The organism is Coprococcus sp. AF102-57, from assembly GCF_027686195.1.
Classification (GTDB): domain Bacteria; phylum Bacillota; class Clostridia; order Lachnospirales; family Lachnospiraceae; genus Allocoprococcus; species Allocoprococcus comes.
Window position 1 is genome coordinate 1 of record NZ_JAQCSY010000009.1, and the last position, 115343, is coordinate 115343.

Annotated in this window: 96 protein-coding genes, 4 pseudogenes and 1 other annotated feature (1 of these 101 running past the window's edge); of the genes and pseudogenes, 12 read left to right on the top strand and 88 right to left on the bottom strand. The window is 41.2% G+C overall.

Translation table 11 applies throughout. The features are described from left to right. Window positions 1–58: 58 nt before the first annotated feature. The 10 genes and pseudogenes from PGZ10_RS07475 to PGZ10_RS07515 form a co-directional block, all read right to left on the bottom strand. Entirely contained in the window at window positions 59–745 is a 687-nt protein-coding gene (locus tag PGZ10_RS07475; protein WP_270247304.1) for a hypothetical protein, read from the bottom strand. A gap of 148 nt (window positions 746–893) precedes the next feature. Continuing rightward, window positions 894–1514, bottom strand: coding sequence for a restriction endonuclease (locus PGZ10_RS07480; protein ID WP_270247303.1), 621 nt, complete (start codon window positions 1512–1514; stop codon window positions 894–896). Between the two features lie 152 nt (window positions 1515–1666). Beyond that, window positions 1667–1853: pseudogene (locus tag PGZ10_RS07485) on the bottom strand (TnpV protein); the annotation flags it as partial. Window positions 1854–1857: 4 nt separating this feature from the next. Further along, window positions 1858–3279: a plasmid recombination protein gene (locus PGZ10_RS07490; protein WP_270541029.1), complete on the bottom strand. Its 1422-nt coding sequence runs from the start codon at window positions 3277–3279 to the stop codon at window positions 1858–1860. A gap of 321 nt (window positions 3280–3600) precedes the next feature. Further along, on the bottom strand, window positions 3601–3828 hold the full coding sequence (locus PGZ10_RS07495; protein ID WP_270247300.1) for a DUF5348 domain-containing protein: 228 nt from the start codon (window positions 3826–3828) through the stop codon (window positions 3601–3603). Window positions 3829–3915: 87 nt separating this feature from the next. Further along, a complete protein-coding gene (locus tag PGZ10_RS07500; RefSeq protein WP_270247299.1) occupies window positions 3916–4155 on the bottom strand; it encodes a complexin-2 in 240 nt (79 codons plus the stop codon). Window positions 4156–4221: 66 nt separating this feature from the next. Then, window positions 4222–4356: a hypothetical protein gene (locus tag PGZ10_RS16940; protein WP_330674243.1), complete on the bottom strand. Its 135-nt coding sequence runs from the start codon at window positions 4354–4356 to the stop codon at window positions 4222–4224. A 156-nt stretch (window positions 4357–4512) separates the two neighbouring features. Further along, window positions 4513–5292 (bottom strand): AAA family ATPase, encoded by a 780-nt coding sequence (locus tag PGZ10_RS07505; RefSeq protein ID WP_330674244.1) that lies wholly within the window; start codon window positions 5290–5292, stop codon window positions 4513–4515. Window positions 5293–5461: 169 nt separating this feature from the next. Further along, window positions 5462–6547: a site-specific integrase gene (locus PGZ10_RS07510; RefSeq protein WP_270247297.1), complete on the bottom strand. Its 1086-nt coding sequence runs from the start codon at window positions 6545–6547 to the stop codon at window positions 5462–5464. 12 nt (window positions 6548–6559) lie between these two features. Continuing rightward, window positions 6560–6754 (bottom strand): DNA-binding protein, encoded by a 195-nt coding sequence (locus PGZ10_RS07515; RefSeq protein WP_270247296.1) that lies wholly within the window; start codon window positions 6752–6754, stop codon window positions 6560–6562. 234 nt (window positions 6755–6988) lie between these two features. Between PGZ10_RS07515 and PGZ10_RS07520 the strand changes: the two genes are divergently transcribed. Continuing rightward, the gene (locus tag PGZ10_RS07520) at window positions 6989–7471 is read left to right on the top strand and encodes a helix-turn-helix domain-containing protein (protein WP_270247295.1); all 483 of its coding nucleotides are present in this window, start codon (window positions 6989–6991) and stop codon (window positions 7469–7471) included. Between the two features lie 269 nt (window positions 7472–7740). Here PGZ10_RS07520 and tuf read toward each other — a convergent pair whose 3' ends face one another. The 24 genes from tuf to PGZ10_RS07640 all read right to left on the bottom strand — a co-directional run bounded on the left by tuf (window position 7741) and on the right by PGZ10_RS07640 (window position 37649). Next, window positions 7741–8934, bottom strand: coding sequence for an elongation factor Tu (gene tuf / locus PGZ10_RS07525; protein ID WP_173825284.1), 1194 nt, complete (start codon window positions 8932–8934; stop codon window positions 7741–7743). Between the two features lie 118 nt (window positions 8935–9052). Next, the gene (fusA, locus tag PGZ10_RS07530; RefSeq protein ID WP_044999122.1) at window positions 9053–11170 is read right to left on the bottom strand and encodes an elongation factor G; all 2118 of its coding nucleotides are present in this window, start codon (window positions 11168–11170) and stop codon (window positions 9053–9055) included. Window positions 11171–11188: 18 nt separating this feature from the next. Then, a complete protein-coding gene (rpsG, locus tag PGZ10_RS07535; protein WP_207642082.1) occupies window positions 11189–11659 on the bottom strand; it encodes a 30S ribosomal protein S7 in 471 nt (156 codons plus the stop codon). A 211-nt stretch (window positions 11660–11870) separates the two neighbouring features. Next, window positions 11871–12293 carry a 30S ribosomal protein S12 gene (rpsL, locus tag PGZ10_RS07540; RefSeq protein ID WP_008373516.1) on the bottom strand — a complete coding sequence of 141 codons (423 nt, stop codon included), beginning with the start codon at window positions 12291–12293 and terminating at the stop codon, window positions 11871–11873. Window positions 12294–12471: 178 nt separating this feature from the next. Next, the gene (locus PGZ10_RS07545; RefSeq protein WP_270541030.1) at window positions 12472–14244 is read right to left on the bottom strand and encodes an LCP family protein; all 1773 of its coding nucleotides are present in this window, start codon (window positions 14242–14244) and stop codon (window positions 12472–12474) included. 273 nt (window positions 14245–14517) lie between these two features. Next, a complete protein-coding gene (locus PGZ10_RS07550; protein ID WP_008373513.1) occupies window positions 14518–15492 on the bottom strand; it encodes an ABC transporter ATP-binding protein in 975 nt (324 codons plus the stop codon). 1 nt (window position 15493) lies between these two features. Beyond that, window positions 15494–16516, bottom strand: coding sequence for an ABC transporter ATP-binding protein (locus PGZ10_RS07555; protein ID WP_055155422.1), 1023 nt, complete (start codon window positions 16514–16516; stop codon window positions 15494–15496). 15 nt (window positions 16517–16531) lie between these two features. Beyond that, window positions 16532–17455 (bottom strand): ABC transporter permease, encoded by a 924-nt coding sequence (locus tag PGZ10_RS07560; RefSeq protein ID WP_008373509.1) that lies wholly within the window; start codon window positions 17453–17455, stop codon window positions 16532–16534. A 10-nt stretch (window positions 17456–17465) separates the two neighbouring features. After that, complete coding sequence (locus PGZ10_RS07565; RefSeq protein ID WP_022219960.1) at window positions 17466–18392, bottom strand: ABC transporter permease; 927 nt, start codon at window positions 18390–18392, stop codon at window positions 17466–17468. A 173-nt stretch (window positions 18393–18565) separates the two neighbouring features. Next, the gene (locus tag PGZ10_RS07570) at window positions 18566–20209 is read right to left on the bottom strand and encodes a peptide ABC transporter substrate-binding protein (RefSeq protein WP_270203003.1); all 1644 of its coding nucleotides are present in this window, start codon (window positions 20207–20209) and stop codon (window positions 18566–18568) included. Between the two features lie 22 nt (window positions 20210–20231). After that, complete coding sequence (locus PGZ10_RS07575) at window positions 20232–21305, bottom strand: M24 family metallopeptidase (RefSeq protein WP_118199063.1); 1074 nt, start codon at window positions 21303–21305, stop codon at window positions 20232–20234. 429 nt (window positions 21306–21734) lie between these two features. Then, the gene (locus tag PGZ10_RS07580) at window positions 21735–22313 is read right to left on the bottom strand and encodes a helix-turn-helix domain-containing protein (protein WP_270541031.1); all 579 of its coding nucleotides are present in this window, start codon (window positions 22311–22313) and stop codon (window positions 21735–21737) included. 187 nt (window positions 22314–22500) lie between these two features. Further along, entirely contained in the window at window positions 22501–26193 is a 3693-nt protein-coding gene (gene rpoC, locus PGZ10_RS07585) for a DNA-directed RNA polymerase subunit beta' (RefSeq protein WP_195250420.1), read from the bottom strand. Between the two features lie 13 nt (window positions 26194–26206). Continuing rightward, entirely contained in the window at window positions 26207–30076 is a 3870-nt protein-coding gene (rpoB, locus tag PGZ10_RS07590) for a DNA-directed RNA polymerase subunit beta (protein WP_117824610.1), read from the bottom strand. A gap of 347 nt (window positions 30077–30423) precedes the next feature. After that, on the bottom strand, window positions 30424–30798 hold the full coding sequence (gene rplL, locus PGZ10_RS07595; protein WP_022220337.1) for a 50S ribosomal protein L7/L12: 375 nt from the start codon (window positions 30796–30798) through the stop codon (window positions 30424–30426). An 81-nt stretch (window positions 30799–30879) separates the two neighbouring features. Continuing rightward, window positions 30880–31404, bottom strand: coding sequence for a 50S ribosomal protein L10 (rplJ, locus tag PGZ10_RS07600; RefSeq protein WP_022220338.1), 525 nt, complete (start codon window positions 31402–31404; stop codon window positions 30880–30882). 75 nt (window positions 31405–31479) lie between these two features. Continuing rightward, window positions 31480–31616 (bottom strand) — a sequence feature (ribosomal protein L10 leader region). Between the two features lie 66 nt (window positions 31617–31682). After that, window positions 31683–32627 (bottom strand): L-lactate dehydrogenase, encoded by a 945-nt coding sequence (locus tag PGZ10_RS07605; RefSeq protein WP_270541032.1) that lies wholly within the window; start codon window positions 32625–32627, stop codon window positions 31683–31685. A gap of 213 nt (window positions 32628–32840) precedes the next feature. Beyond that, window positions 32841–33533: a 50S ribosomal protein L1 gene (rplA, locus tag PGZ10_RS07610; protein WP_008373486.1), complete on the bottom strand. Its 693-nt coding sequence runs from the start codon at window positions 33531–33533 to the stop codon at window positions 32841–32843. Between the two features lie 84 nt (window positions 33534–33617). Next, window positions 33618–34046 (bottom strand): 50S ribosomal protein L11, encoded by a 429-nt coding sequence (rplK, locus tag PGZ10_RS07615; RefSeq protein ID WP_055247516.1) that lies wholly within the window; start codon window positions 34044–34046, stop codon window positions 33618–33620. 70 nt (window positions 34047–34116) lie between these two features. After that, window positions 34117–34632 (bottom strand): transcription termination/antitermination protein NusG, encoded by a 516-nt coding sequence (nusG, locus tag PGZ10_RS07620; protein WP_008373482.1) that lies wholly within the window; start codon window positions 34630–34632, stop codon window positions 34117–34119. A gap of 36 nt (window positions 34633–34668) precedes the next feature. Further along, entirely contained in the window at window positions 34669–34881 is a 213-nt protein-coding gene (secE, locus tag PGZ10_RS07625; protein WP_173689214.1) for a preprotein translocase subunit SecE, read from the bottom strand. 22 nt (window positions 34882–34903) lie between these two features. Beyond that, window positions 34904–35053 (bottom strand): 50S ribosomal protein L33, encoded by a 150-nt coding sequence (gene rpmG, locus PGZ10_RS07630; RefSeq protein WP_081445272.1) that lies wholly within the window; start codon window positions 35051–35053, stop codon window positions 34904–34906. A gap of 301 nt (window positions 35054–35354) precedes the next feature. After that, window positions 35355–36605 carry a threonine/serine ThrE exporter family protein gene (locus PGZ10_RS07635; RefSeq protein ID WP_270541033.1) on the bottom strand — a complete coding sequence of 417 codons (1251 nt, stop codon included), beginning with the start codon at window positions 36603–36605 and terminating at the stop codon, window positions 35355–35357. Between the two features lie 141 nt (window positions 36606–36746). Next, on the bottom strand, window positions 36747–37649 hold the full coding sequence (locus PGZ10_RS07640; protein ID WP_022220340.1) for an AraC family transcriptional regulator: 903 nt from the start codon (window positions 37647–37649) through the stop codon (window positions 36747–36749). 113 nt (window positions 37650–37762) lie between these two features. Here PGZ10_RS07640 and PGZ10_RS07645 point away from each other — a divergent pair, with 113 nt between their 5' ends. Further along, complete coding sequence (locus PGZ10_RS07645) at window positions 37763–38944, top strand: MFS transporter (RefSeq protein WP_270541034.1); 1182 nt, start codon at window positions 37763–37765, stop codon at window positions 38942–38944. 211 nt (window positions 38945–39155) lie between these two features. Here the strand turns inward: PGZ10_RS07645 and PGZ10_RS07650 are convergent, their stop codons facing one another. Genes PGZ10_RS07650 through PGZ10_RS07660 form a run of 3 tightly spaced genes read right to left on the bottom strand, consistent with a single transcriptional unit; the run spans window position 39156 to window position 40615 of the window. Next, the gene (locus PGZ10_RS07650; RefSeq protein ID WP_270541035.1) at window positions 39156–39509 is read right to left on the bottom strand and encodes an arsenate reductase family protein; all 354 of its coding nucleotides are present in this window, start codon (window positions 39507–39509) and stop codon (window positions 39156–39158) included. Next, window positions 39510–40082 carry a DUF3841 domain-containing protein gene (locus PGZ10_RS07655; protein WP_270541036.1) on the bottom strand — a complete coding sequence of 191 codons (573 nt, stop codon included), beginning with the start codon at window positions 40080–40082 and terminating at the stop codon, window positions 39510–39512. It abuts the gene before it with no gap. Beyond that, on the bottom strand, window positions 40058–40615 hold the full coding sequence (locus tag PGZ10_RS07660; protein ID WP_008373458.1) for a DUF3841 domain-containing protein: 558 nt from the start codon (window positions 40613–40615) through the stop codon (window positions 40058–40060). The genes PGZ10_RS07655 and PGZ10_RS07660 overlap by 25 nt, the downstream gene beginning before the upstream one ends. Before the next feature lie 141 nt (window positions 40616–40756). Between PGZ10_RS07660 and PGZ10_RS07665 the strand changes: the two genes are divergently transcribed. After that, the gene (locus PGZ10_RS07665; RefSeq protein WP_270541037.1) at window positions 40757–42058 is read left to right on the top strand and encodes a transposase; all 1302 of its coding nucleotides are present in this window, start codon (window positions 40757–40759) and stop codon (window positions 42056–42058) included. 244 nt (window positions 42059–42302) lie between these two features. Here PGZ10_RS07665 and PGZ10_RS07670 read toward each other — a convergent pair whose 3' ends face one another. The 9 genes from PGZ10_RS07670 to PGZ10_RS07710 form a co-directional block, all read right to left on the bottom strand. After that, window positions 42303–42503 (bottom strand): hypothetical protein, encoded by a 201-nt coding sequence (locus PGZ10_RS07670; protein WP_117824606.1) that lies wholly within the window; start codon window positions 42501–42503, stop codon window positions 42303–42305. Continuing rightward, window positions 42493–43605 carry an iron-containing alcohol dehydrogenase family protein gene (locus tag PGZ10_RS07675; RefSeq protein WP_055247576.1) on the bottom strand — a complete coding sequence of 371 codons (1113 nt, stop codon included), beginning with the start codon at window positions 43603–43605 and terminating at the stop codon, window positions 42493–42495. The genes PGZ10_RS07670 and PGZ10_RS07675 overlap by 11 nt, the downstream gene beginning before the upstream one ends. Window positions 43606–43770: 165 nt before the next feature. Beyond that, window positions 43771–45351 carry a glucose-6-phosphate isomerase gene (locus PGZ10_RS07680; protein ID WP_008373449.1) on the bottom strand — a complete coding sequence of 527 codons (1581 nt, stop codon included), beginning with the start codon at window positions 45349–45351 and terminating at the stop codon, window positions 43771–43773. 122 nt (window positions 45352–45473) lie between these two features. Beyond that, the gene (locus PGZ10_RS07685) at window positions 45474–47552 is read right to left on the bottom strand and encodes an efflux RND transporter permease subunit (protein WP_270247095.1); all 2079 of its coding nucleotides are present in this window, start codon (window positions 47550–47552) and stop codon (window positions 45474–45476) included. Between the two features lie 231 nt (window positions 47553–47783). After that, window positions 47784–49055, bottom strand: a complete 1272-nt coding sequence (codB, locus tag PGZ10_RS07690; protein ID WP_270541038.1) for a cytosine permease — start codon at window positions 49053–49055, stop codon at window positions 47784–47786. 44 nt (window positions 49056–49099) lie between these two features. After that, window positions 49100–50188 (bottom strand): hypothetical protein, encoded by a 1089-nt coding sequence (locus PGZ10_RS07695; protein ID WP_270541039.1) that lies wholly within the window; start codon window positions 50186–50188, stop codon window positions 49100–49102. Between the two features lie 349 nt (window positions 50189–50537). Next, entirely contained in the window at window positions 50538–51470 is a 933-nt protein-coding gene (locus PGZ10_RS07700; protein ID WP_118198672.1) for an AEC family transporter, read from the bottom strand. 178 nt (window positions 51471–51648) lie between these two features. After that, on the bottom strand, window positions 51649–52182 hold the full coding sequence (locus PGZ10_RS07705) for a hypothetical protein (RefSeq protein WP_270541040.1): 534 nt from the start codon (window positions 52180–52182) through the stop codon (window positions 51649–51651). A 165-nt stretch (window positions 52183–52347) separates the two neighbouring features. Next, window positions 52348–52758 (bottom strand): peptide deformylase, encoded by a 411-nt coding sequence (locus tag PGZ10_RS07710; RefSeq protein ID WP_055247494.1) that lies wholly within the window; start codon window positions 52756–52758, stop codon window positions 52348–52350. Window positions 52759–52922: 164 nt separating this feature from the next. Here PGZ10_RS07710 and PGZ10_RS07715 point away from each other — a divergent pair, with 164 nt between their 5' ends. After that, on the top strand, window positions 52923–53483 hold the full coding sequence (locus PGZ10_RS07715; RefSeq protein ID WP_243002804.1) for a DUF1653 domain-containing protein: 561 nt from the start codon (window positions 52923–52925) through the stop codon (window positions 53481–53483). A 76-nt stretch (window positions 53484–53559) separates the two neighbouring features. On the opposite strand, the gene PGZ10_RS07720 is transcribed toward PGZ10_RS07715, so the two are convergent. After that, complete coding sequence (locus PGZ10_RS07720; RefSeq protein ID WP_442872544.1) at window positions 53560–54384, bottom strand: glycoside hydrolase family 3 protein; 825 nt, start codon at window positions 54382–54384, stop codon at window positions 53560–53562. 30 nt (window positions 54385–54414) lie between these two features. Here PGZ10_RS07720 and PGZ10_RS16820 point away from each other — a divergent pair. Beyond that, a pseudogene (locus tag PGZ10_RS16820) lies at window positions 54415–54837 on the top strand (GH36-type glycosyl hydrolase domain-containing protein); the annotation flags it as partial. A gap of 300 nt (window positions 54838–55137) precedes the next feature. On the opposite strand, the gene PGZ10_RS07730 reads toward PGZ10_RS16820, so the two are convergent. The 7 genes from PGZ10_RS07730 to PGZ10_RS07760 all read right to left on the bottom strand — a co-directional run bounded on the left by PGZ10_RS07730 (window position 55138) and on the right by PGZ10_RS07760 (window position 63899). Continuing rightward, window positions 55138–55755: a YesL family protein gene (locus tag PGZ10_RS07730; RefSeq protein ID WP_118218275.1), complete on the bottom strand. Its 618-nt coding sequence runs from the start codon at window positions 55753–55755 to the stop codon at window positions 55138–55140. A 13-nt stretch (window positions 55756–55768) separates the two neighbouring features. Next, entirely contained in the window at window positions 55769–57283 is a 1515-nt protein-coding gene (gene arfA, locus PGZ10_RS07735) for an arabinosylfuranosidase ArfA (protein ID WP_117557384.1), read from the bottom strand. Between the two features lie 42 nt (window positions 57284–57325). Continuing rightward, a complete protein-coding gene (locus tag PGZ10_RS07740; RefSeq protein ID WP_117557374.1) occupies window positions 57326–58174 on the bottom strand; it encodes a carbohydrate ABC transporter permease in 849 nt (282 codons plus the stop codon). A 1-nt stretch (window position 58175) separates the two neighbouring features. Continuing rightward, a complete protein-coding gene (locus tag PGZ10_RS07745; protein ID WP_117557372.1) occupies window positions 58176–59060 on the bottom strand; it encodes a carbohydrate ABC transporter permease in 885 nt (294 codons plus the stop codon). 99 nt (window positions 59061–59159) lie between these two features. Further along, on the bottom strand, window positions 59160–60530 hold the full coding sequence (locus PGZ10_RS07750) for an ABC transporter substrate-binding protein (RefSeq protein WP_117557370.1): 1371 nt from the start codon (window positions 60528–60530) through the stop codon (window positions 59160–59162). Between the two features lie 65 nt (window positions 60531–60595). After that, entirely contained in the window at window positions 60596–62545 is a 1950-nt protein-coding gene (locus PGZ10_RS07755; RefSeq protein WP_270541042.1) for a glycoside hydrolase family 127 protein, read from the bottom strand. A 307-nt stretch (window positions 62546–62852) separates the two neighbouring features. Continuing rightward, entirely contained in the window at window positions 62853–63899 is a 1047-nt protein-coding gene (locus PGZ10_RS07760) for a LacI family DNA-binding transcriptional regulator (protein ID WP_117557366.1), read from the bottom strand. 171 nt (window positions 63900–64070) lie between these two features. Here PGZ10_RS07760 and PGZ10_RS07765 point away from each other — a divergent pair, with 171 nt between their 5' ends. After that, a complete protein-coding gene (locus PGZ10_RS07765; protein WP_270541043.1) occupies window positions 64071–65537 on the top strand; it encodes a family 43 glycosylhydrolase in 1467 nt (488 codons plus the stop codon). A gap of 81 nt (window positions 65538–65618) precedes the next feature. Here PGZ10_RS07765 and PGZ10_RS07770 read toward each other — a convergent pair whose 3' ends face one another. The 5 genes from PGZ10_RS07770 to PGZ10_RS07790 form a co-directional block, all read right to left on the bottom strand. Next, entirely contained in the window at window positions 65619–66518 is a 900-nt protein-coding gene (locus PGZ10_RS07770) for a dihydrodipicolinate synthase family protein (protein WP_270541044.1), read from the bottom strand. A 50-nt stretch (window positions 66519–66568) separates the two neighbouring features. Then, window positions 66569–67456 (bottom strand): fumarylacetoacetate hydrolase family protein, encoded by an 888-nt coding sequence (locus PGZ10_RS07775; RefSeq protein WP_270541045.1) that lies wholly within the window; start codon window positions 67454–67456, stop codon window positions 66569–66571. A 16-nt stretch (window positions 67457–67472) separates the two neighbouring features. Next, entirely contained in the window at window positions 67473–68645 is a 1173-nt protein-coding gene (locus tag PGZ10_RS07780) for a UxaA family hydrolase (RefSeq protein WP_330376213.1), read from the bottom strand. Between the two features lie 34 nt (window positions 68646–68679). After that, a complete protein-coding gene (locus PGZ10_RS07785) occupies window positions 68680–68970 on the bottom strand; it encodes a UxaA family hydrolase (protein WP_243002802.1) in 291 nt (96 codons plus the stop codon). 95 nt (window positions 68971–69065) lie between these two features. Then, window positions 69066–70040, bottom strand: coding sequence for a 2-keto-3-deoxygluconate permease (locus tag PGZ10_RS07790; protein WP_270541046.1), 975 nt, complete (start codon window positions 70038–70040; stop codon window positions 69066–69068). Between the two features lie 281 nt (window positions 70041–70321). Here PGZ10_RS07790 and PGZ10_RS07795 point away from each other — a divergent pair, with 281 nt between their 5' ends. Then, a complete protein-coding gene (locus tag PGZ10_RS07795; protein ID WP_117557356.1) occupies window positions 70322–71095 on the top strand; it encodes an IclR family transcriptional regulator in 774 nt (257 codons plus the stop codon). A gap of 51 nt (window positions 71096–71146) precedes the next feature. Here PGZ10_RS07795 and PGZ10_RS07800 read toward each other — a convergent pair. The 3 genes and pseudogenes from PGZ10_RS07800 to PGZ10_RS07810 all read right to left on the bottom strand — a co-directional run. Next, window positions 71147–71887 (bottom strand): annotated as a pseudogene (locus PGZ10_RS07800) (alanine:cation symporter family protein); the annotation flags it as partial. A gap of 16 nt (window positions 71888–71903) precedes the next feature. Continuing rightward, window positions 71904–73835 carry a diguanylate cyclase domain-containing protein gene (locus PGZ10_RS07805; protein WP_270541047.1) on the bottom strand — a complete coding sequence of 644 codons (1932 nt, stop codon included), beginning with the start codon at window positions 73833–73835 and terminating at the stop codon, window positions 71904–71906. 222 nt (window positions 73836–74057) lie between these two features. Continuing rightward, window positions 74058–76181 (bottom strand): CocE/NonD family hydrolase, encoded by a 2124-nt coding sequence (locus PGZ10_RS07810; protein ID WP_270541048.1) that lies wholly within the window; start codon window positions 76179–76181, stop codon window positions 74058–74060. Between the two features lie 258 nt (window positions 76182–76439). On the opposite strand from PGZ10_RS07810, the gene PGZ10_RS07815 reads away from it, so the two are divergent. Next, a complete protein-coding gene (locus tag PGZ10_RS07815; protein WP_270541050.1) occupies window positions 76440–77540 on the top strand; it encodes an endonuclease/exonuclease/phosphatase family protein in 1101 nt (366 codons plus the stop codon). Between the two features lie 64 nt (window positions 77541–77604). Here PGZ10_RS07815 and PGZ10_RS07820 read toward each other — a convergent pair whose 3' ends face one another. The 6 genes from PGZ10_RS07820 to PGZ10_RS07845 all read right to left on the bottom strand — a co-directional run bounded on the left by PGZ10_RS07820 (window position 77605) and on the right by PGZ10_RS07845 (window position 84036). Continuing rightward, on the bottom strand, window positions 77605–78042 hold the full coding sequence (locus PGZ10_RS07820; protein WP_330674251.1) for a cation:dicarboxylate symporter family transporter: 438 nt from the start codon (window positions 78040–78042) through the stop codon (window positions 77605–77607). A gap of 35 nt (window positions 78043–78077) precedes the next feature. Continuing rightward, window positions 78078–79181 (bottom strand): GntR family transcriptional regulator, encoded by a 1104-nt coding sequence (locus tag PGZ10_RS07825; protein WP_055260448.1) that lies wholly within the window; start codon window positions 79179–79181, stop codon window positions 78078–78080. Window positions 79182–79321: 140 nt separating this feature from the next. Beyond that, on the bottom strand, window positions 79322–80293 hold the full coding sequence (locus PGZ10_RS07830) for an ABC transporter permease (protein ID WP_173825249.1): 972 nt from the start codon (window positions 80291–80293) through the stop codon (window positions 79322–79324). Between the two features lie 10 nt (window positions 80294–80303). Then, on the bottom strand, window positions 80304–81803 hold the full coding sequence (locus PGZ10_RS07835) for a sugar ABC transporter ATP-binding protein (RefSeq protein ID WP_118218637.1): 1500 nt from the start codon (window positions 81801–81803) through the stop codon (window positions 80304–80306). A gap of 19 nt (window positions 81804–81822) precedes the next feature. Beyond that, window positions 81823–82773 (bottom strand): ABC transporter permease, encoded by a 951-nt coding sequence (locus PGZ10_RS07840; RefSeq protein WP_173825247.1) that lies wholly within the window; start codon window positions 82771–82773, stop codon window positions 81823–81825. Window positions 82774–82875: 102 nt separating this feature from the next. Continuing rightward, entirely contained in the window at window positions 82876–84036 is a 1161-nt protein-coding gene (locus tag PGZ10_RS07845; RefSeq protein ID WP_173825245.1) for a sugar ABC transporter substrate-binding protein, read from the bottom strand. Window positions 84037–84533: 497 nt separating this feature from the next. Here PGZ10_RS07845 and PGZ10_RS07850 point away from each other — a divergent pair, with 497 nt between their 5' ends. The 3 genes from PGZ10_RS07850 to PGZ10_RS07860 all read left to right on the top strand — a co-directional run bounded on the left by PGZ10_RS07850 (window position 84534) and on the right by PGZ10_RS07860 (window position 88138). Continuing rightward, entirely contained in the window at window positions 84534–84995 is a 462-nt protein-coding gene (locus PGZ10_RS07850; protein WP_008373367.1) for a MarR family winged helix-turn-helix transcriptional regulator, read from the top strand. A 3-nt stretch (window positions 84996–84998) separates the two neighbouring features. After that, entirely contained in the window at window positions 84999–86330 is a 1332-nt protein-coding gene (locus PGZ10_RS07855) for an MATE family efflux transporter (protein ID WP_117824463.1), read from the top strand. 590 nt (window positions 86331–86920) lie between these two features. Next, window positions 86921–88138, top strand: a complete 1218-nt coding sequence (locus tag PGZ10_RS07860) for an aminotransferase class I/II-fold pyridoxal phosphate-dependent enzyme (protein WP_173825288.1) — start codon at window positions 86921–86923, stop codon at window positions 88136–88138. 261 nt (window positions 88139–88399) lie between these two features. Here the strand turns inward: PGZ10_RS07860 and PGZ10_RS07865 are convergent, their stop codons facing one another. The 7 genes and pseudogenes from PGZ10_RS07865 to PGZ10_RS07895 form a co-directional block, all read right to left on the bottom strand. After that, window positions 88400–89884 carry an AAA family ATPase gene (locus tag PGZ10_RS07865; protein WP_270541052.1) on the bottom strand — a complete coding sequence of 495 codons (1485 nt, stop codon included), beginning with the start codon at window positions 89882–89884 and terminating at the stop codon, window positions 88400–88402. Window positions 89885–90167: 283 nt separating this feature from the next. Beyond that, window positions 90168–92960 (bottom strand): SbcC/MukB-like Walker B domain-containing protein, encoded by a 2793-nt coding sequence (locus PGZ10_RS07870; protein WP_270541053.1) that lies wholly within the window; start codon window positions 92958–92960, stop codon window positions 90168–90170. Then, on the bottom strand, window positions 92957–94093 hold the full coding sequence (locus PGZ10_RS07875) for an exonuclease SbcCD subunit D (protein ID WP_270541054.1): 1137 nt from the start codon (window positions 94091–94093) through the stop codon (window positions 92957–92959). The genes PGZ10_RS07870 and PGZ10_RS07875 overlap by 4 nt, the downstream gene beginning before the upstream one ends. Next, complete coding sequence (locus PGZ10_RS07880; RefSeq protein ID WP_330674250.1) at window positions 94044–94280, bottom strand: hypothetical protein; 237 nt, start codon at window positions 94278–94280, stop codon at window positions 94044–94046. The genes PGZ10_RS07875 and PGZ10_RS07880 overlap by 50 nt, the downstream gene beginning before the upstream one ends. 116 nt (window positions 94281–94396) lie before the next feature. After that, window positions 94397–94531: pseudogene (locus PGZ10_RS07885) on the bottom strand (family 43 glycosylhydrolase); the annotation flags it as partial. 210 nt (window positions 94532–94741) lie between these two features. Further along, on the bottom strand, window positions 94742–95542 hold the full coding sequence (locus PGZ10_RS07890) for a GTP pyrophosphokinase (RefSeq protein WP_270541055.1): 801 nt from the start codon (window positions 95540–95542) through the stop codon (window positions 94742–94744). Continuing rightward, entirely contained in the window at window positions 95532–98315 is a 2784-nt protein-coding gene (locus tag PGZ10_RS07895) for a translation factor GTPase family protein (protein ID WP_270541056.1), read from the bottom strand. Before PGZ10_RS07895 ends, PGZ10_RS07890 begins: the two co-directional genes overlap by 11 nt. A 167-nt stretch (window positions 98316–98482) precedes the next feature. Here PGZ10_RS07895 and PGZ10_RS07900 point away from each other — a divergent pair, with 167 nt between their 5' ends. Continuing rightward, on the top strand, window positions 98483–100138 hold the full coding sequence (locus PGZ10_RS07900; protein ID WP_270541057.1) for a DUF885 family protein: 1656 nt from the start codon (window positions 98483–98485) through the stop codon (window positions 100136–100138). 115 nt (window positions 100139–100253) lie between these two features. Here the strand turns inward: PGZ10_RS07900 and PGZ10_RS07905 are convergent, their stop codons facing one another. From PGZ10_RS07905 to PGZ10_RS07965, 13 genes are all read right to left on the bottom strand, one after another. Then, window positions 100254–100871, bottom strand: coding sequence for a DUF4317 family protein (locus tag PGZ10_RS07905; protein ID WP_270541058.1), 618 nt, complete (start codon window positions 100869–100871; stop codon window positions 100254–100256). Window positions 100872–100967: 96 nt separating this feature from the next. Next, entirely contained in the window at window positions 100968–101984 is a 1017-nt protein-coding gene (locus PGZ10_RS07910; RefSeq protein WP_055155548.1) for a M20/M25/M40 family metallo-hydrolase, read from the bottom strand. A gap of 21 nt (window positions 101985–102005) precedes the next feature. Continuing rightward, on the bottom strand, window positions 102006–103205 hold the full coding sequence (locus tag PGZ10_RS07915) for a MalY/PatB family protein (protein ID WP_055155462.1): 1200 nt from the start codon (window positions 103203–103205) through the stop codon (window positions 102006–102008). A gap of 3 nt (window positions 103206–103208) precedes the next feature. Continuing rightward, entirely contained in the window at window positions 103209–104054 is an 846-nt protein-coding gene (locus PGZ10_RS07920; protein ID WP_055155463.1) for a carbohydrate ABC transporter permease, read from the bottom strand. Further along, window positions 104055–104969 carry a carbohydrate ABC transporter permease gene (locus PGZ10_RS07925; RefSeq protein WP_055155464.1) on the bottom strand — a complete coding sequence of 305 codons (915 nt, stop codon included), beginning with the start codon at window positions 104967–104969 and terminating at the stop codon, window positions 104055–104057. 109 nt (window positions 104970–105078) lie between these two features. After that, window positions 105079–106437 (bottom strand): ABC transporter substrate-binding protein, encoded by a 1359-nt coding sequence (locus tag PGZ10_RS07930; protein WP_055260325.1) that lies wholly within the window; start codon window positions 106435–106437, stop codon window positions 105079–105081. A gap of 293 nt (window positions 106438–106730) precedes the next feature. Beyond that, a complete protein-coding gene (locus tag PGZ10_RS07935) occupies window positions 106731–107555 on the bottom strand; it encodes an AraC family transcriptional regulator (RefSeq protein WP_055260326.1) in 825 nt (274 codons plus the stop codon). A gap of 230 nt (window positions 107556–107785) precedes the next feature. Continuing rightward, window positions 107786–108811 carry a DUF3878 family protein gene (locus PGZ10_RS07940; protein ID WP_270541061.1) on the bottom strand — a complete coding sequence of 342 codons (1026 nt, stop codon included), beginning with the start codon at window positions 108809–108811 and terminating at the stop codon, window positions 107786–107788. Next, complete coding sequence (locus tag PGZ10_RS07945) at window positions 108812–109840, bottom strand: transglutaminase domain-containing protein (protein WP_270541064.1); 1029 nt, start codon at window positions 109838–109840, stop codon at window positions 108812–108814. A gap of 268 nt (window positions 109841–110108) precedes the next feature. After that, the gene (locus PGZ10_RS07950; RefSeq protein WP_270541066.1) at window positions 110109–111830 is read right to left on the bottom strand and encodes a sensor histidine kinase; all 1722 of its coding nucleotides are present in this window, start codon (window positions 111828–111830) and stop codon (window positions 110109–110111) included. Between the two features lie 77 nt (window positions 111831–111907). Continuing rightward, on the bottom strand, window positions 111908–113500 hold the full coding sequence (locus PGZ10_RS07955; RefSeq protein ID WP_055260329.1) for a response regulator transcription factor: 1593 nt from the start codon (window positions 113498–113500) through the stop codon (window positions 111908–111910). A 116-nt stretch (window positions 113501–113616) separates the two neighbouring features. Beyond that, complete coding sequence (locus tag PGZ10_RS07960; RefSeq protein WP_055247455.1) at window positions 113617–114603, bottom strand: ABC transporter permease; 987 nt, start codon at window positions 114601–114603, stop codon at window positions 113617–113619. A gap of 35 nt (window positions 114604–114638) precedes the next feature. Further along, window positions 114639–115343: the 3' portion of a sugar ABC transporter substrate-binding protein gene (locus PGZ10_RS07965; protein WP_117834575.1), read on the bottom strand. It continues 486 nt past the right edge of the window; only the last 705 of its 1191 coding nucleotides appear in the window; its start codon lies beyond the right edge, outside the window; the stop codon is at window positions 114639–114641.

Sequence of the window (115343 nt, forward strand, 5' to 3'; positions counted from 1 at the left end):
AGGCCATCGCGCAGCGATTTTGTTCAACTGGAAGTTGTCGTTCCTAAACAAACTGCAACTAAAAATTGTTTTTAATATATTCCGAACGTTTCTCTATAAAGAATTTTGAAGAATCTATATATGTGTAAATCTCCTCCACTGTCATATCTGTTATTTTTTTCTTATTATCTACTAACCACAAAAGTTTATCTTTTTCAATATCACCATCAATAAATAAAACGTGTAACTTTTCCTTCCTAATCCATGCTTTTAAATGTTCATCCGTTTCAAAATAGCTACTTAATTCACCACCGGAGAAAGAATGATATAATGTTAAATCCACTCTATCTTCAAATTTTTGAAATCTTACATTATTTATTACACGTTTACCTTTAGGCAATAGCATATAATTTCCTTCAGTATATATAACTTTTGCAAAATCCTCAATTTTTTCATTAAGTTGTACAATTTTAGCTGTGTAATCATTTTTGCGTTTACTATGTATCTGCCTCAACAAACTCTCAAGACTTTTGGTCGTTTTATAAGTTTTCCAACCGGTTTGCTTCTCCAATAGTGTTTTATATATTGTCCAAAAGGATATAATGGTATCAGCATGTAATGCTTCTTCCTTTAAATAACCCTTCTCCAAATAATAACGGGCATCATTATCATATTCCAATCTTAAATCATCTGAATATCCTCGTTGCTGTTTTACATTTTCCCATTCCAAATATTCCTCTATTATTTTTATTACTGTACTCTCCATTCGATTACTCTCCCTCCTCAATCATATTTTCTGTGATTAGCCTAACAGCAACTACTATCTTTCCGATCCATCCAATATTCATCACCGTAATCTTCAATCAATAAATGTTCGCCGTTCCAAATGATTCAGTCACCATTGATAGCTTTACCTATTTTATGAAGTATAACGATGCAAAATAGGAACTTAAACGTTGTGCTTCGTCACTATTGATATCTTTCGGTATTTTAAATGACACCTCAAAATCTGGACGCAACGGATATTTAACCTCGATAAAATCATTGGTAGTCACCAATTTTTCACCTTTGCAGAGCGCTCTTATTTCATCGGCATGATGTGACAAATTTGCTGTAGTTCTGTGTACTTTGAGTGATAATCTCAAGTCCATAGATAAATCCTGTCTTGAGATGTTTACAAGCCATTTTGCCGATCTCTGATGTGAATATCCTTCGTCATCAGTATCCACATTAGAATCTAAATAATAATCACTGGTCACTTCACCTAGGTATATGTCCTCCCCATTTGGCATGAGAAGCAAATCCCCTACTTCCATCTGATTTACAAAAATATCTATAGTTGCATATGCATTTCCAAGGGCAAGCCCCGTAAGATTATATGGTGATTTGGAAAGTATAAGCTTTAAATCCTCTCTTGACTTTCCTTTTAAATTTCCAATACAAGGCCACCCAACAGCAATAATTCCTTTCTCTCTAAACTCTGTTACTCGATTTTTACCATGTGGTACTGGACGAATAAGCCATGCATTTTTCATACTAATACCTCCTTGTTTTTAGATATATCTTCTAGTTATCTTCTTGACAACTTTATATTACACGATCACTATGTGGTTGTCAAGTAGATATCTTCTTTTCTTGTATTAAACTTGTATGTACACAATCAATCTACAATTTCATAAAAAAACAAAGAAAGTTCCCCAATCATCACTAAATGCTCATATCTTGCCACTTTATATTCTTCCAAATTTTTTCCGCGACATTCCGTATTTACCATATGTCGGTTCTTCCTCATTCACTGCTAGATCCGGCAGATAGTAATCTCCATGCAATGTATAACTTAATCCATTACTTTCATCATAAATGTGTTTTTTCATATTCTTACAATTCCATTCCTCTGTTCTTCGTTTTATTTTTCTTACACTGTTGGTTCTCCATTTCACTCTTTCGGGAACCCCAGGCAAGTCTTTCATGAATACTTCCTGTTGGCATTTGCTCCATTTGTCGTTTTTCTTCTAATGTCTTCTGCCCTTGTATATCCTGCTGTACCGCATCATCTACAACAGTTTCCCCAAGAACTCGTACTACCCGGTCATATCTATCGGAAACATTCTGCAATTGTTGTTTTTCCTCAAATAACTGTTCATTTTCTTCACGCACTGTGTCTAACTCCCTTTGCATTTGGTTATATGCCTGCTTCGTTTTCTGATATTTGTGTCTCCACCCATCAACTTCTTTAGTAAGTTCTTTGATTTGAACAGCCATTACAGCTATTTTATTTTTCATCTGAATAAACAACGGTTTGATTTTCTTGTCACGGTACGCTGTTGCACGTTCTAAAGTACTGGCTTCCGGTAGAATTGCTTTAACTGTCCCATATTCTTTCATTTCTTTGCTGACATAATCCATTACCGGTTGTAATCGCTCCCTGCGTTCTTCCAGTTTTTTCAATTCCTGCTCTGCTTTCTCGGAACGTTCTTCTGCTGTCTCTTTATCTTTCTGAAACCGAGCCATTTCTTCTTCCAACTGCTTGATGTCTGCCTTTGCTTCTGCAATCTGACAATTAAGACCTTCATTCTCTGCTGTGAGATATTCTTTCTCCTGTTCGAGTGCCTGCACTTCTTTTTTACGCCCTTTTTTCTTAAAATTATAAACGTCCAGATGCTCCTCATGTGTCCCTTTCTGCCCCCATTCAATTCCATGCTGTAGAGCAATCTCTGCAAGCACTTCTTTTTCGTGGTTTATCCATTGATTCAATTCTGTATCCTGTTTTGAACCACCTTCAAATCCTAACCTCTTTAATGCCTGTTTCAACGAAACTTTTGTATCCATTCCTTTTCCCTTCCATCCGGTCACATAAGGGACAAAATCAACATGCAGGTGTGGAGTTGATTCATCTAAATGTAAATGGCAACTAAACACACGCAGCGTTGGGTTTCGTTTTTGAAATTCTTTCATATACTCATCCAAAATCTTTACTGCCAGTTTACCCTCCTCAGTTCCTACAGCCGTGTCTGTACAATTCCCAATCTGAAAAATCACCTCATGAAACAGCTTTTCCTGCTTACTTTGACGTATCTTCTCATAGTAATCTGTGATTTTCCGGTCATTCCTTTTTCCCACATTGTATCTCTCCACTGCCGAATCAAACAGTTCATGATAAACTGCTTTCAGATTTTCATCACAGTACTTAATATTCAGATGCACTCTTGTCTTATCGACATTTTCTGTCTCAAATGCCCGTCTGTTATGCGCCAGAGAACCTTTTCCATTTCTTCCACTTATTGTTCTTTTCATCGTCATTTTTCTTCACCTTCCTTTCAAAAACCGTGCCAGATATGGCACAAAATCTATATATACGCCAAGTCTGGAATTTGTAAGTATTCTTCGCCGGATACAATATTTCGGAACCTTCTCGAACATTAGTAGTTCGAGAAGTATCGGGGACAAGCCCCTCTTTTGTTACTTTTGTCAAAAGTAACGCAAAAGCACTTTCGACAGCCGTACCGTCCATCAAAAGTACCCTTGCGCCCTGCCGGGGGCAATACGTCCATGGGACGTCTGCTCTGCACCGACTGAAGCGAAGCAAAGATCTATTACTCCTGCAGTATGTATCCGCATATCTTATTTCGGTATTCTTGCACGAACATATTCCAGATCTCCGCAGTACGGTGTTCCTACCAGATACCATTCCCTTGCCGGATTCATCTCCATTCTGGTTTGCACCCATTCATCATCAATCAATACCTCCAGACATTCCCCACAATGAAATCCTGTATCAATCCATAAATCCGATGACAATAAACCGTATCTGTCATTACTGTTGTTATAACCTAATCTTCCTTCTCTCATTGCTATATGCTCCTTTCCAACTTTCTCCTTGTCTGCTATTTACAGGTGCGTGACACGCTCCTGTTATAACGTAATCAGCAAGAAGTTCTACCATCGAAAGTTTTCCGGTATTCCCTTCCTTTCCAGATATTCCTGCCGGAACTTTTCTCTTTCTTCTTCTGTTACTGCTGTCTTGTATTTGCTGTATAACTCCCGATCTACCATTGTATCTAGTTTCTTTTCTAAACCTTTCCGTATGCTTTCTTCGCCTTCATAATTTTCCATCAGAAAGTATTGCAAAAGCTGAAAGAATAACTCATATGGAATCTGTACATTTTTATTTTTCATTTGAACTCCTTTCAAGGTGGCAAGATTCCCTCTTTTTAAAATATGGTAATCTTGCCATCTTCTTTTTTATTCCGACAACATCCAATACCACTCTTTTCCACGTTTTATAGAATCAATTTCCAGTTCTTTTTTGGCATTCCACAGTGTTTTCTTCTTAATGCCCTGTCCTTCTGCTTCTTCTGCAATCTTTTTCTGTGGCATACCTCCATTGGCTAAAATATCCAGCAAAAACTCTCGTGCTTTTCTCCCTTTTGTTCCCTTAACTTCTCCACTGAGTAATTCATCTGCACTGATTTCATATTTTCCAATCCATTCAAATCCATTATTTTTATCCAGTCGAAATGCTATCGAAGTTCCTTACGGTGCCAGGGAACTCTTTGTATGGCACACAACTCTTACTTCCGGTTCATCCTTAAGTCGTCCAACGATTAAAACGCTTCTCGCAGCCGCCTGAAAGTCAATAGAACCAAGTCCCCGGTAAGAAGATTTTCCGTTACTATTCTTGTTCATATGTCCGATCAGGATAATCGCACAATGATATTTCTCTGCCAGCACAGAAATTCTTTTCATCAACGGTCGAATCTCATTTGCTCTGTGCATATCTACTTCTGAGCCCAGAAATCCCTGAATTGGATCAAGTACAACCATCTTTGCTTTTGTCTGCACAATTGCTTCTTCCAATCGGACATCAGCCATCGTCAACGGCTGGTCACTATCATCGATGACCATGACTCTTTTACAGTCTGCACCTGCAGCAAGTAATCGTGGCTTTATCGTATCTCCGAGACCATCTTCCGCAGTTTGATAGATAACATTTACTGCTTTCTCTGGATGCTCTGATACTACACTGTTTTCATCATCTTCCAACTTATCCATGCAGTCGTTTTCAACAGCCACTGCTGTTTCATCTTTTGCTGAATCATCTGGAAGTATCTGCTCCCCTCTGGTAATTTTTGCAATAATCTGAAGTACCATTGTCGTCTTTCCCTCACCGGGATCACCTTGTATGATGGTTACTTTTCCATATGGAATAAATGGATAAAGCAGCCATTCTATCTGCTCTACTTCCACCGTATCCATGTTAATAAGTTTCAGTTCTGGCTCTGATCTGTATTTTTTTGTTTCATTCTTGTTCATGTTCTCATCTCCTCCTGCCCTTCCAGGCAAGTCTCTGATGAACAGACATTTGGGAATTGTCGTCTTTTCCCATTCGTGATATACTGAATCTGCGAAGATGATATATCAGTGAATCTGATTATCAGAGAACTTGCTCAGATTATTTATCTGGGCTTTTTCTTTTGCTTTTTCAACATTCATCTTTCTTTTCTCCCCATCCAATCGAATCATTTTCATCGTCCAACAAATTAGCAATCTTTCTCTGTTGGTTTGGATAAAGGTGTCCATAAGTGTTCAATGTGATACGAATATCCTTATGCCCCAGTCTGTCCCGAATCAGCAATGGTTCCACGCCTTTTTCAATAAGATAAGCCACATGACTGTGCCTGAGATCATGCACTCGGATTTTCTTTACTCCTGCAATTTCAATCTGTCGTTTCATCTTATGCTGTACCGCTTCCTGAACGACAGGGAACAATCTTTCTGTATCCGGCATTCCATAGTGACCATCTGTAAATTCCTTAATTTCCTCTTTTAAGAATTCCGGAATTTCAATTGTTCGATAGGACTGCTTTGTTTTTGGTTCTGTGATAATATCCTGCATCCCTGTTCTGTAATAAGTTTTGTTAATGCTGATCTGGTTCTTTTCAAAATTGATATCTGCTTTTGTAAGTGCGAGTAGCTCACCAATTCTGCATCCGGTCCAGAACAGCACTTCAAACATAAGATAGTATCGTGCCCCCGGCTCCATCGTCTGTATAAACTGTTTATACTCTTCCAGCGTCCAGAAGTTCAAACTTCTCGAATCCAAATTTCCCATCCGTTTCACTTTCTTACAAGGATTAACCGGCAAGTCATAAATTTTAGCAGCATGTGTAAACAAACTAGTCAACTGGTTCTGAATCATTCTCAGATATGAATCGGAATATCCTTTCTTCTGAATCTCATTCTGCCACTGAATAATCTGCGAAGCTTTAATCTCACTCATCATCTGATTTCCAAAATACGGTACAATATGCTGTTGCATCATATATTTTTTGTTCTTAATCGTCCGTTCTTTCAGTTCATTCTGTTTGTCAGCAAAATATACTTCAATAAAATCACTCAGCTTCATATCCATACTTCTTTCACTGCTCAATTTCTTGTTTCTTTCAAACTCCAACGCTTCTCGTTTTGTTTCAAATCCACGTTTTCTGCGTTTTTTCTTCTCACCCATAACGTTTTTCTCAAACCACTGGGCTGTCCATTTTTTTGTGTCTTTTTCTCTGTAAGCCATATTGATTCTCCTTTAATTTCCAATCATTTCATAACCATACATCTTTTTTGCCCAAAATGCTTTTGGTATTCTTCCCGCCATCGTAATATACCCCTGCGCCGCCAGTTCCTTATTCAGAGCTTTCACCAGCTTATAAGCATGCGATTTTGAACAATTTAATTCCTGTGCTACTTCATCAGCACTCATCATATAACTGTAATTCGCCATTTTACTCTCCTCCTTTCCTTCCCAGATGTGAATACGTTTACTGTATTTTTGTATCTGTACGATTTTCGTACATTGATAATATCATGTATTTATATCAATGTCAATATTTCGTAATTGTATTTTTACGAACTTCGTATATCTTTTTTATCTTTATTTTATTTCGACTCTGTGATATGATATTAAATAGATTTATGTTTTTCGTAATTTATCAATATATGAAAAAGGAGGATTTCTATGGGTGACGGTAAGAACTTAAAGAAATATCTTGATGAAAAAGGCACCAATGTCCGTAAGATTGCAAAGGCAACTGGGATCAGTGCAACAACCCTGTATTCAATTATTCAAAAGGATTCCAATATACGATTTGATTTTGCATTAAGACTTGCAAATGAACTGCAAATTGATGTGAATGAGATATGTACTGCCAGTCCGTTTTCTGGAGCTCTTAAGGAAGAAGAAATTTATCCTACACTCCCGGATGGTCTGAATGGTGCATTAGACGCAAGCCGAGTAAAGACTTATTTGAAAAATTCTATGTATCCACTAATGTACCTGTTTGGCAAAAACAGCATGCCTGATGTGGATAATCTGCTCACTTCCTTCTATCAGCTTGACGATGAAGCCAGACAGGAAGTCGTAGAAACAATCCGATTAAAACTGCAATATCATTGTGATCCGGAACGTGCAGAACAGATAAAGCAAATAAAGGGTTGGTAAATTACATGATAAAAACTACTCCTGGGAATAGCATACATTCTCAGGAGTTTCTTTTTGGCACCGTTTCGGCACCGGAAACCAAATTTTCTGTTTCTTCATTTATAGAATCTCTACCATTTTAACGAAAATTTCTTTGCCATTTTCTATGAAATCAACTGACAATTTTATTCGCAACATAACAGAAAAACCCCAGAAACACAAGGTTTCTGGGGTATCTTACGTTTGGACACAGAGTGTACTCCTGACACTCAATTTATATCAAGTTATGATTACTCGATGATTGTAGCAACACGTCCTGATCCTACAGTACGTCCACCTTCACGGATAGCGAAACGAAGTCCCTGTTCCATAGCTACTGGATGGATCAGTTCGATTGTCATTTCTACGTTATCACCAGGCATGCACATTTCTGTTCCTTCTGGAAGTTCGCAAACACCTGTTACGTCTGTTGTACGGAAGTAGAACTGTGGTCTGTAGTTGTTGAAGAATGGAGTATGACGTCCACCTTCATCTTTTGTAAGAACGTATACCTGTGCAGTAAACTTGTGGTGGCAAGTTACTGAACCTGGTTTACAAAGAACCTGTCCTCTTTCGATTTCGTCTCTCTGAACACCACGAAGAAGAGCACCGATGTTGTCACCAGCCTGAGCTTCATCAAGAAGTTTACGGAACATTTCAACACCTGTTACAACTACTTTACGTGTTTCTTCTTTGATACCAACGATTTCTACTTCATCAGATACGTGAAGTACACCACGTTCTACTCTACCAGTAGCAACTGTACCACGTCCTGTGATAGAGAATACGTCTTCTACAGGCATAAGGAATGGTTTGTCTGTGTCACGTTCTGGATCCGGAATGTATGCATCAACTGCATCCATAAGTTCCATGATCTTATCTCCCCATTCGCCGTTCGGATCTTCAAGAGCTTTAAGAGCAGATCCCTGAATGATCGGAGTATCATCTCCTGGGAATTCGTATTCATCAAGAAGTTCACGAATTTCCATTTCAACGAGTTCAAGAAGTTCTTCGTCGTCTACCATATCACATTTGTTCATGAATACAACGATGTACGGTACACCTACCTGACGAGAAAGCAGGATGTGCTCTCTTGTCTGAGCCATAACACCATCAGTAGCAGCTACAACAAGGATAGCACCATCCATCTGAGCAGCACCTGTAATCATGTTCTTAACGTAGTCAGCATGTCCTGGGCAGTCTACGTGAGCGTAGTGACGTTTTTCTGTTTCGTACTCAACGTGAGCTGTAGAGATTGTGATACCACGTTCTCTTTCTTCTGGAGCTTTGTCGATGTTTTCGAAATCTACAGCTGCGTTACCAGCAACTCTTGCTGCAAGAGTTTTTGTGATAGCTGCTGTAAGAGTTGTTTTACCATGGTCAACGTGTCCGATGGTACCGATATTACAATGCGGTTTTGTTCTTTCAAATTTAGCCTTTGCCATTTTGAATATCCTCCTTAAATATACCACCCAATAGGGCATTTTAGTTTACGATGTTTTAACTCGGCTAATACTGATTATATTTCATAAAGTACAGTTTTTCAAGCCTTTTTCGTATTTTTTATGCGTTTTTGTTAGATAAAATCTTTTCCTGAACAGACTTCGGAACTGGCTCATATTTTTCGAAGAACATTGAGTAGTTTCCACGTCCCTGAGTTCTGGAACGAAGGTCTGTAGAGTATCCGAACATTTCTGAAAGCGGAACATATCCTCTAACGATCTTTCCACCGCCGAGGTCATCCATACCTTCGATACGTCCACGACGAGAGTTGATATCACCGATAACATCTCCCATGTACTCTTCCGGCATAGTAACTTCAACTTTCATGATAGGCTCAAGGAGTACCGGGTCAGATTTCTTCATAGCATCTTTGAATGCAAGAGAACCTGCAATGTGGAATGCCATTTCTGAAGAATCGACTTCATGGTAAGAACCATCATATACGGTTGCATGAATACCTACTACAGGGAATCCACCAAGAATACCAGCTTTCATGGCTTCTTCAATACCTTCGCCTACAGCCGGAATGTATTCCTTCGGAATTGCACCACCGACAACAGTAGAATCGAATTTGTATGTTTCTTCACCATTGACATCCATTGGTTCAAATTTAACTTTACAGTGTCCGTACTGTCCACGTCCACCTGACTGTTTAGCATACTTGCTGTCAACATCAACTGCTTTTGTGAAGGACTCTTTGTATGCAACCTGCGGAGCACCTACGTTAGCTTCTACCTTGAATTCACGAAGAAGTCTGTCTACGATGATTTCAAGATGAAGTTCTCCCATTCCGGCGATGATTGTCTGACCTGTTTCCTGATCAGTATGAGCACGGAATGTTGGGTCTTCTTCTGCAAGTTTTGCAAGAGATTCACCAAGTTTACCCTGAGAAGCTTTTGTCTTAGGCTCGATAGCGAGCTCGATAACTGGTTCTGGGAATTCCATAGATTCAAGGATTACCGGATGCTGTTCATCACAGATTGTATCACCTGTAGTTGTGAACTTGAATCCGATCGCTGCTGCGATGTCTCCTGAATATACTTTATCCAATTCCATTCTCTTGTTAGCATGCATCTGAAGGATACGTCCAACACGTTCTTTTTTATTCTTTGTAGCGTTCAATACATAAGAACCTGAATTCATAGTTCCTGAATATACACGGAAGTATGCAAGCTTACCTACGAACGGGTCTGTCATGATCTTGAATGCAAGTGCTGAGAAAGGTTCTTCATCTGAAGAATGTCTTACTACTTCATTACCATCTTCGTCAACACCCTGTATTGGCGGGATGTCTGTCGGAGCCGGCATATATTCAACGATTGCATCCAGAAGCTTCTGTACACCCTTGTTTCTGTAAGCAGATCCACAGCAAACCGGTACTGCTGTACATTCACAAGTAGCTTTTCTAAGAACTGCTTTGAGCTGATCTACTGTCGGAATTTCGTCCTCAAGATACATCATCATAAGTTCATCATCCAATTCACAGATCTTTTCAACCAGTTCTGTATGGTAAAGCTCAGCATCTTCTTTCATGTCATCCGGGATTTCACATACTGTGATGTCATCACCCTTGTCATCATTGTAGATGTAAGCTTCCATTTCCATAAGGTCGATGATTCCCTTGAAATCATCTTCTTTACCGATTGGTAACTGAAGAACGATAGCGTTCTTACCCAATCTTGTCTTAATCTGTTCTACAGCGTTGTAGAAGTTTGCACCTAAGATGTCCATCTTGTTGATGAAGGCCATTCTTGGTACGTTGTATGTGTCTGCCTGACGCCATACGTTTTCTGACTGAGGCTCAACACCACCCTTAGCACAGAATACACCTACAGCACCATCCAGTACACGAAGTGAACGTTCAACCTCTACAGTGAAGTCAACGTGTCCCGGAGTATCAATGATATTGATACGATGCTCAAGAGCACCTTTTTTCGGTTTTGTATGATCTTCAAGTGTCCAATGACATGTTGTAGCTGCTGAAGTGATCGTGATACCTCTTTCCTGCTCCTGTTCCATCCAGTCCATGGTAGCAGTTCCTTCATGAGTATCACCAATCTTATAGTTAACACCGGTATAGTATAAGATACGCTCTGTAAGAGTGGTCTTACCAGCATCAATATGCGCCATAATACCGATATTTCTGGTTCTCTCTAATGGATATTCTCTTCCAGCCAAGATTTTTTCCTCCTATAATTAGAAACGATAGTGAGCAAATGCTTTGTTTGCTTCTGCCATCTTGTGCATGTCTTCTTTCTTCTTTACAGATGCGCCAGTGTTGTTAGCCGCATCAAGAATTTCATTTGCAAGTCTTTCTTCCATTGTCTTCTCGCCTCTGTTACGAGAGTACAGTGTAAGCCAGCGAAGTGCAAGAGCCTGTCTTCTGTCTGCTCTTACCTCGATCGGTACCTGATAAGTAGCTCCACCGATACGTCTTGCCTTTACTTCAAGTACAGGCATGATGTTGTTCATTGCTTCTTCAAATACTTCGATAGCTGGTTTTTCAGCTTTCTCTGCGACTTTGTCAAATGCTCCGTATACAATTTTCTGAGCTACACCTTTCTTACCGTCAAGCATGATGTTGTTGATAAGCTTTGTAACTACCTTGTTGTTGTATAACGGATCCGCTAATACGTCTCTTTTCTGAGTATGTCCTTTACGTGCCACGGTTCTTCCCTCCTTATACATATTGGCAAAGCTTTGCTTTGCGTGAATAATTCATCGGTACTCACATGTGTCTTTCTATGTGTATCGTTGGCGGGACAATCTCCGATGCCTGCCACGTGGCAGGCGATATCTGAATTAAACCCGCAACCAACTATTCTCATAGTTCTGTTTGTGATACGATTTAGTTTCGTTTTACACTAAAATCAAGTGCTTATTTCTTTGCGTCTTTTGGTCTCTTTGCTCCGTATTTAGAACGAGCCTGACGTCTCTTTGCAACACCTGCTGTATCAAGTGTTCCACGAACGATATGGTATCTTGTACCCGGAAGGTCCTTTACTCTTCCTCCACGGATAAGAACAACGCTATGTTCCTGAAGGTTGTGACCTTCTCCTGGGATGTAGCTTGTTACTTCGATTCCGTTTGAAAGACGTACTCTGGCGATCTTTCTAAGAGCTGAGTTCGGTTTCTTCGGTGTAGCTGTCTTAACTGCTGTACACACACCTCTCTTCTGTGGTGCAGATGTGTCTGTAGCTCTTTTCTTCAAAGAATTGTATCCTTTCTGGAGAGCCGGTGCAGTAGATTTCTTTACAGCTGTCTGACGACCTTTTCTTACTAACTGGTTAAATGTTGGCATCTCTTTCACCTCCTATGAAGTAATAATTGGTTACGATTTTAAACAAGTTCTGTTTAAAATGCGCAGAAAAACAGTGCATCGTTTTTCACACGCTTGTTTATTGTAGTATATCGCAAAAAAAAAGTCAAGGTATTCTGAAAAATATTTTCCAAATCATACCTTGACTTTTTCTTCATTTTTATTCTGTACTTACGGATCCTTCGATTATTTCTCCGTCTTTTACTTTTTTGATCAATCCAATGATCTCAGCCACTGAATTTTCATCCGGATACGTTACATAAAGCTCTTCATTTCCTGAAGAATAGCAGATATCTGTTCCCCCGGTTCCATCCGCTGCCACGGAATAAATATTCCATTTTGCATTGGTTCTAAGCTGAGTCTTGATCAGCGACTGGATCTGGCTGGAAGTAAAGTTCGTATCCACACCATCGCTGACACTTTCAATAATATCGCTTGCCCCACGAAGCATTGCCGGTGACATCATCTTTTTAATGATTGCAGTGATAACTGCCTGCTGATGGACTCCTCTTCCGTTGTCCCCGTCTGGCAGTGCCTGACGTTCACGGCAAAAAGCAAGTGCACTAATACCATCAAAATGATTCATTCCTTCATTTACATGAATCTCTGCACCCGACTCCCATCCTGTATCAAATTCGAGATCTGATTCAACATCCAGTCCGCCAAGTGCATCAACCACACTGGTCATAGATGTAAAATTAACTCTTCCGAAAAATTCGATATCTGTATCATAAAGTGCTTCCAGCGTCTGCATAGACACATCTACACCATAGATTCCTGCATGTGTCAGTTTGTCGTCCTGTCCTCCGGATACTCCCGGGATTGGTACATAATAATCTCTAGGGGTCGTAATCAGTAATACCTGATGGCTCGTCGGATTGACAACCGCTACGATATTGACATCGCTTCGTCCCTGTTCTGTGATATCACCATTTGTATCAATACCACTCAAATAAACCGCAAATGGCTTTGTAACGCTTTCATCAGATGTATCGCTTTCAATTTCAACAACAATATTGTGCTTATAAATAACCTTTGTATCCTTTGTAAAGGTTGAATACTGTTCCTTGATAATATTACTGTAAGCTGAGTTGTAGATAATCGCATCTACTTCTCCGTCATATAATGCCTGTGCTTCTTCTCCCAGATTACTGTATTCCTGAAGAGTAATGTTCTGTCCCAGTTCCTTTTCAATCTGTTTGACTGCCGACTTCGTCTGGTCTCCACCAGTCGCATACTGAACACCAAATGTATATCCGGCTGCTGCTGATAAAGTATCTGCATTATCATCCGCCTTTACCGCAACTACCATGGAACTTGTTTTCTTATTGCTTCCGGTAATCTTCTGGAATGCATTATTTACTTTTCCTATATAGAAAGAACCCACTCCCAGAATGATGCAGATCAGTATACAGAATATCTTTCCGCCAATTCCTTTTCCTTTTGCCGCTATCTGTGTCAGCAAGGTAATTCCAAGCAGGATCAGCAGTACTCCGATCAGTACCAGGAAATAAGTAGAAGTAAGTACATTGAACAGCATCACATTCACTGCAAGTACTACAGACAGGATAAACTGGATAATTGCAAGTATAATTCCAATCGTTCTGCTTACCCGATTTTTCCTTCTTCCTCTGCGCCGTTTATTTTTACGATTCTTATTATTCTCCGGGTCAGACATCTTTCTTATATTCTGATAGTCTTCTTCCGGTCTTCTTTTCTTCTTATCATTCGAAGATGATTTCTTTTTCGGTCGTTCTCTGTAGTAATCTTCCTCATCATCATAATATCGGGCAGATCTTCGGTCTTCTTCATAAGCATACCGGTTCTTCCCCTTAGCCCGTCTGCTTACTTCTCTGCTGTTATTGATACTTCGCATATTTCTATTAGAAGTTCCATCAGACGATCTTCTCCTTGCTGATTTTCTCTGTTCCATATACACTCACTTTCATTTGTTACATAACTATTACACGATATGACACTTTAATTACAATTACATCTCTATATAATATCGTTTTTACCTTATATTGTCAATATTTTCGTGTCAATCCGTATTTTGTGATTCTGCACAATTTTTCTGGAAATTTTTTAATCTGCCAAGGCATATAGTGTTTTTTCACAGAAAGTTCCATCGGAATTTCTCATAAAACAAAAAGAAAACGAAGAACTCTTCTTAAGTCCTTCGTCTTCTTTATTATATTACTACTTTTTATTTATCTTCTACAAGATGGCATGCCACCTTATGTCCAGGAGCAATCTCTTTCATCTGCGGCATTTCCTTAAAGCAGCGTTCTGTCGCATGCTGACATCTCTCAGCGAAACGACAGCAGTTCTTCGGATTGATCGGGCTTGGGATCTCACCCTTGATCGGAATACGCTGGTTCGCTTTTGCTTTATTCGGATCTGCTTCCGGGATTGCAGAAAGCAGTGCCTGTGTATATGGATGCATCGGATGAGCATAAAGTTCATCTGTCTCAGCAGTCTCGACCATTGTTCCGAGGTACATAACAACTACACGGTCAGAAATATATTTTACGACACTAAGGTCATGCGCGATAAACAGGTAAGTCAGTCCTCTTTCTTCCTGCAGTTCTTTCAGCATATTGATAACCTGTGCCTGGATAGACACATCAAGAGCTGAAATCGGCTCATCACAGATGATGAATTCCGGATCAACAGAAAGAGCACGTGCGATACCGATACGCTGTCTCTGTCCACCTGAGAATTCGTGCGGGAAACGTGACATATGATCTTTATTAAGACCAACTGTAGCAAGCAGCTGCTCTACTTTTGCATCTGCATCCTTTGTTGACATTCCATGCTGTTTCAGACCTTCTCCAACGATATCCTTAACAGTCATACGTGGGTTCAGTGATGAATACGGGTTCTGGAAAATCATCTGTACCTTCTTACAGAATTCTTTCTGCTCTGCATGATTGTATTTGAAAATATCTTTTCCATCATAATATACATTTCCCGAAGTCGGATTGTATAACTTGATCATGGTACGTCCTGTTGTAGATTTACCACAGCCGGACTCACCTACCAGGCTGACTGTCTCACCTTTATAAATATCAAATGTAAGATCATCAACCGCTTTTAAGGTTTCTTTACGGCTGATTTCAAAATATTTACATAAGTTTTTCACCTGTACGAGAGGCTGTTTTTTTTCTGTATTTTCCATTTTACACCTCTCCTTTCTCAGTTACTTTTCTTCTCATGTCTGTATCCGGTGCATATTCATGCTGCAGCCAGCAACAGGTTTCATGTTCTTTTGAAAGCTCATAAGTCTGTGGCGGCATATCTTTACAGATTTCCATGCAGTATTCACATCTTGCTGCGAACGGACATCCTTTCGGAGGTGCAAACAGATCCGGAGGTGTTCCTTCGATTGGCTGCAATTTGTGGCCTTTTGCTGTATCCAGTTTGGCAATTGAATGCATAAGTCCTTTTGTGTAAGGATGTGCTGTATCATAGAAAATCTCATCTACAGATCCACGTTCTACGATCTTTCCTCCATACATAACCAGTACACGGTCGCAAAGCTTTGCGATAACACCAAGGTCATGTGTGATCAAGATAATAGATGTCCCAAGTGTTTTCTGAAGATTTTTCAGTACATCAAGAATCTGCGCTTCAATTGTAACATCCAAAGAAGTAGTCGGCTCATCGGCAATAACGATGCTCGGGCTTCCTACCAGAGCGATCGCGATCATAACACGCTGTTTCATACCACCTGAAAGTTCATGTGGATACTGTTTGTAACGGCGTTCTCCATCAGAGATACCTACCATTTTAAGGATTTCAAGTGCTTTTGCTTTTTTCTCAGCTGCACTCATACCTTTTCTTCCGACGAATACTTCTTCAATCTGTTTTCCGATACGCATTGTCGGGTTCAATGAGGTCATAGGATCCTGAAAAATATAACTGATCTCTTTTCCACGGAACTGACGAAGTTCTTTTTTGTTCATTTTCAGAACATCTTTTCCTTTATAAAGAATCTCTCCGCCTTCAAAGAATCCAGGCGGTTCCGGATTCAGTCTCATCAGACACTGAGAGGTAACACTCTTTCCACATCCGGATTCTCCAACTATACCAAGAATTTCTCCCGGACGGACTTCAAAGCTGACATCACGAACAGCTTTTACAACTCCACCGTATGTACGGAAAGAGAATTGCAGATTTTTTACTTCCAATAAATTTTCCATCTTCTATACTCCTTCCTACTCGGTTCCTCTAAGTTTCGGGTCAAATGCATCACGAAGTCCATCACCAAGAAGATTCAGCGCAAGCATTGTTGTACAAATCAGGAATGCCGGTACAAATACCTGGTACGGATGAATTCTCAGCTGTGCGATTCCGTCTTTTGCAAGTACACCCCAGCTGCAGTTCGGTGGTTTGATACCCAGACCGATATAGCTCAGGAATGCCTCCTGGAAAATAGCTCCCGGAATAGCCATTGTCAGGTTTGTAATGATAAGTCCCATGATATTCGGTAAAATATGTTTTACAATGATTACGATATCCGGCACACCAAGGATCTTGGCTGCAGATACGAAATCAGATTCTCGCAGTTTTAATACTTCACCACGAACGAAACGACATCCACCGATCCATCCGACGCAACACATAGCAAGAATCAAACAGTGTACACCGTTACCAACAACTACCATAAGAAGAATGGTAACGATCAGACTTGGGATTCCGTATAATACGTCAACGACACGCTGGATAACCATATCGATCTTGCCACCGTAGAATCCTGAGATACCACCCATGATAGATCCAACGATTGCATTGATGATGCTGGCCGCAAAACCAATTGTCAGAGATACTCTCGCACCAGACCATGCACGAACCCAGAGATCACGTCCAAGAGAGTCTGTTCCAAACCAATGTGCTTTTGAAAAGCTCTGGTTCATCTCTGCCACACTCTGTGTTGCAATGTCATATTTACTGAACATCGGAACAAAGATCGCCATAAGTACATAAAGTCCAATCAGGCACAATGAGAAGAATGCAATCTTATTCTTGCGGATTCGTCTCCATGCATCCTGCCAGTAACCAATATTCGGACGGGAAATAGACTCCATTGTCTTTGTATTTTTTCCTACAACTTTAAACTGTTCTTTTGTAATTTCTGCCATTTCTCGTCACCTACCTTTTTTTACCACTCAGACGGATTCTCGGATCTACAATACCGTATAAGATATCTACAATCAGGATTGACACGATCAGGAATGCTCCGTAGAAGATCGTCATACCAAGAACCAGTGTATAATCTGCCATGTTAATACTGTCTACATAATGTTTTCCCATTCCAGGAATTGCGAAAAGGGCTTCGATTACGAATGTTCCTGTTAATACAGATGCAACTGTCGGTCCCATAATGGTAATGATCGGTGTGATCGCATTACGGATCTGATGTTTAACTGTAATTCGGAAATCCGATAAACCTTTCGCACGTGCTGTCTTTGTATAATCTGAAGATACAACTTCCAGCATACTGGAACGCATCAGACGGGAAATGGATGCCAGTGTATAGAATCCAACCGCGATTGACGGTAAAATTGTGTGCTTAAAGCTTGTGTACTGCGCAACCGGAAGAATCTGCCATTTGATTCCGAAGAAATACTGAAGTACAGATCCCATGATGAAGTCAGGAATCGATGTACCAATGATCGCAATCAAAATACAGACAAAGTCCAGTTTCTTTCCTCGATTCAGTGCTGCTACAATTCCAAGGATCAGTCCGAAGAACAGTGCAAAGCACAGTGAACGGATTCCCAAGTCTGCTGAGTATGGGAATGAGTCAGCAATAATACGGTTAACTGTCTGACTTTCATACTTCATAGAATACCCCAGATCACCATGAAGCACATTCTTCATATAAGTTATATACTGCTCTGCAAGCGGTTTATCCAAACCATAGTAAGCTTCCAGATTCGCTTTGATCTCCGGTGTCATCTTGTCACTTGAGAACGGATCTCCCGGCATCAGACGAACCAGGACGAATACAACACTTGTAAGTACCAAAAGTGTTACGATGGCTAATGCAACTCGTTTAGCTATATATTTTGCCATTCTTTTGTCTCCCTTCATTTTTCTTTATTTGATAGCTTTGATTATTTCACATACTTCCTATTGGCTGATACATACCAAATCTACCCCTCGAAATAATCAAAACCCTCAAATAAGCAGCCGGTGCGGACCAGTAAGTCCGCGCCGACCGCAAGGTATGTTACCATCCAACTGTATTATTCGCTGATGTCTGCATATACCAGATCGAAGTCATATCCGACAAAGTATACATTGAAGTTAGAAATCTTCGGATTGATCAGATACTGGTCTCTACGTAACTGAAGCGGTACAAGAGCGGAATCTTCTCCAAGGAAAATCTGTTCTGCCTTGAACAGCATATCCTGTCTTGTCTTAGCATCTGTCTCTGTCTGAGAATCTTTAAGAAGCTTGTCGTATTCAGCGTTCGCATATCCAGAGTGGTTATACTGACCATCGCTGATCCACAGTTCCAGATAAGAGTATGCGTCAGAGTAGTCCGGAACCCATCCTGTTACTACCATATCGTAATCTTTTTCAGTTTCCATCTGAAGTCTCTGTTTGTAAGTTACCTGGTTGATTTCTACTGTAATACCAAGGTTCTTCTGATACTGTTCCTGAAGAACTTCAGCCTGCTTCTTAGCACCATCTGTATCAGTTGTAAGAAGAGTAATCTTGATGTCTGCCGGATTAGAAACGCCCATTTCTTTCATTGCTGCATCCAGATATTCTTTTGCTTTATCATTATCATTTTCTGCCGGGAATGGTGTATATGGATAAGCTTCTCCGTATGTCTGGTCATCTGCCGCCTGCACGTTTGGAAGTACAAGTCTCTGTGCAACGTCATATACGTCATTGTTAACCAGCTTGTTGTATTCTGTTCTGTTGATTGCATAGTTCAAAGCAAATCTCAGGTTCTTGTTAGCAAGCGGTCTGTCTTCTGACATGTTGAGCATGATGTAATCATCTGCACCTGTATAGTAGAATTCAGTATTTTCTGTATACTGATCTGTCATTTCAGTAGGTACAACTGTGATATCAACTTCGCCCTGTTCCCACATAGCAACCGCTGTCTTAGCATCTGCAACTGTCTTTACGCAGATTTCATCAAGCTTGATGCTGTCTGCATCCCAGTAATTTTCATTCTTAGAAAGGATCATTTCATCGCCATGTTTCCACTCTGTCATCTTGAACGGTCCGTTATAAACAGATTTTTCCGGATCAGCTGCATATTCTTTTCCGTATTTTTCTACATAATCTTTTCTTGTAGGACCGAATGTTGCCATAGCAGCCATACTAAGGAAGTATGTAGCCGGATGTGCAAGTTCGATAACAACTGTCTTGTCATCTGGTGCAGATACGCCAAGTTCATCGACAGGCACAGAACCGCTATTTACTTCTGCACCGTTTTTGAGGATATATCCGATGAATGCGTAATCGCTTGCCATTTCTGGATCCATAAGTCTCTGGATACCATAAACATAATCGCCTGCTTTTACATCTTCTCCGTCAGACCATTTCAGTCCATCACGAAGGTGGAATGTATAAGTAAGTCCGTCATCTGAGATATCCCAGCTTTCAGCTGCATCCGGCTTAATCTCGCCTTCCACGTTACGTGTCAGCATTGCATAAGTACAAATCTCCGCTGTTGAACATGAAATAGAGTTACTGTTCTGTGGGTCCATAGAAGGAAGATCTTCACGAAGTGTGTAAGTAATTCTCTTCTTTCCTGATGATTCACTTTCTTCTTTCTTGGAATCTTTTGATCCCGGAGTACTACAGCCGGCAAACATTGTTACTGTCATTGCCGTGGCAAGTAAAGCTGCTAATAATTTCTTTTTCATAAATGTTGTCCTCCTTTTTCATTTATAATTCTATTAGCTCATGTGTAGCACTGATCAGGTTCTCATATCCGTCTTTTGTGATGATGCCCTGGTCCTCAAGTCTGACACCACCCCAACCCGGAATATAAAGTCCTGGTTCTACTGTCATTACGCTGTTCTCCTGTAAGATATTCTCACAGTTCAGCCCGATATTCGGAAGTTCATGGACGAACAGCCCAACTCCATGACCAATTCCTGTATAATTATACGGAAGGTATTCTGTATCTTTAATTGCTTTAAGTGAAGCTTCATAGCAGGAAGTTCCTGTTACACCGGCTCTTACAGATGCTTCTGTATCTTCTGTCATGCGACGGCAGAGATCATAAACTTCTCTCTGTTTGGCGTCTGCCTTTCCGACAACTACTGTTCTTGTCATATCCGAAAGATAACCTTTGTACTGACATCCATAATCCATCAATACGAAATCACCGTATTCGATTGGCTTACTGTCCGGAATTCCGTGAAGCAGAGAGCTCTTTGCTCCTGAAATAACGATTCCACCGTAAGGTTTGGTATCTGCACCTTCCATAACCATGTAATGTGCAAGTCTGGATGCAATTTCTTTTTCTGTCACACCCGGACGGATGTCTTTTATAATTTTTTCAAATGCTCTGGATGCGATATCGCAGGCAACGGTAAGGTTCTTGATCTCTTCCGGCGTCTTAATCGCGCGGAAGCCTTCGATTACGTTCAGCGTCGGAACCATCTCAGCGCTGAGTTCAGCCTGCATAGAGTTCCATTTTTCAAATGTCAGATGATCCTGTTCAAATCCAATTGTTTTAACTCCATCTTTGTCTGCGCAATATGCAACAGCTTTCCCCATACTGTAGCCAAAATTGATTCGCCAGTTTACAAGCTCATAATCCGGGCATTCATAAGATGCCTGCTCTGTGTATCTTGCATCAGTGATAAAATACTGATTCGCCTTTGTGATAAAAAGGAACGAGTCTTCCCCCGTAAATCCGCTGATACAACGTACATTCGCCGGCTTTGCAATATAAAACGCATCCAGCCTTTCTTTTTCCATGTACTCTCGCAATTGTGTTAATCTGTCCATTTTCGTTCTCCTCTCATGTACTTTTGTTCTTTCGAGACGGTATATTTACCAGATATGTCCGTCCCTCTGCGACAATGTAATACTTTACTAGACCGCAGTCTAGTGGTGTAAACAAAAGAACGCCATGATTTGCATCATGACGTCCTTGTCTTCTTTCAAAGGTCATAGTTTCACGCTATGACGTCTATGTTTAATTATTAGATTGTCCGTATTGTATGTATAAAAATCTAATCTTTATACACTTTAGTAAATAACACTGTCTTCAGAGCTGCGTGAATTTCGAAGAAACCCTGTTTTAACAGTTCAATTTTGTAAATTCACTTAAATGAATATTTATTCATATGTGTAACTTTTTTTCTTATTATAGAACCATACTCTAAGATTGTCAAGAGGAATGCTATTTATTTCATTTATTTCACAATTTAATTTTCACCTTTTATTTTCATTTCTTCCAAACAGCCTTGGTACATCCCGGTGATATACCCATATACTCACACAAGGTTCTTTTCCAGGATTGGAAATACTATGACGCTCTCTGCTCTTTATATATATACTGTCTCCCGGATGTAAACTGCAAATTTTTCCTTCCATCTCTACATTCAGAGTTCCTTTTATCACCATACACATTTCCGAAAAGACATGACGATATTCTTCTTTTTTCGCAGATTCTCCCGGTTCAATCGTAATATATTCAAAAATCGATTCTCCCTGACCAAAGTCTGCGACCTCAACTATCATATTTTCTTCCGGATAAAGATGCTTACTCATTTCTTCTCTGCGTATAACCGTCTTTCCCGGCATTTCGCCTTCCAGTGCATACTGGATATCAATATCCAGTGCTTCACAAATTCGCGCAAGACTGTCCACATTCGGAGATGTCTTATTCTGTTCCAGCATACTCAGATAGCCCGCTGAAAGTCCTGTATATTCTCCCAAAACCCGGATTGTCATCATTTTCTTTTTTCTGCATTCTCTGATCCGTTCACCAATATGATCTAAATCCAGCATATCACACCTCCTGATTTTCGACTGATTATTTATATGCTACTGTATTTTTTCATATTTTGCAACCCTTTATTTTTGTAAAGTGTTAAAGAATCGGAATTATTTTTCAAATATTTTTGTTTTTCATGTCTTTAAAGCAAGAAAAGCAGACACGCCATTCAACGTATCTGCCTCTCTTAGCATATAAAACCTATTCTTCAACTGTAACTGTTTCGTCAGCATTTTCTTCGGTTTCAACAGTTTCTGCTGTCTCTGCTGATACTTCAGACTCAGTATCATCATCCATATCAAAATCATCAAAACTGATTTCGTCGTCCATATCCATACCAAGACCAGTATCAAGTTTAACGTCACGGTATTTTCTCATACCTGTTCCTGCCGGAATCAGTTTACCGATAATGACGTTCTCTTTCAGACCGATCAGGTGGTCAACCTTACCTTTGATAGCAGCCTCAGTCAGAACCTTGGTTGTCTCCTGGAAGGATGCAGCTGACAGGAAGGAATCTGTTGCCAGGGATGCCTTGGTAATACCAAGCATGATCTGTTCTCCTGTTGCAGGTTCTTTACCTTCTGTTACCATCTGTTCATTTACATCGTTGAACTCAAGGACATCTACCATTGTTCCCGGAAGGAATTCAGTATCCCCTCTTTCTTCGATGCGGATCTTCTTCAGCATCTGACGAACGATAACTTCGATATGCTTATCGTTGATTTCTACACCCTGCAGACGGTATACTCTCTGTACTTCCTGAAGCATGTAGTCCTGTGCTGCACGAAGACCTTTGATCTTAAGAAGGTCATGTGGGTTCACGCTACCTTCTGTAAGCTCGTCACCGGCTTCCAGAACAGCTCCATCCTGTACTTTAATACGTGATCCATAAGGAATCAGATAAGTCTTTGTCTCACCTGTCTGCTGATTGGTAACGATGATTTCACGCTTCTTCTTTGTATCGTTCAGGTTTGCAACACCTGCGATTTCTGTGATGATAGCAAGACCTTTCGGCTTTCTTGCTTCAAAAAGTTCTTCGACACGAGGAAGACCCTGTGTGATATCTCCACCGGCTACACCACCACTATGGAAAGTACGCATGGTCAGCTGTGTACCAGGTTCACCGATTGACTGAGCTGCGATAATACCGACAGCTTCACCAACCTGTACAGGTTCACCTGTTGCCATATTGGCACCATAACATTTCGCACAGATACCAATGTGTGATTTACAGGTCAGGATTGTACGGACTTTCACTTTCTTAAGTGGTGAATTTCCATTTTCATCCACACCGTATTTCATGATCTTTTCTGCACGTTTTGGTGTGATCATGTGGTTTGCTTTTACAAGCACATTGCCATCTTTGTCACAAATTGTATAGCATGAATATCTTCCTGTAATACGTTCCTGAAGACTTTCGATTTCTTCATTTCCATCCATGAATGCATGCAGATACATTCCCGGAATTTCAGCATCTTTGCTTACACAGTCAACCTCACGGATGATCAGATCCTGTGATACGTCAACAAGACGTCTTGTCAGGTATCCTGAATCGGCTGTACGAAGGGCAGTATCTGACATACCTTTTCGAGCTCCATGCGCAGACATGAAGTATTCCAGTACGTCCAGACCTTCACGGAAGTTTGACTTGATAGGCAGCTCGATCGTATGACCGGTTGTATCAGCCATAAGTCCACGCATACCTGCAAGCTGTTTGATCTGTTTATCAGATCCACGGGCTCCGGAATCCGCCATCATGAAGATGTTGTTGTATTTATCAAGTCCTGTAAGAAGGGCTTCTGTAAGCTCATCATCTGTTTCTTTCCAGGTCTCTACAACTTCTTTGTAACGCTCTTCTTCTGTAATAAGACCACGCTTGAAGTTACGTGTGATCTTATCAACCGTTGCCTGTGCTCTTGCGATCAATTCCGGTTTCTGTGGCGGTACAGTCATATCTGAAATAGATACAGTCATAGCTGCTCTTGTAGAGAGCTTGTATCCCATTGATTTTACATGGTCAAGTACTTCAGCTGTAGCTGACGCACCATGTGTGTTAATAACTTTTTCAAGAATCTGTTTCAGCTGTTTCTTTCCTACATGGAAATCCACTTCAAGAACCAGTTCATTTCCTTCTTTTTCACGATCAACAAAACCAAGATCCTGCGGAATGATTTCGTTGAAAATGAAACGTCCAAGTGTAGACTCTACTGTACCGGTCTTCTTTGTTCCATCCGGCATCGTCTTTGTCACACGTACTTTGATTCTTGAGTGAAGAGTTACAACTCCGTTTTCATAAGCAAGAATTGCTTCATTCACACTCTTGAATACTTTTCCTTCTCCCTTGGCTCCCGGTCTTTCCTGTGTCAGATAGTAGATACCAAGAACCATATCCTGTGAAGGAACAGCTACCGGACCACCATCAGACGGTTTCAGAAGGTTGTTTGGTGAAAGCAGAAGGAAACGGCACTCAGCCTGAGCTTCTACAGAAAGCGGAAGATGAACCGCCATCTGGTCACCATCGAAATCGGCATTGAATGCGGTACATACCAGTGGATGAAGCTTAATTGCTTTACCTTCTACCAGAATCGGTTCAAATGCCTGGATACCAAGACGGTGAAGTGTAGGAGCACGGTTCAGCATAACCGGATGCTCTTTGATTACATCTTCAAGCACATCCCATACTTCCGGCTGAAGACGCTCTACCATTTTCTTAGCATTCTTAATATTGTGAGCAGCTCCGCTCTCAACAAGTTCTTTCATAACAAACGGCTTGAACAGCTCGATTGCCATTTCTTTCGGAAGACCGCACTGATAGATTTTCAGTTCCGGTCCTACAACGATAACGGAACGTCCTGAGTAGTCAACACGTTTTCCGAGCAGGTTCTGACGGAAACGTCCTGATTTACCTTTCAGCATATCAGAAAGGGATTTCAGTGCTCTGTTTCCAGGACCTGTTACCGGACGTCCACGACGTCCATTGTCGATCAGAGCATCTACAGCTTCCTGCAGCATTCTCTTTTCGTTTCTAACGATAATGTCCGGAGCTCCCAGTTCAAGGAGTCTTCTCAGACGGTTATTTCTGTTGATAATTCTTCTGTACAGATCATTCAGGTCAGATGTTGCAAAACGTCCACCATCCAGCTGTACCATCGGACGCAGATCCGGCGGAATTACCGGGATTGCAGTCATGATCATCCATTCCGGTTTATTTCCTGATTCGCGGAAAGCTTCTACTACTTCAAGTCTCTTAACGATTCTTGCTCTCTTCTGTCCGGTAGCACCCTCAAGTCCTGCCTGCAGTTCAGCATAATCTTTTTCAAGATCAATCGCTTCAAGAAGTTCTTTGATCGCTTCTGCTCCCATTCCTACGCGGAAGCCATTGCCCCAGTTTTCTCTTGCTTCTTGGTATTCAGCTTCTGAAAGAACCTGCTTGTAAGAGAGATCTGTCTCTCCCTTATCAAGTACGATATAAGAAGCGAAATACAGTACTTTTTCCAGAGTTCTCGGTGAAAGATCCAGGATCAGTCCCATACGGCTCGGAATACCTTTGAAATACCAGATATGAGAAACCGGTGCCGCAAGTGCGATGTGACCCATACGTTCACGTCGCACAGTTGCCTTTGTTACTTCTACACCACAGCGATCGCATACAACACCTTTATAACGGATCTTTTTGTATTTACCACAGTGGCATTCCCAGTCTTTGCTAGGTCCAAAGATTTTCTCACAGAACAGACCGTCTCTTTCCGGCTTCAGTGTTCTGTAGTTGATTGTCTCCGGTTTTGTAACTTCACCTCTTGACCATTCCAGAATCTTTTCCGGAGATGCCAGACCTATTTTAATCGCATCAAATGAAATCGGTTGATACGTTGGTTCTTTTTTTGTTTCTGTCATTCTCGGCATCCTCCTATTCTAAATCCATGTCGTCATCAAAATCATCGTTCATATCGCCATCAAAATCGTCGAAGCTGTCATCTTCCTCCGGCTCATCATTTACATCAACCAGTTCTCCTTCTGAGAATTCCTGCTTGCTGTATCCGTGTTTACCATAATCTTCATCGTTATTGTAGCGTCTGTCTCCTTCAATAATGTGATTCAGGTTTGTATCACCGTAATCTACACTTTCCATGATCTGAACTTCTTCATTGTTCTCATCCAGGACACGTACATCCAGACCGAGTGACTGAAGTTCTTTAAGAAGTACCTTGAAGGATTCCGGAATTCCCGGTTCAGGAATATTTTCACCTTTGATGATTGCTTCGTATGTCTTCACACGGCCAACCACATCATCGGATTTAACTGTCAGGATTTCCTGCAGAGTATAAGATGCACCGTAAGCTTCCAGTGCCCAAACCTCCATCTCTCCGAAACGCTGTCCACCGAACTGTGCTTTACCACCAAGTGGCTGCTGTGTTACCAGTGAGTAAGGACCGGTTGAACGTGCATGGATCTTATCATCAACCAGGTGATGCAGTTTCAGATAATGCATGTGTCCGATTGTTACCGGGCTGTCGAAATATTCTCCGGTACGACCGTCTCTCAGTCTTACTTTACCGTCTCTTGAAAGCGGAACGCCTTTCCACAGTGCTCTGTGGTCTCTGTTCTCATACAGATAATCCATAACTTCCGGAAGAAGTTCTTCTTTATGTCTTGCTTCAAATTCTTCCCAGGACAGGTTAACATAATCGTTCGCCAGATCCAGGGTATCCATAATATCAACCTCGTTTGCACCATCGAATACTGGTGTTGCAATGTTGAATCCAAGTGCTTTGGCAGCCAGAGAAAGATGGATCTCCAGTACCTGTCCGATATTCATACGTGACGGTACACCCAGTGGGTTCAGCACGATGTCAAGCGGACGTCCGTTCGGAAGGAACGGCATATCTTCTACAGGAAGTACACGGGAAACAACACCCTTGTTACCATGACGTCCGGCCATCTTATCACCTACAGAGATCTTTCTCTTCTGTGCGATGTAGATACGGACTGCCTGATTAACTCCCGGTGAAAGTTCATCCCCATTTTCTCTTGTAAATACTTTTGCATCTACAACGATACCGTATTCACCATGAGGTACTTTCAGAGAAGTATCTCTTACTTCACGAGCTTTTTCTCCAAAAATTGCACGAAGAAGTCTTTCCTCTGCTGTCAGTTCTGTCTCTCCCTTCGGAGTAACTTTGCCGACAAGAATATCTCCTGCACGAACCTCAGCACCGATACGGATAATACCTCTCTCATCCAGATCTTTCAGTGCATCATCTCCTACGCCAGGAATATCGCGTGTGATTTCTTCTGGTCCGAGCTTTGTATCACGGGCTTCTGCTTCATATTCTTCGATATGAACAGATGTATAAACATCATTCTGTACAAGACGTTCACTAAGAAGTACAGCATCCTCGTAGTTGTAACCTTCCCAGGTCATAAATCCGATCAACGGGTTCTTACCAAGAGCCATCTCACCATTGGAGGTAGAAGGTCCGTCTGCGATTACCTGTCCCTTTTCAACTCTTTCACCTTTAACAACGATCGGTCTCTGGTTATAGCAGTTGCTCTGGTTGCTTCGCAGGAATTTGGTCAGCTTATAAGTCTTTTTTGTCTTGTCATCCTGTTTAATTGTGATTTCAGTAGATGTTGATCTTTCAACAATACCACCTTCTTCTGCAACGACACATACACCTGAGTCGACAGCAGATTTTACTTCCATACCTGTTCCGACTACCGGAGCTTCTGTAGTAAGAAGCGGTACGGCCTGACGCTGCATGTTGGACCCCATCAGCGCACGGTTCGCATCATCGTTCTGCAGGAACGGAATCAGTGCTGTAGCAACAGAGAACACCATCTTCGGAGATACGTCCATGTAATCAAACATTCTTTTCTCGTATTCCTGAGTCTCATCACGGTAACGACCAGATACATTCTTATGAATGAAATGTCCTTCCTCATCCAGAGGCTCATTCGCCTGTGCTACATGATAATTATCTTCTTCATCCGCAGTCATATACACTACCTCTTCGGTTACAACCGGATTCTGCGGATCTGTTTTGTCAATCTTACGGTACGGTGCTTCTATAAATCCATACTCATTGATTCTTGCATAACATGCGAGAGAGTTGATCAGACCGATGTTCGGTCCTTCAGGTGTCTCGATCGGACACATTCTTCCGTAATGTGAGTAGTGAACGTCACGAACCTCGAATCCGGCACGGTCACGGGAAAGTCCACCTGGACCAAGTGCGGAAAGACGTCTCTTGTGAGTCAGCTCACCAAGCGGGTTATTCTGATCCATGAACTGTGACAGCTGTGATGATCCGAAGAACTCTTTAACAGCAGCAGTTACAGGCTTGATATTGATCAGTGACTGCGGAGAAATGCCCTCCAGATCCTGTGTTGTCATTCTTTCACGGACAACTCTTTCCAGTCTTGAAAGACCGATTCTGTACTGATTCTGGAGAAGTTCTCCAACCGCACGGATACGTCTGTTACCCAAGTGGTCAATATCATCATCTTTACCGATTCCATATTCAAGATGCATATTGTAATTGATAGACGCCATAATGTCTTCTTTTGTAATATGCTTCGGAATCAGTTCATGAATATTCTTATGAATTGCTTCTTTCAGCTCATCGATATCTCCGGCTGTCTCTTCCAGGAGTTCAGCAAGTACCGGATAGTATACCAGTTCAGTTACGCCAACTTCTTCCGGATCGATTCCACATACAGCTTTGAGATCTACCATCATATTAGAAAGTACTTTGATATTACGGTCACTTTCTTCTCTTGCGATCCACACATATGGAACAGCTGCATTCTGGATGGCATCTGCAAGTTCTCTGTCAACGACAGCTCCTGCTTCTGCAATTACTTCACCTGTCATCGGGCTTACTACGTCTTCAGCCAGCGTATGTCCTGTGATACGGTTCTTGAGCATAAGCTTCTTATTAAATTTATAACGTCCAACCTTTGCAAGGTCATAACGTCTCGGGTCAAAGAACATGCTGGTGATCAGACTTTCTGCACTGTCTACAGCAAGCGGTTCACCCGGACGGATCTTCTTATATAATTCGAGAAGACCTTCCTGATAGTTCTCTGAAGTATCCTTTGTAAAACTTGCGAGAATCTTTGGCTCTTCACCAAAAAGATCGATAATCTCAGCATTCGTTCCAATACCAAGTGCACGGATCAGGACTGTGATCGGCACCTTACGGGTTCTGTCCACACGGACATAGAAAACGTCATTGGAGTCCGTCTCATATTCAAGCCATGCACCCCTGTTCGGGATAACGGTGCAAGAGTATAATTCTTTACCAAGTTTATCATGCGCAATTCCATAATAAATACCAGGTGAACGCACCAGCTGGCTGACAATAACACGTTCCGCACCATTGATTACAAAGGTACCGGTTCTTGTCATAATCGGTAAATCACCCATAAAGATCTCATGTTCATTGATCTCATCTGTCTCTTTGTTGTGAAGTCTTACCTTCACTTTAAGCGGTGCAGCATAAGTAGCATCGCGTTCTTTACATTCCTCGATTGTGTACTTGGTTTCATCTGTGCACAATGTAAAGTCGACAAATTCCAGGCTCAGATGTCCGCTGTAATCGGTAATCGGAGAAATATCATCAAATACTTCTTTTAATCCTTCATCCAGGAACCATTTGTAAGAGTCGGTCTGAACTTCGATCAAATTAGGCATTTGGAGTACTTCTTTTTGCCGGGAATAGCTCATGCGCATACTTTTTCCGTTTGTGATGGGACGAATTCTGTTTTTCTCCATTTGACGTTTCACTCCTTATATGATAAATTTTCGGGTTATTTCCGCCTTATTCAGGGCGCACTTATGGCATACGTTTCCACAATAGCGCATTTTTTACTTTACCACAGGTTTTTCCCGATTGTCAAGTCTAACTTTTCAAAGAATTGTATTTTTATTGTATTTTATAATGTAAGTGGCAAAATTTACTTTCGGTCCCTTTGATACCAGATTGCTACGTGCTTTGCACTCTCGCAATCCTCATCATCATTGTATGCATACCGCAGAAAAGTATAAAAAATCAAAAGAGCGTATCACTGCAGGAAATCCTGCGCGATACGCTCTTGTCATTCACAGTGTGATAACCAAAATTACTTAAGGTTAACTTCTGCTCCTTCAGCTTCAAGTTTTGTTTTGATTTCTTCAGCTTCAGCTTTAGAAACGCCTTCTTTAACTACCTTCGGTGCTCCGTCAACTAATTCTTTAGCTTCTTTAAGTCCAAGTCCTGTGATTTCACGAACAACTTTGATAACTTTAACTTTAGATGCTCCAGCAGAAACAAGTTCTACGTCGAACTCATCTTTTTCTTCTGCTGCTGCTCCACCTTCTGCAGCTGCTGCTACTACAACACCTGCTGCTGCGGATACACCAAATTCTTCTTCACATGCTTTAACTAAGTCATTTAATTCAAGTACAGATAATTCTTTGATAGCTTCAATAAATTCTGCTGTTGTTAATTTTGCCATTTTATTTTCCTCCATTTGATTTTAATGATTGGCTCTTTCGCCTCTTACTGTTCCCACACTCGGATGGGATTCCGGTACAGCTTACTCTGCTGCCGGTGCTTCTGCTTCAGCTTCTGCCGGAGCATCACCCTGTTCTGCGATCTGATTAAGAACACGAGCAAGGTTTGTAATAGGTGACTGTAAGCTTCCAAGTAATTTGGACAGCAGTACTTCTCTTGACGGAATCTTAGAAAGTTCCTGTATACCAGCTGCGTCATATACTGAGCCTTCAACTACACCTGCTTTTACTTCAAGAGCTTCTGCTTTCTTAGCGAAATTGCAGATGATTCTTGCCGGTGCTGTTGCATCTTCTTTAGAAATTGCAATAGCGTTCGGTCCTTCCAGATATTCGTCAAGCTGTGCGAAATCTGTTCCTTCAAAAGCTCTCTTCATCATTGTGTTCTTGCAAACTTTGTAGATAACACCTGCTTCTCTCAGCTGTTTACGAAGTTCAGTATCCTGAGCTACTGTAAGTCCACAGTAGTTAACGATAACTGCTGACTGAGCATCTGTGAGATCTTCAACGATTGCCTGTACGATAGGTTGTTTTAATTCAACTTTTGCCACGAATGGTGCACCTCCTTGTAGTATTTTCAACTGCCAGAAAGTCTCGGTCCCAGCGGGGACTTTCATATCACGCAATCATGCGCTAAAAAACCTCCGCGCCAAAGCACAGAGGTTTACAAATTCAAATCTAATGAATCTTGTCTTCCTCGGTAGGCGTTTTGACCCTTATGCCTTACGGCACCTACTGTCTTCGGCAGTTACTTCGTAAATATAGCATACGTTTACCAGAAAGTCAAGTGTATTTTTTCAATTTTTTCAATTTCATCCAGTTTCTTCTATTATAAGTCCAAACCATCCAGAACTTCCTTCAATTCTTTTGCAGATGAAAGCAATTTTTCTTTTTCTTCATCGCTCAGTGGAATCTCAAGAACTTTTTCTGCACCTTTCTGCGAAACTATGGTCGGAACACTGATACAGAGTCCTTCCAGTCCGTATTCTCCCTCCATCAGACTCGTGACAGGAAGAACCGCATTTTCATTCATAACAATGCTTTCTGCAATTCTCGCAACCGCCATTGCCACACCATAATAGGTTGCACCCTTTTTCTGGATAATATCATAAGCACTGTCCCGCACGGTCTTATAAATTCTTTCCATAGATTCCTGATGCTGATAATGTCCGCGAAGTTCACAGAAATCATTGATTGGAATTCCCGCTACATTTGCCCCGCTCCATACAGCAAGCTCACTGTCTCCATGCTCTCCGATGATATTGGCATGTACGCTCCGGCTCGCAACCTGAAGATGTTCACTTAACAGATAGCGGAATCTTGCAGTATCCAGAACGGTTCCGCTTCCGAATACTCTTTCCTTCGGATATCCGGAAATCTTAAGTGCCGCATAAGTCAGAATATCCACCGGATTTGCTACAACAAGCAGGATTCCTTCAAATCCGCGTTTTGTGATTTCCGGAATAATCGATTTGAAAATTGCTACATTTTTGTGTACCAGATCCCGTCTTGTCTCTCCCGGTTTTTGATTTGCCCCAGCTGTAATGATGATTAGTGAACAATCACTGATATCATCATAAGATCCCGCATATATTTTCATCGGGTGCGCATATGGTCTACCGTGGCTTATGTCCATTGCCTCCCCTTCTGCTTTTTCTTTATTCGCATCGATCAGTACCAGTTCGGAAAAGATCCCTTTCTGAAGTAAGCTGAACGCAGAGGACGCTCCTACAAACCCACATCCGATAATTGCTGCCTTTTGAATATTAACCATGACAAAGTGCCTCCTTTTAATTGCTTGATATTTTTTTCACAGGCATAGGTTATCATTATTTTCCCCGATTTTCAATGTTTTCATGCATTGTTCGTCAAAAAATGCACAATGTATACAGAATACTGTTTGTTAGATTTCATGTTGCACAAAAAGACACCGTAACGGATCACTCCGCATACGGTGTCTCTATTATTTACATTTATTCAATACTGATTAAGCAAGCTTCATTGGGTTGATTTTTACACCAGGTCCCATTGTAGAAGTAAGTGTCACACTCTTAAGATACTGACCCTTTACTGCTGCCGGTTTAGCTTTGTTAATCGCATCGATAAGCGTCTGGAAGTTGTCAGCAAGCTGTTCTTCAGTGAAAGAAGCTTTTCCTACCGGTACATGGATGATATTTGTCTTGTCCAATCTGTACTCAATCTTACCAGCTTTGATTTCGTTGATAGCTTTTGTAACGTCCATTGTTACTGTACCAGCCTTCGGGTTTGGCATTAAACCTTTTGGTCCAAGTACACGTCCGAGACGTCCAACAACACCCATCATATCCGGTGTGGCTACAACTACATCGAATTCGAACCAGTTTTCATTCTGGATCTTCGGAATGAGTTCATCTCCACCTACGTAATCTGCTCCGGCAGCTTTAGCTTCTTCAGCTTTAGCGTCCTTAGCAAATACAAGGATACGAACCTTTTTACCAGTTCCGTGCGGAAGAACTACAGCGCCACGGATCTGCTGATCTGCATGACGTCCGTCACATCCTGTTCTGATATGAGCTTCGATTGTTTCATCAAATTTAGCTGTCGCGCTCTTCTTAACAAGTGCGATCGCTTCATCTCTATCATAGAGAGTTGCTCTGTCGATTAACTTTGCAGCTTCTACGTATTTCTTTCCTCTTTTCATTCTAAATACCTCCTAGTGGTGATTACGGGAATTCCCTCCCACGTATTTTTTCAGTTTCCTTACATTCTGCTTATGCAGTCTGAATTAGTCCTCTACTACAGTTACACCCATGCTGCGGCATGTTCCTTCGATCATGCTCATAGCTGATTCTACGGATGCAGCGTTCAGGTCTGGCATCTTGAGTTCTGCGATTTCCTTTACCTGAGCTTTTGTAATCTTAGCAACTTTTGTCTTGTTCGGAACACCTGAACCAGATTTAAGGTTGCAGGCTTTCTTAATAAGAACTGCTGCCGGAGGAGTCTTTGTAACGAAGCTGAAACTTCTGTCACTGTAAACTGTAATTACTACAGGAATGATCAGATCTCCCTGATCAGCTGTCTTTGCGTTGAACTGTTTTGTAAATTCAACGATATTTACACCGTGCTGTCCAAGAGCAGGACCAACCGGTGGAGCCGGAGTAGCCTTTCCAGCTGGAATCTGTAATTTGATATAACCTGAAACTTTTTTTGCCATTTTAAAGTACCTCCTTGTGGTATTTGCGGGGATTTCCCTCCCACGTGTTCATTATGCACTGCGCATAAAGTTACATTTTTTTGACTTCTGCGAAACTGATTTCTACCGGCGTTTCGCGGCCGAATAAATCAACATTGATCGTCAGGCTCTGCTTAGCCATATTGATAGTCTGAATCATGCCGACTGTTCCTTCCCAGGCTCCGCCTGTTACTGTCACAGTATCTCCTTCTTCAAAATCTACCACGATGTCTTCTTTCTGGATACCAAGTGGTGCCATCTCTTCATCTGTAAGCGGAACCGGTTTGGATCCAGGACCTACAAATCCTGTAACACCTCTTGTGTTCCGTACCACATACCAGGTATCATCGTTCATGATCATGTGGATCAGAACATATCCCGGAAACATCTTTTTCTGAGACGCTTTCTGTACGCCGTTCTTTAATTCGACAACTTCCTGCATCGGAACACGGACCTCAAGGATCTCATCTTCCAGATGACGGTTCTCGATCGTTTTGTCAATGTTGGCTTTTACCTTGTTCTCATACCCTGAATAGGTATGCACAACATACCATTTTGCTTCTGCCATAAACTCACCTTTCCTGCATTACCATTTATCAGTATCTTATCTAACTAATAAATCTACCCCGAATTTTACCAGGATATCACAGATCGTGATAATCGCTCCTAAGATAACGGAAACAACTACGACCGCAGCTGTCTGTTTGGTAAGTGTGGTTTTGTCTGGCCAGATAATCTTATTAAACTCAGCTTTCAGACCTTTGAAGAAAGGAGTTTTCTTCTCTTTTGCCTTCGCTTTGTCTTTAGATTCGCCCATAACATTCACTCCCCTTCAACGACTATTTCGTCTCTTTGTGTAATGTGTGTGATTTGCAGAATCTACAGTATTTCTTTGTTTCCATGCGTTCCGGATGAGACTTCTTATCCTTTGTCATGTTGTAGTTACGATGCTTGCATTCTGTACATTCCAGTGTAATTCTTGTACGCACAACTTCCACCTCGCTTTTTATGTTCTAATTTTTAGTTGCATGACAGCTTGCGAGGCTGTCGTGAAAGCTTCACGCCTGAAACTTTCTTTGTTAAAAATAGGCATAAAAAAAAGACCTATACTTCCATTCGCTAGGTTAGTGTACCATACCGAAAGTATAAAGTCAAGAAATTAAATAATTTTTTGTGAAAGCCTTCGGACTGTCTAGGTACATCCGGAATCTGCTCTCATCCAGGCATATTCCCGGTGCACCAGGCTAAAATTTCAGCCGCAGAATGAAATCCGCGGCTGAAACTTCTTATTTATCTGTCACTTTTTCCAATGTGATATTCTACCTTCATACCACGCATGATAGTTCTTGATGCGATATCCACAAAGTTAAATCCAAATGCAATTGCAACACAGGTTGCAAAAAGTGTGATCGTCTGTTCCAGAAGCATATGCATATTCCCACTTACGCATGCGTACATTACATAGTACAGATTCGGTCCAGGAATCAGCGGGAATACAGACGCTGTCAGGAAAATTGTTGATGGAGCTTTATTTATCCGTGACATGATAAATGCATAGAATGCAACGAATGTCGCCGCAATTGTAGTTGCAAGGAAGTTACTTGGACGCACCTCATAAACAAGTGCATAAATCAGCCATGTAAAAAATGCTCCGATTCCGCAGTAAACCACCTGCATGCCCCGGATCTTAAACCACAGTGCAAATCCCACGCAGGCTGCGGTACAGGAAATCAGCTGTACGATCAGATTCGGGGTAAGGATAAATCCTTCCGCCTCTACACCACCAAAAAGAATCATCGGTATTGCCGTACCAAATGCGATTCCGGACGCACCAAGCATAGAATTCATGATATTGATCGATCCGGAAATAAAATCTTTCTGAAGCAGATCACGGATTCCATTCGTCGTACTCAGTCCACTGATCAGGAGCATGACAATTCCGATCATGATACGCTCCTCATGATCCGCAAATCCAAATTTGACAGATAACAGAATGATCATCTCTGCAATAAACGATAAGATCAGGTTATATGCCATCAGGTTCTTCTCACGTTCGGCAAGCCAGTTTCCTACTGCAACGATCACAATTGATACAATCACCGCAATGATCGCATCCCTTACATTACATCCAAAGAATACCGCGAATCCGGTACCTCCTAAAATACCGGCCGCATAATGGGTGTACCACTTCTGCTCCGGTCTTCCCATCACCTCTTCAAACTGTCTTCTCAGTTCTTTTGCATCCGGCTTTTCTTTACAGACTTTACGGCACAGATTATTCAGATAATCCAGCTTGTCAAAGTCACATTCCCCTATTTCTACCAGCCGAATCTGTGTAATAATCTGCCCTTCCGGTGTCTCTACCGTAATCTGGATATTGCTTGGTATAACAAAAATATCATACTTTACAAATCCATAACTTCTGCAAATACGGTACAGACTGTCCTGCAGACGAAAGTTCTCCGCTCCACATCTAATCATAGCTTCCCCAATGTCCAGGATCCCCTGTACAATTCTCTCGTAATCGTATTTCACATTCATTTTCCTTTTCCCAAAACCTCTCTCTTTTGTTCTTCTTACAAAGCCAGTTGTTCCGCCCTCCCGAACACTTCAGCCATACGAAGTAATGATATCATGATGTATCAAAAAGTCAACTAAATTCGGAGAATTTCTTCTAATATGTTATTTTTCTCCAGCCTTTTTCAGTCCTTCTTCTTCCCGGAATGCTCCTGGTGTCATCCCATACATTTTCTTAAATATTCTTACAAAATAACTTGTATTATCTATTCCCACATCTGCGGCAACCCGAATAACCGTATCATTCGTCTTACACAATAATTCTTTTGCCCTCTCCAGCCTGTAATCGATCAAATATTTCACCGGAGTCGTCCCTATTCCACGCTTAAAGCATCGAAGGGCTTCACTTTTACTAATATTCGCTTCCGCCGCCAGCCTTTCCAAAGAAATTCGTTCTTTATAATGGTTTTCTATAAACTGCATCATCTCTCTGAGCCGCGACTGTAAAAGGAGATTCTTATTCCGGGACTCTCTCTGTACAATATCCGGAACTTCTTCAAACAATTCATCCCATAATCTGCTGATCTTGTTCTGTATAATCAGTTCTTTTCTAAGCATTTCCTTTCCGGCATCTTTGTATATCTCATCCAGCAGACTTAATATACCACTATTTTTTTCTTTTTCCAAAATCACATATTCTTTACCATATGTAATTACAGGACTAACATATTTTTGATAAATTGCACTTTCCCGCGCAGCAAGCAGCTCTGGAGCGTGCAGGATATTTGGCATAAGCGCACCACCCGGTGTTTCAAATCGGTGGATCACTCTGCTGTTTATAAAAATCCCCTCCCCCGCTTCAAGGATAATCTTTTCATTTCCAATCCTGCAGATTACTTTTCCAGATTCAACCCATGCCCATTCAATCTCATTATGCCAGTGCCATTCGACATAACCCTGACCAATTTCATCGATATCATCCAGATAATATTCAAAAGGAAACTCCGGCGTTCCGTGTTCACGTATTTCCCTCAGTGTTTCATCTGTTATTATCTCTGTTATTTGCATTTTCATTATACCTTTTGTGTTTTGAAGATATTGTACTATATTTTTGCGATATTCGTCAAGACATCCACCCCTCCAATATGATATAGTGCTATTTTGAAAGGAGCTTTTAAGAAATGAAAAAAAACACAAATTGTATGCAGACCATCTACGCTTGTTTTATTGGTTACATCGTTCAGGCTATCGTAAATAATTTTGTTCCTCTTCTTTTTGTCACTTTCCAAAATAATTACTATATTTCACTAGAACGAATTACCTTTTTGATCACACTCAACTTTATCATTCAGCTGTTTGTCGATCTTCTATCCGCATTCTTCATCGACAGGATCGGATACCGCATTTCGATTTTAATTGCGCATATCCTTTCTGCGGCAGGACTGATATTACTCACCGTTCTTCCGGAAGTTTTTTCCTCCCCTTATACCGGACTTGTAATCGCAGTTATCATTTATGCGATCGGCGGTGGACTTCTCGAAGTACTGGTAAGCCCGATCATTGAAGCCTGTCCTACTGATAACAAAGAAAAAGCAATGAGTCTCCTGCATTCCTTTTACTGTTGGGGGCATGTGGGCGTTGTTCTGTTATCAACCGCATTTTTCTGGTTTTTCGGAATATCGCACTGGAAAATCCTCGCACTTATGTGGGCTGTCATCCCAATATTTAACACTTTCCTCTTCAGAAGTGCATCAATCTACTCCCTTCACGAAGAAGGTGAACAGGGACTTTCTCTCAGAGAATTGTGCACATCTAAAATCTTCTGGATGTTAATGCTTATGATGACCTGTGCCGGTGCCAGCGAACAGGCAGTCAGCCAATGGGCATCCACTTTTGCCGAGACAAGCCTGCACATTTCCAAAACACTCGGCGATCTTGCCGGTCCTCTTACCTTTGCAGCCTGTATGGGGGCTTCCCGGCTACTTTACGGGAAATATGGAGACAGGATCCGGCTGGATCTGTTCATGAGAGGAAGCTGCATTCTTTGCATCCTTTCCTATTTATGTATTTCCATCCTTCCATTTCCTGCGCTGAACCTTTTTGGATGTGCGCTTTGCGGATTCTCCGTTGGAATTATGTGGCCGGGACTTTTCAGCACCGCATCCGTCTCTATTCCACGTGGCGGCACAACAATGTTTGCCCTCCTTGCACTTGCCGGAGATCTGGGATGTTCCGGTGGCCCGACGCTTGCAGGTCTGGTATCTTCCTACGCCGGCGGCAGTCTGAAAACCGGAATTTTCGCAGCCATTACTTTTCCGGCCGTCCTGCTCCTTGGTCTAATAAAATCAAAAAAATCTGAATAAAAAATAACGGGTTCCTCTTTTCATTGAGTTACCCGTTATTTTTCTTTTTAGTTTATTGTTTTTTCAAATCGGTCCTCTTCCGGAGCCGTATCCTGTCCAAATCATTTCTTACTCAGTTTCGTAAGTGTTCCGTCTTCTTTCAATTCTTTTTACACATTCTTTACAGGCAGAATAAAAAGATGAGCACCTTTTACAGCACTCATCTTCCCCACTACTTCAACAATTTTTCTTCCCATTCTTTTTCTTTAAACCCGGTCAGTACAAATCCGTCCCCAACTACAAACGGTCTTTTCACCAACATACCATCTGTCGCCAGCAGCTTTATCTGCTCATCTTCCGTCATCGTCGGGAGCTTGTCTTTCAGCTGCATCTGCTTATAAAGCATCCCACTTGTATTAAAAAACTTTTTCAGCGGGACCCCACTCATCGCATGCCATTCCTTCAGCTCTTCATAGGTTGGATTTTCCTCCACGATTGCCCGTTCCTCAAATGCAATCTCATATGCCTTCAGCCATTTCAGCGCCTTCTGACAGGTACTGCATTTTCTGTATACCAATACTTTCATCTATCTGATCCACTCCTTTTTTATTCTCCAAAGTCCTGCTTGTACATCCCTTACAAGCTCTGTATTTCCATGTAACAATTCTTCATGATACCGTGTCAGACGTTGCCAGCTTTTCAGAATCTGCTGCTTCTGTAATGGATAAAAATTACTCAACACCGCATCCATCTCTTTGATCCCATACATCTCCAGCTGCTCCTGGAACTGCTTCTCATTTTTTTCATCTTCCCCAATATATTTGAGACAGAGAATCTTATTCCAGTCATACATATCAAAAAGCAGAACTTCATCCAATGGTACTTCCAGTGTCAGGAAGTTGCCGCCCATCGACTGATCCACATTATAGGCTTCACGGAATGCCCAGTACGGATACTCCGCACCATCCGGCTTCTTCACATATTTCTCCATCTCACGCACAAACCAGGAATAGGCTGTTGTGAAAATCTTTGCACTCTCCTGATATTTTTTCCGCACATACGCCTCTTTGGAAAAACACACGCCATTCCGCTCAATTGCTTCGATTACCGGGTCTGCCTGTGATGCATATAAGGTTATTGTATTACATTTTTCACCCATTCTCTTCGCACCTCCCAGATGTTTCCATAACATCCATCACTTCCGATCTGGATGTCATCATCAAAAAGCCTCTTCCAGCTCTCCCGGATCTCCCGTTTGATCTCCGGATAGAACTGCGACATATACGCCTGCGTGTCGCTGACTCCATAGGCTTCCAGAAGCTCTTTGTGTCGCTTTTCATCCGCCTTGTCTGCCGGAATATAGGAATAGTTGAGGATCATTCCCCATTTTGTGAAATTCACTCTGGTAATCAGGGATTCTTCGATCTCCAGTTCCAGGATCACTCTTCCTTTTTCCGGAAGCATCGTTGCATCCTGCCTGAAGGATACCCATACCGGAAATTCCACATCCGCCGGTTTATTCCCGTAGTCCGGTCCGTTCTTGACCAGCCATTCATAAGTATCCAGAACCAGCTCCGAATGTTCTTTGAGATCCTTTATGATATACTCTCGCTTTACCGTATATCGTCCGGTCTCCTGAAGAACTTTCCAGACATTTTCATGCTGTTTTGACCACACTGTAATCTTTGCCATTCCATCACCTCACTAATGGTAAAATATTAGCCATGAGCAAAACTCCACACATTCAGTATTTATACGGGTTTGCGAGGCATGGCAACCTCTTTTATCACTCCAAATTTATAGTAACAATCAGCTCCAAATGGTATAATTAAGTTGTCAAAATCAATTCACCGAAAGGAGCTGATTGTTATCTATCGTCAAGAAATTTTGAAAGACATTCGTCTTTTCACTTCACAACCAGTTGCAAAGTTTTATGATTCTCTTTTTCTGAATCTTGATTTATCCTTTGTTCCGGAATTCCCCAAGACAGGAAGGAAAGGCTTTTCAAATCACGCTATGATTTGTTCCTTTATTGTCATGAAATGCGAAGGTTTCTCCATGATTTCCGATCTTGTCGATTATCTTCACAATAATCTTCTGATTGCGCATTTTTGTGGCTTTGATATTTCTCGTCCACTTCCTTCTTATTGGACTTTTGATCGCTTCTTGAAAAATTTTGATAACAAAGTTCTCTCTAAAATCATGAAAACTCAGGTGCTATTCCTTTCTAAAGAAGGTATTGTAGACACTTCTTTTATTGGCTTAGATTCAACTCCTGTCTCTGCAAATACTTCACAGAATAATCCGAAATCTTTTCTCTCAAATAAGTTTAAGCCCGGAAATCAACCAAAGGCGAATTCAGATTGTAGACTCGGCGTCCACACTGCATCCAATCAAACGAATGAGAAAAAATATGAATTTTATTGGGGCTATAAAAATCATGTCCTTGTAGACTGTATTTCAGGTCTTCCTATTTATGAAATGACCACAACCGCGGAAGTTCATGATGCTACCGTCGCTTTAGATATCCTTGCTGCTACCCATTCCTTTCAACCAATAACGGACTGCATATTCCTTGCCGACAAAGGTTACGATGTCAAAAATATCTACAATCAGGTTAAGGAACTTTACAATGGAGAATGTATCATTCCATTAAACAAACGTAATACCAAAAATCCGAAACTTCTTCCTCAAGGGAATCCCATTTGTGAAGCAGGGCTTGCCATGTGGAAGGATGGTAAGTTTTCCGATTGTGGTCGTACCCGTCAAAAGTTTTGTTGTCCTCTAAAATCAAGTAAAGATACCCTTTGCCCATGCCACCACAAAAATTTCTATAATGGTAAAAAGCATCGTGGCTGTACGAAATATCTCACCATTCCTGATGATTTAAGACTTTCCATTGATAGGGACAGCAAATATTTTAAAAGTAATTATTCACTCCGCACAGAATGTGAACGCTATAATTCGCGTTTTAAAAATACTGGTCAAGAGCGGATGTGGGTAAGAAATAAAGCATCTGTTACAAACTTAAACACACTTGCCCATATCAGTTTACTAGCAGTTGCCGTTGCCGCAATCACTAGCCATTCTGGTCAGTCTTATCGCAAACTAAAAACAATAAAACGAATTGCTTGATTAAAAAATTCTCATAGTCTTATGATTTCGTAAGTTTTGGACTTACGTTAGCTTTGCTATGCCATAAAATCGCAACCTCAAACTTTATGGGAGCTAACTGCCAAGTTCTACTTTTGGATCAATGTGTTTTGCTCATCTCTAGTAAAATATAAGTACTCCAAAGATAACTAACCGGCATCACCATACTTACATTTACTATAACACCGATTGGCATCTTTTGTCCTCTTTTCCCTTTATTCTCTCATTACTTCGTATCAAATCTGGTCACTGCCATGTGGATCAGATATGGAATAAGGATTACCGGAATCGCCAGATACGCCAGCACACTATACGCCTTCTGGATCAGTGTCAGAAGCCCGAACTGTGCGATTCCAAAATCTGCAACACAGCAGATAAACGCTACCCCAAGAATCATAGAGGAAGCTGCGGATTTCTTATTCTTCATGGCTCTGATCCTTTCTGACTCTTTCTTTCAGTTTCTGCATTGCATCTTCCAGCATTTCCCGGGTTACCTTATATGGGTAATGTGCTACATCCGACATTTTCGGAATATGTCCCATACTTTCTTTCCATTCATCCTCTGTAATCTCAATTTCTTTCAAAGACACCGGAAGCCCTATCTCGCGATTCAGCTGATATATTTTCTCAAATTCTTCTTCCTGTCCATCTACAAGAAGTGCCAGAAGCACACCAAATCCAACTACTTCCCCGTGCAGATGCCGCTGCTCGATCACCGGATACTTCGTCAGAGCATAAAAAATTGCATGTGCAAGTCCACTGTTATAATCCGGTGTGAAATCTTTTGTAAGGAAAATGGATGCAATTCCGGTTGTCACAACGATCGCCAGAACCACCTGCTCTACATCATATGTACACAGTCCCTTTTTATGGTCTGCAAATGCCTTCGGTCCATATTCCAGAAGCGGATTCCTGCACATCAGACTGACTGCTACACCAAGTGAAGTGAAATGTTCCAGTCTTTCATCCCTTGATGAGATTGTTGCTTCATAGTATTTTGCATAGGTATCACCAATTCCTGCCCACATATACTGACTCGGTGCTTTTGCTATGATTTCTGTATCGATAAATGCATGCATGACCGGACGCACGAAGAAATTCGGTTTCAGAAATGTACCATCCTCGTTATACATGATCGACACCGATGTACATGCCGAACAGTTGGATGCGATTGTCGGAAAGCTGAACACCGGTTTATCATCTGTAATACACAGACATTTTACCGTATCCAGTGCTTTGCCCCCTCCTACTCCAAATACCATATCTGCTTTCTGATAAACCGACATCCGGCGAAGCTTTTCTACCGTCTGATAGGTACAGTCTTTCCCATAAAGTTCTTTTCCAATAATCTCCAGATTCGTCTGGTCGACCGCCGCTTTGATCTTATCAAAAGCCGCATCAAGTGCCCTTTTTCCGCCGATCACAAGTACCGTTTTTCCATAAGATTCACAGACCGGTCCGATTTTATCGTAAATTGCATCTCCGATGGAATAATTCGGGAGATGCACCTCGTAATTTTCTAATTTCATAGTCTTTCTCTTTTCCTGGTTTTATGTCTTTTTCCTAAAAAACAATCATTCAGCCGGAAATCCTGACAGAATATCCTGGTAGCTTCTCTTGCATATTTTCGTATCCAAAAAGCCGGTCCGAATCCTAAAATTCGCACCGACTCTGGTCTCTTTCATTAATTCTGATTAGATATCTAAAAGATCACTGTATACTTTCAGTGCTCCGTCTGTCTCATGGGCAAGTACACGTTTGGCAAGTACTTTTCCAAGCTGAACACCTTCCTGGTCGAAGCTGTTCACATTCCATACAAATCCCTGGAACATAACCTTATTCTCAAAATGTGCAAGAAGTGCACCGAGTGTCTCTGGTGTCAGTTCTTTACCGATGATAATACTTGACGGACGTCCACCTTCAAAATTCTTGTTGCGGTTCTCGTCTGATTTACCGCATGCAAATGCTACGATCTGTGCAGCTACGTTTGCGCAGAGCTTCTGCTGGCTTGTGCTGTCCTGGATCACAACATCGGTTCCGATCTGGCTGTTCTTGAAGCCGATGAACTGGAGCGGTATGATGTTGGTTCCCTGGTGGAGAAGCTGATAGAAGGAATGCTGTCCGTTTGTTCCTGGTTCTCCGAAGATCACCGGACCTGTCGGGTAATCTACCGGCTCGCCAAAGCGGTTAACTGATTTACCATTGGATTCCATATCCAGCTGCTGCAGATGTGCCGGGAAACGGCTCAGTGCCTGCGAATATGGGAGAACGGCTGTTGCCGGATATCCGAGTACATTACGCTCGTATACACCGATCATCGCATCCAGCATTGCCGGGTTCTTCAATAAATCTTCATTCTTGGAAACTTCATCTACCTTTGCTGCTCCTGCAAGGAACTGTGCAAATACTTCCGGTCCGAATGCCAGCGAAAGTACGGCACCGCCGACTGCTGAAGTAGATGAGTAACGTCCTCCGATATAATCATCCATGAAGAATGCTGCAAGATAATCATCGCTCTTTGCAAGTGGTGATGTCTCGCTTGTAACAGCGATCATATGCTTGGAAGCATCCAGACCTGCATTCTTCAGGGCATCTTTTACAAATGACTCATTGGTAAGAGTCTCAAGAGTTGTTCCTGACTTTGATACCAGAACAAAAATAGAATGTGCTACATCAATTGAATTCAGTACTGCTGCTGCATCATCCGGGTCAACATTGCTGATGAATTTGGCTTCCATCTTGAATGTGCCGTTCTTCTTAGCCCAGTTCTCAAGTGCAAGATACATTGCGCGAGGACCAAGGTCACTTCCACCGATACCGATCTGTACGACTGTTGTGAATTTCTCACCTGCTGCATTTGTAATCTCGCCGGCATGTACTTTATTGGCAAAATCTGCGATCCTCTGCTGCTGCTTAACATAGAATTCTCGCTTGTCTACTCCGTCAGCTTCTACTTTATCTCCAAGCTGTCCACGGGTGAGCTGATGAAGAACCAGTCTCTTTTCTCCTGTGTTGATCACTTCTCCATTGTAGAGTGCTGCGTACTTTTCTGTCAGCTGCGCTTCTTTTGCAAGCTTTGCAAGTGCTGCAAGTACTTTATCATCTACTGCTTTTGCAGCGTAATTGTAAGTAAGATCCTCTGTCATCGGAACGCTGTAATCCTTAACACGTTCTGCTCCGTTCTCACCGGACATCACTTCTGCAAGATTGACACGTTCTACTTCCGAAAGTTCTTTAAATGATGTAAGTGTATCCAAATTGTTCCAATTAATCATAGTGGATTCCTCCTTATTCCTTTTATGATAGCAAGATTGTATCAGCCCTTTTGATACGCACGGATCTTTTTCTCCGTTCCTTGTATCATATAATAATCCAAGAGAATTATACTATGATGTGGTTATGATTTCAAGCCTGACGGTCGGAAACCTTTGCTCGTCTTTACAATAATCTTGTCAAATACCATGAATAAGGACGGAAGGATCAGCACAACAACCACCATACTGATCAGTGCACCTCTCGCCATCAGGATACACAGCGAACTGATCATATCGATATTGGAATAAAGTCCGACACCGATCGTTGCAGCAAAGAAGCTGAGCGCACTGACGATGATCGACTGCGCAGAGAACTTATGCGCTGTTGTGATCGCGTCAAATTTGCCTGCGCCGCGGCTTCTCTCTCTCTGATATCTGGTGGTCATCAGGATCGCATAATCCACAGTCGCGCCAAGCTGGATCGTACCGATTACGATTGATGCCACAAACGGCAGCTTTGTTCCAGTGTAAAACGGAATACCCATATTCACAAAGATCGCAAATTCGATCACACCGACCAGGATCACCGGAATAGTAACTGATTTGAACAGAAGCAGAATAATCACAAATACGATTCCAATAGACACTGCGCTTACGCGCTTAAAGTCCGTGTCTGTAATGTTAATCAGGTCTTTTGTAAGAGGTCCTTCTCCTACCAGCATTGCACCCTTATCATATTTATCCATGATCTTATCAATCTGCTCAATCTGTTTGTTTACTTTATCCGTTGCTACTTTGTAAGTAGAATTTACCATCAGCAGCTGGTACTTGTCATTTTTCAGCATACCGGTGACAGATTCCGGGAGCATATCTGCCGGAACACCGGAGCCGACCAGGTTATCCAGTCCAAGTACCCATTTAACACCATCTACTTTTTCAATCTCCTGTGACATCTTCTTGACATCAGAACCTGCAACCGAGCTGTCCACCAGGATCATATGTGTGGTGTTCATATTGTAATCTTCTTTTAATTTCGTGTTCGCAATGACACTCGGAAGATCCTTTGGCAGCGATTCGTCCAGATTGTAGTAAACACCTGTGTGATTGTTTCCGTAAATCGCCGGAAACAGAAGGATCACAAATGCTACTACATAAATCACGTAACGCTTTGTCACCTTATCCGAAATCCTTCCAATATCCGGAAGCAGCGGTTTGTGTTTTGTCTTCTCGATCAGCTTGTCACAGCACAGGATCATGGACGGAAGAACGGTTACACAGACCAGAACTCCAAAGATAACACCTTTTGCCATAACGATACCAATATCTTTTCCAAGCGTAAAGCTCATAAAGCAGAGTGCGATAAATCCGGCAACCGTCGTAACTGAACTTCCGATTACGGATGAAAAGGTCTGGGAAATCGCGTGTGCCATCGCCCGCTCTTTATCTCCGTTATAGCGCACCTGCTGCTCCTGATAACTGTGCATCAGGAAAATAGAATAGTCCATAGTGACACCGAGCTGAAGTACCGCTGCCAGTGCCTTCGTGATATAAGAAATCTCTCCAAAAAATACATTCGTTCCAAGATTATATACGATTGCGATTCCGATACTCAAAAGGAACAGTACCGGAACAAAAATCGATTCCATCGTAATTGCCAGAACCAGTGCCGAAAGTGCGACTGCGATCAGTACATAAAGTGGTGTTTCCTTTTCGGCAAGCTCTTTGGTGTCCTCTACAATCGCAGACATTCCACTTAAGAAGCACTGCTTTCCGGTGACCTTACGGATCTCGGTAATTGCTTTCATGGTCTCATCGGATGAAGTTCCGTCTTTGAAAAATACCGCCATCATTGTTCCGTCTTCTGTGTTGTACTCATCATACAGCTTTGACGGAAGCATGCTCTGTGGAACCGAAATATCAGCCAGTGAATCATACCAGAGTACATTCTCTACTCCGTCTACCTTCTCTACCTTTTCTTTCAGCTTCACAATCTCTTTATCTTCCATGCCGTCTACCATCAGCATCGAAAATGCCCCGATCCCAAAATCATTCGTCATGATCTCTTGTCCCTGCATTGTCTCAATGTCTTCCGGAAGATAAGTCAGCACATCATAGTTGATCCTGGTGTTCACATACCCCCACACAGCCGGAATCAAAAGGATAATACTGAGTATCAGTATCGGTACTCTGAATTTAACAATCTTTTTGCCAACCTTTACCATACTTTATTCCTCTTTTCTTTTTTATTTTTTCTCCTTCAATGACTATTGGTCATTTATTTTACAAAACCAATATACAACAAAACTGACCATAAGTCAATTTGTTTATTGACTTATGGTCAGTTTTTTTAATAATATTGTTTAGACTGATAACCTTATGCGTAATCCTGCTCCATAATATAACAACGGGCAGACTCTGTTCCCCGAATCTGCCCGTTCATTTACGCTATTCATTTATGCATTTTCTGCCGCTTCATTATGATTTTTGCAAACCACCTGTCCAGCCACATAGCAGACCGCTGCAACTGCCATACCATTGATCGAAGCAATTCCCCATGACACAAGATTTGCTACCACTGCACCTGCGATCACACCGATCACGGCAAACCAGTTCACAGTTTTGATTTCTACTTTATCACTATCGTACTCCTTCTTATTTATAAAGTACGAGAGCACCAGGATAATCCCTACCGGCGGAAGGGTACAGTTCAGTACGTTCAGCCAGTTACAGAAATTGTAATACAGCCATACAGAAAGAAGCGTTCCGATAATACCTGAAATCAGAACCATCGGTTTCTTCTTCTGCCGGAAAATATTTGCCAGTCCAAGACCTGCTGAATACAGCGCATTGTCGTTGGTGGTCCAGATATTGAGTCCCAGAACCAGAATCGCCATATAGAACAGATTCAGACGGATCATAACCTCAAAGATATCATTTCCGCCAACGAAAATATAGGCAATCGCCCCAAAAAAGAACATCAGTGAATTCCCGATAAAGAATGCTACAACCGTTGCAATTGTACCTGATTTGGCATCCTTTGCAAATCTTGCAAAGTTCGGAGTTGCCGTTCCGCCTGATACGAAGGAACCGACTACCATACCTGCTCCACCGATCACGGTCACAGATCCACTGGATACTGCAAACTGGTCAACGATCGTTCCATTTCCCTGCCGAACTGCCATCACCATTGCTACCGTTCCAAGAATCGCAACGAGCGGAACTGCAATATAGCTTACCACCGTAAGGGAATCAATTCCGAAATATGCAGAAGCAGTCATACAGCCTCCTGCAACCAATACCAGAGCCCACATCGCAGCCTTACTTCCACCGAGAAGCTCTCCTGATACCGGGATTGCAAACATCGCAACACCCACACCGAACCATCCGATCTGAGTGAAGCTGATCATTGCAGAAGAAAGATAAGATCCTTTTTCTCCAAACGCTCTTTTTGCCAGAAGATCCATGCTAAGTCCGGTCTTTGCACCTACATATCCCAGAAGTCCTGTATACACACCAAGGATCGCTCCTCCAAGGAGAAGGGACTTGATAAATCCCCAGAAATCAAGTCCTGCTGCCATCTGCTGCCCAACCCACATACTTGCCGAGAAAAATGTAAATCCCAGCATGATCATAAACATGGTCAGGAAACCTTTTCTGCCCTCTTTCGGGACTGCCTGGTCCGCATAGTCAATATCAACAGTTGTATTTTTCGTGTTTTTGCTCATTTTTTACCTCATTCCATTCTCTGTGATCAACAAGTTCATTCTTTTTATAGCATATATTTCTTCAAAGAATCGGTAAATTCGGTAATTCTCTGATCTGCCAGTTCTTTTAATGTAATATTTTTCATACTCTCGATATATCCCTGTTCCTGACGGTACAGCCACTTGGTGTCTGCCGGACGGATCTTCTCATAGTGGTTCTTCTCGATCCAGTCCTCATAACTGATCGGTGTCGGGTATCCAATCTTTTCATCAAGCAGTTCTTTAAAATCGATCTTATCTGCTCTCTCTTTGATTCCTTCCCAGAATTCCAGAACTTCCTCTACATGCTCATGAATCTCATAGCGTCTTGCCCCGCCATCGTAGATGATACATTTTTCAAAAAGCGGACTGCACATGGAAAGTGTCTCTCTTCTGAACTCCGGCGTGATGATTCCGTCCTTCCAGTAGAAGTCCACATCCGGAAGGTTGATTCCTGACACACCTTTATCCTGATAAGTACTGAAAATTCCTTCATAATACACGGTAATGAACCCTTCAAATTCCGGCCAGAACTCACGGATCTCTCTGGTAAGATTCTCAAGAATCTCAATTCCCTTTGTCCCACCAATTGTGAAAATGATAATATTGCGAAGCTTTGCTCCGTTCTTCCTGTAAAAATCTGTCACATAGCGCAGGCAGTGGATCAGAGTCTCCCCACTTGCAATGATATCTCCGATCATCAGTGTGCTGTCCGGAACCATGGTAAGCTTACTATATTTGATTTCAAGCCCTGCAATCTCTTCATCCGCAAATACACGTTCACTGGATAAGAAACTGATATCGTGTACACGGATGTGCTCTCTATAGCAGCTTTCCTCCAACGGATAGTTCAACGCTCCTCTCAAGATAGAAAGAATATTTGCAGTTGTCACTTTCTTCTGTTCCTTAAAATAGTAAAGCATCTGAGATGTAGAAGGAATCAGGCAGTCATATACCTCATATCCGACGATCTCCGGTGTATTCAGAAGCTTTCTTGTCTCTGCTTCCGATACAACATAATATTCATTTACATAGTTCCCACCGGCCAGTTTATAACAGGCTACACCCTGTTCATTAAATTCCGGCACCAGCTTAACCTGATTCCAATTTTTCATCTGTGATTTTCCCCTTTTCTGTAAGTCCACTTTTCATGACAATAAACATTCTACAAAATGTTATGATGAAAGTGGGGGAATGTCAAGTGGAAAATTGGAATGTTGCCAACATTTTCATTTTATATAGAAATCTCCGTGATTTTATAGGTTTTCCATTCATTTGTAACATTTTTCCACCTTTATCCATACCTGTTTGCCACATTTTTCTTTACTTTTCCATACCCATTTGTAACATTTTTCCGAAACCAGTTATTTCCATTGAATTTTCTTGTTAATAAAAAAGAACATCCCCGTCCCCGGGAACATTCTTTTTCATCTCTCTACTACAATATATTTATGCTCAATCTCTTTACATCACCATCTGGAACACCAACACCATCAGCGGCATCGTCACGATCGCCCCAAGTGTCGTCAGCACATTGATCGTGCTCGCATACCTGGAATCATTTCCATACACCTGACTCATCTGCGTAACTGTCGAAGCAGCAGGTGCAATGATCGCCAGAAATACGATCAGAAGGATCTTCTTCCCATCTGCATTCCATCCAACCAGTCCACTGATCTTCAGGATCAGAAGTGCAATAAACGGAAATCCGATCAGACGCATTAACGCAATAAAATACGCCTTCTTATTCGTCAGAACCTTTCTGATATTCATTCCGCCCATCAGCATTCCGATTACAAACATACTTGCCGGTCCCACCATTGCCCCGACAGAACTTAACGTACCGGTTATAATTTCCGGCAGCCGGATCTTTGCAAAGAACAACACGATTGCTGCTATGATCGTAATGATATTGATATTGGTAAATATTTTTTTCAGGTTAAATCCTTTTTCATGGCTCAGTACATTTTTACAGTGTGTCCAGAAAAAGATGGTCTGAATCCCCATAAACACACATGCATAAAACACCCACTCTTCGCCAAGCATAAATGCCACAAGCGGTACGATCATATTTCCTGAATTGGAATAATAAATGGACATGGTTTCCACTTCATTCAGATGCAGGACTTTTCCGATCAGGTTGACGATCGGGAGCAGGATAAATAAAAGAAGCAGTGACGCGATGCATGCCAGCATAAGGCCGCTCACCTTTTCCGGGGTATAATCCACCTGAAATGCATTCAGAATCACACATGGCACGATCAGATATAATACCAGTGTTGACAGTACCTTACTGTCTTCATCCTTCAGAAATCCCATTTTGACTATCGCATAACCCATGAATATCATAATGAACAGCTTTGCGATCTGCTCCATCAGAAGTATACTCAGTTCCATTTTTGCCCTCTTTTCTTTCTCATCAAAAGAAGCGGATTGCCAAACGCAACCCGCTTCCCATTATTTCATTTCTTTTCTATCGGTTCATTTCTCGTCTGTCAGATTTTTCCATCCTTTAAACAATATCAAATCCCCTGTTCTCTGTCAAGAAATCTCATTTTTTCAGACTATTCTCTTGCTACACCTGTCCAAGAAGCCTTCTGCACTTCTGTTTCATCTCGCCCAGTTCCTGCACAACCGGTAACAGATCCTCTTTACTCATTCCATAACTGATCATGCAGAGTGCCTTATAGAAAAATTCGTTCACTTCCGCATCTGTTTTCCCAATGACGACCGCCGGGGAAATGATAGCTGCCATCTCCCGGATTCCGAAAAGGATTGCAGTCTCCACGCCGCGCACATCTGTTTCGTGTTTCCAGATATTGCTCACATCATATTCGGAGGTATTGCCACACGGTGCTGCACAGACTGCGCAATCCGGTGCGACGGTATTTTTTTCTTCTCTTACTTTTTCGATCATCGCTTTTAAAGCTGCTGCCCCGGTGTTACTGTTCGTAATCGTATGCACAAGACCTTCGATGATAATCTCATCTGTGTTTTCTGTCTTTGGATTGTTACCACAGGATCTGGCAAGACCGATCAGCGCACCGGTCAGTTCATCCTGGAGTGCTAAAATCTCCTGTCCCTGCGAAATCGTCGCTGTATTACTCATATTTTCATTCCTCATACCTTCTTTTTTTGTATGGATAAGTATACGGTTTCTGGATTTTCATTTCTGTTGTAATAGCAACATTATTCCGATTTATCTGTTCCAATCAGGACTTTCTTTCCACAAAACGCGAAACCATAATGCCAGACCTTTGATTTTGGGATACCATCAAATAATAATCCCATTCAGATGATCGCACTCATGCTGAATAATCTGCGCCGTCCATCCACTGTATTTTTGTCTCTGCCGTTTAAAATTGATATCCTCGTATTCTACTTCAATTTCCTGATAACGCACACATTTTCTTACGCCATCCAGAGACAGGCATCCTTCTTCTGTCTCATACTTTCCGTTTCTCTTTACAATCTTCGGATTGAACATCGCAACATTCATAAATCCCATATTGACTGCAATGATCGCTTTATTTACCCCGATCATATTTGCTGCCATTCCCACACAGCCATCTTCGTGCGCTTTTAATGTATCCAGTAAATCAATTGCAACTGGAAAATCTCCTTTTGTTGCTTTCTCTGCCTTCTGGCGCAGAAAAAAGAGATCTCTCATAATTGGTTTTACCATTTTATCTTTCCCCTTTCCGTAGTACTAGTTACTGTTCACAGTACCTGTGACCAGCAACTAGTACTTTCCAGTATACACGATTTTTCCCATTTTTAGGTTGGAAAAATTGGAAAATGCACATATAATTAGATTAGTTTTCAAATACAAACAGGAGTGTACTATCTATGGATAAGATTAAAATTATAAAAAAGAACGATGAATATTCTTCCGAATATCAGATCGGAGATACTTTTGAAATCGAAGGCACCTGGTATGGTGGTGTCCATATTATCGGAAAGACCGGCGCACCGGTTTCTCTTGATAAAGATGAATATATTTATCTGGATGCCGATCCGGAAAATAAAGCAGATTCTGCGTCTGTAATTTTCCACCCGGAATCGTCTGCCTCAACACAAACCAGTACGGTTATCCCAGAAGCACAGCCTGCTTCTACGCTTTCTGCCAATACCGAAAAAAATGACGCAGAACCCTTCCATGAAATCCATGTTGGTGATATCGTGCGCCATTTCAAAAGAGAATGGGTATCCGAAGAGAGCACCAAATATCTCTACAATGTACTGGCTTTCGCCGAGCATACTGAAACAGGCGAAAAGCTGGTTGTCTACCAGGCAATGTATGCACCATTCAAAATCTGTGCAAGACCATACGATATGTTTATGAGCGAAGTCGATCACCAGAAATATCCGGGAATCAGGCAGCACTGGCGTTTTGAAATAAATGAATAAATCATGATTAAATAAAAATGGAGAATCTCCCAGTCCCCGGCTGATACCGGAGCGGATGATTCTCCATTTCATCTTCTTACAACACTCTCGCAATTCTTATATTCCTTGATGAGCTTCCGATTCTGACTTCAACTACATCGCTTTCTTTTCCTGCTCTGTCTCCTGTGTTGGTCACATCACAGCTGACTTGCAGCTTAGCCCCGTTCCTTTTTATCTCTGCACCTGAATAGGTAAAGGTTGTATAGGAAAGTCCATGTCCGAAACAGAATTCCGGTTCAATCCCAAAAGTATCATTATAGCGGTAGCCTACGAAAACACTTTCTTTATAACGCACCTTTTCGTCGCCCGGAAATTCTCCGACTGCATGTGCAGAACAGTCCGTATGCTTTTTGTAGAAGGTTTCCGGCAACTTTCCGGATGGACTTACTCTTCCAAATAAAACTTCGGCAAGCGCATTTCCACCTTCCATTCCGGAATACCAGTTCCATACAACAGCCTTTGCGTCTTTGATCCAGCTCCCCATCTCAACCGGACTTCCTGCCATCATGACAATCACCGTATTCGGATTTGCCTTCAGTACTTCCCGAATCAGTTCATCCTGCTCATATGGGAGTTTCATATCTGCGCGGTCAATTCCTTCACTGTCATGCTCATGGTTCAGACCACCAACCAGAATGACCTCATCATACTGCGCGGCAAGCTCTGCTGCCTCTTTTCTGAGGAGTACTCTTTCTTCTTTTACTTTCACATCTACAGACTGCTCTTCTTTTCTGCTTCCGCCGCCATCTTCCAGGCTGGTCTCCTGCCAGTTCGCCTCAGACTCTTCTTTCTTTTCATCCCGTTTGTATCCCTGTACAAATGTAACTTCTGCATTACCACCGAGAAGTGTCTTAATTCCCATCAGTGGCGTGATCTCATAAAGTGCTTTGATCTCCGTGCCTACGATGCATTTGGCGAAAAAGTCGGATCCAAAGAATACAAAGAAGGCCAGATTTACATCGAACCACAGGGATTCTGTGTACTTGCTGATATCGGTGTAAATGACGGCCAGGCGAAAAAAGCTCTGAATTCTGTTAAAGAAAAGCTGGATACAAAGTACGGTATTGTTCTGCTCCAGCCTGCATATACAACTTATCACCTCAACCTTGGTGAATTTTCTTCTTATTCACCGGGATATAAAGAAAATGCAGGTATCTTCTGTCACAACAATCCATGGGGATCGATTGCAGAAACGAGAATCGGACGTGGTAACAGAGCATTTGAGATCTACCGCAAGACCTGCCCTACTTACCTTGAAGACATCAGTGATATCCACCGCACAGAGCCATATGTGTACTCGCAGATGATCGCCGGATGCATATGACGTAGAATCAGAAGATCTTGCACCTGTAAGAACCGATAAAGAAGCAAAAGGCGGAATCTGCATCCGACCGGATGAGAATGTGAATGAATATTATGTAGAAATTGTTATGGGATAATTTCTTTCATCAGAAAAGCCATCAAAAGTTTGAAATTTTGAACTCGAAGGAACCTGGTATGGCGGTGTCCATATTACCGGATCGACAAAAAATCGCTATAACACCTGAATTTCCAGGCATTATAGCGATTTCTGTCTTGTCCCTGTTATATTATTTTCTATTTACTGTTCACAGCTTTATTCGTATTTTTCAAAAATCCGGCACAGCAGAAATGACTGTGCATACGATAATACTGCAAATCCGAAGAACACCCATAAAATACTTGCAACTACAAATGATCTGGATGTAAATAATGTCACTATCAGTGATCCGACGCTTAAACCTGTAATCACGATTGTAAACGGAATGTTCACTGCTGCAAGAAGTAATGCATTGCGCAATGTCGCAAAAATACCATTTTCAAATCTTGCAATATACGGGAACAGATACTGGAACATCAGTATCCACACTCCAAGAATAATTGCCAGAATCACACGCATCACACTATACATGCTTCCCTGAAAAACTCTTATGATACGAAAATCCACAAACAACAGCATGGCAACGACAGCCATGATCAGCCAGCAAATGGTTGCCTGTTTGAAGTTCCTTTTATACGCTTTCCAGAATTCCTTCCACACGGAAGGTTCTTCCCCTCTTGCCATCTTCATCGCTACCGCGTACAGTGCGCTTAATGAAGTTCCAATGGTGATCACTGGAATGCATCCGACTACAAAGATCATATTCAATATTATAATATCTCCAAGTCGTCCAAGTACCCTCATTACCGGACTGTCAATTGCCAGAAATTTCATTATCTATCCGCCTCTACTTACTTAATCTGATTACATTCCATGATGCTTTTCCAAGAAGAGTTGTCATAATTCCGCCGTCCATCTTTGAACGGTTTACTGTCTTTGGTACTACTTTTTGTTCATAAGAACTGTTCACCAGTTTCAGATTGGATTCTTCCATTACAATATGCTCTGTCAGATGGAAGCCTTCCATACCTCTTAAATCTGTTGTCAGTTCAATATCTTCATCCAGTGTACGGTTAACAGCGAAAATTGTAAGTTCTTCTTTTTCTTCATTATACACTGCAACGCTTTCTACGTCAGTAACATTTTCATGTTTTGCTGTATCGTGCTTAGCTGTCTGAACAAGCGGCATTAATGCAACACCACGTCCATATCTGGATGCATGAAGGAACGGATAAAAAATTGTCTGTTTCCAGGCTGCTCCGCCTCCCTGATCTGTCATGATCGGCGCAATTACATTGACCAGCTGTGCCATACATGCAATTTTTACTCTGTCTGCATGTTTCAGCAATGTGATCAGCATCAGACCGACTAACAGTGCATCTTCAAATGTATAAATATCTTCCAGCATCGGAGGTGCTACCTGCCATGGATGGTTCTGTGTGATATCATCATCTGCCGCATTTGAATGGAACCATACATTCCACTCATCAAAACTGATATTGATATTTTTCTTTCCACGTTTTTTCGCTCTTACATAATCGCAGGTTGCAATGACTGTACGGATAAATTCATCCATATCATCAGAGCATGCAAGGAAATCTGCGGTATCATCATCACGATTTCCATAATATTGATGCATAGATACATAGTCTACATAATCATATGTATTCTCCAGAGTGGTAGATTCCCACTTCGGGAATGTCGGCATATCAAGAGCTGAGCTTCCACAGGATACCAGTTCAATGGATGGATCGATCAGTTTCATTGCCTTTGCGGTCTCTTCTGCAAGACGTCCGTATTCTTCCATGGTCTTGTGTCCGAGCTGCCACGGTCCGTCCATCTCATTTCCCAGGCACCATACCTTAATGTTATGTGGATCTTTCACTCCATGTTTGATACGAAGATCACTGTATTTCGTTCCACCAGGATGGTTGCAGTATTCCAGAAGATTGCATGCATCTGCAATTCCTCTTGTACCAAGATTTACTGCCATCATCATGTTGGAATTTACTTTATCCGTCCATTTTGCAAATTCATTTAATCCGATCTTATTTTCTTCCAGACTTCTCCATGCAAGTTCCAGGCGTGCCGGACGCTCCTCCACCGGTCCTACGCTGTCTTCCCAGAAAAAGTTTGATACAAAGTTTCCACCCGGATAACGGATGATCGGCACATTCAGTTCCTTTACCAGATCAATGACATCTTTACGGAATCCATCATCATCCGACAACGGATTGCCCGGCTGATATAAGCCATCGTATACGGCACGTCCGAGGTGTTCAATGAAAGAACCATAAATTCTCTCATCTACCTTGGAAATCCGGAAATCTTTATCAATGATCATCTTCGCTGTCTTACTCATTTTCAGCCTCCTATTCTATCTTACCTTCTTATTTTACAACAATTATTCTTTTACTGCACCTGCTGTCATACCTTCAATAAAATACTGCTGGAAGCATACAAACAGTATAAAAATCGGAATGATCGAGAAGAATGAACCTACAACCAGAAGACTATAATTATCTCCATATGGGTTGATCAAGGTGTTAAGTCCAAGTGTCAGTGTATATTTTTCTGAAGAACGGATTACCAGTAATGGCCACAGGTAATTGTTCCATGCGTTCATACCATTTAAGATCGCCATGGCCGCAAATGCAGGTTTCATAATCGGCATGATCAGTCTAAAAAAGATACCATACTCCGTCGCTCCGTCAATTCGTCCGGCTTCCATAAGTGATTTTGGAAGTCCAAGAAGATACTGTCTGAAGAAAAAGATTGTGGATGCATGTGCAACAAATGGTAATATGATCGCAATATAGCTGTCCATCAGTCCCCAGTTAGTCATCTGCTTATACAGAGGAAGCATGATGACTTCCAGCGGAACAGATAAGATCAGAAGAACGACAACAAACATTGCATTCTTCCCTTTGAATTCATAAGCCGCAAATCCATATCCTACAAATGCACTTACCAGAAGTGTGGCTACTACGGTAATTACAGTAAGAAAGATACTGTTAAAGAACCATCTCCAGTAGTTATGCTGTCCTGTAAACAGAAGCACGTAGTTATCCAGGCTCATACGTTTCCAGTCAATTCCGAGGTTCAGACCATACTGCAGAAGATCTCCGCCCGGCTTGAAGCTGGCAAGAAAGATCGTATAAATCGGAAGAATAATCAGAATAGCCAGGATTGAGAAGAAAATGAGCATCAATACTGTGCAAAGCCGGTCTTTCTTTTTTCTCTTTTCACCCATACTATCTCTCCTCCTTCTTAAATGTTCCTGTTGCCGCCAACTGTATCATATTGACGATCATAACAATAACCAGAAGTACAAGCCCTACCGCGCAGGCATAACCCATTGCACGTTTTTCAATTCCCTGCCTGTACAGATATCCAACGATCGTAAGCCCGATATTCTGTGGCGAGTTATTACCTTTCCATAACATGTAACTTTCATTAAACATGGCAAGACCTGCGTAGATACTGATCGTCAGCACGTATACGGTGGTTGGCTTCAGAAGTGGAAGGGAAATTCTTGTAAATTGCTGCCATTTATTTGCTCCATCAATAGAAGCTGCCTCATAAAGGTCTGTTGAAATGCTCTGTAATCCGGCAAGGAAGTACAGGATGTTAACACCTGTCCATCTCCAGCATGCCAGAAGTAACAGTGCAAAATAACCAGTCAGATCATTCTTTAACCATTTGATCGGTCCAAGTCCGAACATTCCGATCACCTGGTTGGCAAGAGAAGTCTCCATCTCACCAAACATCAGACGGAAGATTGTACCTGCAACTACAACTGATGTCAAAGCCGGAAGAAAATAGATTGATTTAAAAAATCCTGGTTTCTTCATCAGCTTACTGTTCAGCAGCGTTGCGAAAAACATCGGAAACGGAATCAGCAGCACCAGTGTTCCGATCATGTATCGAGTACTGTTAGCCAGAGCTTTTAAAAATATCTTGTCGGACAGAAGTCTCTTATAATTATCCAATCCAACCCATTTATCCTGTAATACATCCTGAAAACTTAAAAGGACTCCGTTCGCGATTGGAACTGCCCAGAAAAATATAACAGTAAGGACAAAAGGAAGGATGAACACATAAGGAGCTAATTTCTGAGAATAGAACAGTTTCTTCATGGTTTATGTATCCTCCTTCTTAAATTATAGAAAGGGCTGCGGCAGCTTTTGCACGCAACCCCTGAATATTACATTACCAGTTACTTAATTGTAACTTTTTTATTTGCCACCAAATTCATTTTCAAGAGTTTCCTGAGACTGTTCCAATGCCTCTTTAACATCCATTCCTTCTTCAAAAATGTTATTCAGTGTTGTTGTGCAGAACTCGTTATTGATAGATGGATATTTTTCGCTTGTGCAAGAAGCAAGTGAGCCAATGCCATCCTGGAGCTCTAATAATGTATCAAACGGTTTTGTCTTGAAGTATTTTACAAACTGGTTGTCCGGATTCTGAGTAAGATCTGTATCTGTCCATACTGCTGTATTAACAGGGTCAAATCCTAATACATTCCAAACTTCTTTGTTAGCGTCTTCAGACAGTTTGATGTAAGCGAATACTTCTGCTGCAAGTTCTGCGTTTTCAGAAGATTTAACAACTGCTGTACCGGTTCCGCCACCACCGATTGTCTTAACTGCATCGTTGTCACCAAATACCGGAGGTGCTGCAATAGCGATCTTGCCATCAAGGTCAGACATATAGTTTGTGAATCTTGATGTCTGCCAGAAAGGCATAATCTGTACTGCAAAGTTGCCACTGTTGTATTCCGGATAAGCTTCTTCGTTATCCGGCTGTCCACCAGCTACGGTTGCAAGTGCGCCTGCTTCCTGCATATCTTTGATATACTGAAGTACTTCTACTACTTTATCGTTTGTAAGATCAAGTTTTCCATCTTTGTCAAGGTAATCTGTACCTTTCTGAGCTAACATCAGGTTGATCATCCACTGAGCTGTTGTTTCAGCGCAGGCAAATTCTTTACCTGTAGCTTCATGGTATTTAACACCAGCTTCTTTAAAGTCATCCCATGTCTTGATCGTTGTGTAATCAATTCCTGCTTCTTTTAACAGATCATCGTTGTAGAATGCAACGGTTGTACCAACGTGTGTTGGGAAGCCATAATATTTTCCATCTTTTCCATAGATGTCAAGACGGGATTCTACTACATTATCTTTATATGGTTCGATCGCATCTGTCAGATCCATAAGTCCGATTTCACCACTTGTAAATGCCGGGAATTTTCCAAGCTCAATATCAACTACATCCGGAGCACCTTTTCCGGATTCCAGTGCAAGAGATAATTTGTTGTGCATATCATCATACTGCATATTAGAAAGTACTAATTTAACCTTCTTATCCGGATGTGCCTCATTCCACTTCTCTGCCATGTTGGTGTAGAATTCCTGGTGTAACTCGATGAATGTCCATACATTAAGAGTGGTTGCATCTCCATCAACTTCCATCTCTTTTGTTCCGCCTGATTCCCCTTTTGCTTTGCTGTCGGAGCCGCTCTTTTCGCTTCCTGCGCTACAGCCGAGCAACATTGTTGCTGTCATAGCTGCACAAAGAATCACTGACACTAATTTCTTTTTCATATTTCTTCCTCCTTTTGGGTATTTATTTCTCCACAGGGTTGTATGTCCCCTGATAGATTCTTTAATTAAAACATCTCTTTCATCCATACCAGCATCTCACCCGTCTTGCGGTTGTCCCAGCAATGATATGGAACTGCTTTCAGATCTACTTCCTCGAATGCCATTTCCCGGCTATCATATAATGCTCCGTCTTTCCACGTATCCACGTTCAGTTTCTTTCCCTTAAACCGAAGTGTTGTCACGCCTCCAAGAAGTTCCGGTTCAAACATTTCTCTGACTTCCTGTTTCGTATCCACGAAGATAGCCGGAAGATTCTCTCCATTGTCTGTTTCTTCAAGACAGTACACCAGAGGTCCTTTCACCAGTGCAGTTTTTCCCACATCTTCTCTGACATTCGGATTTGCTCTCACAAATCTTGCAGGTACTTCAAAATCAATTACGATCTCGGTCTGTTTGCTGATTCCTCCGATCGTAAGGTATGCCTGACAGATATCCTGATGCTCTAAAAGTGCCCCGTCTTTCCGGATGGTGTACGCTTTCACATAATCCGGAATTCTGATCGCCAGATTATTTGTGCTTCCTTCATCCGGTGTGACCTTTAATACGATGTGACCGGTATTGGTCAGGTCGCTTTCTATCTGAATCTTTGTTGTTCCTTCATTCAGATCGATCTGTGCTTCATTGGAAATATATAAGTTTACATATACTGTGTTCTTATCTGTAAAATAGATGTATTGTCCCATAGATGCCAGTGTTCTCGCAATGTTCGGTGGACAACATGCTACTCCAAACCATTTCTGTCTGACCGGTTTTATATGTTCCTTAGAAGTACGTTCAATACAGTTATCCGGCCATACTTCCAGTGGATTTACATAGAAGAAGCTCTTTCCATCCTGCGCAATTCCCGACAACAGAGTATTGTAAAGTGCTCTTTCTACAACATCCATGTAAGACGCATCTTTTGTGATCTGTGCCATTCTTCTTCCGAAGAGTGCAAGTCCAATCGATGCACATGTTTCTGAGTAGTTACTGTTATTTGGAAGATCATAATCCGTTGTAAACCGTTCCAGAAGTCCGGATGCCCCGATACTTCCTGTGATGTACATCTGGCGTTTTGTCATATCTTCCCACAATGTCTTACACGCTTCCATCAGCTCTTCATCCTGATACTCATATGCCAGATCTGCCATTGCACAATACATATACACAGCCCTTACTGCATGTCCCTCTGCCGTCTTCTGTTCTCTTACCGGCTGATGGGACTGTGAATATCTCGGATCATATCCGGCAAACTCCGGAAAGATCTGTTTATATTCCGGTTTCTTTTCCTCTTCTAAGAAATAATTTTCACCTACACCTCTGCGGTCGATGAAGTATTTTGCTGTCTCCAGATATTTCTTATTCCCGGTAACATGATACAGACGGATCAATGCAAGCTCGATCTCCTGATGTCCCGGATACCCGTGATTCTGACCTTCTTCCGGTCCAAATGTCCTGCAGATCAGATCTGCAAACTTTTTCATAATATCCAGAAATTCCGTCTTTCCGGTTGCTTTATAATATGCAACCGCTGCTTCTGTCATGTGCCCTGCTGTATATAACTCATGTCCCTCTTTCAAGTTCGTCCAACGCTTTGACGGATCTTTGATCGTAAAATATGTATTCAGATAACCATCTTCGCACTGGGCACGACCGATAAGGTTAATTGTTTTATCAGCAAGGTAAGATAAATGTTCATCCGGCTCTACTGCCAGAGAATATGCTACAGCTTCCAGCCACTTCGCTACATCTGTATCCTGGAATACTGCTCCTTCAAAATCGCCTTCCGCTTCTCCTGCCGCAATCCTGAAGTTTTCAATGCAATGACTGGTTTCCACATCCGGAAGCTTGTCATTTAAGATATCCCACTGATATGGAATCAGAACATCTTTCACAAGATGGGTATATCTGTTCCAGAACTGATCCGAGATCTTAATCTTATTCAGCGGTACCGTTTTTAGTTTCTTGTCATCCATAATTTTTCCTCGGAATATTAAATACGATCTATATATGCTTAATCGTTTAATATTCTTTTTTACAATTTTCCCGTTTTTCTTAAATATGCAATGCTGTTTTTGTTTTTCAGGCTCATATTTTTATTTTATTTACCTGTTTCTTGCTTGTTTTAATTATATACGCACTTTTATTATAAATGCAAGTAGAACTTAAACGTTTAATTTTGTGTATTTTGCACAATCACACAATAAAATAAGCACTTACAGAGCTTTTTTCTCTTCTATAAGCGCTTATTTTTTTCTGATTTCTGTTATTTTTAGTGTAAATTCATGAATTTTCTGTAATATTTTCGACTGAGCTCCGCTCTAACATATGACATCCAACACGGTATATTCCTTCCGGCTCTTTTAATCTTTTTCCTTCTACCATACGCATGATCACCTCACTCGCCGTATAACCAATATCATGCAGAGGCAGGGAAATGGTGGTAAGTGGTGGTTTATAATATCCGGATAATTCACGGTTATCATAACCGGTTACTGCAATATCCTTCCCCGGAAGTATTCCGTTCTCTTCCAGACAGTCATATACTCCACCCGCCATCAGGTCATTCATACAACAGATTGCTGTTATCCCCTGTTTCAGAAGCTGCTTCGTTCCCTCATATCCACTTTTTCTTGTCCAATCTCCATAATATACTGCCTGAGGATTATATAATATCTGATTTTCAAAAAGAGCTCTCTGCATACCAAGAAGTCGTTCCTGCATATGGATACTGTCCGGCTTACCAGTAATAATTCCGATACGCCTGTGTCCGTTTGCAATCAGATAATCCACGATCTGATGCGCTCCATCTTCGTCATTCACTACCACTGACGGAATGTCTTTATTCGCTGTATATCCATATGCCATAACGACTGGTATCGGCAAATTCTCCGGAATACAGCGCATAATTCTCTCATGTGCCGTAACATAAATAATCCCCTCTACCTGTCTTGCGATCAGCTTGTCAATCTCCTCACCGACACGTCCATAATAATCATCTCTGTGATAGTAAAAATCATTGTATTTCTTGAACAGTCTCAGATTGATCAGTAGAATCTGATAACTGTTCTCCTCGCAATGCTCTGTAATACCATCTACAATATCCGGGATACTGAAGATCGTCATATCTTCAACAATAACCCCGATTGTTCTGGTATTCTTTGTCTTCAGATTTCTCGCCACAGTATTTGGCTTATAGTTCAGCTCTTTTATCTTATCCATCACGATCTTCCTGGTTTCATCACTTGCGCCAGGTTTGTGATTTAAAATATTTGATACTGTTGCTACAGAAACATTGCATTCCTTTGCAATCTCCTTGATCGTAACCATCTCTTTGCTTCCTTTTCTCCCTTTTTTATTCTTCCGGTCATTCTTCCCATTTATTTTTCTTCTTATTCTCTATCTTAGACTATCCATTTCCGCCTTGTCAATCAGTTAATTCTATGCTAAAATTAATAAAAATCCTTGTTTTCTTATAAATGCAATGCCAAAGGAGGATTTATGAAACAATCAATTACACTTCCTATGGCAGATAAATTCTATCACGATCAGCAGGATTCTGCTTATATACGATCCGTGAATGTCTCATGGGAGATCCCTGAAGAAAATCATTATTATCTCGAATACAGCTACAACCGCAAAGACTGGTACGCCCTTAACGGCGGATTTTCAATCATCCTTCCGTGCGAAGAACTTCCTGTATCCGACGCATTAGCCAATCAAGATCCAAACGGCGAAAAAATTGCTGTCTCCGGTCTCTTTTCTTTACAAAATAAATATGGGAAGCCAGAGCCAGTATGTATACAATCTGTCTCCAAAATGGACGATTCTTCCGCAACCGTACAGGTAACTTATACCAATAGAATGAAGGAACTGCGCAGAATCATCCGCAGCGAAGATGGTATTGGACATATTCAGGACAACGACTATGCAGCACCGATCATCAGCCACCGTGCAGACCCTTATATCTACAAGCACACGGATGGAAAATACTATTTTCTCGGCTCTCATACCGACGCAGGCCATAATTTGAATGGTACTTATCAGTATCTTTACATCATCCTGCGCAGCGCAGACACGCTCGAAGATCTGACTGACAATTCCGGGCGCTACACAGAAAAAATAATCTACGAAAGAAAACCTATCGGTCCTGATCGTGTAAGTCCTCACATCTGGGCTCCTGAGATCCATTATATTCAGGGTGGCTGGTATGTATATTATACCACGACTGTATCTGGCCACTCTTCATGGCGGATCCGTCCACACTGCCTTGCCTGTACCGGTGATGACCCGATGACTGATCCATGGATCAGCAAAGGGCCGATCCAGACAACTGTAGAAAATGATATTGCTTTTACAGACTTTTCGCTGGATCACACTTTTTTCCATCACAACGATACAGATTACTTTGTATGGGCACAAAAGACAAACAATATTTCCGATATCTTTATTGCCAAATTATCCAATCCATGGACAATCTGTACTCCATCTGTTCTTCTGACACATCCGGAGTATAACTGGGAGCTCCACGGATTCGCTGTAAATGAAGGTCCCGCTGTTATAAAGCATGACGGGCGGATCTTCCTTACCTTTTCAGCAAGTGGCACAGATGCTCTTTACAATATGGGACTTTTATATGCCAGCGAAGATTCTGATCTTCTGGACTCTTCTTCCTGGACAAAGCTCCCTTACCCGGTATTCCAGAGCAGTCGCGCCACCGGCTTCTTCGGGCCTGGACATAACAGCTTCACCCGTTCTACCGATGACACAGAAGATCTGATGGTCTATCATGCACGCCAGGAAGAACGTTATCTTGGTGAAGGAGACTATCAGCCACTTTATGATGCCGGAAGAAATGCTTATATCGGCAAAGTTTTCTGGGATGAAAATGGTATGCCGGACTTTTCCGTTCCAGGTGCTTCTCTTGCAATGCGTAAAGAGGACCTTATATTACCTGAATCCTGGTAAGTATTCATTTCATATATAAATATGCAAAAGAGCAGACATTCCTTGCGGTGGGAAGGCAATGTCTGCTCTTACTACACATTATTATTTTAATTTCTGATATTTCTTTATAACTTTATCTAATAAAATCTCTGCTTTTTTATACACTCCTTCTTCCATCTGATTGTACGGGAAGATTGCACGGTCTTCAATTTCTACACCTCTGTGCTGCATCAATTTTTTAAACAACAATGAGAAATTTGAATCCAGATCATAAAGTGGCATAAGCGCATGCGTCAATTTCGATAATGCCATAACTCTGTCAAAATCTTTTTCCTTTGTTGATTTTACAAGATCACTCCAGATTTCAGGCACAATATTAGAAAGAGCTCCTATGCATCCTACTCCTCCGGATGTAAGATTATAAAGGAACTGATCGTCAAATCCTGAGAACATCTCAAACTCATGTCCTTCTACAGCCAACATCAGTTCATTTGTATGATTTGGTTCTGACACGGAGTCCTTTAAACCTTTAATATTAGTATTATTTTCTACCAGTTTTTTCAAGGTTTCCGGAGCGATGGAATGTCCACTTCTTGCCGGGAAATTATAGATATAAAGATTTCCTTTTATTGACTTTGCAAGCGTATCATAATATACAAAAATCTTTTCCTGATCCAGTGCATAATAACATGGTCCGATAACCATTGCTCCTTCATAGCCCATTTCATTCACTTCATTTGACAACGCCACAGTATCTTCAAAATTAAGGCTTCCGGTTCCAGCATAAAGCTTTGTGCGCCCTGCAGTATAATCTGCATAGAATTTGAAGAAATCATGTTTCTCCTGTTTCGTAAGTCCTGTAAATTCACCGGACGATCCCAACACAAGAATTCCATCAACGCCTCCTTCAATCAGGAAATCAATTACCTTTTTATTCCCTTCATAATCCGGTTTTTCATTTTCATCAAAAACTGTAACAACTGGTGTAACGATTTTACACATATTTTCTACCTCTCTTCCTATCTTTATCCTAATTCACTTTCTTGTAAAAATCAGACAATATAATTCGTCAGCTGACCAATCCTGTCTATCTCACATGTAACTTTATCACCTTTCTTTAGGAACCTTGGTGGCGTAAATCCCATTCCAACACCTGCTGGTGTACCGGTTGCAATAATGTCACCAGCCTCCAGAGTAATTCCTTTGGACAATTCTGCAATCAGCCCCGGAACTTTTTTAATCAGATATTTGGTATTTGAGTTCTGTCTGAGTTCACCATTCACATAACTCTTAATATCCAGTTCTAACGGCATCGGAAGCTCTGTACGGTCTACGATCACAGGTCCCATGATCGTATAATTATCCAGACTTTTTCCCATCAGCCACTGTCCATGTCTGGTCTGAAGATCTCTTGAAGAAAGATCATTAAATACGGAATATCCAAATACATATTCTTCTGCTTTTTCTTCCGTGATTCCTTTTCCTTCTTTTCCTATAATGACCGCTAATTCTGTTTCATAATCCACTTTTTCATCGATATCAAACCGTCCCTGGATCTCTTCATTTGCCCCAAGAATACGGTTTGTTCTTTTTGCAAAATACACGGTACCGGATACTTCATCCGACACAGCTCCTGCCAGATGTTCCTTTGTCTCTTCCAGATGATCTGTATAATTTACTCCAACGCAAAGAATATCATGAACCGGGCGTTCAATCGGTGTAAGCATTTCCTGTTCTTCTATTCTATGTACCAATCCATCTGCAGCACAGATCATCTGTGCTGCTTTTTGCGGATCGCCATTTACCATATGAACAAAATCTATCAAAGATTTCCCTTTTAATTCCGGGAATAATTCATCTAAAAAGAACACTTTATCTTCCTTCTCAAAAGCTGCCAGATGAATTTCTCCATTTTTATCTTTTACTCTGGTATAACGCAATTTTTCCACCCCATTTTTACATATAGTTACAAACTCTTGCTATTGCCATCTCGGTATATCCAAGAGCTTCTGCTTTTGTCAGCTTGCCATCAGCAACTTCCTTAATTTCTGTCATCAGCTCATCGCCAAGTTCTGTCATTGTCTTTGTTCCATAAATATACGGGCTTGCATCGATATCAATATTATCAGACATATTTGCAAAAGTAACTTTATTACCGGTGATCTTAATTACCGGCGCAAGCGGATTTCCTGTCGGTGTACCACGTCCGGTAGAAAATACAACAATCTGACATCCACCGGCTACCATTGCCGCTACTGATGACGGGTCATTTCCCGGAGTGTCCATAATAACAAGTCCCTGTTTTGGTTCTACCTGTTTTGCATAGTCATATACTGCTGTTACTTCTGAATGACCGCCTTTATGGATACATCCCAATGATTTTTCTTCCAGTGTTGTAAGTCCTCCTTCTTTGTTTCCCGGAGAAGGATTTCCTTCACGGATATCATGTCCTACTAACTTGATTGCATGCTCATAGTCATGAACGATCTGGTAAATTCTGTCACTGATTTCTTTTGTCTTTCCGCGTCTTGCCAGAATATGTTCTGCGCCAATAAATTCTGTTGTCTCAGAAAGAATCGAAGTACCTCCAAGTTCTACCATACGGTCACTCATCTCTCCGATCAGGACATTTGCTGCAAGTCCTGAAGTCGGATCCGAACCTCCACATTCTGTTCCGATGATCAGCTCAGAAAAATCAAATTCTTCTTTCTGCAGAAGAGAAGCTTCCTGTGCCATCTCTTTTGCTGCACGGACAGCTTTTTCTACTGTAGAAATCGTTCCTCCGTTTTCCTGTATAATGAAATGACGGATTGGTTTATTCGTTCTCTCTTTAATTGCATCTAACACAAGATCCATCTGACAGTTTTCACATCCAAGTGATACAACGACCGTTCCATATACGTTCGGGTTTGCTGCATATCCGGCCATTACATCCATTGTGAACTGCTGGTCTGACGGAACCTGGGAACATCCATTTTGGTTATTGAATGTAACTGCAGATTCTACCTGGGATGCGATAATTCTTGTTGTATCTGATGCACAGACACTTGCCGGTAAAATTAAAATTTTATTTCTGATTCCAACTCTTCCATCTGGTCTTCTATATCCCCAAAAAGTCATTTTTTCCATTTTTAAATTCCTCCTGTCTTCTTATATTCCGTATTTAAAGATTTTCTCTGTGATTCTGGACATTATGTACATGTACATGCTCGCCAACATGGATGTCACATGCTGCAAGACCAATGTGTTCTCCATATTTTACTACTTCCGTTCCTTTTGGCATTTCCTTGATTGCTACTTTATGGTACATTGGTACATCTGTAGCTGCTGTAATCTTCTGTACATCTCCGTTTCTGTCTCTCCAGATTATTTCATCTCCTGCATTAATCTTTTCAATTGCTACAACGACGGTATCTTTTTCATCAATAATTGCTGCGTTAACTGTTACTGCCATTTTGCTCATCTCCTATTTTCATGTTTAAATGATGTTGTGGTCAAAAGATATTTTGACCCTGGTATCTTTAAATTAATATGTTACAATATATCTTGTTACTTCGCTGCTTCTGTTTTCTTCTCTTCCAGAGGGAATTTCGGGCAGCCATATTTATGTGCCCACCAGTTTGTGACGATTGGAACAAGAATTGCTGTAATAACTACAGATGCTGCAACCTGTGCTGTTGCCTGTGGTACATATGCTTCCAGGCTCTTATCTGCAAGTCCTACAACCGCCGGAACTGCAACCGCATTACCTGCTGTTGTCGCTACTGCCCATCCGGCATAACCCGGTCGTTTTGAAATCTTCCGATCACATAATACAATAAATGCTCCACTAATAAAAGTAGTCATAAATCCAAGCAGAACTCCTGACGGTCCTCCCTTTATAACTGCGGAAAGATCAATTCCTGCTCCAAGTGTAAGTCCTACAAAAGGAATTAAAATCGGTCCTGCCGGTGTAAGGAAATCAGAAAATGATTTATCAAGATTTCCAAGGATCATACCAACAATGATCGGTGTAATTGCTGCAAGGATTGAAAGAATCGGAATATTTGCAAGTCCTGAAGCTCCCATTGCGACCAGTGTAAAAAATGGACCATCATTCAATGAGAGTAATGCCATTGCACCACAATCCACTTCATCACCATAAGACTGCATCAAGGAAAGATATACGGAACCATTGCTGTTTGTTACCGCACAGATAATTGCTAATGCAGATAATCCAAGAAATCCATTTGTACCGAACACTTTACCAACTACAATACCAATTACTGCTCCAGCCACAAATTTGGAAATCAGAAGAACTCCACCACGTTTGAATACACTTCCGATTTCATTAAATCTCAGCGTTGTTCCGAGACATACCAGCTGAATTCCCATCGCTGTTGCTGCACCTGCATTTGAAAAAGTTGCTGTTGTAAGTGAACCTACCTGAAGTACCGACGAACAAAACGTATTTAAAATTGCCCCAATCAAAAGCGGAACGATCATCATTCCAGCCGGCACTTTCTTCAAAAAGTTCATAATCATAGTTTTTTGCCTCCTCTTTACCTTTTACTTTTCACTTGTTCGTATATACGTACTCCGTATGTATTTACATACTTTATGTTCTTAAAATAGCACTCGTACACTTTATTGTCAATATATCATCAAATAAATTCATTATTTTTATCATTTTGCACAATTTTTTTAGGTAAATTTCTACATATACAACACGCAACTCTGGAATTCTATACGATTATCTGATATAATTTTTATATATTTGATTGAAATTTGAATAATTTCAATGTTAATAAAGGAGATTTAAATCAATGGCAACAACTGAACATCGCCCTACTGAGCGGGTACTTGATATACTGGAGCTTCTTTCAAACTCAGAAGATGGAATGACCCTCACTGAGCTTTCCAAAGCACTGAACGCTCCAAAAAGCAGCATTATGCCGCTTGTTCATACGATGACTGCCCGGAATTTTATTTATATGCAAAAGAATACTCTGCGCTATTTTATTGGTGTAGCAACTTATTCTGTAGGAATTACATATAATAACCGTAAGACTTCCCTACAATTCATTCAGCAGGAAATGAGTAATATCACAACACAAACCAACGAAACTTGTCAGCTTGGCATCCAGTCCCGAAACATGGTACTTTATATTGCAAAAAAAGAAGCACCTCAGCCAATCCGTCTGATGTCTTCTGTAGGAAAACAACTTCCTCTGTATTGTACTGGTCTCGGAAGAGCACTTCTGGCTTACAAATCCGAAGAAGAAATACGCAGTTTATTTCCGGAAGTTCTTACCGCATACACCCCGCATACACTTGCTACCGTCGATGATCTGATAAAAGAACTGGAGCTTACCCGACAGCGCGGATACGCATTAGAGCATGAAGAAACTAATTTAATGGTGAACTGCATTGCCGTTTCTCTGGATTACAATAACGCGCCAATCGCAGCTTTAAGTGTATCCATACCAACTTTCCGTATTTCTGGGGAAAAAGAAAAAGAAGTTGTTCAGATTTTATGGGAAGCCAAACACCGAATTGAAGCCCACTTTCAAGTGTATGGTGTTGATTTTGGAAATTAAAAAATACCTGACAGAAAGCAAAATTCACTTTCTGCCAGGTATTTCATTTTTCTATACGCCTTTCCCTTCCCCTGCAAAATATTCTTTTACATACTTTACCACAACTCCTGATAACAGGAAGACTGCAATTAAGTTCGGGATTGCCATCAGTCCGTTAAATGTCTCTGCAATATTCCACATCAGTCCAAGATCCATCGTTGCTCCGACGATCGCAACCAGTGAATACAGCACCATAAACGGTTTGTTGATCTTCGTTCCAAATAAAAATTCAATACATCTGGTTCCATAAAGTCCCCATCCGATAATCGTTGAAAATGCAAAGCAGCACATTGCAACCGCGGTAAAGATCGATACCCAGTTCCCATATGTAGAAGTAAATCCAAGAATCGTAAGCTCCGCACCTGCTGCCTCACCGTAACCAATCGAAACTCCGCTGCACAGGATTACCAGTGCGGTCAGTGTACAGATTACGATCGTATCTATAAATACCTCAAAGATTCCGAAGAATCCCTGTTTCACCGGTTTTTTTGTATCTGCACATGCATGTGCAATCGATCCGGTACCAAGACCTGCCTCATTAGAGAAAATTCCTCTGGACACACCTTTTTTCATACTGATAAAGAAGCTTCCGACTGCCCCCGGTCCTCCGATCGCGATCGCTCCTGCAACTCCTACAATATTTCCGGTTCCGACCGTTGCCGCGAGTGCCGTACAGACTGCCTGAAATGGCGTCATCGCACCATCTGATGCATCCTTTTTCCGAAGCATACGTCCGATCGTTACCTTCATGGCGGACGTTTCTTCTTTTTTATGCCTCGTAACGTATTTCTTCTTTTATTTTATCCTGGATTTCCACAAGAACTTCCATTAAAAGCGGATTGAACGCTCCGCACTCTCCGTTCAGGATCATCTTCATCGCCTGCTCATGTGAATACGCATCTTTATATACACGCTTACTCACCAGTGCATCATAAACATCTGCCACAGATACAACCTGTGCCGCAATTGGAATCTGTTCTCCGATCAGACCATCCGGATACCCTTTACCATCATAACGTTCATGATGCCATCTGCAGATCTGGTACGCGATCTTGATCATCTTCTCATCCTTATAATGCTCCAGCTTATCCAGCATAGAAGCACCAATCAGCGTATGCTCTTTCATAGTCTCAAATTCTTCTTTAGTCAGCTTTCCAGGCTTATTCAGAATCGACTCATCAATTCCAACCTTACCGATATCATGAAACGCGGATGCTGTTGAAATCAGATAGCAGTCATCCGGCGTCAAATTATATGCATCCGTATTCTCAACAAGTCTTTCCAGAAAAAGTCTCGTCAATGTATTGATGTGGACAACATGAAGGCCGCTCTCTCCATTACGAAATTCCATAATCTGGCTTAGAACTTCTACCATCATCTGATTGTTCTTTTCCTTTTCATGCATCTGATCGGATACCATGGAAATCAGCCTTCTCTGTTTTGCATACAGCTTGATCGTATTAAATACACGCTGGTATACAACCTTGCTGTCAAAAGGTCTGCTGATGTAATCGGATACTCCAAACTTGAACGCTTTCCGGATATAGTTCTCAGATTCCTCGCTGGATATCATAATTACCGGCACATCTTCAATCCAGTGATTCCGGTTCATATACATCAGAATTTCAAAACCGTCCATAATCGGCATCACGATATCAAGCAGTACCAGTGATATCTCTTTCCCGTATTGTTCTATTAGCGAAACGCATTCCTGTCCGTTCGTTGCTTCAATGATCTCAAAATCATCTTTCAGCATCTCACAGAGAATCGCACGGTTCATCTCTGAATCATCGACAACCAGGATCCGCTGTTTAATCTGGTTATGCTTCTCGTACTGCTCTCTTTCATCTTTCTGTGTAACCACTTTATTCTTCGTAGCCTTCGCCTGATACATCAGCTTGTCCGCTCTGTTCACGGCTTCCTCAATACTGTCTCCTTCCGTCAGCACGCCACCGGCACTGATAGAAAGCCGCAAATTCAGGTATCCCGGAACATTTGCATTATAGATACGCTCCTGTATCAATTGCAGTTTCTGGCTAAAAACTTCTTCCGTAACTTCCGGCATCACAAGAAGGAATTCATCCCCGCCAAAACGGATCAGCTTATCCGTCTTACGGATATTTTTCCGGATAATATCTACAACCGTATAGAGTGCCATATCCCCTGCCTGATGTCCGTAGGTATCATTATGCAGTTTAAAATCATCTAGATCGATCAGTGCAACCCCGGCATTTTTCTTCTTGTTCTTCATCTCATCCTCATAATACCGCCGGTTGTATGCATCTGTCACTGCATCTCTGTATAACCTGTCATTGTAATGTACAAACATATCTATCAAACGCTCATGATTGATCTCTCCAATCGACCAGTCACCATCCAGGCAACGGATCAGCTCGAGTACATATGGCTTCTCATCTACTTCTATATAACGTGCGATCACCTGATAAATCTTGCCATTTACAATCTCCAGCTTTCCTTTTTCTTCTTTCGTGGTCGCTGCACGCATCGCTACACAGTTATCACAGGGTGTTTCCCGTTTCCAATAATGATAGCATCTCTGCCGCTCATTGATTTTTCTCCATTCTTCATTGATATCTGATATATTTCCAATCGGGAAAAGACGGATCTCCTGAAAGATCTTCCGAAAATGTCGGATTTCTTCTTCTAATTGTTCTTTTGTCATTCGTTCTTCCGCGTTCATGTCTTTTCCTCCAGACTTCTACTACGCAGTTTCCTGTTATTTTCATTTCTAATTATTTTACAATATTTACCAAAAAATAAAAAGAATTATCCCGATATATCTTAAAATTTTTTTCTGAAGCATAGGATACATCTGCATTACTGTAAAAAAGGACCACCAAAGCCTGTTTCCAGGAATGGTGATCCTTCATGAAATACTTATATAACTATTCTTTTATGTAATTTATTTTCTCGTCATCACACGATTTTCTACCGCTGCAGTCATCGGAACTTCCGCTGTTACTGATGCATTCTCGATTTCCACAGAATAGGTCTTGTGGATCAGACAGTTGATCGGATCTTCTGTCGTGATGACCAGTGCCAGACTATGTCCAGGCTCTACCGTATATCTTGTCGCATTCAGATAAATATGGTAATCATGGTATTCACCCTTTTTCAGTTCGATACTGTTCTGTGCTGTCTCCGGTTCATATCCTGCTTCCGGATTGCACAAATCTGCAAATGCTCGTGTGATCACACGGTATTTCTTATGTACAGTAGCAAACTCCGCTTCATTCCATGCCGGAACCTCTCCTCCGCTGATAATTCCGCCTTCTTTTACCACATTGACCGGAATTGTATTTCTCTGCGGATCTACAGACTGAATGCTGTCAAATTCTTCATCGCATACGTCACAAAGAAGAAGAGTAAGCTTCACATCATCCATACGTCCTGACATTTCATGCATTCCAAGCTTCATCGTCAGAGTATCTGCATCATTACTGTTTACCGGATTGAAATCTGCTTCTGCATCTCCATCTTTTAACGCTGCTCTTAATCTTACGCAGGTTGTTCCCTGTAACGTCACTGCCTCTTTAAACGGCTCCGTCACATAACGCTGTGCCATATTACTTGATCTCACACCCATCACATCATCGAAGTTCTCTGCACTGACACCTGCTGCTTCCCAGTCTGTATCGATTACAGTTGTTCCCTGTTCTTCGCATGTAAGATTCATCTTATATGCTGTCTCCCAGGAATCTGCTGTCTCCCATTTTCTCTGGTCATAGTTCATCTGCACCAGGACTGCCGGTCTGTTCTCTGCACCATTTTCAACTCCGTATAAATAATGAGAAATCCATTCATTGATAATATCATCATAGAATTTACCATCCACAAGGATTCCATATCGTTTCGGCATAGTTGGTGTGATATGTGCACCCTGATGAAGGATTGCTTTTACATTCTTTCCTGCCTTCTGGAAAGATTTGTACATCATCTCATACTGCTTGGTAGACACGTTCTCGTCATTCAGTCCCTGTACGATGAGCGCACTGCATTTGATCCGGTCTGCATGAAGGCGATAATTTCCCATACCCCAGAACTCCGGATTATAGTCAAATCCACCCTTGATCTGCTGAAGGCTCATCTCATGATGAAACGCTCCCATATCATCCCGCTGCTTCTCGGTTAATGTCTCATCATTGTAACGGCTGGAACAAAAATAGGCAAGGAAGCTGTTCAGCATTTCTTTCGGCCAGTACCGCTGTGCGCCCTGCATGTTCTGCTGGCTGTACCAGTCCGCGATTCCTGCGATCGGTACGATTGTCTCCAGTCCTTCTACTCCTGTTGTTGCCACTGCAAACGGCATGGTTCCGGCGTAAGATCTTCCTGTCATGGCAACCTTTCCATTGGACCAGTCCGCCTTTGTCTCAACCGTTCCTTCGCGGTCTGCATATCCGATACGGTCTCCATGCAGCCATTCTACAATTGCTTTGAAAGCGTCTCTTTCATAGTCTGAACCAACATAGTTGAATCCGTCAGATCCTTTTGAACCAAATCCTGCACTTAAAACAACTGCAAATCCACGTACAAGATAATAATCAAAGGTGTCGATATTTTCAAAAACCATAACGTTATTATTTCCTTTATCCGGATAATACCAGTCTGCCGGATCTGCTTTTAAAGAAAGATCCATTGCACTGATGCATCCCTGCGGAACATGCGCATCCACTTTTTTGTCAAGATCCGCAAAATTAACCGGATGATATTCTTTTTCTGCCACTTCTTTCATATGCGGATATCCATCTTCCTGGACTCCCGCCGCATATGGACGTGCTTCATATAAAGTTGCAGCCTTATAATTCCCCTCTACTGCACTTCTTGGTACCTGGACAACAGCTTTCACAAGATCTCTTTTTCCATCTCCGTCCACATCGTAATCCGTTTCCACATAAACACAATATCTTACGATACTGGATGTTGCCGGATCATACTTTTCTCCTGTCTTTCCATCTGTAAGTGGAAATACCGGCTGTGCAAGTCCGTTCTCAAATACTGGTACTTTGCTGTAATTCTTTTCGTTCATGGTAAACCTCCCAAACATTAAATAAATACTCGGATCTAATCACATATTATTTCCCCAATATTATTGTGATTTCATTTCTCCATTTCCTATTATAACGAGATGCAAGAAGAACTTCAATGAGATATTTCGCTTTATTTTATAGTTTACTATACCTGTTTTCTTTTCTCAATTCTATAGAAATAATCTTTTAGACATGCTATAGTAAACTTATATTTTACATAGATTTATCTATAATTTAACAAACAAAAAGGGGATATTATGAAAAAGAACATAAAAAAGATATTAAAAGTTCTCGGAATCTTCCTGCTTATCATTCTGGTTGCGCTGATTGCATATCTGATCTACCTCTTTGCGAGCTATCACCGCATGCCGGATAATCAGGCTTCGAAGATCGAGAAAACTTCCGGTGGAACAGCCGCAGCTGACACACTGACAACCGAGAAAGAATATTCCGCTCTGACCTACAATGTTGGTTTCGGAGCCTACACGCCGGACTTCAGCTTCTTTATGGACGGTGGAAAATCTTCCTGGGCAAAAAGTAAGGAAAGTGTCGAAGCTGATATTCAGGGTGCCGGAGAGCTGGTTGCTTCCAAAGATCCGGATTTCACACTGATCCAGGAAGTTGATCTGAACTCTACAAGAAGCTACCATGTAGATGAATACTCGATTTTAAAGGATACGATTCCAAGTTACAATACGGTATTTGCACAGAATTACGATTCCGCATTCCTTTTTTATCCATTCACACAGCCGCATGGCCGTAGCCGTTCCGGACTTGCTCTTTTCTCCAAATATCCGGTTACGGATTCTCTGAGAAGAAGCTTTCCTATATCGACAAGCTTCAGCAAGTTCTTTGATCTTGACCGCTGTTACAGTATTTCCAGAGTCCCTGTAGATAACGGAAAGGAACTGGTTATCTTCCTGCTACACATGTCTGCTTACGGCAACAGTGATGCGATTCGCGAAGGACAGATCCGTATGCTGAGTGCAGATATGGAAAAGGAATACGAAGCCGGTAATTATGTACTATGCGGTGGTGATTTCAACCATGACCTGAAGGCATCCGAAAAAGATGCAGAAAATTGTGAGTCCTGGGCTTATCCGTTCCCACGCGAAGAGCTTCCGGAACACTTTTCATTCTGCCTGGACAATCTTTCTGACAGTGAAAAGGATGCACTCTGGGACAGTGCACGAAATGCAGATATGGAATATGTACCTGGTGTGACCTACACGGTAACACTGGACGGATTTATTACTTCCGATAATATTGAATGCACAGAATATGAAAATGTAAATACCGGATATAGCTACTCGGATCATGATCCGGTGTATATGAAATTCCAATTATTAGATGAATAATATGTAAAAAGGCAGCTGATCTTTTCAGACCAGCTGCCTATGTTTTCGTCTATTTTCTTTCGTCCTACTTCAGATCAATCTTCTCCTGCAATACCACACAGCCTGCCATATCACCAATAACATTTACACAGGTTGCTCCCATATCGCAAAGCGTATTGATACTGATATAAACGCCCATAACACCTGCCGGAAGTCCTGCCATCGTAGCAAGTTCCGCAAAGGATGCGATCGCACCTCCCGGGATTCCCGGTGTACCGACTGACAGAAGCACATTTGCCAGAAGGATAATTATCATCATCGATACACTGACATTGACACCACATGCATTTGCAAAGAACATGATCATGAATGACATAACGATTGAAACGGCATCCATATTGACCGTTGCTCCAAGCGGAATTGCAATACTGGAAATCTGGTTGGAAACACCAAGTTCATTCTCCACACAACTCTTACTGATCGGAATGGTTGCCGAGCTTGAACAGGTTCCGAATGCATTCAGTGCTGCCGGATTTCGTCACCTGCTTTTCACTCTTTCTATATTTTCCGCACTGAATTTCCATCTCTAATCTTTACAGGAAACCGGTACGAATAATTTTTCTGCTGCCATTCCGGATCCTCCATCATCCGCAGAAGATGTTTTGCTGTGATACGTCCGAGCTGATACTTTGGATGCACCGCTGTCACCAGCTGGATACTGGTACTCGAATCCTGAAGCTCTGCATCATCAAAAGATACCAGCGAAATGTCCTCCGGCACATGCAGCCCTCTCTCTTCCAGGAACTCCATGTAATAATCCGCCACCTCATCATTGTAGACCATCATCGCCGTACAATCCTTCGTCCGTCTGTACATCCTAAGCAGTCCCTTTTTGCTCAGTTTCTCCTCCATATCCTTCGTCGAATACCAACGAATACAGTCATCATCAAATTTCACGCCGTAATCTGACAGGCACTGAACAAATCCTTTGTACCGCTCAATCCCCTGCCTGTCATCATACTTGAAGATTCCGCCAATCCTTCGGTGCCCGTTCTCGATCAGAATCCTGGTCAACTCGTAAGCTGATCTGGAATCCGACATTTCTACACTGTCAAATGGCATATTTTCATAATGATTGTGGATAAACAGTGTCGGAATATTTCTTCTTTTGATTTCTTTATAAAGACGAATGTTTGGATTTGGAAATGCCGATCTCGATCCTTCAATGATCAGACCACTGACATTTCCTTTGAGCAGACCTTCCAGATAAATCGCCTCATCATTCAGGCGGTTCTTCGTTACCGCAACCTCAATTCCATATCCTTTTTCTGTCAGCGAAGCTTCAATCCCATCGTATACCCGCGGAAACAGATAATCAGAATAATAGCTCAAAAGAAGACCTATTTGTGGTCTTTCTCCATTTACTCCACTGCTGTCATAAGAAACATAGGTTCCGCTTCCCCTCACACGGGTAATCAGACCTTCTTCCTCCAGTTGCCGCAATGCAGTCCTTACCGTCTGCCTGGAATATCCAAACTTCTTCTGAAGGCTTGTCTCTGACGGAAATTTATCCATATTTTTAATCACACCACTGGTGATCAGTGTATGTGCCCAATTATATAATTTTTGGTATTTAAGTCCTTCCTGTTCTGTCTTATGCATAAACTCTCCATTTCTGCCACATAGACCAAAAATCAGGATCCGCAATCTTATTTGGACTGCAAATCCTGACTTCCGATCTGTATACATTCGGAAAATTCTTCTCGTAAACGAGAACTGTCAGTTTCCCAATATGTAAATTATTATTTGATTACCTGGATAGATTCTCTGTCTGCGAATACTGCCACAAAGATCAGGAATACAACACCCTGAATGAGCTGCATCATCTGTGTTGTGAATCCCATCATTGTCAGTCCACTGTTCAGTACGATGTACAGTAAAGATCCAACAACAATATTTTCAAAACGAACCTTTGCGCCACCGGAAATCGGCATACCACCTAATACCAGCGCGATCAGAATCTGTGTTTCCAGCTGGTTACCACCTGAAGATGTAACCGATCCGACTTTGATTACATTGATAAATGCCGCAAATCCTGTAATTGCACCTGCAAGTACATAGATGAGGAATTTCATCTTATCTGTACGGATACCAGAGAACATTGCTGCTTTTTCACCGGCTCCGATTGCTTTCAGATAAGTTCCGAACTTTGTATAACGGAATGCAATGAATCCAATAATCAAAATAACTACCGTACATGCAACCTTAAGTCCTGTACTGTCATAATTGATCAGTTTTGCAGAACCTGCAACAGGTGCATTTGTTGTAAGGTATTTGATAAATCCACGGAATAAGAACATGGTACAAATTGTAACAATGAAGGATTTAATCTTACGGAATACATAGAAGTAACCATTCAGAGCTCCAATTGCCGCACCAGATGCAATGCCACCGATAATTGCGAGTGGAATGCTTTTCTGTGAAAGAATACATACAACGATGGATGAAATACCGAGGATAGATCCCTGAGAGAAATCCAGACCTCCCATTGTCATAATGAAGAAAACACCCATAGCTGCAATCATAGTTACATATACCTGTGAAAGTACCAGTGACATATTTCCCATCATACGGAAATCTGTCAGAACATTAAATAACAGGAAAATAACAACCAATCCTACGATTGGCAGGAGCGAACGAATTAAGGTCATCTTAGATGCCTTTTTCAGCTGCTGCTCTTTATCATTTGTTTTTGCACTTACTTGACTTCCCATAGCTGCCTCCTTATACCATCATAGAAATAAGACCATTTTCATCGAGGTTCTTATCTCTATCCAGCTGACCACTGATTTTTCCATCTTTCATAATTATGATACGGTCGCACATACCGATCAGCTCCATCAGCTCTTCTGAAATCATGATAATGGATTTTCCATTTTTTCTCATCTGATTCATTAACTGGTAGATATCCTGTTTAACTTTGATATCAATACCACGTGTCGGGCTGTCCAGTACAACGATGTCAGAATCTTTTCCGATCCATCTTGCAAGAACGACTTTCTGTTTGTTACCACCTGAAAGATTTGATACAAACTGGTTTACATCTACCATCTTTACAGACATCTGTTTTGCATATTTGTCTGCAAATTCTTTACGCTTCTTGTCACTTAAGAGATGTGACTTTCCTGCCAGTTCATCCAGTGATGGGAGGCAGATATTGTCTCCGATACTCTGATTCAGAACAACAGATTCATTATCACGGTCTTTTGATGTGTACGCAATACTGTGTTTGATCGCAGTCGGAATATCATTAATCTGTGTTCCATCTGCCAGTGTTACGCTACCTGTACGGTCATAAGATGCACCGAAAATAGCTTTTCCGATTTCATGCATACCAGATTCTGAAAGTCCACCGAATCCAAGGATTTCACCTTTATGAAGATCAAATGTTACATCTTCGATCAATCCAGGAACAGTAACATTCTTTACTGATAATACAACTTCGTCAGATACTTTTTCACCATAATCTGCACGATAATAATCACCTGTTACTTCTCGTCCTACCATCAGTTTCTTCAGATCATCTTCTGTTACATCTTTACTCTTAACAGTATCAATGTAAACACCATCCCGAAGGATTGTGATTGTATCCGACTTATCAAGGATTTCCGGAAGGTCATGTGAAATGAAAATAACTGTATTTCCACTCTTTCTGATTCTTTCCATATGTTTGTAAAGCTCTTCACGTCCTTCCTGTGAAAGAGCAGTTGTTGTCTCATCGATAACAACGATCTTCGGATCAAAATAGGTAGCCTTTACGATCTCGACCAGCTTACGGTCTTCGAAGTTGTAATTGTCGATCATGTCAGCTGCTTTAATTCTGTCAAAGCCATATTGCTTTAAAAGCTCTGTTGCTTTTTTGTTCATGGCATTTGTATTTTTAATTCCAAAATGTACGAACTGATCTTCATGTCCGAGGAAAATATTCTCTGCAACTGTAAGTCCTGACAGAGTTCCAAGTTCCTGTACGATGATAGATACACCTTCGTTGTTTGCTTCTACCTGGTTCTTCGGATGAATTTCTTTTCCGTCCAGAATGAACTGTCCGCTTCCAATGCTGTAGATACCTGTCAGCATGTTGGTCAGAGTGGATTTACCAGAACCGTTTTCTCCGATCAGCGCGTGAACCTCTCCTTTGTTTACATTGAAGGATACATTCTGAACTGCTTTTGTAATACCGAAGTTTTTACAAAGATTTTTTACCTGTAATCTTACTTCACTCATTGCTGTCTTCCTCCCTTCATTACTTGACGATTTCGCCCTTAGTAGCCTTTGTTGTCACAGTAATGATAATAAGCAGTGCAAGTCCTGTGATAACATCCTGGATTGCAGTCGGTGCTCCGAGAGCAATGAAACCGAAGAAAATGATGTTGATTACGAACTCACCGATGATGATTGCCGGAAGTGGCATTCCGTATTTCTTAAATGCAAGGCCAAAGAAACATCCCATAGTCGGAACGAAGTTTCGGCTCATAGATGCCATTCCGGTAACAGCTACCATAGAAGAACCATAACTGATTGTCAAGATCGCCATAACCCCAAGGAATGCACCACTTAAGATAAATGCAAGTACTTTATATTTATTTACATCAATACCCATATTCTTTGCAACGAACTCATCACTTCCGATTGCATAGGTATAAGTTCCGATTTTAGTGTAGTTTAAGAATATGTAAGCTACTGCACAAGCCGCTAATGCAAGGATGATATCCCATGGCATCTGACCAAATGCACGAATGTTTGCCGGAAGTGTCTGCTCAACACCGCCTGCAATATAGTTTGCGATTGACTCATAAATAAGAGCCAGACCGGTTGTTACGATCATTGATGGAATACGAAGCTTTACATAGAAGATACCGTTCAGTATTCCAACGATTGCGCCTGTAAGAACGCATCCAATAATAAGTCCAAAATAGCCCATGTTAAATCTGGTTGCAAATACACATCCAACGATTGCGGAAAGCATGATGTTTGCACCAATTGAGAAATCGAACATTCCCATTACCATTACAAAATAGAAACCAACTGCACCTACGGTAGCAATCAGGCTCGCCTGAAAGTAATTGAGCATATTGGAAAAGGAACCGAAGTTATGTGGTGTCAAGATTTTAAAGATCAGCCAGGAAAGTACGACCAGACCGATTAAGATCAGATATCCCATCACTTTCCCTGAAAGTTTTTTACTAGTGCCCATATTATCTACCTCTTCATAATTGTCATTTCTGATTTAGAAAAGGTGGCATCGCCTTTGCGACGTCACCCTTTCTGAGTTAATAGTCGTTATTATTTGTCTATCCTAGTTACCTGCACGTGATGCTGCATCTTCAATAGATACCTTAGCAGCTGTTGCCTTTAAGTCTTCCATGCTGAGTTTAGACATATCAACCAGTTCTTCATCTGTGTATGGAAGCTGGTCTACGAAATATTTCTCATATGCTTTGTAGTCATCTGGTGATGATACATACAGATATGGGAATGGAACATCTTCGAATTTACCACCGAAGTCTTTGTAGTTTCCTTTGATTGCATTGTAAACCATCATGAAGGAAATCAGCGGATCACAGTAATGTCCGCCAGATTCACCAGCCATAGATCCATTTTCAAGTCTTTCTCCAAGGTCTGGGAGGAAGTCTGTAGAAACGATATCAATATCACTTGTCTTGCCTGCACGTTCAACTGCTGCGATTGCTCCCTGAAGTGGATCTCCACCACCACCAGCTGGGATCAGTGCATCAAGATCTGGATCTGCTGCCATTAAAGCTTCTGCTGCTTTTGATCCACCTTCTGAAGTTGTACCTGCATACTGTGGTTCAGAAAGAGTTGCCTTATCGTTCGGGTTTTCTTTATTCCATTTTTCAACGCCTGCTTTGTAACCTTCCCATCTTCCAAGCCATGTAGCATCTCCCTGCTCCCAGCCAATAAGACCGATGTTACGATCTCCTTTTTCAAGAAGGATGTTTACAAGTTCTTCACCGTTTGCCGGTTCATCTTCATGTACAGCTCCGATGTAGTAATCAGAATCTTTAGCTGCCTGATAAATATCTGCGCTGTTCTTTTCACTGATTACACGGAAGAACTGTGCAAGATAAACTTTGTTGTCATTACATGTCTTGATAGCAGATGTCATTTCTGTATCAGATGAGTTACAGATGATGATTCCCTGGCATCCTGCTGCTGCAAGCTGTTCTACAGATGCTGTAACTTTTTCAGAAACATGTCCCTGGTCAACATACTGTACTTCGACATCAAGAGCTTTTGCTGCTTCATCAAGGATTTTCTTACACTGTGATCCAAGTACGTCTGTTGAAGACCAAATAGAAACACCAATTTTGATCTTGCCTGATTTTGAAGCACTCTTGTCAGAAGATCCACTTCCACTACCACCACATGCTGCAAGTCCGACTACCATTGTAGCTGCCATTGTAGCTGCTGTTACTTTTTTGAAAACTTTTTTCATATCTTCTCCTCCATCTCCGTTTTCTTGATGATTTGATTATATTATTTGAGTCTGTGCTTTTCAAGAAAATACAAGAAAGTTTTTGTTCAAAGTTGTATTTTAAACGTGTATTTTATCCACCAAAAATGTAATGTTTTTATTCGTTTTGTGCATTATGTCCTTATAGTAATCGTTTTTTTTCAGTGAAAACTAGATTTTTGTGCGTTATGTGTAAAATTTTCATGAACTGACAATACAACTTTCATTTTCTCTATACTTGTATTGTAAATGTATACAAATCACATGATTACATACCTTTTTTTCTTTTTTGATATTATACATACACAGTCTTAATCCTTCCTTAAAAATTTATAGATTTTATGCATTATGCACAGCTTATTTCTTTTTATTATCCGCTTGACATAAGTCCGAATTCAGACTACAATATATCGAGTACGATTTCAGACTTACTATCATCTGATTTCGAAATCTACATAATTATTTAAATGAGGTGAACCATGAGCACGGATTCTACTGTACTTATCAGCAAATATTTAAAAGAATACAATCACATATATAAAGAAGCAAATGAAATTTACCACGAAGCTGCCCGCAGACTGCATCTGTCAGACAGCGCTTTTGAGATTTTCTATACAATTTTTGAAATGGGCGATAACTGCCTGCAGCGTGATATCTGCAAAGCTTCCTGCATGCCAAAGCAGACGGTTAATTCATCTATACGAAAACTGCAGACCGACGGTTATCTTACCCTCTCACCCGGAAAAGGACGAAGTATGCATATCCATCTTACAGCTTCCGGCAAGAAGCTTATTCAGGAAAAGCTGCTTCCTCTCATCCAGATTGAAAATGATACTTTAGCTTCTTTCAGTCCCGAAGAATGTGAACAGCTTCTGCGCCTGAATGCCAAATATAATCAGACCTTACGTTCTAGACTTTCTAACCTTGAGGAGGATCTATAAACTATGAAAATTCAATTATCCGAACACTTTACTTATAAAAAACTTCTGCAATTTGTTTTTCCATCTATTATAATGATGATTTTCACATCCATTTACAGTGTGGTTGACGGACTCTTTGTCTCCAACTTTGTTGGAAAAAGCGCTTTTGCAGCGGTGAATCTGATCATGCCCTTCCTGATGGGCATCAGCGCTCTCGGCTTCATGATCGGAACCGGTGGTAGTGCCATCGTTGCAAAGACGCTTGGTGAAGGAAAGACAGAAAAAGCCAATGAGTATTTTTCCATGCTCGTCTATATCACTGCTATCGGGGGAATCATTATCGCAATCCTGAGTATGTTCCTTGTAAAACCTGTTGCCATTTTATTCGGTGCAAATGGTGCACTTCTTGACAACTGTATTTTATATGGACGTATTCTTTGTATTTCATTGCCTGCTTTTATGCTCCAGAATGTATTTCAGAGTTTTTTTGTAACTGCCGAAAAGCCACATCTGGGACTTCGCGTAATCGTGATCGCCGGCGTGACAAATATGGTTCTCGACTTTTTATTTGTAGCTGTACTCCACCTCGGGCTTCCCGGTGCCGGATTTGCGACTGTATGCGGAGAGTTTATCGGAGGACTTTTCCCGTTATTCTACTTTGGACGGAAAAATTCCAGCTTATTAAAGCTTGGAAAAACACATTTTCATGGCAGAATCTTATTAAAGACCTGTACCAATGGCTCGTCCGAGCTTATGACCAATCTTTCCAGCTCTGTTGTAAATGCTCTTTATAATATGCAGCTCATGAAATTTGCCGGTGAAGACGGCGTTGCAGCTTACGGAACGATCATGTATGTCAATTTTATCTTTGTTTCGATCTTCTTTGGTTATGCGATTGGAAGTGCCCCGATCGTCAGCTATCACTACGGTGCCAACAATCAGAATGAACTAAAGAATCTTTTTCACAAGAGTATCAGGCTGATTGGAACCTGGGCTGTTTCCTTATTTATCATCGCGCAGCTCATTGCAACACCACTCGCCACATTGTTTGTCGGTTATGACCAGGGGCTTTTTGAACTGACACGCAGTGGCTTCCGTCTGTACAGCTTTGCGTTCCTGATCAACGGGTTCAATATTTATGGCTCTGCATTTTTTACCGCATTGAACAACGGTCTGCTCTCTGCGCTGATCTCGTTTCTCAGAACACTGGTCTTTCAGATGGCTATAGTCCTTCTGCTCCCGCTTATTCTTGGAATCAACGGAGTCTGGTGTTCAGTTGCAATTGCTGAACTTTTAACTTTATGCGTTACCGGAACTTTTATCGTCCTGAAACGTAATACGTATCATTATTTGTGAACTACTCGGCAACTCAGTTACCAGAGCATCTGAATTTTGGCGGGATACCGCCTTTTTTCAGGGTGCCGTTGCTAGAATCAAACTTTTTGAACCAAAAATAATATTTGTTATTGAACCGAATCATTCGAAGTGCTATAATCAATTTAAGTTTTGAACTTCACTGTTTTATTTTTTAAATTGAACTTTTTAGTTTGAAAGGAGATTTTCAAATGACAACTTTCTCAGATAGACTTAAAGAGGCGATGTATGCACAGAACCTGAAACAGATTGATCTGGTTCATATCGCCGCAGAAAATAATGTAAAATTAGGTAAAAGCCATGTAAGCCAGTACGTGAGCGGAAAAACTGTTCCGAGAAATGATATCCTCCATTTTCTGGCAGATACGCTTCACGTAGATGCCGATTGGCTGCTCGGTGACAGTCAGGAAAACTTTACTGCTCGGGAAAACAACTCCGTTGCCCCAAAAGCTCCGTCTACCACTAAGACTTCTGGTTCTGTCGGAACTTCAAACTCTTCAAAAAGGGGAACTACACCGATGAAAAAGGCAATAACCGACAAAAATGATAACGATAATGCAGGAAGTTCTGCCATGCATATATTCAAAAAATCATCAAAACTCGATAATGTATTATACGATGTCCGTGGACCGGTTGTTGAAGAAGCTGCCCGTATGGAAGAACGCGGTACCCACGTACTGAAGCTCAATATCGGTAATCCGGCTCCATTTGGTTTCCGCACACCGGACGAAGTCATCTATGATATGAGTCAGCAGCTTTCCGACTGTGAAGGATACTCTCCTTCTCAGGGACTTTTCTCTGCACGGAAGGCAATCATGCAGTACTCCCAGATCAAAAAGCTGCCGAATGTCACAATCAATGATATTTATACCGGAAATGGTGTCAGCGAACTGATCAACCTGTGTATGTCAGCTCTTCTTGACAACGGAGATGAAATCCTGATTCCGTCACCAGACTATCCTCTGTGGACTGCCTGTGCCACACTTGCCGGCGGCAAAGCCGTTCATTATATCTGCGATGAACAGTCTGACTGGTATCCGGACATCGAAGATATGCGCCGTAAGATCACAGACCGTACCAAAGCTCTTGTAATCATCAATCCGAACAACCCGACCGGAGCACTTTATCCGAAAGAGGTTCTGCAGAAGATTGTTGATCTCGCAAGGGAACATCACCTGATCATTTTCTCAGATGAAATTTATGACCGCCTTGTTATGGACGGAAAAGAACATATTTCCATTGCTTCACTGGCACCGGATCTGTTCTGCGTCACCTTCAGTGGCCTTTCAAAATCCCATATGATCGCCGGATTCCGTATTGGCTGGATGGTTCTCAGCGGAAATAAAGCAATCGCAAAAGATTATATCGAAGGAATCAAGATGCTTTCCAATATGCGTCTCTGCTCCAATGTTCCGGCACAGTCTGTCGTTCAGACCGCTCTCTGGGGCAATCAGAGCGTCAACGACTACCTCGTTCCGGGCGGACGTATTTACGAACAGCGCGAATATATTTACAAAGCACTAACTGACATTCCGGGAATCACTGCCATTAAACCGCAGGCTGCATTTTATATGTTCCCGAAGATCGATGTGAAGAAGTTCAACATTATAAATGATGAAAAGTTTGCACTGGATCTGTTGCAGGATAAGAAAATCCTGATCGTACAGGGAAGTGGATTTAACTGGAAACAGCCGGATCATTTCCGGGTAGTATATCTGCCACGAATTGAAGTTCTGAAAGAAGCAGTGGGAAAAATTTCTGATTTCCTGAGTTATTATAGACAGGGGTAGTAAAATGACAGGCACCACCTGAAAAGAAACATAGGGTACGGATTCCGTTGCACTGGACATTCCGATGAGCTCTCGAAACCGTCAATTGTGTCAGCAATGGCTTCCACAATTGACTGGATCTCATCTCCATAGTGCAAAGTCACCCGTACCCTGTTTTTCTTTTCCGGCTCCTTCTGCAATTTTACTGCATCTATAAATATTAACAGAAATAGAATCTTTTGCCCCTGGTATCATCATTTACATTTTCATATTTTAATTTTCTTATGAAAGCAATGCTCTCACTGCTTCTCCGTCAAACACAACTTCTTTTACATGATTTACCTCGATCTGGTACAGTGCATTTGCCGCAATATGTTCGGCTGCCTGCTCCAGATCACGGATTCCTGATGTATTGGAGTAAAGTTCAATTATCACATCAAGGCCTTCATCTGTCACCGTACACTCGTCCTGACGAAGGCTCATTCTCTTCAGGATCTTCGGAAGTGCAAATCTGGAGAAGATGATCTTCTTCTCTTCCGGTGTATAATCCGGGATATCGATAACTGCAAAACGGGACATGATCGGTGCACTGATCTGATCTTTTTCATTGGCAGTTGCAATCGGATATACGCCAACTGTCGGAACGTTACACTCAATATAGTTATCCGTAAATCCAAGGTTATCAAGGAGTGTCAAAAGTACATCCGCCGGATTCCCATTTCCTTTTCCGGATGCTGCTTTGTCCAGCTCATTGATGATAAATACCAGGTTGGATTCTCCTGCTGCCGCAAATGCTTCCATAATAATTCCTGGTTTCGCATTGGCGTATACACGGGAACTTCCTGTAAGCTGTTCCGGATCGTTAATGGAACTCATATCCAGAGTTGTCCACGGAAGCTTCAGGATACGTGCAATTGCATAAGCGATCTGCGATTTACCGGTTCCGGCCGGTCCGATCAGAAGGATTCCATACGCCGGAAGAGTGTGCGTTCTGTTGATCTGGATGATTGTTTCGATGATTCTCTGTTTAACACGTTCCATTCCGTAAAGCTCTTCATCTAGGATTCTTCTTGCCTCATCCGGATCAATGGATTCAAAATAATTGCTCTTCCACTGAATATTCATCATGATTGAAAGAGCTCTCTGCGCATGTCTTCTTTCTTCCGGTGACACTTCATGTGATCTTGCAACAGCAAGGTTTCTTCTTGCCCACAGACGGATATTGTCCGGAAGGGTTCTTCCTGCACAGTTCATAAAATCAGTGATACTCTGCAGGCTTGTCAGCTTCATGCTGTCGCCGTCTTCTTCCATTTCCTCATCCACAGCTTCTTCTGTCGGTGCACTGCTTGCGAAAAGACGCTCGATCATGAACTGCAGGAAACCATCTTCAGCTGAAAGCTTGGTTGCCCCACCGAATGCGATCTCCCGGATCTTGTATACTGCATAGCCGTCTGCACGGTTTTCACCGGAAAGACGGACATTGATATGATTCTCGCCCAGCCATTTGATCAGGCTTACAAATCTCGCATCGATCTGGAGAATGTCCGCACTTACAATTCCATCTTCCTCATCAAATTCAAAGGATGTCTTCTTAATCGGGTTGGTGAAAACACCACAGGAATGATGCTTCCATTTCCGGTTGCTGTTATCCAGAACCAGCATCGGTTTCTCCGCTGTCGCTTCTGTCTCATTCGAGCGGAATGTTGTATAAGTACATTCCTGGGCCTTTTTTTCATCTGGTGTGTGTTTAAAATCAAAAACTGGCATGATTTTTACTCCTTTTTCCTTTTATATTCGCTCTTTTCAAATTGTATATTCTTGCACATTTTATGAATAGTCTGTACCTATCTTAACACACTTGTTGCATATCTGAAAGTCAAAACCATTTCTTCATAGTATTTTTATTCATTTAGATTTTTATTTTCCTTCTGCTCCAGTCCTGCAAAAAACAGCTCATAAAAATCATCTTCTCCTTCCAGTTTCGGTGAATTTTCCCCACCTCCATTGGTGCTCCGCTTCATCTCAGCATGAAATTCTTCTCCGGTACAGATCAGTCAATCTTAAGTTCCACTCTGCTTCCGCCTGCTTTTTCCTTTGTCACCACAATCTGTTTCTCAATCCTTGCTTTTAATTCCTGTACATGGGAAATGATTCCCACCAGACGGTTGCCCTCCGTAAGACCATTCAGTGCTTTCATCGCCTGTTCCAGTGACTCTTCATCCAGTGAACCAAATCCTTCATCGACAAACATGGTATCCAGCTGGATTCCGCCTGCCGATGCCTGGATCTCATCAGAAAGTCCGAGTGCCAGCGAAAGAGAAGCTTTAAAGGATTCCCCGCCGGAAAGCGTCTTCACGCTTCGCTCAGAACCATTGTAGTGATCGATTACGTTCAGTTCCAGACCACTCTGACTCTTCCGGTCATCCGTATCAGTCTGGCGTTTCAGCTCATATTGTCCTCCACTCATCACCATAAACCGCGTATTTGCACGGGCAATGATCCGGTCAAAATAATTGGTCTGGATGTAGGTCTCAAACTTGATCTTTTCTTTGGATCCGCCTTTGATCTTTCCATTTACCGTATCGGAAATTTCACGCACCTGTGTCCAGTTCCGCTCAAGCTCAAGAAGTTTCGCACTCTGCTTGTCAATCGCATTCCTGATTTTCAGATTGTTCTCATAACGGATCCTGATCTCTTCCATCTGTTTTTGAAGCTCTTTTTTCGCACCTGATACTTCCTGTCGTGCCTGCCCAAGCTCTTCCATATCGGTTTCTTTATTACCTGCAATCTGCTTCTCCAGCGTTTTCTTCTTCGTCTTTGCCGCTTCTACCGACTGACTGCAGTCCTGGAATGCCTTCTGGGCAGCATTCAGATTCTTATCGATCTCTTTTTTCTGCTTATCCAGCTCTTTGATCTTCTGTTCTGCTTCTGCTTTCTCCGGAAATTCCAGTTTGCCACGTACCTTCGCAGCCTGCTCTTCTGCATTTGCTTTATCTCTCTCAGACACAAGGAGCTGATCCTTTCGCTCCTGTTCTTCCTCTTGAAGCTTTTTCTGCATCTGCTCCAGTTCCGGGATATCAGCTTCCAGCTTCTGCTTTTCTGCCACTGCTTCTTTAGCTACTTCCAGCTTTTTCTGTAATTCCTTTTCTGACTTTTCGAGGACATCCATCTGTTGACCGACCAACGCCAGCGATTTTTCAATCTCTTCTTCCTGTATGCTGCTGTCAAAACTTTTCACACTCTTTTGGATTTCTTCTCCCAGCGCTTTTAACTGCACCAGCTTTTCATTTGCCTGAAAGCTTGCATCATTCGTCTTTTTCTCCACATCGGCAGTCTCTTTCCGGTATTTTTCAAGCTCTTCTTTTTCCGGTGCACCTTCCGTCATCTGTGCCGGACATGGATGGTGGACCGATCCGCACACCGGACACGGCTCTCCCGTTTTCAGAACCTTTGCAAGAATCCCCGCCTGCTCATCCAGAAATGCCTTCTCCATCCAGGCAAGCTGTGTCTTTCGCTCTGTACATTCCTCCTGCATGACAAGGTATGCTTTCTGCGCCTCTTCCACACTTTTCTTCTGTCTTTGGTATCTTTTATATTGAATAAGAATGTCTTCTGCCGTTTCTTTTCTTACTGAAACCTCTTTTTGTTCTGCTGTAACTTTCAGAACTTTAATTTCCGCATCCTTCAGCTCTTCCAGTAAATTCCTTTTCTGTTCCAGCTGCGCCTGCATCTGCGCTTTCTTTTCCTGATACCGGCTTTCCCGGCCCTTTAATATCTCAATCTGTTTCTCAAGCTCTTTAATCTGCTTCTGAAGTTTTTTCAGCTCGTCATACTCTGCAAGCTTTTCCTGCCTCTTTCCGATCTCTTCTATTAGCTGTTCTCTTTCCGGCACTTTTCCCTGTTCTTTCTTCAGTGCCATTTCCAGTTCTTCCAGCGTTGGTGTCTTCTCTGCTATCGTCTGCTCCGCTTTTTCCAGTTCCTTTTTTGCACGGATCACTGTCTCTGCCTTTCCGATTCTCTGGTTCAGCTCTTCCAGATCTTTCTCGATCTTCGTTAAATTCTTCTTCTTTTCTTTCACCGAATCTGCATCCTGATTTGTCAGAGTTTCCAAAAGTTCCAGAACCTTGTCCGCATGAACCACCGCTTTGCTCTCACGGATCTTTTTCACATCCGCCGCAAGCACGTCATCCTCATCACAGCTGATATCCTTCATGTACTGCAAAATGCTTTTGCTGACATCCTCATACTGTTCCTGCAGTCTGCCGCTTGCATTTTTCATTTTCTCCTGAAATGCAAGATACGGTCTGGTATGAAAAATTTCCCGGAAAATTTTGCTCCGCTCCTCAGTTTTTGAAAACAGAAGCTTCATAAAATCTCCCTGCGCCAGCATTGCAATCTGAGTAAATTGTCCGCGGTCGAGCCCGATCAGTTCTGTCACTGCTTTCGTGACCTCTTTTGCCTTTGTGACCGGAAGCCTGTCATCCGGAAATTCCAGTACCGCATCCGCTCTTTGCAGCGTCATGCCCTCGCCCCTGTCCTTTGGACGCATGTACTCCGGATTTCTCCGGATATGGTAGTTCTGCCCCTGATAGAAGAACTCCAATTCCACAAAGGTCGGCGTCTTCGGATCCGCATATTTACTCCGAAGCATCCCCGGCTCTCTTTCATTTCCACTCGCTTCCCCGTAAAGTGCAAATGCGATTGCATCAAAAATTGTGGTCTTTCCGGCACCGGTATCGCCGGTTATCAGATAAAGCCCCCGCTCACCAAGTTCATCCAGAATGATCTCTGTCTCTTTTGCATACGGTCCGAATGCAGAAATCGTAAGTTTTATCGGTCTCATCTCTCATCCTCCCATATTTCTTCCATCATTCCTCTGGCAATCTCTTCCTGTTCATCCGTCATGGGCTGGTTGTTCTGAAGCTCATAGAACTCTCTTAAAAGCTCCATCGGGGATTTCTCCTCTACTTCTGCCGTTCCTCTCACTGTCCCTGCCGCTCTCGTCCGCAGATTGTCATAAGACAGCTTCATGATATTTGGATAAATGCATCGTAGCTTCCCGATCGCATCCGGGATATCCTCTTCATCAGTCAGCGTAATGTGAAGATAATCGTCCGTGTTCATATCCTTGTAAAAATCCAGCGCAGTCACTTCCATATACGTGCCTCTGACTTCCCGCATATCATGTTTCGGCAAAAATGGAATCTGCTGAATATTTATTTTGCCTTTTTCTTCTACATCAACGATGACTGCTGCTTTTTTGTGATTGGTTTCAGAAAAAGAATATTTGAGCGGCGTCCCCGAATACCGCACTGTCTCTTTCCCGATCTTCTGCGGGCCATGGAGATGTCCAAGCGCCACATAATCAAATCCGTCAAAGACAGATGCGTCCACATCATCCACACCGCCTACAGACAGTTCTTCTGAATCACATCTTGCCGCACCGGTCACGAACTGATGCGCAAGCAGGATATTTCGTTTGTCTGTGTCGATCTGCATATGCTGCACTGCCGCATTTACAGCATCCTGATAGGTGATGATCTCTTCCTCCGGATACACTCTTTTTACCAAAGACGGCTTCACAAATGGAAGCATGTAAATATTGATCTCACCGTACCGGTCACTTATCGTTACCGGTTCTACATCCAACTCAAATACCGGTGAAAGATAGATCTGTCTGCTGCTCATCAGTCTTGAACCGAAAGCAATTCTTTCTGCAGAATCATGGTTTCCGCTGATCAGAAACACCGGCAGCTCCCTCGCGGCGATCCTTGTCAGGAAATCATCCAGAAGCCTCACCGCCTCTGCGGACGGAATCACCTTGTCGTAAATGTCGCCCGCGATCAGAACCGCTTCCACCTTCTGCTCATCGATAATGTTCAATATCTCTTTTAAAATATATGCCTGATCCTCCAGCATAGAAAATTCATTCACTCGCTTGCCGAGGTGCAGGTCTGATAAATGAAGAAATCGCATGGTTTTCTTCCTCCTTCTCTGATAATTCTTTTGCAGAGCAAACACAGCTTCTTTTATCCATTTCCATTTTATATGCCATTTTTACTACTGCTCTAAACTCCTGCCGGATCTCCGCATTTGGAATAAATACCGTCCTTTCATCTTCGTTGTACGCCAGATATCCGAGGTGGATCAGCAGTGTCAGCACATCATTGAATCCATCCTTTCTAACTTAATTTCTGTTATTCTAATTATAATCGGGAAGCGAGAAGTAAGCAATGCTTACTCCCCACTTGATCCTGTAATATTTATTTACTACTCATACGGATCCTGATCTTTTCGGTAGATTACGCCTTCATAACGCCAGTCAGACAGGTCATCCAACGGTGCCGACCACGATACATAATCCTGCTCACAAAATTCATTCCCATTCTCCAGATCATGACTTCCGTATACATATTTTTCGCAATATACTTTTTCACGAAAATCCCTCCCTATTTATATTTTGCAGAGAAGATAAAATAAAAAAGCATAACCGCAATTTTCTGCAGCTATGCCTCTTTGCATTTGACCTTTTTTTATATACTATGAAATGCAATTTTCCAGTATATAAAACAAACGGAACACAACTTTTTGTTATGAACGTCTTTTGCTTTTTATTTTTAATTTTTATAAGAAATCCTTTATTTTTTTATCCGGTTCTTCTTCTCTGAGTTTTTTCATCTTTCTGAAATACGAACTCATCTCATCTGCCACTCCCGAAAGCCTGTTCAGCAGTCCGGAAAACTCCGTCAGCATCTCATCATCCTTGTAATACGGATACACAATATCATGGTCAATCTCGCTCCATCCTTCTTCAAAAAGCGTTCTGCCCTGGATTTCCAGATAGTATCCGTGATACTTGATGATATAATGCAGTGAACGGTAATACCCGCCTGTCCGCACTTCAATCTGCGTACTGTCATAAATCCTCGTATCTCCGGAACGCTTGTATACTTTTGGACGTTCTGCGATATAGCAGTGCTCCGGATCCTCATCAAAATCCCGCAGCCTGTCCTCTACATAATTGTTCGGATCATTTTCAAACATCGAAGTGATGAACTTATGAAAATGGATCCAGTCCTCCCGGTAAAGGAAGAAAACCCTGATACCAATCAAATCTGTGATGTATTTGTGGTAATTCGATTTGTTGATATGTTCAAATTTTGCATAATTTTCTTTCCGCTTCCGGATGATCTTTTCCAGAAGGTGCATTGGATTCTTAGTTCTGTAACGGTAGGAATGGATCCCTGCCCGCTCAATATCATAAATATATTCATCTACAAATTCTTTTCCCAGATGACGGAACAATTTCGTTTTTGACATATAATCTTCATAGATCTCTGTCAGCTCCTCCCAGGAAATCCGGGCAGCCGTAAGGTCATCCTCTGTCAGATTACAGGTTTTCAGAAATTCCTCTTTATTGATCATTTGCTCTCTCACCCAATTCTTTCCGGCCCATGCGGACCTCTTCCATATGACCGGCAAGCTCTCTGTCCATATGATCGAACAGATAATTTTTCGCACTCTCTTTGTGCAGCTCCCATTCTTCCTGAATCTGCCGGTTCACGATCTTCACCTCTTCCAGGAACTCCCGGGAAGATATGATCGTACCTCCCTGTCCCTGTGTGATCACCTGTTCCACACCATCTGATGTAACTACCGTCACATGATACTTTCTTCCGACTTCATGTACTACCTTTTCAATGTACATATCCGCCGTCTCAGCTTCTTTTGTATACACAACATGAATGTTGTGGTATTTGAAGATTTCCATTGCTTCGCCTTCAACCTTGTAGGCATCAAATACCAGGATCAGAGGATAGTTCTTGAACCCCTGATAATTGCAAAGCACATCCATCAGTTTATTTCTTGCTGCTTCAATATTCTCTTTTGCCAGTTCTTTCAGATCATCCCATGCGAAAATAACATTATAACCATCTACCAGCAAATATTCCTGTACGCCTTCTTCATCTTTCTTTGCTTTTGGCGTTTTCCCTGCAGTCACAGTCTTTGGAAGACGATCGGCTTTTCTCTCTACCCGTCCGTAAGTCCGGATAAAAATCTCTTCCAGTTCCCTGTCTTCTCTGGCATTACGCGCATAATGCCTGCCGCCTCTGGCTGCTGCTTCTGCTGATCCGCTTTTCTCCTTGCGTAAATTTACCGGTACAGTCTCATCCAGACTTTTTTCGGTCTCTCCTGCCAGCCTTTTCCGCTCTTCCAGGATCTTCGGAAGCTGTGCCTCAATATGCATATGTTCCGGCACTTCCTGCCACGGTACATTATATCCTGCTCCATGAGCACAGAATACAGAGCCCGTCGGATTCTCCACATCCCGCTCCGGATCGTAACCAATCGCCTCTACAACCTCGTCCTGGTTATGGCATGGAAAATATCCCTTCAGCGTACAGAACAGTTTCCCTCTTCCTCTGCTGTATGTGGTTACTTCTCTCTGATAATCCTGCATTTCAGACACCGGTGCACTTCCGGTGACAACAGCCATATCATCTTCCGTCTCCGGTCCGTCAAATTCTCCATTCATCCGCTGAATATCCGTAAGTGCACGGCCTGTCATCTCTGACGGAATTTCCAGACGAAATGCATAATACGGTTCAAGCAGTACATTCTCTGCCCGCATCAGTCCCTGGCGGATTGCACGGTACACAGCCTGGCGGAAATCTCCGCCCTCTGTATGCTTCAGATGTGCACGTCCACTGGCAAGTGTGATCTTCACATCAGTAAGCACCGATCCCGTCAGAACGCCCCGATGCTCTCTTTCCAGCACATGTGTCAGGATCAGTCGCTGCCAGTTCTTGTCCAGCACATCCTCACTGCAGATCGTATCGATCGTGATTCCACTTCCCGGATCTCCCGGTTCCAGTATCAGATGCACTTCTGCATAATGACGCAGCGGCTCAAAATGCCCTACTCCTTCAACTGTATTTTTAATCGTTTCTTTGTAAACAATATTCCCACTTCCAAAAGAAATATCCACGTCAAACCGTTCTTTTACAAGACTTTGCAGAATCTCCGTCTGCACTTCGCCCATCAGCTGGACCTGAATCTCTCCTGCCTCTTCATTCCAGACTACACGGAGCATCGGATCTTCTTCCTCCAGTTGTCTGAAATTCTGCAGCATCCGGTGGACATCACAGCCTTCCGGCAGCTCCACCCGGTAATTCAGAACCGGCTCCAGTATCGGTGCCGAAGAACTTTGCTGCATCCCAAGCCCCTGTCCCGGATAAGTCCGGGTAAGTCCTGTCACAGCACAGATACAGCCTTTTTCTGCTTCCTGCACCATCTCGTACTTGTCCCCGGAATAAATCCGGATCTGGTTGACTTTCTCCTGCAAAGGTTCTTCCTCTGCCATATATTCCAGGATCTCTTTGACCTTCAGTACTCCGTTTGTGATCTTCATATGTGTCAGGCGGCTGCCCTGTGAATCTCTGGATATCTTATATACCTTCGCTCCAAAAGCTTCTTCAGCATGCGTCCCGCTTACCGGTCCGTCCATGTATTTTCCCAGTCCGTCCAGTAATTCCTGCACACCTTCCAGCTTCAGTGCCGAACCGAAATAGCATGGAAATACCTTTCGTTCCCGGATCAGCGTCTGAATCTGGCTCGCCGTGATCTCTCCATTTTCCAGATAGCTTTCCATTGCCGTCTCGTCGCACATAGACAGCTCTTCCAGAAATTCTTCACCCGCTTCTGTAAAATCCACACACTCTCCGCTGAGCTTCCGCTTTAATTCAGTAAGTCTATCCTGTCTGTCCGTACCGTCCTGATCCATCTTATTTATGAAAATAAAGGTCGGAACCTGATACCTTGCAAGAAGATTCCACAGAGTTCGTGTATGTCCCTGCACACCGTCCGCTCCGCTGACAACCAGGATTGCATAATCAAGAACTTGCAGGGTACGCTCCATTTCTGCTGAAAAGTCCACATGCCCCGGTGTATCAAGAAGAGTCACCTGCTTGTCTCCAAGCACAAAATTCGCCTGCTTGGAAAAAATGGTAATCCCCCGGCTTCTTTCCAGCGTATACGTGTCCAGAAACGCATCTCCATGGTCAACTCTTCCAAGCTTCCTGATCTGACCGGTAAGATAAAGGATTCCTTCCGAAAGCGTCGTCTTTCCGGCATCCACATGCGCCAGGATCCCGACAGATATATATTGTTTTGGCTTATTTTCAGATGTTGCTGCCATCGAAAAAATGCCCCTTTCTGCTCATAATAATCTCTTGATTATCATATCACAGAAAGGGGCATAAGTCGACACGCGAATCTTTTTATCTGTCCTGCTTTTCATTTGACATTTTCTGCGGTAAGATACAATTAGAACAAATTTCTAAAAAAGGAGAGTGCCATTTACTCATGAAAAATACTGACTTAACCAATACTTACCGCGAACTTGACAGAGAACTTGCCATTTTGCATGACCAACTCGAAAGCCACCGTTCTTTTGAAAATATCCTTTTTCTCCCGACTCCCGAAAAGATCAGATCGGTCCGCGAAAAATGGAATGATTTAAAAACACAGGTTGAAAACCTGGATACACCTGACAATGTCTATCGTCTGGTGAAGCATCATCTGAATGACTTCCTGGATTCTCTTAAATTTACTATCGAAGAAAAAGAGCACAATCCGGAAGCACCTCTCCTGGATTTTGTCTATTATCTTCAGGAAATCGCTCGCTGTGACCGGCGTTCTAATGAAGTACGTCTCGATGTCCTGACCAGAAAATTACAGGCATTTCATGAAAATCAGGATTTGATCCTTAATCTGATCCATACACAATACGGAGAAAATGAAGCTTCCCTTTCTTCTGCCTTTGCCCGCGCAAGGCTGGATATGCAGCGCGACCTGAAACTGTTAAATGAATATTTCCCGGATTTCACAGAAGAACAGATTGCATCTTTATCACAGTCCTTCCGGATTTTTATCGATCAGCTTCAGGAAATGGCAGATTTACTCGGTTCTGACTGCCAGTCTGACTCTAAAGAATTGTTAAAGGATGATCTCTCAAAGACCATCAAGATGGATCTGGAAGCTTACCGCAGCCTTCTGAAAAACCGTCTTGGTGTATCTCTCGACGAACTGCTTGCATGGCATAAAGAAGAAATTGAAAAGACCCGTGCTGAAGTATTCGAAATCGCCTCCAAATTAGAGCTTCCGGAAGGAACTCCGAAGACAATGAAAGAAGTCAGTGATGTGCTTTTCCGCTATGCTGGTCCTTGTGACAGTGCCGAGGAAATGTATACACGTGCCAGAAATTATCTGAAACGTACCCGTGCTGTCGCTCATGAATATGTACGTCTTCCGGAAGATGAAACCTGTCTGTGCGTTCCTCTTCCGCCTTGCTATAAGGATTCTTACCCTTGGGGCGGTTATGAGGGTGGTGATTTCCGTGTCAAACCGCTCCGCGGCCAGATGTTCCTGAATCAGTATAATTATCAGAACATTACCGATGGCTGGATCAAGATGAATACCATGCACGAAACTTATCCGGGACACCATGTCCAGTTTATCCGTGCAGCGATCGATCCAACACCGGAAACTGTAAAAATAGGAGCAAAAAGTGTACCTCTGGAAGAGGGAACCTGTATTCGGACTGAACGCGCATTTACCTTTATCTTTGCGGAAGACCCGTTCTTCCCTCTGTTCGTTGCATTCCGCCGTCATCATGCCTCTGTCCGTATCCTGGTTGATCTGCAGCTGTATTATTTTGGAGCGACACTGGAAGATGCTGTAAAAATCTACGAAGAAGAGCTTGGCTTTGACCGCGTAACTGCCCGCGCCCAGGTACAGGCACACCAGAATGCGCCGGGATATTTCACCTGCTATTATTATGGAATGAAGAAAATCTGCGACTGGGAAAAAGAGTATGGATATACGAAATGGGATTATACGGAACTGCTGTTCTCAGCCGGGAGGATCAGTATGGAAAGCCTGGAGATGCTGGTTAAGATGACCAAAGAAGAGCAGGGACGTTTCTTTACGGAGTTCCGGAGCTTGCTGATGGAGGAATAAGGTAGGTTTTAAGGTGTTGGAGGGGGACGAAAAAACGGATAAATAAATTTGAGTATAATGATTTGTTTTAGTTTTTAAAAATTTGTATCTTTAAAATATTTCCAACAACACATTATTATAAAGATATAAGTCTACCAAGTTCTTCACGTTTCTTTTCAGTTATGCCATAGATATTTATGTGGTTCAGGTCACCGCTGCGGTCTGTAAAGGCGGGGAAGAGGAAGCCGGATGTTGGGGATCCGGGTTCGTATTCGCCGACAAGGGGACAGATGGCGCAGATGAGGTAAGAGAACATCTCTTCGGATTCTCCGAGGCGTTCTTTGTCGGTGGCTTTGGCTGGGATATCGTAGTTATCATGGAAAACATAGATCGCATAAGGGGTGGTGATCCGGATGTTTTCCATGATGATATCATAAAGAGTATCCATCAGGGCATCGTTTTTGAGTTCACAGTCTCTGAGCGCCATCAAAAGCTGCCACATACTTCCGGCTTTCTGATTTTCCGGCTGGATCTCGTATTTTTTCAGTTTTGTGTTTGTCTCTGCAAATGGAATCGTTTTGGCGATTGCGAGATTTTTTGTTTTTTCTGACGCAGAGAGTTTGAGGAAGTTGATGTTAAAGCTTCCGTCAAAATCTCCGTCTGCATCTACATAACAGCCTGCTATTCTTGTGAATGATGTTCTTGCAGGCGTCATCCGCCGCGTCAATTCCAGCATATCTTCTCGGTTGATCATTTGTCATTCTCCTTATGCAAAATTTACTTTTTCTTCAAATATACTACAAAAAGCCTTCTCTCTGCAAATCTACTCTGCAAAGCAAAGGCTTTCCTTCTACTTAAAACTGCATAAAAACTCTGCGATAAGTTCTATACATCCTTCTACATCCTTCATATCCGCAACCTCACCTGGATTATGCATATTCCGAAGTGGTATCCCTGTAAAAACCACTGGAACACCTTTATTAGAAAAATGAATTTGATCCGCATCTGTAAAACTTCTTGAACTTGCCGCTTCTCTCTGAATACCAATACCTGCTCTTTGAGCACATTCCACCATCTTTTCATTAAGCTGTTTAGTTGCTATGGGACTATTGCAAAGTGCTGGACCATTTCCCAGAACAATATCTCCTGAAACGGCTGCATTTGGGAATCTACTATAGTCTGTACAATTTGTAACATCAACAACTACTGCAAGTGCCGGATCAATCTGCGCACTACACCAAAATGCACCATTTTTCGTTGTTTCTTCCCCCACTGTGGCAGCAGCATAAACACCTGCGCTACAGCCTTTTTCTCTTGCACGTTTAAAAGCCTCCATGATAACAAATACCCCAATTCTGTCATCCATTGCTCTCGCTGTTATTCGATTATGTAACAACTTTCTGATTCCAGAATCCAGTACAACTGTGTCTCCTAAAGAGACATGCTGTAGCGCATCTTCCTTTGATACTGCGCCGATGTCTATCAATAAGTCTGCTACTTTTACCGTTTCCTTTTTCAATAATTCTCTGCTACATTCTACAACACCGTACACGATGCCTTTCTTTGTGCAGATTTGGACTTTTTGACCCGGATAATTATGTGTCATTATTCCACCGCGTTCAATTGCCTGAATTCTTCCTTCTTCTGTAATTCTTGTTACTACAAGGCCAATCTCATCTGCATGTGCAGAAAGCATGATTCTGACAGGGCTTTCCGGATTTAATACACAAATCACATCTCCTATTTCATCGGTTCTTATTTCATCTGCGTATTGTTCCATATATTCCCTTAAAACACGCTGCCCGTTTTCTTCACTTCCAGATACGGAAATCTGATTTAATAAATTCTCCAAAAATTCTATATTCATTTTCTTCTCCATACCAAAACATTATCTTCCTTGCACAATTTCATCATAATGAGCTTTCACTCTGTGCAAAGCTTTCTCCAGATACTCTCTGGAAGTTGCAATATTCACACGAATAAATTCCTCGGTATGCTTTCCATACCGATCACCCATATATACTGATACTTTAGCTTTTTCAATGAAGAATTGCTCTAAAGCTTTTGGACTGATTCCTAATTTACTCGTTTTAATCCATGCCATGTACGTCCCTTCTGAAGGAATTACTTCAAATTCTGGCATATGTTTTTGCAAATACTTAGCAAGAAAATTATAATTTCCTTCCAGATAAATGTTTACCTGTTCCAGCCAGTCATCGCATTCTGTATAAGCTGCTTCCATAATGCCCGCAGCAAAAATATTCGGATTATGAAGCCCCCACCGGTCAATTGTTTCTTTTACTTTTTCGCGGATTCTTGTATCCGGAATAATCATATTCGATAAAATTACTCCCGGTACATTAAAGGTTTTTGTAATCGAATTGCATACGATCAATCGTTCTTTCAATTCTGTTCTTATCTTTAACGTAGAAACAAATTCTTTGCCTTTCTTTAAAAAATCTGCATGAATCTCATCAGCTACCAACATTAAATTATAATCCTTACAGATTGATGCAATTTCATCAAGCTCTCCTTTGTTCCATACACGCCCGGTTGGATTATGTGGATTGCACAGCAACATAAGACTTGTATGGATTCCTTTTTTCAGATTATCGTCCAATGCTTCTCTTAACTGTTTAAAATCCATTCGATATCTTCCATTTTCTAATACTAATGAGCTTTCAATCATCTTCCGATCATATTTTTCAATTGCATTTTGCAAGGCAGTGTATGCCGGTGTATGCAGTACGATTCCATCTCCAGGATTGGTAAATGTCTCTACCACCATATTCAGAGCCATATTAATCCGCGGTGAAAAAACAACCCATTCTGGATCTATTTTTTCATGATATCTGCGTAGCATCCACTGACATACCAAATCTTGATAATTGTCCGGTAAAATCGTATACCCAAATACACCTTTTTTTACAATTTTCTGCATCGCATTTAAAATAGGTTCCGGGGAACGATAATCCATATCTGCCACACCAAGATGCATGACATCACTTCCAAATAATGCATCCATTTCATCAAATTTTGCACTGTTTGTATGGCGTCTGTCAATGATTTCATCAAAATTATATTCCATATCCTATCCCTTTACTGCACCTGACATTGAACTTTCCAAAATTTTCTTTGAGCAGAACATAAACAAAAGCAATATCGGCACTACTGAAAGTGTAACGCCAAGATATACTACTCCATAATCTGTTTTGTATACTCCCTGCATCTGCTGTACCAGAATCGGTAATGTAAACTTTTCTTGTGAGAACAGCAATATAGATGGCTGTACATAAGAGTTCCAACAACCAACAAATGTAAAAATAGCCTGTGTAGCTACTCCCGGAATAATTACTGGGAAAATAATTTTATTAAATATTTTAAACTCATTGCAACCATCAATACGTGCACTTTCAAGCAATTCATTTGGAACATATGCATCAATATACTGGCGAATCCAATATACCATAACTGGTGTGGCAAAACTCGGCATTAAAATAGCAATGTAATTATCTAACAATCTCAAATTATTCATTTCCTGGAAGTAACCAATAATTCCGAGCTGTCCAGGAAGCATCATTGTTGCAAGGACGATCCAGAATAAAACTTTATTCCCTTTGAATTTGTATTTTGCAAAACCATAGGCGGTAAGTGCTCCAATATAAGTAGAAATTGCCGTATATATCACGGAGATAACAACACTGTTTGCAAGACCTCTCCAAATATTTACATTATCTTGAAGCCGATGATAATTATCGAGCAAATGTTTTCCTGGAATCATCTGAAAACTGGTTGCTAAAGCGGCATTATCATGAGTACATCCAATAATCATATTATAAAATGGTACTATACTGATAATGGCAAGAAAAATTAAAAATATGTACGTTAAGGTGCGATAAAGTTTACCATGACCTTCTTTTTTACTTTGCATACTCATTTAATACTGCTCCTTCTTTCCTGTTGTATATTTCATGAAAATAATTGAAAATACAATAATAATTACAAATAATCCATATGAAATTGCTGCACCATATCCATAATCTAAATTTGTAAATGCGATATTATACATATACATTACCATGGTTAATAATGAAGCTTTTGTTCCTCCCATTGCACCACCAAAAGTATACGGTAAATCGAAAATCTGAAGACCACCAATAATTGATGTAACAAATGCAAACGTCATGATTGGACGCATAAGCGGTAGTACGATCTTAAAAAATGTCTGTACTTTTGAAGCTCCATCCACTTCAGCGGCTTCAAAAAGTTCATATGGAATTCCTCGAATACCCGCTGTAAAAATAATGGTATAATATCCAAAATACTGCCAGAATAACACCAATGCAACAATGAGCTGTGACAGTAAAGGGCTTCCCTTCCAGTTAATCGGATCCTTAATAATATGTAATGTCATCAGAACCTGATTCACACTACCTGCTTTCCAATCGAATAACAAGCTAAAAAGTACACCAAGTGAAACAGCTGTTACAAGATTCGGAAAATAGAATACTGTTTTAAAGAAATTACTTCCACGTAATTTCTTCTGATTCAGTAAAAACGCAAGCACCAAACCAAATACCATCTGTGGAATCATTGCTAAAAGTGCAATAAAAATTGTGTTTCCGATAGATTTTATAAACATTTGATCCTGAAGTAACCTCTGATAATTCGCCAATCCTATAAACTGCTGTTCCCCAAATCCATCCCAGGACATAAAACTTAACTTAAATGTATATAAAATTGGATATAAGGTAAATGTTAAAAAAACGATAAAATATGGTGCAATAAAAAAATATCCTGCATTATCTTTATTTATTTTGTTTCTTTTCCGCTTTCCGCTTACTGCAGCCACTTTTTGTAGCCCTCCTTTTCTATTTAAAAAGCTGCTCCAGGGAAGGTACTCCTCCGAGTACTTCACTGAAGCAGCTCCCTTTATATGATATCCATACTCATTTTATGGACTAATCAATTTCGATTTCCGGATAAATATTCTTCATATCTTCTTTGAATCCTTGTACTGCCTCTTCCGGTGTAATCTGTCCTGTCGCAATAAGATCCATCTGTGCGCCTGCACTTGTCCAAGCCTGACGGTCATATTTTGTCATTGGATCACCTTTAACTTCTTTCGCTGTTTCATAGAAGTCTGCGAAATACTGCTGATCGCCAGTTACAATATCTGTATGTCCTTCTTCGATACATTTTTCGATTGCCGGAATATATCCCGGGAAATCTCCCCATGTATCAGCAAGTCCATTTACAAGATAATCTACATTAGATGTCATAGTTTTAATCCATGCCCATGCTGCATCTTTATTTTTAGAGTTTGAGTACATTCCATACCATGTACCACCATTCTGATAAGGAATTGGTGCCTGCATGTATCCCCATGTATTGGCTGCCTTGTCCATTTCATCATCCGGGATTCCTGGTTTAATACAGAAATTAAGTCCCCATGTTGGTAAGCATGTAAGAATAAACATATCTTTTGAGTACATTCCTGATGTCCATCCTGCTGACCACATATCTGCTTCTGCATCTACTTTGTTTGAAACAACTGTTTCCATCATTTTGTACATTTCAAGCATATAGTCGTCACTGATAATATGGTTGTTATCATCTACCCATGGCTGACCTTTGTAAGAAGCATACAGCTGTAATACCGATTCAACGTCATCTAATAATGCGATCTTTCCATCGGATTTTTCGTAAACCTGTTTTCCTACTTCTACGATTTTATCCCAGTCAGATAACATTGCAGCTAATTCATCCGGATCATCTGTTCCAAGATATTCTTTAGCAAGAGCTTTCTTATACCAGAATCCTCCTGGTGTTGACTGCCATGAAAGACCTCTGATATCACCTTCCTTATCTCTTGAAAGCTCATCTACATATGGAATCATATCTTTTGAAATATCTTCTGCACCATATTTTTCTTGGCTTAAATTCTCAAGCATATCTGTTTCTTTATATACACCAAGATCCGAAATCTCAAATGTTGCCACGTCTGGTGCATTTGTTCCTGTACGGAATGCATTCTGAAGTTTTGTTCTGTACTCTTTGGATGGCATAACTGTTACTTTTACCTTCACACCAGGAACAATTTTGTTGAACTCTTCAACATAAAAGTTCATCTCTTCCTGACTCAGATTTGTCCAAACCTCGATTTCACCTTCCGTCTTTGTAACGTCTTCTGTAATCTTCTGATCATCCGATTTCTTGGAACTATCAGATGTTTTCTGCCCACTGTTGCCCCCACAACCTGTGAGCAAGGTTGCTGCGCCTAATGTCACAGCAAGAATTCTCGCTAATCTCTTTTTCATTTTCTTTCCTCCTACTCATATGAGTTTGTTTCTTGTTATTTTGAATTATAACAATCTTCATATCTTGTTTCTACCACTATCTTAACCTCACAATGTCACATTCTTGTCATTTTCTACTATTTTCTGGTTTTTTTGATATATTTTTAGTGCATTTTTGTTTTTTTGTATTGCTTTTATTTTTATAAAACCATCTAATTGTATATTTTTTTTGATTTACACAATCTTTTTTATGCACATTTCCGCATTTGACAATTCAACGGGTCTCACAAAAAAATTTTGTAAGGCCCGTTGATCTATTGCTTCATTCTTTTTCTATATTCACTTGGAAGAATATCATTTTTCTTTTTAAATGCTTTTGCAAATGCTTTACTATTTGCAAAACCATTATTAATAGCAATATCGCCAAGCATATGATTAGTATTCACAAGTTCAGCGCAAGCTCTCTCCAATCTAATACTCTGCAAGTATTCCCTATAACTAACTTTCGCATACTTTTGAAACATCTTCGACAAATAGGTCGGAGAATATCCAAATATTTTTGCCAGACTTTCAAGAGAGATATCTCCCTCATAATTTTCTTTAATATAATTTGTTATATCTGTCAGACGATTCAAATGCTTATAACTTTTTATTCTTTCATCACTTACATCTGTTATCCTATACACTGTTACCATTAAATATAACAAATGATAAAACTTTGTTTGAGTTAGGAATTCATACCCGCACTTCTTTGCTACATAGGCTCTGTACATCTCTTTCATTATACCCATCATATCTTTATCACAATAATTGGAATCATGTGAAAATGTAATGAAATTTTTCTCAATATAATACTCTTCAAAAACAACAAGTGGAATTTGAATAACTAATGTCAAATTTAAATCTGGTGCAAAAATAGAATGCACTTCATTTGAATTTACAATAACAAATTCACCTTCTTTCAAATAATATTCTTCATCATTTAAAAAGAATCTTACTGAACCTTTAAAAACAGCAAAAATCTCTATTGATGTATGCCAATGTTTATTTCTTACATAATTTCCGTTTTTCCCTTCAAATATAAACATTTTAAATGGTAATCCTTTATTAGGTATAATAATTTCATGATTAGCATCCATGCATTTTCCCACCTTCTAATAACATACTTTACACATTTTGCCTTTTCTATTCCTCAATATTCAAGAAAAATATGTCTTTTAAAAAACTAATTTTCCTAAAATTACTTTTCTATTTTATCTTTTATTCTAACACTTATCCTACTGATTTCAACCATCTATCCCTATTTGCCTCATCATCAAAAATACTTTTTATTTTAAATTATTTTTCTATTTTATTTATTTACAAAAATTCAAAGAAACTCTTCGATTTCCACGATCCGATCTCCCCTTTTTTCTTTCCATATCATCAGATACACCTTAAAATCCACCAAATCTCTTGCAACAGAAAACGGTTCCTCACGCACAAGCGTCACTTTCTGCCCGTTTATCTCCAGTTCTTCTTTTCTTTGCTCTGCTTTCTGTAAAACTTTTTCGTACTTCTGGTTAAATTTCTCTCCAAAATCTCTTCGTGGATAATTTTTTGCTTCTTTTGCAAGCTTTTTATCCAGCAGGTCAATCATATCTGCATGGCTTCTTCTGTGTAACAGCCTTGCAAGCCATCTGCTCATCACTTTTCCGTGATGCTTCCGGTAAAAACGAAGCCACCTTACCATGCTTCTGTCCCCTTTCTCCACAGCAAGCTCTTCCATTACATCCATTGCCTCTTCGGTCGGATTCCACGGATCTTCCATCGGGACAATATATTTTGCCGGAACTGCCGGATAACAGGTATAGTTCAACGGTGGAAAATGTACCAGTTTTGCAAGTTTCCGTTCTGTATCACTTGTTGCCTTTTCTCCAAGGTATTCACATTTATCGCTCAGAATCGCCAGACGATATTCCAGAATCCGCAGATACTCATACCCCTTCACCCAGAAATGTCCCACATCTCCGTAATTATAAAGGTTCACCTCCAACTGAAGTTCCCGGAAGAAAATGGTCACAACCGTTTCGCCCTGATATACGACAAGTACATATTCTCCATCCTCCTGGCTTAAAGTTGCGTCCAGCTCTCCTTCATAATCCTTCTGATAATGTCCGGTCATCCTCGCACCGATAAAAACCAGAAAGCTTTCCACTGCATCATTCATTAGATACACCAAGCGGATCTCATCCTGGTTTTTGGCATCTTTATCTGGAAACAGAACTTCAAACTGATCCTGACCGAGTAACTGGGCAAGTTTCTGGAAGGCCTTCGGAATTTCTTCATATGCATTTTCTGTATCCATGAACGCTTCCTCTGCTGACATATTTTCCTGTATTTCCAGTTCACTCATCTATTCCTTTTCTCCTTCATTTGCCTCTTCCATATCCACACAGGCAAGTCCTCTGTCCTCCACATAACTGACACGGATCACTGCCTGCGACCAGTTGAGGCTGATCCTGGCAGCCTTCTGCTTCTCTTCTCCGGCTTTCCGGAGCAGATCCAAAAGTTTCTCCAAAACTTCTCTTGTCAGATAGCCACTTCTCCACTGAAAGGTCAATGTCCTGCCCTTCTTAGCCGCCTGTAGCGACCGTTTATAAACATCTTCTTCTTTTGTAAAGGAAAGTTTCTTCTCCCGATAATAAAAATGATCCCCATTCGTACAGACCGGTGCCGGTGCGATCAGCGGTTCATGATCCCGGAAAATCTTCTTGTCGTCTAGATTGAAATAATCATAGCGGATCTCCTGTCCTTCCGCACTGTGTTTACCAAGCGTATTGTCAAAAGTTGCATCCAGATGATAATATGTACCACCAATTTTTATGATATTCCAAGTATGACGGTACTTGATCCCTTTTTCCGGATTGTTACCACAGACTGCGATCATGCACCAGATTCCAAGCGCATCACAGAGTACTTTCACAGATTTTGCAATCCCTTCACATACGCCAACTCCATGTCCAAGTGGACCGATAATCTCATGGGAATACGCCTTTTTCAGCTTATCATAAGTCACATTATCACAGATAAAATCATGAATATATTTCTCCTTTTCCCATTCAGACAAATCTTTTGCCGCCCGCGCAAGTTTTTCTACTCTGGAGGACATTGCCCTCTGATGCTCCCGGATTTTATTTTTGTCAAACAGATACTCCGGTACAAAGATCAGATTCGGAGAGTCCTGATAGTATTTATACTTATATCCTGTCATCCAGAAAATCTCCGGATGATCCAGCCGAAGCCTGAAAAAGACATCATAAAGCTCCGCACTTTCTATGCGCGGTATCTGAAATTCATCCGCAAGCGCATTCGCTCCCTGCATGATTACATGGTATGCTGCCTGCTGCTGTTTCGTCATTTTGTGATAATAGAATGGTTCCATGAAAGTCCTCCTGCGCAATGTTTTGATTCTCCTATTATACATTTTTTCACGAAAACACGAAATGTTTTTCCTTGCTTTTTAACGAAAAACAGAAATGTTTTACGCTAGTTTTTAACGAAAATAGAAAATGTTTATACCCATTTCTTAACGAAATCACAAAATGTTGGCCCTTTTCCACTTCTTTCAGACACATAAATTCCCTTCATTACTTATATAAAAAGGCTCCATATAACAGTTTTTACTGCTACATAGAACCTCTTCCATTCTTTTATTTCTCAGTTTCACTTGATACAATTGCCGGAATCCGGATCGTAACGATCGTACCTTCGCCCTCTTTTGACCATATCTGAAATCTGTATTTATTTTCATAAATATAGTCCAGTCTTTCTTTAATATTTTTTATACCGATATGTTCTCCTCTTTCCATACTTGACAGTTTACGCTGCGGTTTGCTTAATTCATCTAGTTTGTCCTGAGACATCCCTGCACCATTATCTTTTACAATAATCTCAACTTCATCTTCTTCCATTTTGATACGAATCGTAATGCATCCGTCTATTACTTCGCCTTCTTCATCCGTATTACATAGAATTCCATGAAAGAACGCATTCTCTACAAGTGGCTGCAAAATATTTTTTGCAATCAGATATGGCTCAACCCCCGCTTCAATATCAATAACACTTTTAAATATTCCTGTATATCGATATTTCTGAATCAGTAAATATTCTCTCACTACTTTAATTTCCTGCTCTACTGTATCATAAACATTATCCACCTCTATACGTAGTCTGTCCCTTAAAATCTGAATCATAGCTTTATTCACTGCAATCACATCTTCATTCCGGTTTTTCTGTGCCAGATATGTAATCATATTCATGGTATTATAGATAAAATGTGGATCCACCTGCGAAATCATCAGACCATACTTCAGTTGCTGCTCTCTCTTTTCCTGTTCGACCATTTCAACGATATTTTCCTGCAAACGTTTTGCCATAACATTAAATGAAGCGCCTACTTCTCCTATTTCATCTGTTGAATTCACCTCAATTCGTGCATCCAGATTTCCTTCTGCTATTTCATTCATTTGTTTTGATACATCCGTAAGCGGACCGGTAAAATGATTTACAATCGGGATCATAACTAACACAATTCCAAGCCCAAAACATAAAATCAGTATTTCTACCAGAAAAATCAGCGAACGGTTATTGTCCAGAATATCTTTTCTGCTCTGCCTGCAAATAATCTTCCACCCATCTTCTTCCGAAAAACGTACTGTAGTAATCCCATCTTCCTGCTGCCAATAACCTTCCTTATAGCTTTTTCCATACTTCATGTTTTTCAGAGTTGCGTTTACATCTATTTGTGTTTCCTTAACACTTGGCTGTAAAATCTGATTATTTTTATCAAGAAACAGATAATCGTTACTGTAATCTTTCATCTGGTTTGCAATATAGTACAACTGGTCAAAAGATGCTATAACAGTAAGATTGCCTTTCTGCCCATGATATATATATTCCATCGTATATCCATAAACCATGTTAAATATATTTCCAAATGCTGTATCTGATTCCCCGTCATAAGCAAAAGGATTCAAAAAACTTGTCTTTTTCCCTTTTAAATCTAATTCTTTTATTTCACTACAAATATGTTCTTTTACTTTATTCGAAAATCCTACTGTTGAAAAATCATATATTTTATCCGCCTTTTGGACATCCAGATAAATCCCGATGATTCCATATGACTGAATTTTATTTTTTACACCAAGCTGGGATAAAAAAAGACTTATTTTCGCATTATTTGCTTCATTCGGCTCCGACATATATTGATCTATTTTCTGAATAAGTTCTGGTTCTTCTGCCACAATCTTTGTAAATCTTACCAGCTCTTCAAAATTCTGATCTAACTGAGACATGATCTGCTCATTCAGAATCATGGTATCCTCTCTGTCTTTCACACTGATATTTCTATATACCAGTTCCGGTAATGCCATGAGCAATATTCCCATAATTACCAAAAACACACATAATTGTGCTATAACCAATTTATTTCTTAATTTCATGACCTCTTCTACTCTCCGGCTAATAATTTCCTGCGATATTGGTTCGGTGTCAGTCCTGTATATTCTTTGAAAATTTTACTGAAATACTGACTGGAAGTAAAACCTGTCTTTTCTGATACTTCATAAACCATATATTCTTTATCCTGGAACATTTTCTTTGCATTTTCTATTCTGACATTATTGATAAAATCATTTACCCGTATTCCAGTTTCTGTTTTAAATTTCGTTGATAACCAGGAAGACGTCACACCAACATGCTCCGCAACTTCTGCTGCTGTAATACTTGCATCACCATAATTCTGATTGATATAAGCCATTGCATTGATTGTCACATCGGAATAAATCATTTTTTCTTTCTCATTTTTCATTCGACAAATTTCTTCTATCTTGTATTCAATATATGCCTGAAGATCTGTTACTTTTCTAAAATCATAAGAACTGCATCCCTCGGTCATCAAAAATCTCTGACCGCTTGTTTCTCCAATCAGTTTTCCATCAAACAAACTAAGAGCCTCCAAAATATGTTCTATATATTCCAAGTATTCTGTAACATTCTGTTTTTTTTCTGTTTCATGCAATCGGTTTTCTATTTTTTCAATTTCTTCTGTTTTTCCCTGTTGTAAAGACTGATAAATTTCTTCTGATGAAATTCCTGACAGTTTCTTCTCATTTTCCTCTTTTCCGTCATAACGCAGCTCCTGTAACTCTACTTCATTTTTTAAAATATTATTTTCCAGTTGTCTTTGATAATTTGTAAAATTAGACCGGAACTGCCTTACCATACTTCCATGCAAACAATAATATACATGATACAGTTTTTCTTCTCTGTTAATATATTCATACAGCTTTCTTGCAAAATCATAAATTCTGTCATTTATTTCTTTTTGTGAAACAATTCCTTTTCCGAATTCAAGCAAAATCAGATATTCATCTTCGTTTACCGGAAACCTGGCCCCTACATGAATCCCAGTATTTTCAGATACATTTTCGCACGCTCTTTTTATGAGCCGATTATCCAATGTCATCTGATTGTTATCAAGTGGAATATATTTCTTTAAAATCTTCGGAACCTTTCTTTGAGAAACGATAATATAATAATATTTCTTATGCAAACCTATATAATCATTTTCATCAAGAATATCTTTATATACCTCTTCTGAAATATTTTTTCTAAATAATTCCTCTAAAATTGCTGTAATTGTATACTGCTTTTTTGCTTTTTCTTTTATAATTTCTTCTTTTAATTTTAGTATTTTTCTTAAAAATCCATCTTCCTCCAGATCACTTTTTAAGATATAATCATCAATTCCTAACCGGATTGCCTGTTTTACATAATCAAAATTTTTATATGCTGAAAGGAACAGAATATGTGTATTTCCACCATATTCGCGAATTGCATCCCCTAATTCCAATCCATTTAATCCAGGCATCTTTACATCTGATATCACCAGATCCGGTCTGTGTGTCTTGTAAATTGCAAGTGCCTGTTCTGGATTTGTCGTTACCCCGATCAATTCAAATCCATGATACTCCCAATCAATAATATGCTCCAAATACTCCAGTGCCAGCTTTTCATCATCCACTAACAATACTTTTATCATATTTTCTTCCTCCCATTATGCCCTGTCAAATGCTGTCTATTCCGATTATACAGCGACACCCGGAGTATCGCAAGCTGACAGGATGCGTATACTCCGGGTGTCATTTAAATTATTTTTTATTGTGCGTTTGTTCTCACAAGCTCTTTTTTCAGCTTTCGTTCACTGATAAAGTTCATTACTCTCTGGTTGTTGTAAGTAAAGATCATAATAACCAGAAGGAAGATTCCAGATGCTGTATCCTGCAGCGAAGCTGAAAGTCCCATGCTGAGAAGTCCTGTCGTCAGCATATTTAAAATAAAGTTTCCGATAAAGATTCCGATTACCAGATTACAATACTGTTCAAGTGCCAGTCCAACATAAATTCCAAGCATGCAGTTGAAAATAATATTCGTACTTGACATGTACATCGGCGTATCAATTGATCCCTGTATAGAAATCTTCAAAAGTGCCGCAACTCCAAGGAATAATGATGAAACTACATAGCAGAGGAATGCTGTTTTCTTGGTATTGACACCTGAATTTTTTGCAATTCTCTGTGAACTTGCACATGCTCTTACATTATATCCAAACTTTGTATAGTTGAAAATGATGTAGAACAGTACAAACATGATCGCAAAAATAATCAAACAATACGGAAATCTTCCAAGTGTTGTAATTTCTCCGTTAATAGCTGTTACCCATGAAATACTTGCCAGGTTGGATAATGTCTCATATACCATGCAAACACCAAGTGCTGTAACAATTGCCGGAACTCTCAGTAACATATACATAACACCTGAGATTGTTCCAAGTACAATGCCCGCTCCAACCACAATCAATGCAAATGGTATCAATCCGATTCCGTAAAGATATACCATTTTTGCTCCGAACATTGCCGAGAGCATTACAACCGCACCTGCACTAAGATCCATTCTGTTACACAACATGTTCGAACACATTGCGAATGAAATTAGCGTAGGGGCCAGCGTTTGCTTCAGGTTCATAATAAGACTCGCCGGTTTTCCAAATGCTCCGCCGGAGCATATGAAAAACAGAAGATATACAAATACCGGGAGCATAACGACTTTGCATACATTTTTAACTGTATCTGATTTCGTTTTCATACGCCTTCCCTTTCCATATCCGTTAAAGTAGTAATTTATTTTCCATGTCTTGCAATTGTATCTTCAATACTGTAGTTCTTGCCCATTTCAAGCAGATCATCAGAAGATGCATTTTTATTTTTTGATTTAATCAGCTGATCAACTTCATCTGTTGTCCATGCATATACACCATCATTATGAAGGTATGTCATGTAATCAGAGAATTCCTGACCAGATTTACATACAATAAAGTTAACCGGTACTTCTACTTTGTCAAGAGCATTTCCTTCCAGTGCATTGTAGATAAGTACGAACGGGAATACTGCATCAGCATACTGTCCACCGATTGCACATACTGTTTCACCATTGTCAAGGCTTCCCTGACAATTTTCTGAAAGGTCACAGAATGCGATCTTAACCTGACCTTCACGTCCTGCTGATTTGATTGGTTCTGAGCAGTATTCAATACCAAGAAGTGTAATTGCAATACCATCGATAGAATCATCTGCTGCAAGGAAATCTTCTACTGCTTTTGTGAATTCAAGGCCTCTGTATTCACCAGCTTTTTTAACTTCCGGATGATCTTCAAATGCTTTCATCATACCTTCCCATCTTCTGTCATGGCAGGTAATTCCAGGTTCATAGCCAATTGCTGCAATGTTCTTGCATCCTGAATCAATAAGGCTTGTTACAATTTCATATCCTGCATCGTAATCTGCTTCATAAGATCCACCAACAAAGTAATCACTCTTGTAAACCTG

What these genes read in the sequence shown, in the direction of transcription:
- PGZ10_RS07475 (WP_270247304.1), bottom strand. Translation starts at nt 745, where the DNA reads ATGGAGAGTACAGTAATAAAAATAATAGAGGAATATTTGGAATGGGAA.
- PGZ10_RS07480 (WP_270247303.1), bottom strand. Translation starts at nt 1,514, where the DNA reads ATGAAAAATGCATGGCTTATTCGTCCAGTACCACATGGTAAAAATCGA.
- PGZ10_RS07490 (WP_270541029.1), bottom strand. Translation starts at nt 3,279, where the DNA reads ATGACGATGAAAAGAACAATAAGTGGAAGAAATGGAAAAGGTTCTCTG.
- PGZ10_RS07495 (WP_270247300.1), bottom strand. Translation starts at nt 3,828, where the DNA reads ATGAGAGAAGGAAGATTAGGTTATAACAACAGTAATGACAGATACGGT.
- PGZ10_RS07500 (WP_270247299.1), bottom strand. Translation starts at nt 4,155, where the DNA reads ATGAAAAATAAAAATGTACAGATTCCATATGAGTTATTCTTTCAGCTT.
- PGZ10_RS16940 (WP_330674243.1), bottom strand. Translation starts at nt 4,356, where the DNA reads ATGCCACAGAAAAAGATTGCAGAAGAAGCAGAAGGACAGGGCATTAAG.
- PGZ10_RS07505 (WP_330674244.1), bottom strand. Translation starts at nt 5,292, where the DNA reads ATGAACAAGAATGAAACAAAAAAATACAGATCAGAGCCAGAACTGAAA.
- PGZ10_RS07510 (WP_270247297.1), bottom strand. Translation starts at nt 6,547, where the DNA reads ATGGCTTACAGAGAAAAAGACACAAAAAAATGGACAGCCCAGTGGTTT.
- PGZ10_RS07515 (WP_270247296.1), bottom strand. Translation starts at nt 6,754, where the DNA reads ATGGCGAATTACAGTTATATGATGAGTGCTGATGAAGTAGCACAGGAA.
- PGZ10_RS07520 (WP_270247295.1), top strand. Translation starts at nt 6,989, where the DNA reads ATGGGTGACGGTAAGAACTTAAAGAAATATCTTGATGAAAAAGGCACC.
- tuf (WP_173825284.1), bottom strand. Translation starts at nt 8,934, where the DNA reads ATGGCAAAGGCTAAATTTGAAAGAACAAAACCGCATTGTAATATCGGT.
- rpsL (WP_008373516.1), bottom strand. Translation starts at nt 12,293, where the DNA reads ATGCCAACATTTAACCAGTTAGTAAGAAAAGGTCGTCAGACAGCTGTA.
- PGZ10_RS07545 (WP_270541030.1), bottom strand. Translation starts at nt 14,244, where the DNA reads ATGGAACAGAGAAAATCAGCAAGGAGAAGATCGTCTGATGGAACTTCT.
- PGZ10_RS07550 (WP_008373513.1), bottom strand. Translation starts at nt 15,492, where the DNA reads ATGGAAAATACAGAAAAAAAACAGCCTCTCGTACAGGTGAAAAACTTA.
- PGZ10_RS07555 (WP_055155422.1), bottom strand. Translation starts at nt 16,516, where the DNA reads ATGGAAAATTTATTGGAAGTAAAAAATCTGCAATTCTCTTTCCGTACA.
- PGZ10_RS07560 (WP_008373509.1), bottom strand. Translation starts at nt 17,455, where the DNA reads ATGGCAGAAATTACAAAAGAACAGTTTAAAGTTGTAGGAAAAAATACA.
- PGZ10_RS07565 (WP_022219960.1), bottom strand. Translation starts at nt 18,392, where the DNA reads ATGGCAAAATATATAGCTAAACGAGTTGCATTAGCCATCGTAACACTT.
- PGZ10_RS07570 (WP_270203003.1), bottom strand. Translation starts at nt 20,209, where the DNA reads ATGAAAAAGAAATTATTAGCAGCTTTACTTGCCACGGCAATGACAGTA.
- PGZ10_RS07575 (WP_118199063.1), bottom strand. Translation starts at nt 21,305, where the DNA reads ATGGACAGATTAACACAATTGCGAGAGTACATGGAAAAAGAAAGGCTG.
- PGZ10_RS07580 (WP_270541031.1), bottom strand. Translation starts at nt 22,313, where the DNA reads ATGCTGGATTTAGATCATATTGGTGAACGGATCAGAGAATGCAGAAAA.
- rpoC (WP_195250420.1), bottom strand. Translation starts at nt 26,193, where the DNA reads ATGACAGAAACAAAAAAAGAACCAACGTATCAACCGATTTCATTTGAT.
- rpoB (WP_117824610.1), bottom strand. Translation starts at nt 30,076, where the DNA reads ATGGAGAAAAACAGAATTCGTCCCATCACAAACGGAAAAAGTATGCGC.
- rplL (WP_022220337.1), bottom strand. Translation starts at nt 30,798, where the DNA reads ATGGCAAAATTAACAACAGCAGAATTTATTGAAGCTATCAAAGAATTA.
- PGZ10_RS07605 (WP_270541032.1), bottom strand. Translation starts at nt 32,627, where the DNA reads ATGGTTAATATTCAAAAGGCAGCAATTATCGGATGTGGGTTTGTAGGA.
- rplA (WP_008373486.1), bottom strand. Translation starts at nt 33,533, where the DNA reads ATGAAAAGAGGAAAGAAATACGTAGAAGCTGCAAAGTTAATCGACAGA.
- rplK (WP_055247516.1), bottom strand. Translation starts at nt 34,046, where the DNA reads ATGGCAAAAAAAGTTTCAGGTTATATCAAATTACAGATTCCAGCTGGA.
- nusG (WP_008373482.1), bottom strand. Translation starts at nt 34,632, where the DNA reads ATGGCAGAAGCAAAATGGTATGTTGTGCATACCTATTCAGGGTATGAG.
- secE (WP_173689214.1), bottom strand. Translation starts at nt 34,881, where the DNA reads ATGGGCGAATCTAAAGACAAAGCGAAGGCAAAAGAGAAGAAAACTCCT.
- PGZ10_RS07635 (WP_270541033.1), bottom strand. Translation starts at nt 36,605, where the DNA reads ATGAATGTGAAATACGATTACGAGAGAATTGTACAGGGGATCCTGGAC.
- PGZ10_RS07640 (WP_022220340.1), bottom strand. Translation starts at nt 37,649, where the DNA reads ATGCAAATAACAGAGATAATAACAGATGAAACACTGAGGGAAATACGT.
- PGZ10_RS07645 (WP_270541034.1), top strand. Translation starts at nt 37,763, where the DNA reads ATGAAAAAAAACACAAATTGTATGCAGACCATCTACGCTTGTTTTATT.
- PGZ10_RS07650 (WP_270541035.1), bottom strand. Translation starts at nt 39,509, where the DNA reads ATGAAAGTATTGGTATACAGAAAATGCAGTACCTGTCAGAAGGCGCTG.
- PGZ10_RS07655 (WP_270541036.1), bottom strand. Translation starts at nt 40,082, where the DNA reads ATGGGTGAAAAATGTAATACAATAACCTTATATGCATCACAGGCAGAC.
- PGZ10_RS07660 (WP_008373458.1), bottom strand. Translation starts at nt 40,615, where the DNA reads ATGGCAAAGATTACAGTGTGGTCAAAACAGCATGAAAATGTCTGGAAA.
- PGZ10_RS07670 (WP_117824606.1), bottom strand. Translation starts at nt 42,503, where the DNA reads ATGAAGAATAAGAAATCCGCAGCTTCCTCTATGATTCTTGGGGTAGCG.
- PGZ10_RS07675 (WP_055247576.1), bottom strand. Translation starts at nt 43,605, where the DNA reads ATGAAATTAGAAAATTACGAGGTGCATCTCCCGAATTATTCCATCGGA.
- PGZ10_RS07680 (WP_008373449.1), bottom strand. Translation starts at nt 45,351, where the DNA reads ATGATTAATTGGAACAATTTGGATACACTTACATCATTTAAAGAACTT.
- PGZ10_RS07685 (WP_270247095.1), bottom strand. Translation starts at nt 47,552, where the DNA reads ATGGTAAAGGTTGGCAAAAAGATTGTTAAATTCAGAGTACCGATACTG.
- codB (WP_270541038.1), bottom strand. Translation starts at nt 49,055, where the DNA reads ATGAGCAAAAACACGAAAAATACAACTGTTGATATTGACTATGCGGAC.
- PGZ10_RS07695 (WP_270541039.1), bottom strand. Translation starts at nt 50,188, where the DNA reads ATGAAAAATTGGAATCAGGTTAAGCTGGTGCCGGAATTTAATGAACAG.
- PGZ10_RS07700 (WP_118198672.1), bottom strand. Translation starts at nt 51,470, where the DNA reads ATGGAACTGAGTATACTTCTGATGGAGCAGATCGCAAAGCTGTTCATT.
- PGZ10_RS07705 (WP_270541040.1), bottom strand. Translation starts at nt 52,182, where the DNA reads ATGAGTAATACAGCGACGATTTCGCAGGGACAGGAGATTTTAGCACTC.
- PGZ10_RS07710 (WP_055247494.1), bottom strand. Translation starts at nt 52,758, where the DNA reads ATGGTAAAACCAATTATGAGAGATCTCTTTTTTCTGCGCCAGAAGGCA.
- PGZ10_RS07715 (WP_243002804.1), top strand. Translation starts at nt 52,923, where the DNA reads ATGGATAAGATTAAAATTATAAAAAAGAACGATGAATATTCTTCCGAA.
- PGZ10_RS07720 (WP_442872544.1), bottom strand. Translation starts at nt 54,384, where the DNA reads ATGGGAATTAAGACACTTCTCGGTGGTAATGCAGAAGTTACATTTGTA.
- PGZ10_RS07730 (WP_118218275.1), bottom strand. Translation starts at nt 55,755, where the DNA reads ATGAAATTTCTGGCAATTGACAGTCCGGTAATGAGGGTACTTGGACGA.
- arfA (WP_117557384.1), bottom strand. Translation starts at nt 57,283, where the DNA reads ATGAGTAAGACAGCGAAGATGATCATTGATAAAGATTTCCGGATTTCC.
- PGZ10_RS07740 (WP_117557374.1), bottom strand. Translation starts at nt 58,174, where the DNA reads ATGGGTGAAAAGAGAAAAAAGAAAGACCGGCTTTGCACAGTATTGATG.
- PGZ10_RS07745 (WP_117557372.1), bottom strand. Translation starts at nt 59,060, where the DNA reads ATGAAGAAACTGTTCTATTCTCAGAAATTAGCTCCTTATGTGTTCATC.
- PGZ10_RS07750 (WP_117557370.1), bottom strand. Translation starts at nt 60,530, where the DNA reads ATGAAAAAGAAATTAGTGTCAGTGATTCTTTGTGCAGCTATGACAGCA.
- PGZ10_RS07755 (WP_270541042.1), bottom strand. Translation starts at nt 62,545, where the DNA reads ATGGATGACAAGAAACTAAAAACGGTACCGCTGAATAAGATTAAGATC.
- PGZ10_RS07760 (WP_117557366.1), bottom strand. Translation starts at nt 63,899, where the DNA reads ATGGTTACGATCAAGGAGATTGCAAAGGAATGCAATGTTTCTGTAGCA.
- PGZ10_RS07765 (WP_270541043.1), top strand. Translation starts at nt 64,071, where the DNA reads ATGAAACAATCAATTACACTTCCTATGGCAGATAAATTCTATCACGAT.
- PGZ10_RS07770 (WP_270541044.1), bottom strand. Translation starts at nt 66,518, where the DNA reads ATGTGTAAAATCGTTACACCAGTTGTTACAGTTTTTGATGAAAATGAA.
- PGZ10_RS07780 (WP_330376213.1), bottom strand. Translation starts at nt 68,645, where the DNA reads ATGGAAAAAATGACTTTTTGGGGATATAGAAGACCAGATGGAAGAGTT.
- PGZ10_RS07785 (WP_243002802.1), bottom strand. Translation starts at nt 68,970, where the DNA reads ATGGCAGTAACAGTTAACGCAGCAATTATTGATGAAAAAGATACCGTC.
- PGZ10_RS07790 (WP_270541046.1), bottom strand. Translation starts at nt 70,040, where the DNA reads ATGATTATGAACTTTTTGAAGAAAGTGCCGGCTGGAATGATGATCGTT.
- PGZ10_RS07795 (WP_117557356.1), top strand. Translation starts at nt 70,322, where the DNA reads ATGGCAACAACTGAACATCGCCCTACTGAGCGGGTACTTGATATACTG.
- PGZ10_RS07805 (WP_270541047.1), bottom strand. Translation starts at nt 73,835, where the DNA reads ATGAACGCGGAAGAACGAATGACAAAAGAACAATTAGAAGAAGAAATC.
- PGZ10_RS07810 (WP_270541048.1), bottom strand. Translation starts at nt 76,181, where the DNA reads ATGAACGAAAAGAATTACAGCAAAGTACCAGTATTTGAGAACGGACTT.
- PGZ10_RS07815 (WP_270541050.1), top strand. Translation starts at nt 76,440, where the DNA reads ATGAAAAAGAACATAAAAAAGATATTAAAAGTTCTCGGAATCTTCCTG.
- PGZ10_RS07825 (WP_055260448.1), bottom strand. Translation starts at nt 79,181, where the DNA reads ATGCATAAGACAGAACAGGAAGGACTTAAATACCAAAAATTATATAAT.
- PGZ10_RS07830 (WP_173825249.1), bottom strand. Translation starts at nt 80,293, where the DNA reads ATGGGAAGTCAAGTAAGTGCAAAAACAAATGATAAAGAGCAGCAGCTG.
- PGZ10_RS07835 (WP_118218637.1), bottom strand. Translation starts at nt 81,803, where the DNA reads ATGAGTGAAGTAAGATTACAGGTAAAAAATCTTTGTAAAAACTTCGGT.
- PGZ10_RS07840 (WP_173825247.1), bottom strand. Translation starts at nt 82,773, where the DNA reads ATGGGCACTAGTAAAAAACTTTCAGGGAAAGTGATGGGATATCTGATC.
- PGZ10_RS07845 (WP_173825245.1), bottom strand. Translation starts at nt 84,036, where the DNA reads ATGAAAAAAGTTTTCAAAAAAGTAACAGCAGCTACAATGGCAGCTACA.
- PGZ10_RS07850 (WP_008373367.1), top strand. Translation starts at nt 84,534, where the DNA reads ATGAGCACGGATTCTACTGTACTTATCAGCAAATATTTAAAAGAATAC.
- PGZ10_RS07855 (WP_117824463.1), top strand. Translation starts at nt 84,999, where the DNA reads ATGAAAATTCAATTATCCGAACACTTTACTTATAAAAAACTTCTGCAA.
- PGZ10_RS07860 (WP_173825288.1), top strand. Translation starts at nt 86,921, where the DNA reads ATGCATATATTCAAAAAATCATCAAAACTCGATAATGTATTATACGAT.
- PGZ10_RS07865 (WP_270541052.1), bottom strand. Translation starts at nt 89,884, where the DNA reads ATGCCAGTTTTTGATTTTAAACACACACCAGATGAAAAAAAGGCCCAG.
- PGZ10_RS07870 (WP_270541053.1), bottom strand. Translation starts at nt 92,960, where the DNA reads ATGAGACCGATAAAACTTACGATTTCTGCATTCGGACCGTATGCAAAA.
- PGZ10_RS07875 (WP_270541054.1), bottom strand. Translation starts at nt 94,093, where the DNA reads ATGCGATTTCTTCATTTATCAGACCTGCACCTCGGCAAGCGAGTGAAT.
- PGZ10_RS07890 (WP_270541055.1), bottom strand. Translation starts at nt 95,542, where the DNA reads ATGATCAATAAAGAGGAATTTCTGAAAACCTGTAATCTGACAGAGGAT.
- PGZ10_RS07895 (WP_270541056.1), bottom strand. Translation starts at nt 98,315, where the DNA reads ATGGCAGCAACATCTGAAAATAAGCCAAAACAATATATATCTGTCGGG.
- PGZ10_RS07900 (WP_270541057.1), top strand. Translation starts at nt 98,483, where the DNA reads ATGAAAAATACTGACTTAACCAATACTTACCGCGAACTTGACAGAGAA.
- PGZ10_RS07905 (WP_270541058.1), bottom strand. Translation starts at nt 100,871, where the DNA reads ATGATCAACCGAGAAGATATGCTGGAATTGACGCGGCGGATGACGCCT.
- PGZ10_RS07910 (WP_055155548.1), bottom strand. Translation starts at nt 101,984, where the DNA reads ATGAATATAGAATTTTTGGAGAATTTATTAAATCAGATTTCCGTATCT.
- PGZ10_RS07915 (WP_055155462.1), bottom strand. Translation starts at nt 103,205, where the DNA reads ATGGAATATAATTTTGATGAAATCATTGACAGACGCCATACAAACAGT.
- PGZ10_RS07920 (WP_055155463.1), bottom strand. Translation starts at nt 104,054, where the DNA reads ATGAGTATGCAAAGTAAAAAAGAAGGTCATGGTAAACTTTATCGCACC.
- PGZ10_RS07930 (WP_055260325.1), bottom strand. Translation starts at nt 106,437, where the DNA reads ATGAAAAAGAGATTAGCGAGAATTCTTGCTGTGACATTAGGCGCAGCA.
- PGZ10_RS07935 (WP_055260326.1), bottom strand. Translation starts at nt 107,555, where the DNA reads ATGGATGCTAATCATGAAATTATTATACCTAATAAAGGATTACCATTT.
- PGZ10_RS07940 (WP_270541061.1), bottom strand. Translation starts at nt 108,811, where the DNA reads ATGAGTGAACTGGAAATACAGGAAAATATGTCAGCAGAGGAAGCGTTC.
- PGZ10_RS07945 (WP_270541064.1), bottom strand. Translation starts at nt 109,840, where the DNA reads ATGGAACCATTCTATTATCACAAAATGACGAAACAGCAGCAGGCAGCA.
- PGZ10_RS07950 (WP_270541066.1), bottom strand. Translation starts at nt 111,830, where the DNA reads ATGGCATTACCGGAACTGGTATATAGAAATATCAGTGTGAAAGACAGA.
- PGZ10_RS07955 (WP_055260329.1), bottom strand. Translation starts at nt 113,500, where the DNA reads ATGATAAAAGTATTGTTAGTGGATGATGAAAAGCTGGCACTGGAGTAT.
- PGZ10_RS07960 (WP_055247455.1), bottom strand. Translation starts at nt 114,603, where the DNA reads ATGAAAACGAAATCAGATACAGTTAAAAATGTATGCAAAGTCGTTATG.